Raw genomic sequence first — 115,343 nt, 5'->3', positions numbered from 1 at the left:
CACCCGCCCCGGAGTCGAACGCGTCATCGTGGAACCAGACCTACGCAATAAAGCCATCCAGGCTCTCAACGCTCGGGTGGGTTTCCGCCCGGTCCGCCCGATAGCTCTGTCAGAACCAGACGGATCAATCAAGCAGGCGTTGCTTTCCGTCTGTACCCGAAATGATTTTGAACAAGCAACCGGCCACAGCCTAGGTTCCTCATTCCTCACTCCACCACGCTGGGAGGCCGCCAATCGTCATGTGCTGGCCAAAGCACTCGGCGAATTCTGTCACGAACGCCTCCTTGATCCGGTCGAATACGGCGAGCGGCGCTACTGCGTGCAGAAAGATGGACACCGCTTGATCTTCTCCGCCGGCCGCTACCAACTTAATCACTGGCTTGTCGCCGCAGAATCACTGCAATACCAGCAGCTCGTCAATGATTCATGGCACGAAGCGGAGGTTGATGTCATTGATTTCATCACCTTGTTCTACCGTGAGTTGACGCTCTCCGAAGCTCAGCTGCCGGTCTATCTGGAAGAGCTCTCTTCCACCTTGTCTAGCTACTGCTACAAGCAGGCGCACGCCACCCATACCTCGGCCCAGCTAGCCCAGTTCCCGGGCAGCGCGGCCCAGTCCTTCCAGCTTGTGGAATCTTCGATGACCGAGGGCCACCCCTGCTTTGTGGCTAACAATGGCCGCATGGGTGTAGGCCGCAGCGACTATCTGCGTTACGCTCCGGAAACTGGCTCGGCCCTGAAGCTCGGGTGGGTCGCGGCACACACGTCGCGTGCCCAATTTGATGCCATCGACACCCTCGATTACGAGACACTATTGGCTACACAGTTAGACCCGGAGGAACGCCAATACCTTGATGAAACTCTTGACAGTGCACTGTTCGGTACCGGATTGTCGCCGAGCGACTACATTTACATGCCCGTTCACCCTTGGCAGTGGGAAAACCGTTTATCAATCACTTTCGCGAATGACATTGCGCGCAAGCACCTGATCTGGCTCGGCTATAGCCAGGACGAATACCAGGCACAACAATCGATTCGCACCTTCTTCAATCTTTCTGACCCCACACGTCACTACGTCAAGACCGCGATGTCGATCCTGAATATGGGCTTCATGCGTGGGTTGAGCGCGGAATATATGAAGGTCACCCCCGCTATCAACCAGTGGCTGGGTGAATTGTTTGACAACGACCCGGTGCTCTCCACAGCACCGGTGGCTCTGTTGCGCGAAATCGCCGCGGTGGGCTATCGCAACCCACAGTTTGAAGCAGCTACTAATAAAACCGCACCGCAGCGCAAGATGCTCGCGGCACTTTGGCGCGAGTCGCCCATCAGTATGCTCAAATCTGAAGAAAAACTGGCCACGATGGCCAGTCTGCTCCATGTAGATTTCTCCGGGAACTCCTTCGCCGGGGCGCTAATCCGCCGCAGTGGTTTAGCGCCGGCCGACTGGTTGACCCGCTATCTAGATGCTTATCTGGTGCCCTTGGTTCATTGCCTGGCCGCTTATGACTTAGTCTTCATGCCACATGGCGAGAACGTGATTATGGTGTTGGAAAACGGTGTAGTCAAGAAGGTCCTGCTGAAGGACTTGGGAGAAGAGATTGCGATTTTATCCGATCGTGTCGAGCTTCCAGAGGAAATCCGTCGGGTGCGCACCGGCGGAGATCCAGTGTTGTCGGTATTCACCGATGTCTTCGACTCCTTCTTCCGTTTCCTTGCACCGTTGCTAGACACCGAGGGGCTCCTGGCGGAGGGGGAATTCTGGACTATCGTCGCGGAACGCTTGTTGGAGTACAGGACGCAGCATCCACAGTTCGCGCAGCACTTTGATGACTTGGGCTTGTTTATCCCAAGCTTCCCGCTGTCTTGCCTGAACCGTTTACAGCTTCGCAATAATCAGCAGATGTTAGATCTCACGGATCAATCCGGCGGCCTGCTCTACGCCGGTGATTTGGATAATCCGTTGGTTCGGGTGGTTTCCCCGGTTTAGCGGACGTAGGACAATGCTCGCGTCGTTTGGCCTGTGCCGAATGACGCGAGCATTCTTGATTAACCTTGCAGCCTTATTACTGAACAGTGTTCAATGGTTGAAGAATTCCCTGTACAGTGAAGTCAAACATTCTTGAACACCGTTCAATTGGAGATTTCTCATGGCTACTATGACCGCACCAAAACGCATCCCGGTTGACCCTTTTGCCCTAGTCTCAAGGATCAGCGCGGGACATCGACTCACCGTCGCCGAAGCCCACATGATCATCTCGACCTCAGATGAGCAGACACTCACGCTGGTGTCCGCCGCAGGCCTCCTGCGCCGCAAGCACTTCGCCAATACCGTCAAGGTGAACTACTTGGTCAACCTCAAGTCCGGACTATGCCCCGAGGACTGCACCTACTGCTCCCAACGACTGGGGTCCAAAGCAGAAATCCTGAAATACACCTGGCTCAAACCAGAGGAAGCGGTCCGCCAAGCAGGGCTTGGAATTGCCGGTGGGGCCTCGCGGGTTTGCCTCGTGGCCTCGGGCAAGGGACCCAGCAACCAGGACGTCAATCGTGTGTCCACCATGATCGACCAGCTCAAAACCGAGCATCCCCAGATCGAAGTCTGCGCATGCCTCGGCATCCTAAAGGACGGGCAGGCCGCACAGCTTAGGTCCGCCGGAGCCGATGCCTATAACCACAATCTGAACACTGCGGAATCCCTCTACCCTCAGATCTGTAGCACCCACAGTTACCAGGAGCGCGTGGAAACCGTCGAGCAAGCGAAGACAGCCGGATTGTCCCCCTGCTCCGGATTAATTGTCGGAATGGGCGAAAGCACCGACCAACTCATCGAAGCCGTCTTCGCGCTGCGCGCCCTGAACTCGGATTCAATCCCGGTCAACTTCCTCATGCCTTTTGACGGCACTCCTTTGGAAGGCACTTGGAATCTCAGCCCGCTCGCTTGCCTGCGCATCCTCGCGCTAGTACGACTAGCTTGCCCAGACAAGGAGCTGCGTATTGCTGGTGGCCGGGAAATGCACTTGCGTTCGATGCAAGCCACAGCCCTAGAAGTAGCCAACTCAATTTTCTTGGGCGACTACCTGACCAGCGAAGGGCAAGATGCCCGCACCGACCTAGCGATGATCGCCGATGCCGGATTTGTAGTACTCGGGCAGGAAGGCCAGGATTCAGCGCAGATCGCCCAAGCGCTGCACGAAGCCGCTGACCATGCCTCCCGCCAGCCGAGCGATGCCGGCAATGCCAACTCCTCCGGGTGCGCAGGATCCTGCTGTTCCGGTGCGACCGCCGGTTGCGGCACTGGCAAGGCCGAGCCGGTGCTGCGCCGTCGCGGCGCCGGAACTCCAGAAATTCCCAACGCGTGATGGTCAAACAAGAGAGTCTACTCACCGGTAAGACCGGGGTGCTCTGGCTGCCCTTTGCCGCTCCAGATTCGGTGGCACATTTACTCACCGCGGTACACGGCTTCGAGTTGATCTGACCACCAGCACCCAAGGAATAATGATCAGAAACTAGTTGTTGGATCAAGTATGAAGAACATCGGATTTCTGTCCTTCGGACACTGGACTGACCACCCACAGTCAGGAACTCGCAATGCCTCGGACGCGTTGCTGCAAGCCATAGATCTTTCGGTCGCGGCCGAGGAGCTCGGAGCGGATGGCGCGTATTTCCGAGTGCATCATTTCGCTCAGCAATACGCTTCCCCATTCCCACTGCTCGCGGCAATTGGGGCCCGCACTAGCCGCATTGAAATCGGTACCGGTGTGATCGATATGCGCTACGAAAACCCGTTGTACATGGCCGAGGACGCGGGCTCCGCAGACCTCATCTCTAATCGTCGCCTACAGCTGGGCATCAGCCGTGGTTCACCGGAGCAGGTGATCGATGGTTGGCGTCATTTCGGCTTTGAACCGCGTGATGGTGAGTCGGACGCAGATATGGGACGCCGTCATACCGAACGCCTCCTTGAAGTGCTTTCCGGCGAAGGGTTTGCCCAGCCTAGCCCTAAACCAATGTTCCCTAATCCCCCGGGACTGCTACGCATCGAACCGCATTCGGAAGGATTACGCGAACGTATCTGGTGGGGGTCCGGCTCTAATTCCACTGCTGTGTGGGCCGCGAAGCTTGGCATGAATTTGCAAAGCTCTACGCTCAAGGACGACGAATCTGGCAAGCCGTTCCATGTTCAGCAGGCCGAACAGATTGAACTGTACCGTCAGGCATGGAAGGACGCCGGCCACCAGCGCGAACCACGCGTCTCGGTGAGCCGAAGCATTTTTGCACTCACCGATGAACGCGACTGGCAGTACTTCGGGCGTGACCGATACAGCTCAGACCAGGTCGGCAACATTGATGCAAAAACTCGTGCGGTCTTCGGCAAATCCTACGCTGGTGAACCCGACGAACTGGCAAAGAAGCTCGCCGAGGATGAGGCCATTGCCGCGGCAGACACCTTGCTACTCACCGTTCCTAACCAGCTGGGCGTTGACTATAACGCGCACGTCATCGAATCGATCTTGAAACATGTGGCTCCGCTACTTGGTTGGCGCTAAGCCAAAGCGCATTGCAGCCCAGCAACTGAAATGATCAAGCGATAATGACGTGGGTTGTCGACGCCGTTAAGCCAATGAGATGCAGGACACTAAGCTGTCATTGGTGAGCCAAAAATTTAGCTATCAAAAGACCTGACCTACGGAGAATTATATGAGCAAGCAACTCAACGTCGCGTTTATCAAGGCGAGCTGGCATGCAGATATTGTCGACCAAGCTTTAGCCGGCTTCGAAGCCGATATGGACGAGTCCGGCACCGACTACACGCTGAACGTGGTCACCGTACCGGGTGCCTATGAAATGCCGCTTCAGGCGAAGCGCCTCGCACAGAGCGAAAAGTACGATGCCGTAGTGGCTGCCGCACTTGTGGTGGATGGCGGCATTTATCGCCATGATTTTGTTGCCCAAGCAGTGGTCGACGGGTTGATGCGAGTTCAGTTGGACACGAATGTGCCAACGTTCTCGGTGAGCCTGACCCCACATCATTTCCACTCAAATGACGAGCACCAGACGTTCTACTTTGAGCACTTCGTCAAGAAGGGTGCAGAGGCTGCGCGCGCGGTGCGTGCCATCGCTGCGTTAGATCAGTAGCGCTAACAAATTATTCAAAAACATTGAAGGTGGAGCCGCGCTTGCAGAGCGCCGCTTCACCTTCTTTGCTTTTAGCTATTTGAATACCAGACCTTTAAGGTCTCATACATACTGCGACGGCGGTTCAGTGAGAACGGGCATGCGACGCATAGTTCGAGACTAAAGTGTTCCCGACAAGCTCAGATGCCACAATTTTCCGCCACGGCACGCTTCAAACCTACTTGACAGTAGCTGAAGAAACAGTGTGTTCTTACCAAGGGTAAACAGCTGTTTACCCTTATTTGATTCAGCTATTTTGTTAGGCCACCGCCGTGCCGATTCGTTCCGTCCCCTCATGGGCTACCACCACCGTCCTAGCCCTGTGCGGAATGGTAGTGGCGCTCCAGCAAACCCTTGTTGTCCCGCTCCTACCGGATTTTCCGGTGATCCTCGGTGTCTCCGCAGAAGACTCATCGTGGCTGGTCACCGCCACACTGCTCAGCGCCGCAATTTTCACCCCGGTCATCTCACGCATGGCCGACATGTACGGCAAACGCAAGATGCTGATACTGGCGCTGGCCGTCATGACCGCGGGCTCGCTAGTGGCAGCAATTGGCGGAAGTTTTGGCTCACTGATCGCAGGCCGAGCAATGCAGGGATTTGCATCTTCCTTAATTCCTGTCGGCATCTCAGTACTCCGTGATGAACTACCCAAGGAAAAAGTAGCCTCCGCCGTCGCATTGATGAGTGCAACCTTGGGCATCGGTTCGGCCTTAGGCATGCCAATGTCGGGCTTACTTTACAACGCCTACGGTTGGGAATCCCTGTTCTGGGTTTCCGCCGCACTGGGACTAGTTTTCCTCGTGGGCGTGCTGCTGCTGGTCAAAGAATCAAAGATCACCACACCGGGCCGCTTCGACATCGCCGGCGCGCTAGTGCTCTCAGTTCTTTTGACCGCCGCATTGCTCGCAATTTCCAAGGGTGCCAGCTGGGGTTGGACCAGCCCTCTCACGCTGGGTCTTTTTGCCCTTTCGCTCGCATTGCTTGCAGGCTGGATTCCGTTGCAGTTACGCGTCAACCAACCCATGATTGACCTGCGCACCGCCGTCAAACGCCCAGTGTTACTAACCAACGTTTCCTCGTTTTTCCTCTGCGTGGCGATGTTCGTTAACATGCTCATCACGACTCAGCAGCTACAGATCCCCGAACAAACGGGCTATGGCTTTGGCCTCTCGGTATTAGTTGCAGGTTTGGCCATGGTGCCCTCGGGATTGGCCATGGTTGCGCTCTCCGGCGCGGCCGGAGCAATGCTCAATCGTTGGGGCGGCAAACCTACCATTATCTTTGGTGGCGCCATCATGGCGTTAACCTATATTGCCAGAGTCTTCCTCGATGATGCAGTTTGGCAGATCATTGTGGGAGCCACACTGGTCAACGTTGGCGTCGCGTTCTCCTACGCGGCGATGCCAACACTGATCATGAGTGCGGTACCAATTACCGAAACCGCCTCCGCCAACGGCGTGAACGCACTGATCCGCTCGCTAGGCACCACGGTGGCCAGTGCTTTGACCGGACTAATCCTTGCCACGATGGTCGTGGAGTACAACGGCGTTCCCTTGCCCTCGCTTAACGCAATGCACTTATCCTTTTGGCTCGCCGCGTTGGCCGCCATCATCGGTATCGGTATTGCGCTGTTTATCCCTAGTAGCAGCCCAGTGCCTAAAATTGAGACCGATGTCGAAGAGACCATGGTTCATGGCCGGGTCATCATGACTCCGCGACCCGGGACCCAACAACCTGCCATCGTGACTTTTGTCCGCGAGGATGGAGTACCTGGCGACTGGGCTCGTACCGACCACGAAGGTCAATTTAGCGCGGTACTGCCTGGACCTGGCCGTTATGTGGTGGTCGCCAACGCCGCTGGATGGGTTCCCAGCTCCCATTTAGTAACATTCTCCGAAGGCATCACGGAACATGACATTGAACTGCACCATGTGCTCTCGCTCAGTGGCGTGGTAGCTTCCGGTGAAACCGTCGTAGCCGGTGCGCTGGTAAGCCTCAGTGCAGGCGCCGGTGACTTCATCGCTGCGACCCACACCGATGATCTAGGTAGTTACACCTTAGATCTTCCTCCGGTGGGTACCTATGTGCTCACGGCAGCTTCGCCGCAGACCGAGACAGCTGCGTCAGTCAAGGTCATTTTGCGTGCCCGGACCGAACGGGTTGATATCGAGCTCCCAGCATGAGCACGGACAATGGGCGGGCACGAATTCGCAAAGCCGCTGCCGGGCTCTTTGGCGAACGCGGATTCCACGATGTCACCGTGCGCGAGATCGCCGAAATTGCCGAAGTCTCCCCCGCGTTGGTGATCAAGCTTTTTGGATCCAAGGCCGAGTTATATACGGTCGCGAACACGGTCACGGTTCCACTCGCAGATTTGGATCTTCCGCGTGAGAGTCTTGGCCGGGCCATGGTGCAGCAGATCCTGAATCGTCGCGAGGATGACGTTATCGATCCGTGGCAAACGCTAGTTCCACGGATCAGACAATCCCCTACCCCGAAAATCACACAACAGGAGTTGCGTGAAAAGTACCTCAATGGGGTCGCTCGGATCATTGGAGACACCACCGAAGACCGTCGCCATGCCTCCGCCGTGGCCTGTCAACTGCTTGGGTTGGCTGAAGGGCTACGAGTGTTGGGATATTTCCCGTCCGAAGAATTTGATCCTGATGAAGTGGTTGAACAGTACGCATACACTGTGCAGATCCACATCGATAGAGCAGCTACTGCGGGCTAATACAGAGATGGGCCAGGCCGCACGGGATATCCGTGCGGCCTGGCCCATGCTCATTAGCAGATTTCGCTAGATTACTTGGTAGCCCAAAGTCCTGCAGCATCATCAAATGACAGGCTCTCAGTGACACGAATTTTCGCGTCGCTCAGTGCCTTTTCAGGCACGTCGAAGACGACCTGGTAAACACCCTTGCCACCATTAGTCAGGGTCGGGACATCCATCGCCGGCTTGGCTGGCGTGGCCATCGAGGTGGTGGTGCTATAGATACGCGAGTCGGCTCCCACAAGTTCTGCTTGCAGGTCAATCCATGCGTCGCCCTCTTCGTCCCCGTTGTAGACCACCGAAAGGTCTACCAGGACGTACTGTCCCTCGGCTTTGTCGTTGTACGGGTTCGCCTTGGCGATTGCCGCGTCAGCGTTCAGATTTACCGAACTAACGTTGACGGAATATTCGCCTATCGTTATTGCCTCGCCCACCTTGAGCACAGCGGATTCATCCGCTGCCTGCTCGATAACCTTCTCAGGGGCTGCGACCTCACCGTCCGCAGCATCTTCAATGGCTGCTGAGACACCATCTATGGCTTTGACGTAGGCGGCCTGTGTAACAAAAACCAGGATGATTGCCACGATAGCGATCACGCTTGAGGCAATACCCAGTCCTTTGCTGCCGTGACGCTTGGCAGCGAGGACCAGTGAAACAATACCCAAGATTAGGGCGACAAAGCCGAGCACCGCAGCAAAATTATTAACAATCGGGACCCAGCACAGGGTTAAGGCAACAATCGCGATGACCAAGGCTGCAATGCCTAGACCTTTACCTGCGGTGGACTTAGCCGGCGGGACCGGCGAGTGTGGTGCGGGCTCCAATGGAGTTCCAACAGTCATGATTTTTCCTCAAGTGATGGCAACGCTAAGAAAAGCGTTGAGGTGAACCGCTCACTACCCCATGGTCGTGAGACGATTTGAATCTTGGTTGATCCATCAATGACATTACGGTCAGGCTCCGACACTTTAGCCTGAGCGAGCTTTGAAAGAGCAGATGCTGGATGATACGTCGCATAGGAAATCACACACTGACCAAGGCAATAGGGGCCAGGAATCAACGCCGTACGTGATGATCAGCTGCGCTGGTGGCATCGGCATCAACGAAGCCGCAGGTGGACACTTTATGGCGTGCTCCCAGCTCTGTTAGGCAACGTACAGCACCACTGTAGCTAGCGCTTTCTAAGGCCTCGGGCGGTGAATGCGGCGGCCAATTGTTCAACTGTTGGTGCACCTTGCAGACCAAGCGGGGTCGAATAGACACGGCAGGTTAGCTCTTCGGTTGGGGTACTTGGGAAAAGGTCTAAACCATCGACGGTAATCGTTGGAGATCCGGCAAATTCGGTGCCAAGCACGTCTGCGCGCGTTTTCATCACACGGTGCACCACTGAGGCTCCATCGATTCCTAGCAACTTGAACGCCGCCTCAAGGCGATTAGATGCCACGGCGGAATTGGGACAGTCCTCAATGACCAGCAATTGAACACGCAAAGTTTGATCTTCCTCGAAAAGTCCTTGGTGGATAACTAGTTACTGAGTCCATCTTCGGCCATGGATGGGCCGGAAGTTGATTCCTGACACCGCAACTCCTGCAAACTATCGCCACGCCGACACGCTGAGTTGCAAACAATTCCTAGCCAACGCAGCGGCTGTTGCAGAATTCAAGTATGAGTAGCGCAGACGAAATCCTCTACGGCCGAGACACCCTACGCTATGTCAGGCTGGCCCTACTGGTGGTTCCGCTACTGCTCATGGTGGCCATCGTGATCTATGGTCTGTTAAACGGAAAAGTCGAGGACTCGATTAGTTCCTACTATCTGGGTCCCAGCCGAGATCTCTTCGTCGCGATGCTCGTTTCCACCGGAGTCCTGCTGGTGGTCTACAAGGGCGCTCCCCTAGAAGACTACGCACTAAACCTCGCCGGATTCTACGCAATCTTTGTGGCGTTAGTACCGACAAGACTCGGCCAAACGCTGTCGTCGCTAACCTCATCCGCGCAAATTCAGCTCATTCGGTCAGTGCAAATCTCGATAGTCGCGGTCTTAGTCGTATCTGCGGTGTTTGTCTGGCTTGAATGGAAAACCAAGAAGTGGACTCCACGCGCGCTGCACACGAGTAAACTCAGTACGATTCTGAGCCTTTCGAGCACCGTGGCGCTAGTTGCATTCATCGGCTTGTTGTTTTGGCGAAGCATAGAAGGCACGGACTTTGCCGGCGTTCATTACGCTGCAGCCTTGTTGCTGATCCTCAGCATGGGCGTTGCGATTGCCAGCCATCTTGGACGAGAAGACCTCTGCGAGGTAGATACCAGCGGCGGACGCCCAATACATTATGCGGTGTTACTGATCCTGATGGCACTGGGCATCATCGGTTGGTTTGTACTCAATGCTTTAGGGATAGCCCAGGCGTTATTCATCGTCGAATGGTACGAAATCGGCCTGTTTAGCTACTTTTGGTATTTAGAGTCCCGCAGGTTGTGGGAAGCTCCCACGCCCCGAGAAAAACTTGGTGACTAACCCTCGGATCCAGGATCCCAAACTTGCGTGCAAATGTGAAAAGTCCCGATCCGCAGTGCGGATCGGGACTTCGTAAGCTCCTCCAACTGGACTTGAACCAGTAACCCTTCGATTAACAGTCGAATGCTCTGCCAATTGAGCTATGGAGGAATGCAACGAGATATAACTTTACCCGAAGCTCAACTAAAAACCAAAACCAGATACTTAGGTGCCCCGGAGTATTCGCCGGCGCATTTCAAGTTCCATTAGTTCCCTGTTGATCTGGGCGTATTCCTCACCCTCGGGTTCCATTTCGGCACGTTGCAACCGCCCAATAAGCTCCGCCTTGCGGTGTGTGATTTGAAGCTCAATCAGACCATTGATGATGTCGGAGCAATAGCGTGCAAGGTTATGTTCATCCGATGCCGGAATACTCGTCACCGCGACCTCGGAGACGTAGGAACGCAGCTGCTCCGGAACCTCATCACGAATGACTTCAACCCATGACGAAGCAGAAGCTCCGGCGGCGCTGGCGGCCACGATGCCGTCATGCACTGCTGCATGCACTGGAGCCATGAAACGAGCCTCGTAGAAGGCCTGCCACTGTTCTTCGTTGAGCCGGTGCGGCTGCTGAATCACTACTTCCAGTGCCTGTCGTTCTAATCGCATGACCGGGTCGCGACTATCGGGACGCTCAAAAGCGTTAGCCGATGCTTGTTGCCCCTGTCCTTCGCTCTGGTTACCCCGCGTATCTGGCGGGGTATTTTTTGGCAGCCTGGCTCGCTTGATGGAGGCCGCCACCGAACGGTTGACGTCTTCGTTGTTCATTCCCAACCAGCCGGCAAGTTCCCTCGCGTAGGCCGGGCGAATCGACGAATCACGAATTTGTGCAACGATGGGTGCGGTCTGCCGCAAGGCCTGCACTCGTCCCTCGACGGTGTTCAAATTGAACTTCTTCAGCTCGGCACGGATCGCAAATTCAAAGAGCGGGCGTTTTAGTTCTATGAGTTCGCGGACGGCCTCATCACCGCGATGCAATCGTAGATCGCAGGGGTCTGCGCCATTTGGCTCCACGCACACGTAGGTCTGCGCGATAAAACGCTGGTCTTCGTCGAAGGCACGCAATGCGGCTTTCTGTCCGGCGGCGTCACCATCAAAGGTGAAGATGACTTCACCACCGGTGCCATCATCTTGCAGGAGTCTTCTGGCTATTTTGATGTGGTCGGTACCAAAGGCCGTGCCACAGGTAGCGACCGCCGTTGTGATGCCCGCAAGATGGCAAGCCATCACGTCCGTGTACCCTTCAACCACCACGATCTGTCTGGTCTTGGAAATCTGCTTTTTTGCCAGATCCAGGCCATAAAGAACTTGAGACTTCTTATACAACTGTGTTTCAGGGGTGTTCAGGTATTTAGGTCCCTGATCATCGTCGTAGAGTTTACGTGCACCAAAACCGATGGTGGCTCCGGACAGGTCGCGGATGGGCCACACTAAACGCCCACGGAAACGGTCATAAATTCCGCGGTTTCCTTCCGCGAACATGCCAGTTAGTTTCAATTCTTCGTCAACGAAGCCTTGAGCACGCAGGTGCTTGAGCAATGCGTCCCAACCCTTGGGTGCATATCCGACGGAGAAGTCCGCAGCAGCCTGTGGTTCAAAACCACGCCCACTGAGGAAGTCACGGGCGGTCTGAGCTTCTTCGGAGGCCAGCTGGGCCTGGAAGAATTCCTCAGCTACCTTGTGTGCATCGACCAGGCGCTGACGCTTGCCATAGTCTTCGCGGCGTGGCCCGGTGCCACCATCTTCGTAGTGCAGTTCGTAGTTGATACGAGCGGCCAGTGACTCGACGGTTTCGGAGAAAGATGAGTGATCCATCTTTTGAATGAACGCGAACACGTCGCCCGATTCACCACAGCCAAAGCAGTGAAAGGTTCCCAGCTGGGGACGAATGTGGAAGGACGGACTGCGTTCGTCGTGGAACGGGCACAGTCCTTTATAGGAGCCCACGCCCGCAGATTTGAGCGTGACGTAGGATTCGACGACCTCGCGGAGGTCGATGCGGTTACGCACCTCGTCGATGTCTTCTCGTTTAATCAGCCCTGCCATGATTCCCATTCTAAGAAGTTGCGCTCGGCATAGGCCGAGCGCGTCACGGGCTGTGCATGAAGCTCAGCCTAGAAAAGCTTTGGTTCGTAACTTTCGCCTTTGACCAGCGACGCATGCCATTCCAGCGCCGAAGCGTCGGTCAGTGAGGCCACCTGGTCGATGACCACGCGCAGTCGTCCTTGTTCATTCGCGGCATCCTTGTAGTCCGCAGCGAAGATCGGTTCGAGGTATTTATCTTCATTATCCGACAATAGATCCACTAGATCAGTCAGTATTTGCCGTTGATTCAAATACATCGGCTGAAGCTCTTCTTTAGTCATCACGAAGTTTGCGGCAATACCCTTCATCACCGCAATCTCGTGTTCGGTCTCCTCCGGGACGATCAGCTGTGCGTTGTACCGGGTGAGGTTTCCCTGCCCAAACTCGCTGCGCGTGGCATCCATTGCTGCCTGACAGAACCGTCCAATAAATTGGCTGGTCATGTCTTTGAGCGCGGCCCGTGCTCGGCGCGAACCATCTGCATGGGAAACCCATTCTGCTGATGCTTCTAGCCGCGTCAGGGCCGCATCGATATCCGACTCATCCGTGGTGGGCAGGTACCAATCCTTGGTCACCTGCAACGCACGGTCACGTACCGAAGATTCCAACAACCAACGCAGCTGAAAGCGTCCGCCGACAATCGCGTCTTCCACGTCATGGACCGAATAAGAAATATCATCGGCCAAGTCCATCACTTGGCCTTCCATGCACACTCGTCCAGGGACCGAATCCGGTCCACTACGCAACCAATCAAAAACCGGCTGGTCATCGGTGTACACACCAAACTTCTTGGTCTGCTTTCCATTGCGCAGCGGTGCCTCTTCGCGTAACCAAGGGTATTTACACGACGCGTCCAAGGCTGCCCGTGACAGGTTTAATCCTGCCGAGTGTCCGTTGTGCCGAAAAGTTTTAGTTTCCAAGCGGGTCAGCAAGCGCAGGGTCTGCGCGTTGCCTTCAAAACCGCCAATGTCTTTGGCCAGTTTATTTAATGCTTTTTCACCGTTATGTCCGAAGGGTGGGTGCCCCAGGTCATGGGCAAGACAGGCGGTATCAACGATGTCTGGATCACAGCCCAATGCCGCGCCGAGTTCGCGTCCCACTTGCGCTACTTCCAAGGAATGAGTCAGCCTGGTGCGCACAAAATCGTTGAGCGTCGGAGAGACCACCTGGGTCTTGGCGCCCAGCCGGCGTAGCGCCGAAGAGTGCAAAACCCGAGCGCGATCACGTGCGAACGCGGTGCGATACGACTTCTTAGCCGGCTCGGGTACCCAACGTTCCTGATCAGCTTCGGTATATCCGTTGATCTGGGTCATATTACGAGTCTAGTGACCTTTTGGGTCACTCGCTGACTTATCCACCGGAGATGTCTAACTCAGCGGCCTTAATCATCACTCGGTGCTCGTCACTCATCTCCCGAGTGGACAACCATCCGTCGGGTAGGTGAGTTTTCTTCGGCGTTCCGGCGCGGCCGCGAGTTCCTTCTGCGGCCGTACCCGGGTAACCCAGATCGAGATCGAGTTCATTCAGCAGTTCACGCAGTCGTTCCAAGGAAGGCACCTGCGCCAGCTGTGAGCGAATGTCGCCACCGACCGGGTAGCCCTTAAAGTACCAGGCGATGTGCTTGCGAATATCGCGCATCCCTTTGCCTTCATCTTCAAAGAATTCGGCCAGCAGTTCCCCGTGACGGTACACGGTATCGGCGACCTCACGTACACCGGGACGGAACCGATCGGCGCGGCCTTCGAAGGCTGCCTGTAGGTCACCAAACAGCCACGGACGACCCTGGCAACCACGGCCAATGACCACTCCGTCTACACCGGTCTGTTCGACCATCTCGATCGCGTCTTCGGCACTGAAAATGTCGCCATTGCCCAAGATTGGCATATCGGGTATTGCTTCACGCAGGGTGGCGATGGCTTCCCAATCAGCCTTGCCCGCATAGTACTGACGCGAGGTGCGCCCGTGCAGGGTTACTGCGGCGGCGCCGTGGTCACGAGCGATCTTGGCTGACTCGATATACGTCAGGTGATCGTCGTCGATGCCTTTGCGCATCTTGATGGTCAACGGCACCTCGCCCTTGGCGGCCTCCGAGGTGGCAGCTTCAATGATGGAGGTGAACAGATCCGTTTTCCACGGCAGCGCCGCTCCCCCGCCCTTGCGGGTCACCTTGGGCACCGGGCAACCGAAGTTCAGGTCAATGTGGTCCGCTCGGTTCTCGTCGATCACCATGCGCACCGCGGCGCGCACGGTGATCGGATCCACCCCGTAAATCTGGATGGAACGGAAGTCTTCATCCGCGTCATGGGAGATGATGCGCATCGACTCGGTATTACGTTCTACCAAAGCGCGTGCGGTCACCATTTCGGTGACATACACGCCACCACCGTATTCGCGGCACAGTCGACGGAACGCCCGGTTGGTAATGCCTGCCATCGGAGCCAAGATCACCGGTGTTTCAATGGTGTGCTTGCCCAGTTGCAATGGAGGCAGTTCGAGGGTCGGAACGTCGGTCGACGTACTAGTTTGGGTGGGAGAAAGAATCGTCACTAAACAAGTATCTCAAATATGAGCAAATCGCGGGTGAGATCTTTATCAATTCGGAACATTTCATTGCTAGGTTATTCACCTTGGAAACGGCAAAATGAGGGTATGACAAGTAATTTTTCACGAGTGCGCTGGGTCTTAGCAGGCTTAGCGGCGCTATGTGTGGCGTTGGTTATAGCCGCGCTGATCTCGGTGGCACTGCGCCCCACTGCTCCGCTACTTCCACCGAATACCCCCGAGGGGACCATCCAGCGTTATGTGATGGCCATCGCGGATGGAGATTTCGCCGAAGCGAAGGGGTATGTGAAAAATTCTGCCGCCACCGGGCTGTGCGACCCCTACTCGGTGGACAGTCAAGACCTGAACCTTGACCTGGTCAATACGTCGGTCAACGGAAACGGTGCCGTGGTCACCGTGCACTTTGTGGAAAGCTCCAGCGCCTTTGGTTCCCTGCTCGGCATGGGAAATTATCCAGAAACCTTTGAACTGTCCAAGAGTGGAAATGAATGGCGGATTACCTCCGCCCCGTGGCAGGTCACCCTGTGCACCGACGAAGAAATGTCCGGGTACTGAGCATGAGCACGTTATCCGCCCCCCGCTCAAATCAGGTAGTCACCAGCCTGCGTCAGCTCATCTTGCATGGGTTGTTATTCGTATTGCTGATGGTGCTCGGTTCGGGCCTGTCCACCCTGATCACCATGGCTCTTCGGGGGTTTGTCCCCACCTATCCCGGCTCCTCCGAAATCGCGATCGGCCTGTCCTTCACTCTCATTGCCGGGCCGTTGGCCTGGCTCTTATGGCGAGACCTGAAGGAAAAAATTGCTACGTTGCAACCGGCCGATTCGGCGATCTGGACGCTACAGGCCGCGTCGGTCTACGTCATCTCCCTGGCCATGTCAGCGGTGTCCTTCCTGCGTCTTTGTTCCGAACTGATCAGTCCGACACGCGCCGCCGACTGGCAACCACTACTCGGTGCCACCCTTGGCTGGGCGTTGATTTTCATCTGGCAATACCGGATCCTGAAAAGCCCCAAATTTGCGCCGACTCAGCTGCCTTCCCTGCCCGGGGCTTTGGGCAGCGCCTTCGCTCTGGTGCTGTTCGCCCTGTCAGCGGTGGTGCTGGTGGAGCTAGCTTTGGACGAAATCATCTCACCGCAACCAACGCTGATCGGCCCGGCCTCGGCACTGCCAAGCCTCTTCAGTGCCACCGCGTGGACTGCAGGCGCCGGGTTGTTGTGGTGGTGGTTATGGATCGTTCAGCGGGTTCATCAGGCAGTGGACGAATTCACCGACTTCCTCTTTGTTTTGCTCTTCCTCGCGATCCCGGGGGTTCTGACCCTCTTGAGCGCGTGTCTGCTGCTCGGGCTGGTACTCCCACTACCGGGTACAGCCGGTCTCTTCTCCGAAAACTTGTCGACCCGAGCCCCGCTCCTGCTCGCTGCAGTTCTGGTTGGCCTGATGGTTTGGACCTATCATCAGGCCAAAGGCGCCTCGCGGCCCGCACGAGTCGCCGAGGCTTCACGCCAGCTCATCAGCGGTGGGGCGCTGGCGCTCGGTGCCAGCGGTCTTGGCATGGTGATCAACGCCCTGCTCGCCGGCCTGGCGACCAGCTATGCATCGGAAACTTCAAACAACGTCCTGCGCTATGGCCTCGGCCTGCTGATTGTCGGCGCTATCGCGTGGGTCTATTTCTTCCGCCCTCAGCGAGCGTCAGACCCCGCCAGCCGGCGGGTATATCTGGTGCTGTTCTTCGGTTGCAGCGCCGTGGTGGCGTTAATTTCCTTGCTGGTCATCGCCTACCGAGTATTTGAATTCTTGCTGGTCACCACCGGCTCGGGAAGCTTGCTGGACTTAGTTCGCGCACCCTTCGGTTGGCTGATCGCCACCGTGGCCGTGGCCGTGTATCACTTCGCTTTGTGGCGCTCGGACCGCGCACGCATGTCTACCGAAACTCCGCAGATTCCCACACCGTCCGCGGCATCTACGCCATTAAAGACCTTGATGATTGTGGCGCCATATGGCTGTGAGCCGCTGATGGATGAACTTCTAAAATTGCATTCCGCGCAGCTTCACTGGATACCCAGGGTCGGCCAGCCACCTGAAAAAGAGAAATTACTGGCGCTGATTTCCGAGATCTCCACATCGTTCACTACCGAACCGTCCGGTTTGATGGCGGTGATTAGCCCCTCTGGCGACATTGAGTTCATCTCTCTTGCCTCGCCGCCGGTTCTAGCTGAATAAAATTTCGCCAAGGTTTTCTCCTAACGACCACCCGTCATCGCTGCCATAAGGCTGCGATGGCGGGTTTCGTTTTCTCCAGCTGGCTATTCACCTCCCATCAGCGAGCAAAGAGTTGGCGTTTTTCGGACTGTTCTTGGGTTGGTCTTCTTGAGCAAGTTGCCATAAATCAGGAAACTTGACGCTCCTTTTGGCGCAGGATCCAATTCACCGATCGCCGACACTGCGTACTCCCTCCACGCATTCCCGCTCATTAAACCCATAGGTCTTTGGTCTGACGGCCGTAATCGTGAAATACAAAATAATAAAGAGATGATATCGTGTGCTTTTGTGCCACTAAATAGGTGAGCATAACCTAACCGAAGGGGCACGATGCGCGCTCAACTGCAGATCTCCAGCGGCTCTATGGCCGGCCGGGGCGAGGACCCGACTGCTCTGAGTGCCATTGATGATCCGTCACGAACAGAGCCTCCAAGTGCCCCCGAAACCGACTTCGAACCAGAACATGCCGGTCTAGCCACCAGCAATGCAAAACGAATGCTTGGATTTGTCCTGGCTATGCTGGCCCTCAGCTTCTGCGTAGTTCTGTCGCTCGCAGTCGGAGCCAAGTGGATTGCCCCCGTGGATGTCTTAAACAGTGTTCGTGGCATCGGCACACCAGAAAATATGGTCATAGTTAACGATTTGAGAGTCCCCCGTACCCTGGTTGGGCTCCTGACCGGATTGGCGCTGGCCGTAGCAGGAGCTTTAATTCAGGCACTGACACGCAATCCCCTTGCCGATCCGGGGATCCTTGGAGTCAACGCTGGTGCCGCATTCGCAGTGGTGATCGCCGTTGCCGTTTTCGGACTCGTGAGTATCACCGATTACATCTGGTTCTCATTTGGCGGGGCAATCATCTCAACGGTGCTGGTGTATCTCATCAGTTCGCGTGGCGGTGCCGGAGCTACCCCGATTAAGCTCACGCTCGCGGGAGTCGCGCTGGGAGCTGTACTAGGCGGTGTCTCAAGCGGTATTACCTTGCTCAACCCAGAGGCTTTCGACCGAATGAGATATTGGGGCGCTGGGACATTAAATAACCGGAGCATGGAGATGGTTCTGGTGGTACTGCCATTTATTCTTCTCGGCATCTGCCTGGCGTTTTTCTGCACCAGGTCGTTAAACGCGATTTCCCTGGGCGATGATCTGGCCCAGGCGTTGGGGAGCAACGTGCAACGGACCCGAATAACGGTCATCGTTGCCGTCACCTTGCTGTGCGGCGCGGCAACGGCCGCGGCTGGCCCCATAGGCTTTGTTGGATTGATGATTCCGCACATTGCTCGCTGGATCGTCGGTGCAGATCAGCGTTGGATACTGAGCTACAGCCTGGCGTTGGGTCCGGTTTTACTGTTGCTCGCGGATGTCATTGGCCGCATAGCGGTTCCACCGGGCGAATTGCAGGTAGGCATCGTGACCGCGTTTGTCGGCGCCCCGGTACTAATTTTGCTGGTCCGGCGTAAGAAAGTTAGTGGGCTATGAGCATCGAGCCGAGCATCAAATATCAGGCGCAACGGGTAAATTTCGGTCCCAGCCAAATTATTCTTGCATCGCCTAAGGGCCGCTTTTCCATCCGAATGCAGCGTCGTTCCGTGGTTGCCGGCGTCGTAATTGCCGCGGTCGGCATGGTGCTAGCGCTGTGGTCCTTGGCTATGGGGGAAATTAGTTTCACGGCCGCCGAGCTGCTGAACACGATCTTCGGCAATGGCACCGCAGCAAGCGAACGAGTGGTGCTCTCGTGGCGCCTGCCACGGGTTGTCATGGCCCTAGCCCTCGGCGCGGCCTTGGGTGCTAGCGGAGCCATTTTCCAATCGCTGACTCGAAATCCTTTGGGCAGCCCGGACATCATCGGTTTTAACACCGGAGCATATACCGGCGCTCTGGCAGTTATTTTTCTTGCCGGCGGAGGGTACTTCCAGATCGCTGCCGGAGCCTTAGCCGGTGGCCTGATCACTGCGGCGCTGGTTTACCTGCTGGCCTACCGCCGCGGGTCACAAGGTTTTAGATTAATCATCGTCGGCATTGCGTTTAGCGCGCTCCTTGCATCATTTAATTCTTGGCTGATTATTCGTTCGGAGCTGGAAGAAGCGATGTCTGCCGCCGTTTGGGGTGCGGGCTCGCTTAATGCCATCGGGTGGGAACAGGCAAAGCCTGCGTTGCTCGCAGCCATCGTATTTTTTATTGCGGCCGCCATGATTGCCCCGAGAATGCACATGCTGGAGTTGGGAGACGATGCTGCCAACGCCCTGGGTATCCGGGTTGAACGATCCCGTCTACTGCTAATGGTTGTCGGTGTAGGACTCACCGCACTGGCGACAGCTGCGGCCGGGCCCATCTCTTTTATTGCCCTCGCGGCGCCCCAAGTTGCCCGTCGGATAACTCGCAGCGCGGGTGTCCAGCTGGGTTCTTCGGCCATTCTGGGTGCAGTATTTCTGCTCCTCAGCGATGTGATCGCCCAACGCATTGTCCCTGATACGTCGCTGCCGGTTGGGGTCGTCACGGTCAGCGTTGGTGGGGCTTATTTGATCTGGCTATTGCTCCGGGAAGCGAAACGAAATTGAGAAAGACGAGTGAATTGATACAAGCTGATCTGCCGAAGGTAAAGAGCCACCAGCACATCATTAATGCGGAGAATCATGAGGATTTAAGTACTTCCCGGTTGAATGGGCACGATCTGACTCTGGGCTACGAACAGCGAATTGTCTCCCAAGGACTCGACGTGAACATTCCCGATGGTTCTTTTACCGTCATTATTGGGCCAAATGCCTGTGGGAAATCAACGCTTTTACGCGCGCTTTCGCGTCTGCTTAAACCAGTGGCGGGACAGGTGATCCTGGATGGAAAACCCATCCACAGGTTGCCGGCCAAAGAAGTAGCCAAACGATTGGGATTGCTACCCCAATCCTCAATTGCCCCGGAAGGAATCACCGTCGCAGATCTCGTTGCGCGCGGCCGGTACCCGCATCAGAAATTGCTCTCGCAGTGGTCAGCGGCCGATGAGCAGGCGGTATTGGAGGCCCTGCAGGCCACCAAAACCGGCCCCCTGTCCCACCGACTGGTCGATGAACTTTCCGGCGGGCAACGTCAACGAGTCTGGGTTGCGATGGTGCTCGCGCAGCAGACTCCCCTGCTGCTTCTGGATGAACCGACCACATACCTGGATATCGCTCATCAAATAGAGATCATGGAGCTATGCCGACAGCTCAACCGCGGCAATGGGCACACCGTCGTTGCGGTACTGCACGATTTGAACCACGCCTGCCGCTATGCCAGTCATCTGATCGCCATGAAAGACGGCAACGTCGTGGCAGCGGGGGCACCTCGAGAGATTGTTACCGAAGAACTCATTCACGAAGTCTTCGGGCTTCACAGCCAGATCATCGAGGATCCCGTTTCACGGACTCCCCTGGTGATCCCCTTGGGCGAATCCGGCAGCTGGGATTAAGCACACATCTAGAAAACAAGCCACACATCAGGCGGTCCCAAAAAACCGCATCGCATCACATGAAGGAAATACCGAACATGAATGGTTCCACCCGAGTCAAGCTACTCGCAACTCTTGGCCTTGCCGCCGTCATCGGGCTAACCAGCTGCGGGGCGCAAAGCATGAGCTCCACGCAGGACGACCCGTCGTCAAAGGCTTCGCAGGACGCTTGGTCATTTACCGACTCGTCCTATCAAAAGACAACCACCCTGGAGCAGGCACCGGATTCGATCGTCGTCGATTCCTACTCTGCTGCCGCCTTGTGGGATTACGGGGTCCGTCCAACGGGCGTCTTCGGATACGGTCTGACCGAAGACGGCGGACTATCGGTAGGCAATGCGGACGTCAGCCAGATGACCATCATCGGCAAAGACGCAGAATTTAATCTGGAGAAGCTGCTGTCTTTGGACCCCGACGTGATCATCGGCTACGGCAATGCCGAGGGCACGGGTTGGACGTGGTGGGATGGAAAAGTACAGTCCGAAGCCACCTCCACTGCTCCATACCTGCCCATCAAATCGGGTGGACGCCCCGTCCAAGCGGTCATTGAAGACTACGCAGAGCTCGCAAAAGCCCTTGGCGGAGACACCAATTCCGCGTCAGCCGTGCAAGATAAAAAGGAGTTCACCGATCGGCTTAGCACCCTAAAAGAGATTGCGGAGCAAAAGCCCGGGCTGAAAATCATTGCACTGAACGGTTACGACGACCTGTATGTCGGACAGAAAACCATCGGCCAGCTGGCCCTGCTGGAAGACCTCGGATTCGAGATCACCGGCCCAACTGACACGAGCGCATGGGCCTCACTCAGTTGGGAAAAGGTCGGCGATTTTCCCGCAGACGTGGTGCTGAGCTATTCCGGGACGGCGGAACAGGTTAAAGATCATCCGGTGTTCTCCTCACTTCCAGCCGTAAAGGCTCAACAAGTTGTGGAGTGGGATGACAAACGCCCATATACCTATGGAAGTTACGTGCAATGGTTCGATCAGCTGATCGATGTCCTCCAAGACGCCAAGGCTCTGAACTCCTAACGGCTAGGGGGCCCAGCTTTTGCTGAGATCAAGGCAGTGGCGGTTCCCGAGCGGGTCAGCGCTGAACCGTTCCGGAATCGCCACTCGTTGCTGGCATATCCCCTGCCACCTGTCCGGTTTTGCGCCTCGATGACTGGCTGCCCCAAACGCACAAGCCGGCACGCTACATCATCGATGAAGTAAAAAACTGATAGCCCCGCAACGGAAAACCCGGCCAACTTCATTCGAACCGAGAAGCCAAAAGTCAGCCTAGCGGCGGCGTGTCTTGGCACTTCCGCCGCCGCTGACCGAAGCCAGGCCAACCGCCAGCAGGGTGAGCACGGTACCGGCAACGGTGGCAAAACCTATCTGCGAACCTGCGGTAGGCACCACCACATCAAGCAGCAGCGACCCGAGCAGCTGACCGCAAATCATGCACAGGCCGGTAAAAAGCACTCCCAAATGCCGGACCATAAAGGCCGAGACTCCAATAAACACGCAGCCAAGAAGCCCTCCGATGTAGTACCACCACCCAGTGGGGAAGGCCCCGTCGGTCGAGACCAGAGGCAACCGGACCAGCAAGATCAGCCCCAACATCAGCGTGCCGACCACAAAGTTCATCAGGGTTGCGGTCAACGGATTTCCATAGGCTTGGGCTTGCACCCCATTGGACGCCGATTGATAGCCCATGAGCACTCCGACGATAAGAGTAAAAATCATCGGAAACAGCAGCGAGCCAAGTTCCACGTCGGTGATGATTCGGGGACTGACCGCCCACAGCACCCCCACCAGGGTCAATAGCGCACCGATCAGCCGCAAGGCACTAATTTTCCGCGGGCCCGCCGGCCCAAATCCAAACCGATCCACAACCATTGACCCCATGGTTTGACCGGTCACCAGACTCACCGTAAACAGCGCCACACCAACTATGGGCACCGCAGTGGACTGACTGACCACCACAAAGGCACCGACGGCTCCAGCGCCCAAATACCACCAAGGAAACCGACGCTGCGCAATGACCCTCGGGATGGATTGGGCGGCCCGGCGAGGCCCGGGAAACACCAAGTGAATGAGCGTTAATGCCACAAGCCCCACCACAAAACTGACAAGCGCCGCGGCAAAGGGGTCGTCAAGCTGCACCCCCAACGCACCATTAACGCGGCTTTGAATCGGCATCAGCAACCCGGTAGCCACCGCGATGATCAGATATGCCAGCTTTGTCCCTGGGCGCAAGGCCGGGCTTGCCGTTTGATTCACTACTCAGTCTTCCTCAAATTTGCTACACAAATTTTGTGCAGGGAGAACAAAAACGGGACCAGTTCACACAATGAATTGGTCCCGTTTTTGGTTGGTTTAGCTACTGTGGTCGCTCGCCAGAATATGCGTCGTCGAGATGACCGTCGCCTGCTCCACGCTTGCCAGTGCATCCACCAAGGAAGAGAGCACAAACATCGAGGAGTCGACTTCGAGCTTGACCGGGTATTGGTACACCAGCATGGCTACCAGGTCACGGATCGACTCGGCAACCTGATCATCGCTGTATTCCGGGTTGAAGCCCACCAACACGTCGGTTGGTGACTCTTCGCGCGCCGGAATGTAGCTGATCGCGAAGGCCAAGATCTTGCCGCCGTCAACACGTGGCCGGTCACGCAACACTATAGCCCCCTGGGCACCGGTGCGGTCATCCAGCAACATCTTCTGTGCCGAGCCCAAGGTCATCTTCGCCGGGTCCCACTGGTGAGTGGCGTTATAGAAGTCCATCACCAGTTTGGTCAGCTCGACGCTGCCGGTGGCGATGTCCTCGATCACGCGGTCATTGGTGTCAAACACCGGTTCGGCCAGCGCACCGGGTTCAACAATCACGTCACGCGAAACCTGAATCTCACCCAAACCCAGCGCGGCGCAGAAGCCCTGTGCCGCGGTTGCCGGGTCCCCGGCAGTAACCGTGTAACGCGACTTCAGCTCGGTGCTCTGCCCCGCAGGAATCAGTTCACGTAAACGTGCCACCAAAGCCGTGCCCACACCTTGTCGACGCTGCCCCGGAGCCACCTCAACATAAAGCCACAAACGCTGCGGGTGCAACGAGGAAGCAAAAATGACGCCGGCGCCGATGGCTACCGATTCACTGGTCGCCACCAACGTGCGGGAAAACGGCGAATCGCTGTTCTCGCGCAGCATCGTGCGGTCCTGATGGGCGTGCGGGGACAGCGGATCACCAAAGAGCTGCAGCAGTTCGAGGTCATCGCCCGAACGCCAGGGACGAATCTCTAGGTCGCTCATGCGCTCTAGGCTCCGTTCAGACGCTCGGATAGGTAGGTCGTGACCTGGTCCAAGGCCACGCGTTCCTGCGCCATGGTGTCGCGTGATCGGATGGTCACGGCCTGGTCTTCGAGGGTGTCGAAGTCCACGGTGATGCAGAACGGAGTACCGATCTCATCCTGACGGCGGTAACGACGGCCAATAGCCCCGGCATCATCAAAGTCGATATTCCAGCGCTTGCGCAGCTCCGCGGCCAGGTCCTTAGCCTTTGGCGACAACGATTCGTTGCGCGAGAGCGGCAGCACGGCGGCCTTGACCGGAGCCAGACGTGGGTCCAGCTTCAGCACGGTGCGCTTGTCCACGCCACCCTTGGTGTTCGGTGCTTCGTCCTCGGTGTAGGCATCCACCAAGAAAGCCATCATGGAACGGGTCAGACCGAAGGAAGGCTCAATGACAAAAGGTACGTAGCGTTCGCCCGATGCCTGGTTGAAGTAGGACAGGTCGGTGCCCGAAGCGTCCTTGTGGCTGGTCAGGTCGTAATCGGTACGGTTGGCGACGCCCATCAGCTCGCCCCATTCCGAACCCTGGAAGCCAAAGCGGTATTCGAAGTCGATGGTGCCGGCAGAGTAGTGCGCACGATCATCTTCGGGCACATCAAACTGGCGCAGGTTTTCTGGGTTCAGGCCTAGATCCAAGAACCAAGCCCAGCAAGCATCCACCCAGTGCTTGAACCATTCATCGGCTTCTTCTGGTGCGGTGAAGAACTCGATTTCCATCTGTTCAAACTCGCGGGTGCGGAAGATGAAGTTACCTGGGGTAATTTCGTTACGGAAGGCCTTGCCAATCTGGCCGATGCCAAAGGGTGGCTTCTTGCGGCTGGCGTTGAGCACGTTGGCGAAGTTCACAAAGATACCCTGGGCGGTTTCCGGGCGCATGTACGCCATGCCAGCCTCGGTATCCAGCGGACCCAAGAAGGTCTTCATTAGGCCGGAGAACTGCTGTGGCTCGGTGAACTGGCCTTTAGTTCCGCAATCTGGGCAGGCGATTTCGCTCATGCCGTCTTTTGGATCGCGACCCTTCTTCGCAACGAATGCCTCGATGAGGTGATCCTCGCGGTGGCGCTTGTGGCACTGGGTGCACTCAATGAGTGGATCGGTGAAGGTCTTCACGTGGCCGGAGGCTTCCCATACTGCCTTAGGCAGGATGATGGACGAGTCCAGTCCCACCATATCTTCGCGCCCACGCACAAAGGACTGCCACCATTCGCGCTTGATGTTTTCTTTCAGCTCGGTGCCTAGTGGCCCGTAATCCCATGCGGAACGGGAACCACCGTAAATTTCACCAGCCTGAAAAACGAATCCGCGACGTTTCGCGAGGGAAATAACCTGATCAAGCTTGGACTGTGGCGCCATCTTCAACTCCAAAGGAAAGTACGAGGCCGCTGGTTGCGGTCCGTAGGAAACACATACCGCTTAAGCCTATCGCGTCCATCTCGTGGGGCGCACCCTTCTCGGGTGACTCAGCACCGTCTGTACTGTGTTTGATCCGCCACAAAAGCCGGTGCGTGGCTGAAAAGCATTCACAGTCCCTCCTCGATGCGAGATGATGGAACCATGGCAAACTCCGAGGTATTCCCCATTCAGATCCGTGACGAATCGATTCGCCTAGGACAGCTACTGAAGCTGGCGTCCTTAGCCGAAGACGGAATTCACGCCAAACAGTTGATCGAAGACGGTCAGGTACTGGTTAACGGCAAGATCGAAACTCGCCGCGGTGCCCAGATGCGCAATGGAGACACGATCTCCGTACGCGGCGAATCGGTAGTTGTCGAAACCGCGTAGTTCAATTTATATTCTGCGCTTGTGGCGGTGTCTTGTTTTATTGGAGACACCGCCACAAGTTTTTGTAAGATTAAACTTCTTGCTCGGCCTCGGTTTTCAGGACCACGGCGCTGAGAAATTCATGTACGTGAGCCATCTCCTGCGCATTGACCGAGTGCAACATATTTGAGTAGAGCACCTTGGTGAGATGAACGTCGGTGGTTGCCCATCCATGGGTGTACTCAACTTTTTCCGCCGTAATCACCGGATCTTCTTGATCGCGTCCCCAGAAAAGTGGCTTGCGCAGCTGGCGAAGCTTTTCGTCGTTAAAGAAGCCTGTTCCTTCTTCGGGAACGGCAAAACCGGAGAGTCCCACGACGGTTTTGATGGCCTCCGGCTGATAACGCAGCAACGAAGTTGCCACGGCCATGCCCATAGAGAACCCAAGCAAGCTCACCGAGGAATGTTGCTTGCTAATTGGCTCTAGCCAACTCCACAAATCCGTGATTGCTGATTTCACTTCATTAAAGGAGTAATCCAGATCTTGCATCAGTGGGAACCAGGTGAAACCCGGCCCCAGTGCTTGAGGTGCACGCACGGAGACAATCGTGAATTCCTTGGGCAGCATAGGAGCCAACCCCATGAGGTCTTCTTCATTGGATAGGTAGCCGTGCAAGAGCACGAGCAACGGTGTACCCGCCCGTTCTTCCTCGGGACGAGACCAGATAACTGTAGGATTCCAAGTTTTTTCGTTCACCCAACAAGTCAACCAGAATCTTGCGCACTTTGATCCGCAATAGTGGTCACAAGTCTTTTGTTGCAATAGCGTAAACTTCAAAAATCATCTTACATTCTGTTCATAAACATGTTTGACTAGTGATAATTATTCAAATACGCAGCACCAGCGGTCATAGATCTTTGTGGTCGACAGGGGCCAACTCGCAGAATTACGGGACTCATGGACGAGATGGATATAACACAGCTGATCGATTCTAATGAATTGCAGGATTTCGGTTTCATCGACGAAGACCCACTGGGTGGTTCAACTTTCGTGGAAACGACCTTTAGCGCTATTCCGTTACTAACGGGAATATTTGCCGTGCTCTTTATCCTTTTCGTGGGCTTCATCATTTACATCGCAGTTCGAAATTACAAGGCAACCAGAAAAGCGGGATTTGATCCATTCACCCTACAGACAGACGTCGCCACCCGGTTGGCTCGCTCGCAGATGCTAGCTCCGAAGAAAACTACGGAACAGAAACTATCCGAGCTAGACGATCTGCTTACACGCGGAATCATTTCTCGCGAAGAATATACGCAAGCGCGAAGCCAAGCGCTGCGCGATTAATTGTTCTCATCCGTTGACATAAAGTTACCCAAGAGTAACAATGTAGGAGTGTCTGAAAACCCAATCTCCGGCCCGGCAGCCCCACCCCAAGAAGTACATCATCCATGGCGGCGTTACGTTGCGCTCGGAGATTCTTTTACAGAGGGAATAGGTGACCCCGATCCGCACAATCCGGGAAGACATCGTGGGTGGGCTGACCGCGTCGCCCAGCAATTAAGTACCACCGTTCCGGATTTCGCCTATGCAAACTTAGCCATCCGCGGACGGCTAATCAATCAAATAGTTGCAGAACAGCTTGAACCAGCAATCGCGCTTAAACCGGATTTGATCAGCATTTGCGCGGGCGGAAATGATGTCATCCGGCCCGGCGGCGACCCGGATAAAATCGCCGAAAAGCTAGATGGCGCCATCAATGAGTTAAGTGGCACTGGGGCCACCATTGTTTTACTGACCGGCCCGGACATTCGCGACACCCCGGTACTTGGTGGGATTCGTGGCAAGGTCGCAATTTACAACGAAAACGTCCGTGCCATCGCCCAACGTCATGACGCAGTCGTGGGAGATCTCTGGGCATTGAGCGAGCTGCGCCAAACACAAATGTGGGATCCGGATCGCTTGCACTTTTCCCCCGCGGGCCACCAAGTGATCTCCGCAATGGTGCTCGATGCACTGAACGTTCCCCACGAACGCGTCATGGACGCGCAATTAGAACACGCAACCCGAAGCTGGCGCGAAGCACGAATTGAAGACCTGCAATGGGCTCGCGAGTACTTTGGTCCGTGGATCCTGCGCAGGATTCGCCACCAGTCTTCCGGTGATGGAGTTAGCGCAAAAAGACCGCTTCCCACGCCCTTCGCCGTGCAGCCGCCGAATGCCTCGCTGGGTGCTGGAGATAGCGCTCCCGGACAAAAATAAAGACACAAAACAAATGGGACGTGGTTTGTTGCACCGATTACTGGTGCGACAATCCACGTCCCAAATGTATATGACTGCTTAGTTTTTAGCCCTTAGTCATCAAAGACTAGGGCGGTCAGTACCGGTCCAAGTTGCTTGGCGTCCGTCAGGAAACCGTCATGTCCAATCGGTGAATCGATGTAATGCACCGGCTTAGGCTTCGGCAACGAGGCGGCGAGCAGTTCAGACTGCGCCGGGAAGTACAACCGGTCGCTGTTGACCGCGGCGACCACCACATTCACCTTCTCCAGTCGAGCCAGCGCAACCGTGAGCGATTCGTAACCGCGCGCCACGTCATGGCTCATCAAAGCCTCGGTGAGCACCAGGTAGCTATTCGCGTCAAAACGATGAACCAGCTTGGTCGCCTGGTGATCAAGATAGCTTTCCACCTGGTATCGGCCGCGTGGGCCGCGTGTTGTAACAAACGGCTGTTCGCCGGTCTGCGCATTACGCGCAAACCGCGCTTCAAGCTCAGCCTCCGAACGATAGGTAATATGCGCCAGGCGTCGAGCCAGGCCCAATCCGGCATCCGGGCGCACTCCGTTGGCATAGTAGTCGCCCTGCGCAAAGTTGGGATCGAGGCGAATGGCCTCGGTCTGCACCTGCGCAAAAGCGATCTGTTCTGCCGTGGCTTGCGCCGTGGAGGCCATCACCACCACGTTCTTTACGCGTTGCGGGAATTCAACCGCCCATTCAAGGGCTCGTGCCCCACCCATGGAACCGCCGATGACCGTATGCCAGGAGTGCACCCCGAGCAGGTCGGCCAACCGCGCTTCGAGGCGCACGGAATCCTTGATGGTAATAAAGGGGAAGCGTGAACCCCAGGCGTTGCCGTGCTCATCTGGCGAACTAGGTCCGGTGGACCCATTGCAACCACCGATGATGTTGATGGCCACGACAAAATACTTGTCGGTATCAACAGTTAGCCCGGGGCCGACAAAATCTTCCCACCAGCCCGGGGTCTGCGAATCTCCGCGCGATACGTGCGCATCACCGGTCAACGCGTGCTTCACCAGCACCGCGTTGGTCCCCTCCGCGTTAAGCTGGCCCCATGTTTCGTAGGCCAACTCGATCTGCGGTAGGTAGCCACCGGTTTCGAAGGTGTACTCCCCCACGAACGCACGACGCAAAATGCCGTCTTGCCCGTCGGTAAGTTCCTGCGATGGCAGAGTTTCTTCGGTAGTCACTATGGATGCCATGCCTAAAGGGTTTCCTGCAATTCCTGGTGAGAGAGCTGCTTAGTGGCAGCAAAACCAAGTTGCAGATCAGCGAGAATATCCTTGATGTTTTCAAGTCCCACACTCAACCGAACGAGGCCCGGACGCACACCGGCGGCCAGACGTTCGTCTTCGGTCAATTGCGCGTGGGTGGTCGACGCCGGGTGGATGACGAGCGAACGAACGTCACCGAGGTTGGCCACATGTGAATGCAGCTCCAGCGCATCCACAAAAGCCTTGCCAGCTTCGAGTCCACCAGCAATATCGAAGGCAATAATCGCGCCGACACCCTTTGCCGAGTACTTCTGTCCGCGTTCAAACCACGGCGAGGAAGGCAGGCCAGCGTAAGCGACCTTTTCAACCTGCTCCTGGCTTTCAAGCCAGACGGCTACTTCCTTCGCGTTTTGCACGTGACGCTCGATACGCAGAGACAAAGTCTCCAGACCTTGAGCAATAAGGAAAGCATTAAACGGTGCGACAGCCGCGCCCAGATCGCGGAGCAACTGCACGCGAGCCTTCAGAATGTAGGCAAGATTGGCACCAAGGATGCCATCAACGCCCAGATCGCGGGCGAACACCAAACCGTTGTAGGACTCATCGGGGGTGTTGAAGTCCGGGAAACGTTCCGGATCCTTCGCAAAATCAAATTTGCCCGAGTCCACGATTACGCCGGCAATGGCGGTGCCGTGACCACCGAGGTACTTGGTGGCCGAGTGGATGACGATATCCGCGCCCCACTCGATGGGGCGGATCAGATATGGGGTTGCCAAGGTGTTATCAACCAGCAGTGGAACCCCGACCTCATGGGCAATCTGTGAGACTCCCTCGATGTCCAAAATGTCTTGGCGCGGGTTGGAGACGACTTCACCGAAGAAGGCCTTGGTATTTGGCTTCACCGCTGCACGCCACTGATCCAAGTTGTCTGGATCCGCCACGAAGGTGACCTCGATACCGAGCTTGCGCAGCGTGTGCTTGAGCAGGTTCTGCGTTCCACCGTAGAGGCTCGGGCTGGCCACCAAGTGGTCTCCAGACTGAGCCAAGTTGAGAATTGCGAGGGTGGTTGCTGCCTGCCCCGAGGCGACCAGCAGTGCGCCGACGCCGCCTTCAAGATCCGCGATACGGTTTTCGACCGCTTCCTGCGTTGGATTACCGATACGGGTGTAAATCGGCTCCAGCTCCTGCAGTGCGAAGCGAGCCGCGGCGCTCTCGGCGTTCGGGAAAACAAAAGACGTGGTTTGGAAAATCGGCAGGGCACGCGCACCGGTGACCGGATCTGGTTGCTGCCCGGAATGGATCTGGCGTGTTTCAAAAGACCAGTTGTTACTCATGGTTTCCTCCATATTGTTTGTCGACTATGGGGGTACACCACTCAAAAACACACCGACGGCAAATTCCTCGTCGAGGAGCTTTCGAAGGGGGTAACCCGCGCTTGTCCTCAACGCTTGGTGCGTCGAGGGCCAGGTCTTCACCCGGGGCACCCCACCGCGGCGGAGGGTTGCCGCCCAGTAAGCCGGGGCTTGTTACTGGGACTCATGACCTGACTCAAGTCTGCCCGATAGCCGAAGAATTTGGCAATATGAGATAGCTTAACGTGACTCAATCGGTCATATAGATCTTTAATGAAGAAATTTATGCAGACTGTTCGATCCCACCATTACCACTTAGGGTCGCCTAAGTCGAGACTGAGATCACATAGTGACATGATGGGGCACATGATGAGGCTAGATCACGTTAGTTACGCATGTGGCCCCGATGGGCTCATGCCAACCGCCGAAAGAATCTCCAAGGCTTTGGGCCTGGAATTCGTCAAGGGGGGCGTACATCCGCGTTTTGGAACGCGGAATGTAATTTTCCCGCTCAAGCACAACCAGTACCTAGAAGTTGTTGAAGTTCTAAACCACCCTTCCAGCGACAAAGCACCGTTTGGGCAGGCAGTACGAGCCCGCTCCGAGCTTGGCGGCGGCTGGATGGGATGGTGCGTTTCCGTTGAAGACCTCTCCAGCGCCGAAGAGCGGCTGGGACGTAAATCTGTTCCGGGAAACCGCAAGTTCCCAGACGGCCGCGAACTCACCTGGCAGCAAGTTGGAATCAAGGGGCTCATCGCTGATCCGCAGGTTCCGTATTTGCTTCGCTGGGACGCAGGAACGGAGGATTTGCACCCTTCGAAGGCTCTAGAGCCTGTAGGTGCGATTCAAAGCATCACTATCGCTGGTTCCCGCGACCGCGTCCTAGACTGGCTAGGCCAGCCAGAGAACGTCAATCTTGGCGCGGTGAGCATGGAATACGAAGCACCCAACGGCACTCCGGGCATCTTGTCGGTCACCTTTGAAACCGACAATGGTTTGGTCACGCTATAACAAAGAACGTCGAAATAAAGGGTAGGTGCGGACGGCAACGTCCTCGCCTACCCTTTGTCGTTCCAACTATCCAAGCCTTTTGCCTAGGACCACCACTTCTTGAGCTTCGTAGCCTAGCCGCTCGTAAAATCCGATCACATCAGTGTTCTCGGTACGCACCATGAGCTGTACTTTGGGCACCCCTTGTTCAGCAAGCCAACGCGACGCTGCCCCCATAATCTCCTGTCCAAACCCCTGGCCCTGCATGCCGGGTTGGACCGCCACGTAATATAGCCAGCCTCGGTGTCCGTCGAACCCAACCATGGCTGTAGCTACCAGTCTTTGCTCATGACGTCCCGCAAGAATCGTAGAGCTCTGATTCTCCAGTGTTTTACGTGCATCTGCCTCCGGATCATTCCATGGCCGCGTAAGCTCGACGCTCCGCCACAGGGCTGTTGCTTCGCCTATTTCGGTCAGTTTGAGTTCACTGATTTGCATAAGTAAAACGTACCGTTGAAAACGTCGTTTATTGCCATTGCGCAATGCTTGCCGTTGTGGGGTTAGCCTCCGATACCGATAGCGGGGCCGAAGAGCATGAACCCGACAAATCCCACTGCGTCCAACAAGAAGTGCGCGATCACCAACGGCATCACTCGCCCATATTTCTGGTAAATCCAACCGAAAATCACACCCATGGCTATGTTTCCCAGCATCGGGCCGACGCCTTGGTAGAGGTGGTAGCTACCGCGGATCAGCGCAGATCCGAGAATCAGCGTCCACGGTCCCAGGTTCAGCTTCTTACCGTAGGTAAACAGGAAACCGAGCATGATCACTTCTTCAAGCACCGCGTGGCGTACGGCAGAAAGCAGCAGCACCGGCACGCTCCACCAATAGTCACCAAGATTAGCCGTGGACAACGCGGTGGTTACTCCCAAGGCACGGCCTGCGGCATATACGCCCAGGGTTCCAAGGCCCATGGCAAGAAACAATCCGGCCCCAAGTAACAGATCTTTACCCGGACGGCGGAAGTCGAACCCTACATCCTTCACGCTTCGGCCCAGGGTGCGGTGCATCAAATACAGTGCGAGAAGAACCGGAATCAGTGCGAAGAAAATATCCAGCAACTGATAGGACAGGTCAAAGTATTCGCGCGTGTTTAACGGATTATTCATCGACGTGGTCTGGTCACGCAACGGCGCACGGCTCACCTTGTCGGCGAAACTAATCAGTGAATACACCGCGCTCTGCCCCAAAGACAGGGCTAGAACCAAGATGATCTCAAACCTGAGAGTTTTGCGGGTTGCTGTCTGCTCAATTTGTTCAGCGTTCACATTTTCGATCATAGGCTGATCTGACTGTGCGCGTGCTGAGGAGCCTCATGACTAACCTGCGACAACCTGAAGTTGAGACCACCAGCAAGCTGAACAAAAAGAGTGCGAGTGAGTCGTCCTGTGGCATCGGAGGAAAAGGCGGGAAAGGCAATTTGTCGCGTTCAGTCACCGCCTCAGCTAGCTTGTCTGCAGGTGGAGGTGTGGGCATCAAAGCATTCAACGCAAATACGAACTTCACGGTCCAAAGCTCGCTAACTACAATTTTGTCTTCCGCGTCGTCTAAAATGAACTCACGTCAAATGTATGTTGCTCGCCCACAAAGCACTTTCTACATCTTCAAATGGCGGCAGTACACTGCGGGATTCAAAACTTCGAGCGGATCAGGGACTGCAATTTCTCCTACGGGAATCCAGTTCCGAGTAGTTGCTGCCTAACAAGGAATTAATCTTGAGATCAAAAAGCACTCTAATTTTCGCAACAATCGTTGCACTTGCCCTCTCATTCACAGGTTGCTCCGTTGGCAAATCAGAAATCTCCACACCATCAACAGGACCGTCGCTAGTGCCGATGCAAAAAAATGAAATTGCGGCGACCAAAACGACCATCGAAGAAAAGATCCAAACTGTCTCAGTTGGAATTCCACTGAATGGTGGCCAATATTCGCCGGTACTTGGACGCAAAGGCGAAGACACCTCGTCCACCGTGGTATGGCAGGATGACAAGCACCAGGATCAGGGAAAGATCAAAGTCATTTGCACGCCTGAAGGTGGGACTGTTCAGGAACAGATTGATGTCAACGGCTTTTCAAGCTCGCTAAGCTTCATCGTTAATGAATTGCAGGGGCGAGATTTATCGGTTTCGATCGCCCCTACTCACTCTCTAAAAGCTAGTAAGACTGCTTAACCAATCAGCCAAACCCGCAACTCGCCGAATAAGCGAGATCTCATTCGATGTTTTACGTCCGATTCAGATCATAAACGTCTGCCGAAGTATGCGTGGAGCAAACGGTAGTCATTGACCCCATTTATTGTTTAGACGCAAAATGCCCACCCGAGCACGGGTGGGCATTTTCTGCGCATCATTATCGATGCGAACAAGCGACTAGCTCAGAGCTGCAATTGCAGCATCGTAATCTGGCTCGGTGGTGATTTCCGGAACGATCTGGGTGTAAACGACCTTGCCGGTCTCGTCCAAGACGACGACGGAACGTGCCAAGAGGCCCGCTAGTGGCCCATCTACCTGGGTCACGCCGTAGTCCGAGCCAAAGTCCGAGCGGAACACGGAAGCAGCGGTCACATTTTCGATGTTCTCTGCACCGCAGAAGCGGCCCAAGGCGAATGGCAGGTCAGCGGAAACGCACACTACGGTGGTGTTTTCCAGGCCGGCAGCCAGTTCGTTGAAACGGCGAACGCTGGCAGCGCAGACACCGGTATCGACCGATGGGAAGATGTTCAGGACTACGCGGCGGCCAGCCAGCGACTCGCTGGTGACATCTGCAAGGCCGGTGTCGGTGAGGGTGAATGCTGGAGCCTGCGAGCCTACGGCTGGCAGTTCACCAATGGTCTGTACGGGAGTTCCCTTAAAAGCAGTATTAGCCATAGGTCTTGTTTATCATGGATGCCTAATCCGGAGCCATATTTTCAGCCAACAAGCGCAAACAAGTCGCTCACGCCTTGTGCTCATGCAAGACTGTGGAGATGGGCACGAACTACGATGCATATGCGGCCAAGATGCGAGCGCTGACTCTGGACGGTACTGATTTGGAAGTAGTCGCCCGATTCACTGACATGCTATGCCACCGTGAATCACAGGTTCTGGACATCGGCTGCGGCGTGGGCAATACGGTCAATGCGCTGCGCCGCATGGGACACCATGCCTACGGCATAGACCCCACACCCCAAGTCCTGGAGGTAGCTGCAGAGCTATTCGACGGGACCTGGTTCAGGCAGCTGTCAGCGAATCAGCTGGAGAGCGCCTCTTTGCGCAGCCATGGCCTGCCCGAACAGTACGACGCCATTTTGCTGGCCGGCAATGTTCCGGCATTCATCCCACGCGAACAGCTACGGGGAATTTTCAGTTTGGCCGATCAGGTGCTCAGTTCTTCGGGCGTGCTCATTATCGGCACCACCAGCCATACCAAAGGCGGGTCAGCAGACCAGGACGAGCTTCGCCAAGGTACTTCGCTGCAACTGATGCAACGATTCTCCGACTGGCATTTATCTCCCTACCAGTCAGATTCCCCGTGGTCGGTCAGCGTCTACGCGCACATCAAGCAGCGTTCCGGGTTCCCGAGCCCAGACGGAATATTCGTATTGCCGTCCTAGTCTCATGGACAGTGAGAGTCGAAATGGCGGCTACCATTTCATCGGCTTCCTCACTCGCCGGCGGGAATCCCCGAGCATAGTGTCCGGTGCAGCACGGTTCTCGGTGGCCTGCGGCAAACCGCTAGATTGCTTTGCCGGCCCGATATACGCTGTGGGTCAGGTTCATTCCGGGACGGTATGCCAGATGCGCAGCAACCGGAGCGTCAAGCACATGCAGATCAGCACGTTTGCCTACCTCGATGGAACCGGTTTGGCCGGCAACTCCGAGGGCCAAGGCGCCGCCGTAGGTTGCCGCTTCGATTGCCTCAGCCAGCGACAGGTTCATTTGGAGCACTGCGGTAGCCACGCAGAAGTTCATATTGCTCGTGTAGCTGGTACCCGGATTGCAGTTGCTGGCCAAAGCAATTCGCACACCTGCATCAAGCAGTTCGCGGCCCGGTGCAAGCGGCTGTCGCGTAGACAGGTCGCAGGCGGGCAAGCAGGTTGCTACCGTGCCCGGAGTTCCTGTCCGTGTGGCTGAGTCCCAGCCGGCCCAACTTCCGGCGAGCGCCTGGATGTCCTCTTCCTCCAGATAATTCACGTGGTCTACAGAGTGGCTGCCGAACTCCACTGCCAGCTGCACTCCTGGGCCAGGACCCAGCTGGTTTCCGTGGACCTTGGTCGCCAGTCCCTTTGCCCTTGCCGCTTCCAGGACCCGGCGCGATTGTTCTTCAGTGAAAGCTCCGCGTTCGCAGAAGACATCGACGAAGTCAACGTTATCTGCCACGGCATCCAGCATCGGGCCAGTTACCAACTCCGTGTACTCATCGGCATCCCATCCTGCAGGTACCAAGTGCGCACCGAGGAAGGTCAAGGAATCAACCAGCGGTTTGCCCAGCACCGAATGCCGGGTCTCTTCATCCACTGCCAGGCCATAACCGGTCTTGGTTTCCATCCATGTGGTGCCCATTGCCAGAGCTTCCGCCCGGCGTGCAGCCACAGCTTCGTTCAGCTCGTTATCGGAAAGCTGGCTGGTAGCTGAAGTGGTGACCGCGATGCCGCCGGCGGCATACGACTGCCCGGCCATGCGCGCCACGAATTCTTCGGCCCGGTCGCCCCCGAAAATCAGGTGGCTGTGGGAGTCAACCCAGCCGGGCAAAACCGCACGCCCGCCGAGATCAATCGATTCATCGGCTTGCGGTGCCTGGCCCATGTCACCGACCCATGCGATCAGGCTGTCTTGGATCAGCACCGCGGCGTGTTCCAGCACCCGGGCGTTTTGGTCAACCGTAGTCAGCTGTCCAATGTTGGTAAGCAACAGGGTTGCCATGAGAATTCCGCCTTCGTGGTGTTGCTGGTCCTTTAGGCATGAGCCTACCTAGGATTCATGGCTTGGGAACAGAGAACCAGAGGGTGTCCGTCTGAGATTTCAGACGGACACCCTCTGGTTCTGGAACGAGCTCGACTTAGCCCTTGCTGGCTCCTGCCAGCAAACCTCGCACGAAGAATCGTTGCAGTGCGAAGAAGACAACCAGCGGAATGATCATCGAGATGAACGCTCCGGCTGTGAGCAGCTCCCACGATTGGCCATAAGAACCTGAGAGGTCTTGAAGCGCCTTGGTAATCGGAAGTTCCCCACCGGAGGTGAAGACCGTGGCCACCAGCAAGTCATTCCATACCCAGAGGAATTGGAAAATTCCAAACGACGCGATGGCAGGAGTCGCCAGCGGAAGGACGATACGAGTGAATATAGTTCCGTGCCCGGCACCGTCTACTCGTGCAGCTTCAATGACTTCTTCCGGGATTTCCGAAATGAAGTTATGCAGCATGAAGATCGCCAGAGGCAAGGCGAAAATCGTATGGGCAATCCAAACCTTGGCATAGGCCCCGTCGAGCCCATTAACGCCTAGCCCGGGAAGGATATACAACCCACCGATTTTCACGCCATCGGAAAACATCTGCAGCAGTGGAACCAGCGCCATCTGGATCGGGACAATCTGCAATGCAAAGACCAAGATGAATAGAGTGTTGCGCCCTTTGAAATTGATCCAGGCAAAAGCGTAGGCCGCCAAGCTGGCAATGATGATCGGGATGATGGCAGCCGGGATCGTAATGACCAAGGAGTTCAAGAACGCCTTGGACAGCGGCAAGCTGTCGCCCGAGACGAACGCTTGCGCGTAGTTCTCCAGCGTAAATGACGGGTTGGACAGGGCCGTCCACCAACCAGTGGTTTTGATGTCGTTGGCTTCACGGAATGAGGAGACAAAAAGCCCAAATGTCGGGATGGTCCAGATCGCGGCGATAAGGAACGCAGCGGCCGTGGCAATTCGAGACGAACTGGCCTTGCGCAGTTTCCCGCCGGTTTTTTCGGTGGCTTTAAGCAAGCGGCGCGAGGAATCACTGACCGTACTCATCGAGTGCCTCCTTGTTTCTTTTGCTGGCGAACGTTGTAGATGATGATCGGAAGCACTAGGACAAACAGGACTACTGCCAATGCGGAGCTGTAACCGGTGCGGCTGCCAAGCTGGAACTGCCGGACCATTTCGTAGGCCAGAACCGTGGTCTCGGAGCGTCCACCGGTCATGGAGGACACGATGTCATAGACCTTCAGCGAAGCAATGGAAATGGTGGTCAGCACAACGATGACCGATGAGCGGATTCCCGGCAGCGTGACATTCATGAAGCTCTGCCACGGGGTGGTACCGTCCAAGGCAGCTGCTTCAAGCTGTTCGGCAGGGACCGCTTTAATTGCCGCGGACAGAATCACCATGGCGAAGCCAGCTTGGGTCCAGATCAGGATGATGACCAGGAACAGGGTGTTCCATGGTTCCAGTCCTAGCCAGTCCACCGGTTTCGCCCCGAAGGCGGTGATGATTGCGTTCAATACGCCAATTTGTTCGCCTTGCCGCGCATCATAGAAGAATTTGAAGATGATCGACGCGCCAACAAATGAAATTGCCATCGGCATGAAAACGAGCAGCTTGAAGAACTTCTCACCACGGCTCTTGTCGATGAAGGCGGCGTAGGCCAAGCCGATAATCGTTGAAACCACCGGGGCTACCAAGACCCAGACCAGCGTATTGAGCAGGGCGGTCAAGCCATCGGGGCTGGTAAAGACCCAGGCGAAGTTCGCCAGCCCGGCAAATCCGGAGCCGTCGTTGGTCATGAAAGCACTAATTGCTGTTCGGATGGTTGGGTAAATCAGCCCTATTGCCAGCAAGATCATGGCCGGGGCCAGGAATCCTGTTAGCTGAAGAAAAGTGCCGGCCCCCGACCGTGAGCGGCGGTCATAGAAATACACGGCAAGACCGAGAACGGCAGCCACTGCGGCGACCCACATGACCGAGGCATATAGCCCGAGCAATAAGAGTATTACTACAGGAACGAGCACGGCGGCGAGCAAACGAAGAATTGCGAAGCCACGTCCACGGTTCGTAGAAACCTCAACGAACGCAAGTACCAGGCCGATCACCACGGCAAAGGAAAGCAAAATTACCGGTATTTGAAGAAGCGGTGACAAGCCGGCAAGCCACTGGAAAAAATCAGACACGAATCATATCTCCTTTAAAGCTGGAGAAGGCCGGTTGAACCGGCCTCCCCCACTTATTCACTGGTGACTAAGAGTCGTAACCGGCTTGGATGTTCTCTAGAACTTCATTGGTGGGCTTCCCATCGATCCAGTCCACAATTCCCTTCCAGAAGGAATCGGCACCGACGCTCTTTGGCATCAGGTCAGATCCGTCGAAACGGAAAGTGGTGCTTGGATCCTGCAGCAGTTCCACCGCAGAGCGCAGCAGATCACTGCTGGCATTTTCTGGATCAAGGCCGGAGTTTGCCGAGATCACGCCACCGAGCTTAACTCGGCTATTGGCCCAGTCTGCACTGGCCAGGTATTCCTGCACCTTCGCAGTGTCTTCGTCGTTCGAGAAGGCCGCGACGAATTCGCCACCGCCGACAACCGAAGTTGGATCACCCTCGTTGAATTGTGGTGCGATGAATGCCCAGACATCTCCGTCAGGAGCTACCGTAGGTGTTTCACCGTCTGCGTTCTTGGCATCAAGGATGAAGCCTTCGAGGAATGAAGCCTGGTGGGTCAGCGGGCAAGTGCCCTTGGCAACTGCGGTGCCGATGTCACCAAACGCGGTGGCATTAATGGACTTTACATCTCCATAGCCTGCGTTGACCTGTTTCGGATCCAGCAAGATCTCGCCAACTGAATCAAATGCGCTGGTGATTTCTGGCGAGGTGAATTCCAGTTCTCCGGACACCCATTTGTCATAGGCTTCGGTGCCCGACTGGCGCAGGACAGCGTCCTCAATCCAGTCAGTGCCTGGCCAACCCGATGCTTCGCCCGAGGCAAATCCTGCACACCAGGCAGGCTCATCGGTCTTCTTGGTAATTTCGGTTCCCAGGGCGGTCATTTCGTCCCAAGTCTCGGGAACGCTGACGCCCCATTCCTCGAACTGTTTGGGCGAATACCAGATGTAGCCCTTGACGCTGGCCATCAGCGGTGCACCATACTGGACGCCGTCCACCTTGCCGTAGTTCTGCCAGTCCTCAGACCAGTTCTTCCCCACTTCAGCTTGGGCGCCTTCAGGAAGTTTCTGCACCTTGCCCGAGGCTACGGTAGCTTCCAGCAAACCTGGCTGAGGGAAGACTGCTAGGTCAGGCGTATCTCCGCCCTGGACCTTGATGCCCAACTGGGATTCGAAGTTCTTGTCGCCGGTGTAGCGGATCTTGATGCCGTTCTCTTCAGACCAGTCGGCCCAGGACTTCTCGAGCAGCTCAGCTTCGGTGCCAGTGACTGGTCCGTAGACATCCACCACGCCGTCGGATTCGGCAACCTGGGTCTCCCCGCCTTGGGCATTGGGATCATTGGGATCTGCTCCCCCGGAGCAACCGGCCAGCAGCAAACCGATTGAGACCACGGAAAGGGCGGGAACGAGCTTCAACCCACGTTTTGTTTTCTTCATGATGCCTTCCACTTTTGAGTTGTACCCTGCGGGAAGTTCCAGCTTGGCACGAGTGATCCCCTCCATAGTGACGCAGATCATCGACGCGCGTCAACAGCTGAGCGCACGAGACCCGGAGAAAATCCTCAAGAGGGGGCTAAACGGGAGCTATTCCAGAACTTTCCCTGATCACCATGACGGGAGTGACGAGCTGTTGAATGACGTCGCTGGATCGGCCTTCGATTTGTTCCACCAGCGCGTCAACCGCGGTGTGGGCAATAACTTCACCGGAAGGTGCCACCGTGGTCAGCGCAGGCGAAACCATTTCTGCCGAACGGTCACCGATTCCCAAAGCGACAACCGAGACGTCCGCTGGAATCGACAAGCCAGCCATTCCTGCAGCATTCAGGAAACCAGCAGTGGCGAACTCTTTGAGTCCTACCACCGCACTCGGGCGCGGGTTGAATTTCAGGTAGCCGTCCAAGGCTTGCCGGCCACCGCGGGCGTTATTCTCCACGGGCATCTCAACAATTGACATATTCTGTGCCTGCGCTGATTCGGTGATGGCTCGTGCGGTACGGATTGCCGGGCCATTGCCAGCGGCCTGATCTTGTTGCGAAACATTGATGTACATGATGGATCGGTGACCCAATTCGGCCAGATGCTCTATTGCTAGGCGTCCTGCTTCAGCGAAATCATTGTCAACATAAATCACGTCATCGCTGTCATCGGGCCGGCCAATGGAAGCGAAAGGAATTTTGGCGCGACGCAGAACATCAAAGCGCGGATCAGAAATTGAAACCTCCATGAGCAGCACTCCGGCCACTAATTTCTGCGCAACAAGGCTTTCCATGCCCATGACGTCGGTCATCGGGTTGGACCAGAGCAGCATGTGATAGCCCAGGGCACGAGCCCGCTCCATGGCCGCAGTGACATACTCGAACTCAGTGGATGAGTAGCCGTCAACACTGGTTGGAAAATGCAATGCAAGGATGCCGCGACGTGCGCCCGCCAGCCCCTGAGCAAAAGCGTTCGGGGTGTAATTCAAGTCCCGCATGGCGGCCAAGACCCTGGCCTTGGTCGCATCTGAGATGGTGCGCCGTCCACTGATCACGTAGGAAACGGTACTGGGAGATACGCCGGCAAGGCGTGCAACATCGTCCCTTGTAGCCATTTGTCCTCCGCTTCAACATGCAGTTACGTAGCTTCTATTGAAACACGTCAGTGAACGGGCGCACTGTCAACAGCTGTGCAAATGCCGGCTACCGGCTGGCTACGAATGCCTGCACGCAGGCTTCGATATCCTCAGCCGAATGCGCAGCAGAAAGCTGGACTCGGATACGCGCGGCACCCTTTGGCACCACAGGGAAGCTGAAGGCGGTCACGAAGACGCCCTGCTCCAGCATCTTGCCTGCAACTTCTGCGGCCTTGACCGCATCGCCGAACATCACCGGAATGATGGCGTGCTCGCCGTCAAGCAGATCAAAACCTTCCTCGGTCATCCGGCGGCGGAAGTGCGCCGCGTTTTCGAAGAGCTTCTCGCGCAGATCACCTGAACCTTCCACCAGGTCCAGTGCGGTCAGCGTGGCAGCCACGATGGACGGAGCAAGTGAGTTGGAGAACAGGTAGGGGCGGGCTTTCTGGCGAAGCATCGCCACGATCTCGCCACGGCCGGAAACGTAACCGCCCGAGGCTCCGCCTAATGCCTTGCCGAAGGTGCCGGTGTAGATATCTACACGGTCAGAGACCCCTGCGTGTTCCGGAGTTCCGGCGCCGGTGGCTCCCATGAAGCCCACCGCGTGAGAATCATCCACCATGACCAATGCGCCATACTTGTCAGCCAGATCGCAGATGGCTTCCAGGGGAGCCAAGAAGCCGTCCATGGAGAACACACCGTCGGTGACGATGATGGTGCGGCGTGCACCTGCCCCATCATTTAGCTGCGCGGCGGCCTGCAGCTGAGTTTCCAGATCCGCCATATCCTGGTTGGCATAGCGGAAACGTGCTGCCTTGGACAAACGAATGCCATCGATGATCGATGCGTGGTTCAGCGCATCGGAGATGATCGCATCTTCCTTGCCGAACAAGGATTCAAAAACTCCGCCATTGGCATCGAAGCAGCTGGAGAACAAGATGGTGTCCTCGGTGCCCAGGAACTCGGAGAGCTTGGCTTCCAATTCCAGGTGCAAATCCTGGGTACCGCAGATGAATCGGACCGAGGCCATGCCGAAGCCACGTTCGTCCATGGCGTTTTTCGCCGCGTCAATGATGCGCGCGTCATCTGCCAAACCGAGGTAGTTGTTCGCGCAGAAGTTCAGTACCTTACGCGATTCACTGCCCAGGGAACCAGCCATGATCGAGGCCGACTGCGCCGAGTCGATGTGGCGTTCTGCTTTAAAAAGTCCTGCTTCTTTGAGCTGTTCCAGTTCCGCGGACAGCTGGTCTTTCATATCTGTGTACATGTCATATCTCCTAGAAAACTGTCCAGTCCAAAACAACCTTGCCGCCGTGCCCACCGCGTGCGGCGGTGAATCCGTCCTGCCATTCGGTGGCAGGGATGAAGTCGGTAACTACCGAAGCTACGCGTTCGCGCAAAACGTCCGAGGTGGTGAGCATGGCGCTCATGGCGTACCAAGTTTCAAACATTTCGCGCCCATAGATCCCCTTCAAGGTGAGCATGTGGGTGACAACCTTGCCCCAGTTGATGTCGATCGATTCGCTGGGAAGTCCCAGCATGCTGATCTTGCCGCCGTGGTTCATGTTTTCGATCATTTCTGGCAATGCGGTCTTGTGCCCCGACATTTCCATGCCGAAGTCGAAACCTTCGCGCATGCCCAGTTCCTTCTGAGCGTCGGCGACGCGCTGCTTAGAAACGTTGATGGCGAGGTTTACGCCCATGCTGCGGGCCAGTTCCAGGCGTTGCTCGGAGACGTCGGTGATGGCGATGTTGCGCGCTCCGGCATGGCGGGCTACCGCTGCCGCCATCAAACCGATGGGTCCCGCTCCGGTGATCAGGACATCCTCGCCGACCATGGGGAACTGCAGCGCGGTGTGTACCGCATTGCCGAACGGATCAAAAATTGCGCCGAGCAGCGGGGTGATGCGCTCGTCGCGGTGAATGTACACATTGCTTGCCGGAATTACCACGTATTCGGCGAACGCGCCATCGCGCTGCACGCCAACGGAATTGACGTTGATGCACATGTGCGGGCGTCCGGCGCGGCAATTTCTGCAGATACCGCAGACCACGTGGCCCTCGCCGGAAACGCGGTCTCCGACTTTAACGCCGTGTGCGAAGGATCCAACCTCCACGACTTCGCCGTAAAACTCGTGCCCCGGGACCAGCGGTGTGTTGATCATGGCCTGCGCGGCCTCATCATAGGCTTCAATATGCAGGTCGGTGCCGCAGATGCCAGCGGTCATGACGCGGATTTTCACGTCATGGGCTCCGGTCTCTGGCTCAGGCCGGTCAACGAGTTCCAGTCCGGCGTGTGGGCCGGACTTATATAGAGCTTTCATGCTGGTTCCTTTGAGATCGGGCACCGAGGTGCGCACGACAGACTTGGCGTTGCTTCAAGTGTCGCACCCAACACCGCGGGATAAAACCTTAGAAGAACTTCGATTTCCTGATCTAACGATTTAGTATTTACTTCATGGAATTACATCAGTTGCGAATTCTTCGCGAGCTAGCGGACTTAGGTAGCGTCAACGCCGTGGCCAAGGCCCTCTACGTCTCGCCTTCGGCGGTGTCCCAACACCTCGCGCAGTTGCAACGCGGCTTCCCGACTCCGCTGACTCAAAAGGATGGACGCAGGTTGGTGTTAACGGCAGAGGGTAAATTATTGGCATCAGCTGCCGCGTCGGTCGCCTCAACGTTGGCTGAGGTTTCAGCAAAAATCCGCACCCAGGATCAGGACCGCGATGCCCCCGTTCGCATCGCCGGGTTCCACTCTATCGGGCAGACGCTCTTCGCTCCGTTGCTGGCCTACCCGCAAGGCAGCCTACCCCCGCTGCGGTTCTCGGATGAAGACGTATCCCAGCAGGACTTTCCGGCATTGACCTCCGCCTACGATCTGGTCCTCGCCCACCGCATGCCGCATACCGCTCCGTGGCCTGAAAACCAGATCACCGTCATCCCCTTGGCCTTCGAACCACTGGACATCGCGATTCACCGGGAGCACCCGCTGGCAGCCTTCGAGGAATTGACCCCGCAACAGCTGATCGGCGAACGCTGGGTGGTCTCCCGTGCGGGCTACTCCCCCGCCGATGTGCTGGAAACTATTGCCGCTCTGGCCGGCAGCGCACCGGTGGTTGAGCATCGAGTCAACGACTATGCCACCGCCGGTGCGCTAGTGCAGGCCAGTAGCTGCCTAGGAATCCTTCCGCGATATACGGCGCGCAAATCGCTGGACGAGTCGGTGACTTTACGACCCATTAAAGGGCTGAACTCCGGACGACAAATCGACCTGCTGCTGCGCGCCGAACATCTGCACCGTGCACCGGTCAACGAGGTGATCGAGGCTATACGCAGTACCGTGCGACGTCTGATGCTCAGCTAATGCCCGCGCACAGCAAGCACGCTTGAACATGGTGCTGGTCGATGCGCTGACCGTGGAAGCTGGCAGGATCATCGAGCCGATCATCTACTTCATATCGCCGGTAGGCTCGGCGGGCCCTGAGTCCGCCGAGCCTACCGGCGAAAGGTTCTAGATACAGCACCGCCCGCCCTCAAACCAGAGGACGGGCGGTGCTTGCGAATGCTGCAGATCAGCCGTTGAAGCTGTCAGGATCCGGGCCGGTGCGGCCGCCGCGATCCAGCGCGTCAATCGCGGCTAGTTCTTCGGCGGACAGCTCGAAGCCGAACAGATCCAGGTTCTGCACGATGCGCGATTCGGTGACCGACTTCGGGATGATCACCCGGCCCCGCTGCAGGTGCCAGCGCAGAATTACCTGCGCGGCGGTGACCTGGTGCGCTTCGCCGATCGCCAGGATCGATGCGTCGTTCAGCAGCGCCCCCTGGGCCAGCGGGCTCCACGCCTCGGTGGCAATGCCATGCCCGGCATTGGCGGCGCTGACTTCAGCATTCTGCAAGGCAGGATGCAGCTCAACCTGGTTGACCGCAGGAACAACATCCGTGGCATCAATCAGCTTCTGCAGGTGAGTCGGCTGGAAATTAGAGACGCCGATAGCGCGGATCTTCTTCTCGGCATACAGCTTCTCCAGCGCCTTCCAGGTCTCCACATACAGTTCCTTCTCCGGAGCCGGCCAGTGGATCAGGAACAAGTCCAGGTAATCCAGGCCCAGGCGCTGCAGGCTCTCGTCAAATGCTTTTAAGGTCTGCTCGTAGCCCATGTCCGAGATCCAGATCTTGGACGTGATGAACAGTTCCTCACGGTTAATGCCGGACTCGGCCAACGCCTTGCCCACGCCTTCTTCGTTACCGTAGATCGCTGCGGTGTCAATACTGCGGTAGCCGGCCTTCAGTGCGGCGGCCACGGCGGTGGTGGTTTCTTCGTTCGGAACCTGGAAGACACCGAAGCCGATCTGCGGCATCTGCACGCCGTTATTCAGGGTAACGGCGGGAATAACTGTCGTCATTTCTAACTCCTTAAATTGTGTGGTGGATCAGTGAAAATTGGGGGTTCAGTTAGCCGGGGTCAGTTCCGCCACGACCGGGGCCTTCTTGGCCAGGTTCATGGCCAACAGCATCAGCAGCAGCGCGGCGACGGTGATCGCGGCGCCAATCCAGATTGGCGAGGTATAGCCCAGTCCCGCGGCGATGCCCATGCCGCCGGCCCAGGCACCCAGGGCGTTGCCGACATTAAAGGCGCCGATGTTTGCGCCGGAGGCCAAGGTGGGTGCTGAGCCTGCGTAGCGCATGATGCGGCTTTGCAGGCCAGGCACGGTACCGAAGCCAAAACCACCCATGAGGAACAACGCCACGATGGTGGCCACCTGACTGGTAGCCAGCGCGCCGAAGGCAATGAGGACCACGAGCAATGCGCCAATGAAGATCAGCAGGGTGCGGTCGATGTTCTTGTCGGCCATGCGTCCACCTAGCCAGTTGCCGGCGAACAGACCGGCACCGAAGAGGACCAGCAGCCACGGCACGGTATGGGAATTAAATCCGGAGACTTCGGTCAGGGTGTAAGCGATATAAGTGAAGGCACCAAACATGCCGCCGTAACCGAGCACCGTCACACCCAGCGACAGCCAGACCTGCCGGGATTTGAAGGCTCCCAGCTCGCTGCGCAGCGAGATTGCCTCAGCCGCCTGCTTAAGTACCGGTACCAGCGCCAGGATGCCGATCAGCGCGATCACGCCGATGCCTGAGATCGCCCAGAAGGTGGAACGCCACCCTGCCTGCTGGCCTAGGAAAGTGCCAAAAGGCACGCCCAGTACGTTGGCTGCGGTGAGTCCGGTGAACATGATGGCAATAGCACCCGCCTTCTTATTGGCGGGAACCAGATCGGCGGCGACCACGGACCCGATGCCGAAGAAGGCGCCATGGCACAGGGCGGCGATGACGCGGCCAAGCATGGCGACCTCGTAGGTCGCGGCGACGGCCGTGAGCGTATTACCGATGATGAACAGCAGCAGCAGGCCGGCCAGCACGGGTTTGCGCGGCAATCGCACGGTAGCTGCAGTTAGTCCGAGCGCACCGACCACCACGCTGAGCGCGTAGCCGGAGATCAGCCAGCCGGCGGCTGCCTCGCTGACGGCGAAGTCCGCAGCCACCTCCGGAAGCAGGCCCATGATCACAAATTCGGTGAGCCCGATGCCGAAGGCACCGAGGGCCAACGCAATAAGTCCGAGCGGCATGACGTTACTCCTGATAAGCTGGAAGAAATTAGTTGCAGACGCTTGTTATTGCGTCGATGAATATAATAGTTGCACACGCAAGTAATGAGCGCAAGCAACAAATATGGGAGTTGTTATGGGAATCGCAGATGACGCCGTTGAAATCCGCTCACGCGGATGGCGCACTTTGGCGGCATTGCACGGAATAATCGAGGCCGCACTGGAAAAGGATCTCACCGCTCACGCCGGCCTTTCCGTGGTCGAGTTCACACTGCTGGACGCGCTGAACCGGCAAGACGGATGGCATATGCGCATGGCGCAGTTAGCCCGAGCCACCGCATTAAGCCCGAGCGCCACCACCAGGCTGGTCACCCGTCTGGAGGACCGGCACCTGCTCTCGCGCGTGCTGTGCGCCGATGACCGGCGCGGCATTTACACCGAACTGACCGAAGCTGGCCAGGAGCTGTACCTGAGGGCCAAACCGATTCACGATGAAACGCTGGAACGAGTGCTCAACGATGCCGAGAAACTACCCGAGCTGGCCCCGCTGGCCCGGACCCTGCATCAGCTCCCCGTCTCCTAGCCTTCGCATTCGGATTCAAAAAGGAACCACCGATGAACCCAAAATTCTCCGCTCTGCTCTTTGACTGCGACGGGGTCCTGGTGGACTCCGAATCCCTCACTAACGCGGTGCTGCGCCAGATGCTGATCGAGCTTGGATGGAATCTCAGCCAGGAAGAATGCATCCAGATTTTCATCGGCAAGGCATTGAAAGATCAATGGCAGCCAATTCTCGCCCACACCGGATTCCGCATCGACGACGCCTGGATCTCCCGGTTCCGGACACGACGCGACGAGGCGCTGCGCGCGAACCTGCAGCCCATTCCCGGCGCCCTGGAAGCAGTCGCGCAAATTTCCGGGAGCTACGGCAACAAGATCGCCTGCGCCACCGGGGCCGATCGCGGCAAGGTGGAAATGCAGCTCTCGCTCACCGGGCTGGCACCGTTTTTCGGCGACCGGGTGTTCAGCGGCATGGAATACCCGCGCAGTAAACCGGCACCGGATGTCTATCTGGCGGCTGCAGCTGCGCTCGGGGTCGATCCGCGTCAGGCGCTGGTAATCGAAGATACCGCCACCGGAGTCACCGCAGGTGTCGCCGCCGGGGCCACCGTGTACGGATATTGCTCGGGCGGCCCGACCAGCACCAGCCCTCAGGCGCTGACCGCCGCGGGTGCCAGCCACATTTTCACCAGCATGGGCGAACTCCCCGCGCTAGTCTCGTCGAATTAGCGCCCCAGAAAACCCCCGGCAGGGACGATCCGTGGTGCCTCCGGAAACGGCCGTTTTGGCATCAACATCTAAGATCCGGATCAGCCGCTCCGGCACACTCACCTCTTCAGCAGCATATTCAGGGTATCCAAGCCGATTCGTCCCAAGGGGTCGGCGGTGCCCAGCGGCGCGGTGAGCATGGCGTAGCGCAGTGCCCAACCACGCGCCCGCAGCCACATTGCTGTCCCGCGATCTGCAGCGTACCGACGCAACTCTTGATCACGCACCGGCTCGGTAAAGTGCATCCACAGCATTCCCAGATCCGAAGCGGGATCTCCGGCGCAGAGGTCTCCAAAATCCACCAATGCGGACAGTTCAGCCTTGCCACCACCGGTGGTCACAATCGTATTGTGCGGATGCGGATCGCCGTGGAGCCAGCGTGGCGGCCCGCCGTAGGCATCAGCTTCTAATGACTGTTCCCAGATGAATTGCGCACCGCGTCGGTACGTCGTTGGAAGCTGGGAGATCTGCTCTCTGGTGCGTTGATCCACTACTTGCAATTCGCAGCCTCTGAATTCACTGCGTGGCGCATCTTCGGGGGCAGGGCCATGCACCACCGACAAATAGTCGGTAAAAGCCGGCGCATAGGCATCACGTTGCCTTCGCCCCAGCGTCGCCGCGCTGATGCCAGGGACGTAACGGCAGATCGAAAAGGTGAACGGGTAGTCCGCTGACGGCTCCCCGATGAATACCGGAGCCCCCACATCCAAGCCGCTGTCGGACGACAGGCGAGGCAACCATTTCCGCTCCTTGTGCCCGATCTTCTCGGCGAGTGCACGACGAGGCAGTCGCACCAGTAAATCATCACCCAAACGGTAAACCTCGTTGTCCCACCCGGTAGCCAGATAAGTCAGAGTTCTTCCGGACCACTGACTCGCTTGCGCGCAGATCAATTCGCGCACCAACGCCCGATCAATAGACACTTCCGCCGCAGGTTTTGCCGAAACGGCCATTTCTTGGAAGGTCATTGCTCCATGCTAAATCAATCCCGCCAAAGCGATCGCGCGCATTCCGCTCGGTACGAGAATCCGAGACTAGATCTGGGAGATTTTTCATCCACTTTTCGCGGCAAAATCATCCGTGTCATCTGTTCGGTAATAGCGTGCGTGGAAACAACGTGCGGGACAATCGTGCTTTCCGCTACCTTGCGGTTTTCGTTCAGTGCGCTCGAGTTCTAGATGCGGACCTCATGACTAGTACCGCGTTTCTGTCTTCAGTTTGGCTTGGCAGCTCGGCATAGGCCTAGGCAAGTGACTGATTTTCGCGTTGTGTGAATAGGAAATTTAGGATTTGCTGTCCGGCATAGTATTAGCGTCGTGAAGGGAGGCCTATTTCCTTCGTCGATTGGCGGGTTCTCTTTTTCGTTTTTCAGAAACAGTACAAAGCCCCCTAGAACGCGTGCTCGAACACTGGAGCTTAAGGCCACTGGCTGCATAATTCCGAGAAATAACCCCCTTCACCGAACACTCAAAGGGATGTTAATCATCCAAATTGACGATAGCCGTGGCCGCCAAAGCAACGTACTGTGAAGATGGTAGTTCTAATAGGAACCAGTCAGTTTGAACTTGGATTGAATTACCTGACATGCACAGAAGGGCTTCGTGAGTCGCATGCTTGCTTGGTTTGGCTTGGAAGAAAAGGCTAAAAACGAATCGGAACCAGACGATGGCGTGAGCGAAAAAACTAAATGGGGATCCCTGCTCCTCTGCCTCGCTTTGGCATTTGCGGTTTTTGCCGTAACTCATTGGCTACTTAGCGGCGCTTCCGGCTTTGCATCCTATGTGCCCGGAATATGCGCCGCAGGCACCCTGCTCATTGGTTCGCTCATTTCCGAACACTCCCTAGCCCGCGGTGAAGACCATTCCCCGGACCCACGCTCCGGCAAAAACTAAATCCCGTAACGTCAATCGCGTGTCGCGCGCGTTGGCCGCATCCTGAGGTCAAATGTTGATCTGGGCCGGCTCCGGCAACGCGGGTGCCAGCGAGTTGAACTTCGAAGCTCTTCTCCACTATCCCACCGCTCCCGCCCACGCTATAAGATTCACCATTCTAAAAAACGGCACCGTCTGGCGAGCGCCGCCACACGAAACCGCCCGCAGAGGCGGCGATGGCCAGACTGATCCGAGTATTACTTCCGAACTCTGGCAACGCCCGCGAGCGATCACCGGAACATCGTGGCTTATGAAGAAAAACAGCGAACCCCGAATTCCTTTGAAAGGAATTCGGGGTTCGCTGTTTTAGTACCGAAGGATGAGTCTTACAGACCCAACTTCTCGATCACGATTTCGCGCACGCGACCGGCATCGGCCTGACCGCGGGTGGCTTTCATAACCGGTCCCATCAGGGCGCCGATGGCCTGCATCTTGCCGCCCTTGATCTTCTCGACCACGTCCGGCATGGCGGCCATAGCTTCATCCACGGCCTTGCCCAACGCATCATCGTCGTTGACCACAGCTAGGCTGCGCTTCTCAACGATCTCGTTTGGAGTTCCTTCGCCATCAACCACAAATTCCAGCACCTGGCGGGCGATCTTGTCATTGATCTTCTTCGAGGTGATCAGCGAATTCAGCTCAACGATGGTTGCCGGGGTGACCCCCAGATCCGCAATTTCCTTGTCCGCAGCCTTGGCCAGACGGGCGATCTCGCCCATCCACCACTTGCGGGCTACCGCGGCACTGGTACCGGCGGCAATGGTTGCCTCGATCTCGTCGAGCACGCCCGCGTTGACCACGTCGCGGAATTCCTTGTCCGCATAACCCCAGTCGGCCTTCAGTCGCTTGCGGCGATCTGCCGGCGGCTCGGGCAGACGCGAACGCAGTTCCTCAACCCATTCGGCAGTGGTGACGATTGGCACCAGGTCCGGCTCCGGGAAGTAACGGTAGTCATCGGCATCCGACTTCGGACGGCCCGAGGTGGTGCTGCGAGTGTCTTCGTGCCAGTGACGGGTTTCCTGAACGATCTTCGCTCCGGAATCGAGCACCGCTGCGTGGCGTTCAATTTCGAAGTGCACCGCGTGCTCCACGGCACGCAACGAGTTTACGTTCTTGGTTTCGGTACGGGTACCGAACTTGTCCGCTCCCTTGAGCATCAGCGAAACGTTGGCGTCGCAACGCACGTTGCCGCGCTCCATTTTCGCATCCGATACCCCGAGGTTCTTCACGATTTCACGGATGGCGGCCACGTAGGCCTTGGCCAGCTCCGGCGCCCGCTTGCCGGCGCCCTCGATGGTCTTGGTGACGATTTCAACCAGCGGCACACCTGAACGGTTGTAATCAACCAGCGAGTAGTCCGCACCCTGGATACGTCCGGTGGATCCACCCATGTGGGTTAGCTTTCCGGCGTCTTCCTCCATGTGAGCGCGTTCAATCTCCACACGGAAGATCTCTCCGTCTTCCAGTTCGATGTCGATCCAGCCGTCGTACGCGATCGGATCGTCATACTGGGAGGTCTGGAAGTTCTTCGGGGTGTCCGGGTAGAAGTAGTTCTTCCGGGCGAAACCGCAGCGCTCGGCGATCTTGCAGTTCAGTGCCAGGCCGATCAGGATGGAGTACTCCACCGCGGTCTTATTGACCACCGGCAGCACGCCTGGCAGACCCAGGTCTACCGGGGTGACGTTGGTGTTCGGGGCGTCGCCGAAGGCATTCGGGGCGTCCGAGAACATCTTGGTTTTGGTATTGAGCTCTACGTGGACCTCAAAGCCGAGCACCGGATCATACTTTTCCAGTGCCACATCAAAGTCGACTAGTTCATCGGTGTAGTTAGACATGTGCTCCCCTTAGGCCTTTGGCGCGATCGACGCGGAATCAATGGCAGGTGCCTGCGAGATCAGGGTGTGGCCCCAGCTCTTTTCCAGCAGTGCTTCCAATGCGGCACCCGCGCGGTACACGCGGGCGTCTTCGAAAGCAGGCGCCAAGAACTGGATACCCACCGGCAGGTCCTCAGACAATCCGCCGGGCACGGTGATGCCCGGGATGCCGGCGAGGTTAGCCGGGATGGTTGCCACGTCGTTGAGGTACATAGCCAATGGATCGTTGTCGTTCTCGCCCAGTTCGAAGGCGACGGTTGGTGCCGTTGGAGACACCAGTACGTCTGCTTGTTCAAATGCTGCGGCGAAGTCGCGCTGAATCAGTGTGCGAACCTTCTGTGCCGAGCCGTAGTACGCATCGTAGTAACCGGCGCTCAATGCGTAGGTGCCCAAGATGATGCGGCGCTTTACCTCATCGCCAAAACCTGCGGCGCGGGTGGAGCCCATGACGCGTTCAATGGTCATTGGGCCGGATTCTGGCAGCACGCGTTTGCCGAAGCGCACGCCGTCGAACTTGGCCAGGTTGGAAGAGACTTCCGAAGGCATGATCAGGTAGTAGGCGCCCAGCGCGTACTTCAGGTTAGGGCAAGAAACCTCGACGATTTCTGCGCCCGCACCCTTGAGCAATTCCAGAGATTCTTCGAAGCGTGCCTGCACGCCAGCTTGGTAGCCTTCACCCTGCAATTCTTTAACCACACCAATGCGCAGACCCTTCAGATCTCCGGTGGCACCAGCTTCCGCGGCAGCAACCAGACCTTCAAGGGCTTTTGGCAGCGAGGTTGAATCCTTCGGGTCGTGCCCGCCGATCAGTTCCTGCAAGTATGCCGAGTCAAGCACGGTACGGGAGACCGGGCCGATCTGGTCCAGCGAGGAAGCCATGGCGATCGCACCATAGCGCGAAACACCGCCATAGGTTGGCTTCACACCCACGGTGCCGGTGACGGCGCCCGGCTGGCGGATGGAGCCACCGGTATCCGTACCCAGTGCGAGTGGGGCTTCGAAGGAGGCAACTGCAGCGGCCGAGCCACCGCCGGAACCACCGGGGATGCGGTTCAGATTCCACGGATTGCGAGTCACACCGTAGGCGGAGTGCTCGGTGGACGAACCCATGGCAAATTCGTCCAGGTTGGTCTTGCCCAACATTGGAAGCTTTGCCGCGCGGATCTTTTCGATCACGGTCGCGTCATATGGGCTCATCCAGCCTTCGAGCATCTTCGATGCTGCGGTGGTGGGCTGGCCCTTGGTGACGATCAGGTCCTTGATGGCAATTGGTACACCGGCAAGTGGGTGCAGCGCTTCGGCTTCGGCTCCGCCGGCTGCGCGAATCGCGTCCACCTCGGCCGCTACGGCGAGCGCCTCTTCGGCGTTCACGTGCAGGAAGGCGTTTAGTGCACCATCAACTTCGGCGATACGGTCCAGGTGAGCCTGGACTGCCTGGACGGAGGTTACGTCGCCAGCGCGCAGCTTTTCTGCCAGTGCGGTGGCGGAAAGACGAATCAGATCAGACACAGAATTATTCACCATCCAAAATTGCTGGGACCCTAAAGCGGTCCGAGTCCGAGTCAGGCGCGTTGAGCAGAACTTCATCGATGCTCAGCGTCTGCCCCACCACGTCTTCACGCAACACGTTGGTCAACGGGATTGGGTGGCTGGTGGCTGGAATATCGGAAGAGGCGACTTCGCTGACAGATGCGATGGCATCGACGATCACGCCGAGCTCACCGGTCATCTTATCCAGCTCTGCGCCGCTCATCTCGATGTGGGCCAATTGTGCCAAATGCACAAGGTCCTCACGGCTGATGGCAGACATATATCTCCCTAAAGTGGGCGGATGGGTTTCACAGACAAGTCTATCCCTTGCCCGCCCTCAGCTAGGTCGATTTGGTCTTCAAGCGGTTATGCTATGCGCAATACCAGACCACTGAGCGGTTGGCCTAGCGCGTTTTCCCACGAACCGACCACACCTTGCCCGCTTACTTCGCCTGCGACTGGGCGACGAATCACTTCAAGCGTGCCGCTAACCCCGTTACCTAAGACCCGGACATTTGAGTCTTCTTCGAAGGAATTGTTCTGATGTTGTGGGACAGCCCGGCCGGCAAGAAGTTCATTGAGCTGCGCAGTAAAAACCGGGTCACCGGTCGCGTCATAGATGTAACGCAAGCCGAGAATCCCGTGATCGCTGGTGCCCACGAGATATGCCTCGGCGCCTTCCAGCGCTTCGGCTCGGTAGCTGAAAGGCACGTGGTAAATCACCTCGGTGCGATCGGCACGGTCTGCGACTAAGCGCAGTTCCATACCCACTTCTCCGGCTGGATCCTCCAAACGGAAGCCACCGACGTCCTGTAAGTCTGGTGCGCCCTGACCGTCATAAAAATCCTGCGTCACCAGCCACTTAGCGAGCAACTCATTTTTTGAAGGATTCATGGAGGTGTTGTAGATAATGCCCATGGGCTCAGTCTGCCAAGCGCGCGCTGAGCACACAAGAGCCTAGGGCTAGTGTTGTTCACACTTCTTTGACAAATAGTTTGTTTTTCTCTTTACTAACAAACTTCCGCGTCGACTAGATAGCATGGGTTTCATGTTCGGTGAGGCGCAGTGGAATCAAATGGAACAGGCCCAAGACTATGGAAAGAGCCTGCTCTGTGATGAGCAGGTGGATTTGCGCGAAGTGGAACCAGAGGATCTTGCGCAACTTGCCCAATGGTGGAATGACCCGCGTTGGGCAGTGTTACAACAACGCATTATCAAACCCCGTCCTGCCCAATCGGTGACGGAAATGCTTGCTAGTTGGAGCGTAAATAAACCCCACAGCGGTGATGCTGGGTTTAGCATTTTTGAATGCCAGGATGGACGGCTTATCGGGCACATCACGCTCAGTGGTGGATCCTTACCGCACCGAGCCGCCGAGTTAGCGATCATGCTCGGCGGTGACCAGGTAAACCGAGGTTACGGCACCCGTGCCATCGGCCTAATGCTCAAATACGGCTTCGCGGAGATGGGTCTAAACCGTATAGGGCTGAAAGTCGCCGCCTTTAACACTCGCGCGGTACGCACTTATGAAAAAGCAGGCTTCATCCTTGAAGGACGAGAACGAGAGATCTATTTCCATCAGGGGCGTTTCCACGACCAGCTAATTTTCAGCGTTCTCTCCCGCGATTATTTCGCGGCAGTTACCCCCGCAAGCTAAACAGTGATTACTTACCAACTTTGGTAAGGAAGTCGGCAACTAACGGTCCGGCAGTCTGCGCGCCCCCATCACCGTCTTCGACAAAGGCTGCGACGGCCAGATCCCCTTGGGCGGCAATCACCCAGGCGTGCGCGTTTCGTTCGGCGTCGTATTCGGCGGTACCACTCTTGCCGATAATTTTTGCCCCAGGAACCGACTTTAATGCTTTGAGCGTTCCGTGGTCCACCGTGCCGGCCATCATTTCTTGCAACTGCTCAGCTTCTTTTTCAGTCAGCGCGCTCTTAGCCTTGGCCGGTTCTTTGACCTTCGGGTTCAGCACGAGTTGTGGATGCACGGTGCTGGCGTTAGCAATGGAAGCCATCACTGTTGCCATGCCCAATGGAGAGGATTCCACCACGCCCTGTCCAATCATGTTTGCAGCCAACTCGGTACCTTCGGAGTCATCTGGCACCGAACCGATAAATGCTTCGGCTCCAGTTCCATCATCTGCTAGTAGCCCTAATGAGCTGGCAGCGTCGGCCACCGCTTTGGCGCCAAGTCCCTTACCTGCATTGACGAAAACCGTGTTGCAAGACTCTGCAATGGCTTCTGCGAATGGAATCGTACCCACCGCTTTGGTTGGGTAACCGTCATAGTTTTTGAAACTTTTGCCATCAACCTCGGTACTTGCCGGGCACTGCACCTTGCTCTGGGGTGTTTCGCCGTCACGCAGCATTGCTAGGGCACCGACTACTTTGAAGACAGATCCCGGTGCGTAGCGTCCTTTGAGCGCCGTATTCAGCCCGTTGGTTTCCGGTCCGGATGCGGCCGCGAGAATTTGGCCGGTGGAAGGTTTAATGGCCACGATGGAGGAGGCTGAATCAGTTTCAGCAACCAACGACTCTGCAACGGTCTGCATATTTTCATTGAGCGTCAGTTTGAGGTCTTCGCCCGCGACCGGTTCACTGCTCAGCAGTTCTGCCACGGCCTCGTGGTCCGCGTTGTAGCGGGAAACGGTGACGCCTGAGGCCCCCGCTAATGACTCGTTATAGGCCGATTGCAGACCGGAAAGACCCACCTGGTCACCGGCCTGAATTTTACCTTCAGACTTTTTGATAATTTCAGCGGTGGCTTGTCCGACGCTTCCAAGGATTGGTCGGGCGAAGGTACGCGTGGGCGCCAAGGGCATCTCATCAGGTTGCGCGACGGCACCTGGGATCCCGGTAATTTCGTCATCGCTCACCTCGCGGCTGGCGTCATCACGCAATACGATGGCCTGCACCCACGCCTTGGCCCCAGATTTTTCGACCCGATTTGCGAACGAATCTTCATCGATCTCTAGCAATTTGGCCAGACTCCGTGCCGAGGAGTCCCACTGATCTGCCTCGGTGCGGGTCTTGTCGATTCCTACCCGTACCACCGGACGATTCTTTACTAGGGCATTGCCGTTACCACCCAGAATCTGTCCACGTTTAGCTTCGCTAAATCGTGCGTCAAGATATTCTCCGGCGACCAAGTCGGGTGCGAGAATCGCCGGGTCAAAGCGCAGCTTCCACTGCTCGGCGTCCTGATCAAATTCCATGACCGCTTGAGTTTCATAGGTGAGGTCGTTCTCGGAGGAGTCAACATCCCACGTGGTCTGCACTGTTGCGGTAGCCGTTTTCACCCCGTCTTGGGCTTCTTCGTCTTCCACTGTATTCAGCACGGTGTGGGTATGCTTGATGTCGCCCATCGGACCGAATGCTGTTTCGACGCTTTTGTTCGCGGCGCTAGCGTCGCTTCCAGCGAGTGGCACCTGACTAAAGTCCCCGGAACCGAGCGCGGCTGTTAAGGCCTCGGCCGCGGGTTTTGGGTCCGGCGTTGCTGCGCTGCACGCAGTAAAGGTACTGGCAACGAGCGCGGCGACAGACAGGACAACAACACTTCGGGGGAAACGACGCATGGCGTCAGTCTATGCACTTCGAACTGCAGCACGCTAGAACGGCTCGCCACATGTCAGCGTTCGATATGCGGCTTAGTCAGCTAAGTTCAGCGAATACACCACAAGGCGGATATCGGTATTTGGCACTACCCAATCACGTTCGGCTCGGTGGATAAATCCCAGTGACTCGTAAAGACTTCGTGCTGCTAACCAACGTTCACCGGTGGTTAGCGAGACAGTATGTACATCGGCAAGTTGGCGGGCAAAGTTAATCGCAGCCACCACCATCGCTTTGCCAGCACCGGTGCGTTGTACGCCCGGATCAACGCTGAGCATACGGATTTCTAGCTCGCCTTCAAGCGCAATGTCAGCATATTCATTACCGGCTTGAATGAGGGTCATTGAGGCAACAAGATGACCATCCTTGCGCGCTACCAAAATGTCGCAGTATTTATCCCTTCGTGCAACCTGGCGAACAAACTTTAGGTATTCGTGCTGCGGATCAGCAAAGTGCCCGGCCTGCACGTACGCATCAACCGTTAGCTGGCCAATTCGTTCATAGTCGGCCACGGTAGCGGCTTCGATCAGTAATGGGCTACTGGTAACTTTGGCATCGTCAATTTCAGACATAGTTCTACTATTTTGTCACCATTTCTGAATCTTCAGAGCCCTTTGTGCGGGTTCTGTCGCCACTTCGAATTCTGTTTAGTGAAGTCTTTCCGCGTGAATTCACGGATGAGCGACCCGGTGCCGAAGGCATGAAGAAGTTGTGATGGTTTGACATGAAATAAAAGACAGCGTTGCTGTGCTGTCTGCCAGCAACCAGTAAACTAGTAAGCATTGCCCTCGGGCATATGGTCTTTCTCTTTGATCACAATGTTGTGCTCGCCTACACCACGTCAATGGCTGAGGAAGTAACTTTCCTTCTAATCACCCCTAATCGGATTGATTTTTAGCTGTCTTCGGTGCGGTGAGAAGTTTTAGAGAAGTACAGACACAACCCAATAATTTCAATTTGTAAGGGACAACATTTTGGTTCAGATCCAAAGATTTGCGCTGCGGCGCGTAGCCTGCCCTCACTAATTTTATTTTTCACTATCAGATCGGAGAGTGAACGACTTGCGCGTTCTCATTGGTTCATCCGCGGAACATGTTGCTCGCATTGCAGCAGATAACGTCCTTGCTGGGTTAGCACACCACGGGCATGGAAAAAATCCCGTACTCGGTGTCGCTACGGGCTCATCCCCCTTGGGCCTATATCGCGAGTTACGTGTGGCGGTTGCCGAAGGACGAGCAGATTTCTCCAACGCGCAAGGCTTCGCCTTGGACGAATACATCGGCATCCCCGATACCCATGAGCTCTCCTACCGTCAGACTCTGATCACCGAAGTGTGCAACACTTTTGGCTTGCCCGTCAGCGGTCTACACACTCCTCGCGGAATGGCAGATTCTGTCGAGGAAATCGAAGCCGCAGCACATGCGTATGACCAGGCTATCAAGGCTTCCGGTGGCGTACAGGTCCAGATTCTTGGCATTGGTAGCAACGGCCACGTGGGGTTTAACGAACCGGGAAGCGCTTTACGAAGCCGTACCCGTATCAAGCGTTTAGCCGCGCAAACCCGTATCGACAATGCACGCTTTTTCGACGGCATCGAACACGTTCCTACCCATTGCGTGACCCAAGGTCTGGGTACTGTTTTGGAAGCTGGACGTCTAGTCCTCGTGGCTACGGGAGAAGCTAAAGCAGAAGCCGTGGCGCTAGCCGTCGAAGGGCCACTGTCCGCGTCGTGCCCGGGGTCGGTTCTGCAACTTCACCAAGACGCTGTGGTTGTTCTCGACGAAGCCGCCGCGGCCGGTCTTAAGAAACGTGCCTACTACGATGATGCGGCGGAAGGAATCAGCTTAGAGAACCTGCGGGTCCACTAGGCCTATTCAATACGGTCATTGGCCTACCGGGAGTGCAAGACTAAGAACTATGGCAGTCTATTTCGAATGCGTCACCCAAACTCAGATGAGTCGAACCGAACTTTTTGACCGTTCACGGAGCATCGACGCGCACCTAGGTTCAATGTCTCAGACAAAGGAACAAGCTGTCGCTGGAGTGCAAAGTGGCTTAATCTCATTCGGTGAGCAGGTCACGTGGAAGGCCCGACATTTTGGGATACCGTTTCGGCTCACCACGAAAATCACGGCTATGGATCCAGCTCGCATGTTCATTGATGAACAGTTGCGTGGACCGTTTAAGTCATTCCATCATGTCCATGAATTCTTTGACGTAGACGGCAAGACAATGATGATTGATCGGGTCAGTTTTGCGGCCCCTTTCGGCCCCCTTGGGTGGGTGGCCGAAAGGTTAGTTTTAGGCTGGTACATGCCTCAGCTGATCAGGCAGCGAAATAAATTTCTTTTGGAAAATTAAGGCTCAAACAACAGAGTATCTAGATGATCAAGGACGCTCGGTGCTGACTCGTCCTCGTCGGCAGTAACTGTGAACGAGTGAGAGTATGCGGCGCAGGAGTCTAAGTCCCCACACTCGTCATATGGACTACCTGAAATTAGCAATATGGCTGCCCCTTGGGGGAACTCCACAGGGATCGGGACTTCGTCGCTGAAAGAACCATCGGTATTCACACGAATTTCTCGCGCCTTGATTGGATCTTTTTCGGAGTACTCCGAAATTAGCTGGAGTGTATATTCCTTGCCCTCTGCGTAACCCAGATCGCACTTGGCAGCGGGCGCTGCGACGGTAATCGTCGCTCCTGGCCGGGCCGTCGTTTCAGAAAGAGACATGGCTTCAGGTAAACACTGATCTTGGGCCTTGGAACAACCTGTAGCTAAAAGTAGAGGCACCATCAGCGTGATAGCACCTGCTAAAGCATAAATTCTCTTCGGACTGCTCTTCAAGATTTTTACCTTTCCAGCGCCTGCCACTCCGTCTGAATGTCCATGACGCAGAATCTCGGAACGGTCGCAGGCAATAGACACTTTACTTTCGAGGATCACGACTGTGACCTGATAACTCTTTTATTCAATCCTACGCATAAAAAGAATTGATAGCTAGGATTCAGCCGTGACAGGAAGTAATTATTTTCCTCGCGTGTCCCAACGGCGCGGTTTCTTAGACGCTACTTATAGGCTTAAGGTCGCCCGCATTTAGACTCGCAGGGCAGAGCCAACAGAGCCAACAAGCAAGGGACCGTCTCATTACCGCTCAAAATCAGCGACTCGATTCCCGTAATGACCGTATCGGAAAAATTGCGCTTTTCCTCTCGCATATTTTCACCCCAGTGATCTTAGCCAGCTTGCTGTTGCTTTCTACGCCCTTGCGGCACAGCGAAGTCTCCTGGGTTGAAGTATGCGTTGCCACAGCTTTCACCATGGTTCTTCCGTGGCTGTATCTGCTGTGGTCCACCTACCGCGGAACAGTGACCGATTTACACGTCACCAGGCGCGGCCAACGCCATAAAATATTCGCCCTCACCGCGGTATCGATTGGGCTCGGACTCCTATTGCTTAGCCTGATGGGCGCGAGCCAGCGGATATTTGTTGAAGTACTCTCCATCTTGGCCGGGCTGCTAATGGTGGCAGTGATTAACCTGTGGTGGAAGGTCTCTGTGCACATGGCGGTCGGCTGCTACGTGGCGCTACAACTTTGTACGAGTTTGGCATTGGTCCCACCCGTCCTGGCGTTTATCGCGGTGCTCTCGTGGTCCCGCATTCGTAGCCAACAACATACCCCCTCGCAGGTCTGCGGCGGCGTCATTGTTGGCATAGCCGTGAGCTACCTTAGCGGTTGGATAGCAATGCTCAGCTAACCGCTCCAAAAACACTTCTGGCTCGTACCGCTACCTTTAGAAGGGGCGCAGGTACGAGCCAGAAATGTTTAACTACACTTTAGGGCTAACCAGTTTGCTGGTATCAACCAGTCCGGCATATTGCCAACCGGGGTATCCCACCGGTCGTCCCACCGGGGTGCCAGTTTCTTCAGCGATCAAGGCACCGGCAGCCCAATCGTATTCTTGAGTTCCAAATTCCGCGTAGGCGTCCAAAGACCCCTCGGCGACCAAACACAAGTCCAAGGCTGCCGAACCAATCCGGCGAATATTGACAAAATCTGGCAGCAGTTCGGTCAGTACGCTTAGTTGGAACTCACGGCGTTCTGCGTCGTAGCCAAAGCCGGTACCCAACAATTTGGCATCCGACTCGACCGGGCCGGTGAGCTGGGTGATCTTCTTGGTACGTAGATCATGCTTCCAAGCTCCCTGCCCCCGTCCGGCGAAGTATTCGACCTGCAGCGCGGGCGCAACGATAGCTGCTGCCACCCATAAGTCGGTACCATCATCTTGTCTCTGGCATACGCCTACCGAGGAGCAGTAATACGCGATGTTGCGCACGAAGTTTGTCGTGCCATCCAGTGGGTCAATACTCCAGCGGTAGCCGCTGGGATTAGCCGGCTTCTGACTGGGGAATTCTTCACCTGTCAGTTCGTCGTTAGGACGTGCGGTGAAAATCGTGGCACGGATGGCTTCTTCCGCCGCGCGGTCAAAATCGGTAACCCAGTCCCCCGCAGCCGACTTTTCATCCGTATTAAACTTTTCCTCATCACGGCCGGAAAGTACCTGGGCACCGGCAGCAGCAGCACGACGTGCCAAAAGTACCAGTGGGTCATGCGCTATCTTTTTGTTCTCCACTTAGGCTCCTTCACTTGCCTTTATTGCGACCTCGCGCGCAGCATCCGGTCCTTGTTCAATCAACACCACAAAGCCAGCCTCATCCAGTACAGGCACGCCTAGGGACTGCGCCTTATCAAGCTTTGACCCGGCGGCCTCGCCGGCCACCAGAAAATCTGTCTTCTTGGAAACGCTCCCGGTGGCTTTTCCACCGCGAATAATGATTGCTTCTTTAGCGGTGTCCCGGGAGAAGTTCTCCAACGTACCGGTGACCACAATGGCCAATGAATCTAGATGCTTGATGACATTTTCGTCTTGCTCATCTTCCATCTTCACCCCGGCGGCTTGCCACTGGGTGACGATGTCACGATGCCAATCAACCTTGAACCAGTCGACCAAGGCTTCGGCAATAATTGAGCCCACCGAATCGATCTGACTCAGCTCATCCACTGCCGTCGGTGATTTCAAGGCTTCCAGGATAGCGTCCATAGACCCGTAGCGGGTTGCAATGGCGCGTGAAGCGTTGGGTCCAACATGACGAATCGACAGGGCGACCAAGACGCGCCAGAGTGGATTGCTCTTAGCCTTTTCCAGTTCTTCGAAGAGCTTTAATGTGCTCTTGGTAGGTGCCGACGGCTTTTTCGCCGTGGCCTTGGTGTAGAAGTATGGAACCAGCTCGAATTTTCCGGTGCCTTCACCCTTGGAGCGTTTTTCGCGCCAGACTTTCACCTCGGCAAGCTGCTCAAGCTTTTCTTTCAGATCAAAAAGTTCGGCTTCGTTGTGGAGCGGACCTGCGCCAGCCGGCAAAATCAATCCGCCCTGAGTGGCGGGGTCTTCACCCGGCCCACTGGTCAACGCCGCGGCAGCCTCGTAGCCCAGCGCCTCGATGTCCAATGCGCTGCGCCCACCGAGGTAGGCTACTCGTTCGGTGAGCTGTACCGAGCACGATTCAGCGTTGAGGCAACGAATATCTACGTCGCCTTCCTTAGCCGGCGCCAGTGGTTGACCACAAGACGGGCAAGAAGTAGGCATCACGAATTCACGCAGTTCCGTATTGCCCTCACGCAAGGCGAGCACTGGACCAACAATCTCTGGGATCACGTCTCCGGCTTTACGCAGGATCACGGTATCGCCGATCAACACGTTTTTAGCCTTAACAACTTCTTGGTTGTGCAAGGTGGCGCGCGCGACGGTGGAACCGGCCACGAGCACCGGCTCCATCACGCCGAAGGGAGTCACTCGTCCGGTGCGACCGACCTGCACCTGGATATCGAGTAGTTTGGTGTGTACTTCTTCCGGCGGATATTTGTAGGCCACCGCCCAGCGTGGCACACGCGAGGTGTAACCTAGCTGTTCTTGTGTGGCCAGGTCATCAACCTTGATGACAATTCCATCAATGTCGTGGATCAGCTCATGGCGTTTTTGACCATTCTCGGCGATAAAGTCGGTGACCTCGGAAAGTGAGGTGACTACCCGACCGTAAGGAGAAACTGGTAGACCCCAATCGCGCATCAGCTCATAGGCTTCGGACTGGTGCGTCATTGCAAAGTCTTTACTGCGACCAAGACCATGGACAAACATCCGCAGTGGGCGCTTTGCGGTCTGTGCCGGGTCCTTTTGGCGCAGCGAACCGGCGGCTGCGTTGCGGGGGTTCGCCAACGGCGCCTTGCCGTCTGCGATCAGCATCTCGTTGTAGGCGTTAAAATCATCGGTGCCGATGTAAACCTCACCGCGGACTTCAAATTCTTGCGGGTATCCATTGCCGCTCAGTTCTTGCGGGATATCGGCGATGGTCAGCGCGTTATGTGTCACGTCTTCACCGGTAGTGCCGTCGCCTCGGGTGACCGCACGCAACAGCTTTCCGTCACGATAGGTCAGGTTCAGCGCCAACCCATCGATTTTTACTTCGCACAACCACTTCATGGGCGATTCGGGATGAAGCTTTAATGCGTTGGCTTGGGCCCGTTCCAGCCACACGGTGAGCTCTTCGAGCGAAAAGACGTCCTCTAACGAGTACATTCGGCTGGCATGGGTTACCGGAGCAAAAGCGCTGCTGACCTCACCGCCGACTTCTAACGTGGGTGAGTCCTGGCCCATCAGAATCGGGTACTGGCTCTCCACAAGCTGCAGATCGTGGAACAGCTGGTCATACTCGGCGTCCGAGACCATCGGAGCGTCTTGCAGGTAGTAGGCCTCGCGATGTGCACGCACTTGTTCCACCAGCGTCGCATAGCGCTCGCGAACGCTATCCGGCGGGGTCATCGTGGAGTCTGTTGGTGTTACTGGATTTTCACTCACGTATCCAATTGTGCCCCAACCAAGCGACGCTTTGACTCTTGCGAGCACCGCGTGTTTAAGAGTCCGCGGCGGGTAACACGTCGATGACTACCACCGCGATATTATCCCGGCCTCCAGCTTCCAGCGCAGCCTGAGTCAAAACTTGAGAAGCCGCTTCTCGTTCCGGGTAGCCAACAAGAATTTCTTGAATTGCTTCTTCGGTCAATTCCCCGCTTAACCCGTCACTGCACAGCAGATAACGATCACCGATGCGCGGCTGCAATACGGTTAAATCCGGTTGGCTGTCGGCCCCGGCACCTAAGGCGCGGGTGATCAGGTTGCGGTGTGGGTGGCTACGTGCCTCGGCCTCGGTAATCTGACCGGCGTCCACCATTTCTTGCACTGCGGAGTGGTCCCGGGTAAGTTGACGCAGTTCCTTGCCCCGTAGACGATAACCGCGCGAATCACCGACGTTGACCAACAGCAAGCTGGTGTACTCGGCGCTACTTTGGGTTTCGGCACTGACCTTTTCGGTCCGTGCCCGATGTTCGGCCAGCATTTCGGGGGTAATCTTGCTGAGCACATCGGTGTTTTGGCTCATTTTAAAGCTACCGGTCCACGGTGGGATCACCATTGGCTGGCTCACCTGGTCACGGCCTGGCCCTGCACTACGGATCAAAGCCAGTGCGCAAAGCGTAGTGCCACCACGCGATTCCAGCACATCTCGGATGCGGTCATCGGCCAGTTGCACCTGTTTTTGAACTTGCTCAACGGTCGGTAACCGGCGCGCTATGGTTTTCAGGCTGAAGGTGTTCAGCTCTTCGAGGGTTTCTACTGCCAGTTGACTGGCTACCTCGCCCGCCTCATGTCCGCCCATCCCATCGGCCACCGCCTGGACCACGTCAGTGATCAGGATGCGGTCTTGATTGTCCTGGCGTTTGAGCCCGACATCTGTTTGACCGCAGACGGCCAGGCGGAAGCTTTCGAAGTTCTCTTCGGAATCCATTTAGTCCAGCACCAGCCTGCCACCCTCACCAGCGGAGAGCTCATAGGGTTGAATTTCACCAAAACCACGCACTGAGGTTATTTCTTGAGCAGTGAGGATAAAGCGTGCGTCTTGTTTCAGCGTGTTCGCGGTAACCGCGTCGGTTAGTACCATTCCGGGCTCCGCCAACGAGGTCAGTCGAGCTGCCAAGTTAACCGTGGGACCGTAAATATCTCCCAGCCGGGAGAGCAAACGTCCCCAGACCACCGCAACACGAGTGCGCGGCAACAGTTCGTCAGCTTCAAATTCACGCGAAAGCGCCAAGGAGATTTGGGCTCCCGCCTGCGGAGTTTCGGCCACGAATAAGACTTCGTCACCAATGGTTTTGACGAGTCGGCCGCCACCAACGGAAATGATTTCGGCGCTCTTAGATTCAAAGCGCTGCACCATTTGGGCGAGGGTGCGTTCGTTCATCCGACGCGACAAGGAGGTGTAAGAAACTAGGTCGGCAAAGCCGACCGCGCGGGCCAGCGGCAGTGGAGTTCCGTCGTCGTCACCCGAATCTTGGTTATAGGCCGCCACTCCGGCTTCGGCGCGTAGTGCAAGACGGTGAATTCCGGCGTTGAGCTGGCGACGCCAGGAGTAAACCAGCAAATCTTCCAACGGACCGATGAGATCAGGCAGACTTTCCAAGAGTTGCCGGCGTGCTTGTCGGTCGCTCATATTCTGGTTGGCGACCATATCCTCGACGATCGCCTCGACCTGCCAGACCACCATGCGGTCTGTCATTTGCCCTACCGAACGCATCAGCGAGATGGCGGTTTCGTCGGTGAGTTTTCCTTCGCGCACCAGGTCAACCATGGTCTTGAGGGCTTCGGTGTCTCGTCCACTGAAAAAGACTTCGTCGTCGCCGAGCTCCGGAAAGCCCATGGCGCGCCAAAGTTTGCGGGCCGAGAGTAGTGAAACACCGGCGTCGGCGGCTACCTCACGACGTTTAAACTCGCGTTGCCCGCCAATGAGACGGTGCTCCAAATCGGCCATGTGGTTTTTGACCGCGTCCGAGGCATGATGTGGAACCTGGAGCGGACTCTTCATGGCTTGGGCCAATTCGGCGATGGGGTCTAGCTCCGCCGGGTTCTCAGGATTAGGGGTGTGCTCGCGGGCTTCTTTGACTGCCTCAGAAGCCGCCTGCGGGGTGTCTGGACGTGATGGATTGGAGTTGTCGGTGCTCATTGTCCAATGCCCTCACTGTTCGATGTATCTACCGCGGCGTTTGTTCTCTGATGCTGGTGCACGTTGTTCATCGTCTCGATGGCTAAGGTGCGGAAATAGGATACTGCGGGCACATGCATGATACGCACATGTCCATGGCTTAATACAACGTCTAAGGTCCCGGGTTTCGTGCTTACCGCCTGTTGCTTGGTGTGCGCAATCAAATCACGCACGGAATAAAGACCAATAGATTCTAGGTCCGAGCGACCATAGGAAGTCCGGAATAAGATCCGCTCGGTGGTCAACACGATGCAGGTGCGTAACCAACGAACCCACGGTGTAACACACCAGATCAGCACAAGTATGAACCACAGTACGGCGGATAAAATCATCCAGAGCTCGGATTCGTTCGTGAGCCAATCAGAAAGGTCTTCACGGGAGAGATAACCGAGTAGAAACGCGCACCCAGCGGTGAGGAATAAAAAGACGGCAAAAGGCTGGCGTAACACTCGGGAATGTTCTCGGGTCTTGATGACCACGCGCTCCCTGTCATGTAACGGCACCTTCATCGTCGAGTTCCTCGCCCCTCCTACCGTAAGTTCTTCCGAACAGTCACCTCACCTAATACTAGTCCGCGTACTCTGCGCTTGGCTCGTTAAGCGTATTTACCGTCGGCGCGCCGCACATGGTGTACGTCGCCGGCCAGAATCCGGTGGCTTTGGCCCGTAGCGTCTTGCACGACAAGTGCGCCATCCTCAGCCAGTTGCACTGCCTTACCCAACAGAGTTGATCCATCGGGGAATTCCACACGTACTTCTTGGCCTAAGGTCGCCAGTCGTTCCGCCACCAGTTCGCGCAGTGAGTGGTTCCCAAAGGGCTCCATGGCCACGTCACTTTGCCCGCCTACCGCTCGGAATGCTGCGTCGAGGGCAACAAACTGACGCAGGTATTCGGCAAGCAATGCCGAGCGATCCACCCGGTGACCGCCGGCTAGGCGAAGCGAGGTCGCTGTTTCTACAGGTAACTCAGCTGGCTCTTGGTCTACGTTCATACCGGTGCCCACCACCACGGCAAAGCCTTGGGGAGTTTGCACCATTTGGGCCAAAATCCCGCAGATTTTCCGGTCACCTGCAAGTAAGTCATTGGGCCATTTGATCCGCGCATTAACCGGAACTAGCTCTTGGACTGCGTGAGACCAAGCCAGCGCCGCCAGCATCGTGTACCAGCTCAACGACTGAGGCTCCATCGCAGTGCCCGGTGAGGCCAAAATGCTCACGGTGATCGCAGACCCGGCCGGTGTCACCCATTCGCGCCCCAAACGCCCCTTGCCCTGTTGCTGGTGCTCGCTGAAGTACACGCTCAGGTGGCTAGCTAGTCCGTCGCTTGCAAGTTGGGCAAGTTCGGTGTTGGTGGAGCCAGAGCTGGTCACTACCTTGATGAAGCCCAGCCGCAGTTGCGCGGCCAGCTCTTCTAAGGGGGCTGAGTCCAGCGCTGCCCGTGCCGCCGAGGTTTCAGGGTTCATCCTTTAACCCTATGACATCTCTTCCGTGGGGAACCTGTTTTTAGAGGAAGATGTCCTCGATGAGTTCAGCCTGCGGATTTACCGCATACTTCTCCAGGTCGCTGATTCCGCACCTTTCGAGCACCTGCACGTCGGTGAAGAAATTCCCACTAACTCCTTGTGGCTCACTGGCAAGAATGCACACCGCGGCGTCCGCCACGATATCGGTGGTGCGAGCGGCTTGGATCATCTTCATCCCACCGGGCATAGCTCGAATGGCGGCGGTATCAATCAACGTTGCCGGCCACAGCGAATTCACCGCAATTCCCTCGTTTTTGAGTTCTTCGGCTAGTCCCAACGTGGTCAGTGACATTCCATATTTGGCCATGGTGTAGCCCAGGTGAAGTCCCGCCCAATGTGGATCTAGATTCAGCGGTGGTGAGAGGGTCAGAATATGCGCGTGTGAGGATTTACGCAGGTATGGCAACGCTGTTTTTGATAACAGGAACGTCCCCCGCACGTTGATGTCTTGCATCAGGTCGTAGCGCTTCATGTCCAGATCATCGGTTTTTGCCAGGTTGATAGCCGAAGCATTGTTGATGACGATGTCGATGCCGCCGAATTTTTCGACCGCCGCATCCACCGCGCGCTGTACGTCCGCGTCTTCACGCACGTCGCCGGCAACCGCCAAGCCGTGCCCGCCGGCCGCATTAATCTGCTCGACGGCCGTGTGAATGGTGCCTTCCAAGCTGGGGTGTGGCTTATCGGTTTTGGACAGCAAGACTACGTTGGCTCCGGCCTTAGCTGCGGCGAGCGCGATGGCCAGTCCGATGCCGCGGCTACCTCCGCTCATCAACACGGTGCGGCCCTTGAGCCGAGTTATTTCTGGGGCGATCTCACTACGCGATTCATTAGTCATGTGACCTAGGTTACGCGATGTTCCCGCGCTAAGCTACTCATGAGTAACTTATTCTGGTGTGCTTCATGTTCACACCACGGGCGTTTTGTGAGTTTCCTACAACAAAAACCGCAAATAACCCGGTTAGACTGACTTAGTTGGCATTTTTCTTGTGCCATTCCTACACATCAGCAGAACCCGAGGGAGCCGAAGGTATGACGCAGGGCCACACCGAGACGGACGAAGTGACCGATCTGTCCACCACCGCTGGCAAGCTTGCCGAATTCCGCCGCCGCCAGAACTTGGCGCAGGCACCTTCGGGCGAGGTAGCCATCGAAAAGCAGCACGCACGCGGCAAGCACACCGCCCGCGAACGCATTAACATGCTGATGGATGAAGATTCCTTCGTCGAATTTGATGCCCTGGCGACACACCGTTCCACTGCTTTCGGCATGGAGAAGAAGAAACCACTGGGTGACGGACTGGTCTCCGGTTATGGCACAGTAGACGGCCGATTGGTCGCCGTCTACTCACAAGATTTCACCGTATACGGTGGCTCACTTTCCCAGGTTAACGGCGAAAAAATCGTCAAGGTTCAGGAATTCGCCCTGCGCAATGGTTGCCCTATCGTAGGTATCCTCGACGGCGGCGGAGCACGCATCCAAGAGGGCGTCGCCTCGCTGGCGATGTTTGCCGACATCTTCCGCAATAACGTTCATGCCTCAGGTGTTGTGCCACAGATTTCTTTGATCATGGGTCCTAGCGCCGGAGGGGCCGCCTACTCCCCCGCGCTCACCGACTACGTCATCATGGTCGACAAGACCAGCCACATGTTCATCACCGGTCCAGATGTCATCAAGACGGTCACCGGCGAAGAGATCGACATGGAGTCCTTGGGTGGTGCACGCCAGCACAACGCCAACACCGGCACCTCCACGTACCTAGCCACCGATGAGGAAGACGCGGTGGAGTTCTGCAAGGAACTGCTGGACTTCCTCCCATCCTCAAACCTCGCCGACGGATTGACCGCGGAATTTGATGAAGATCTAGAAATCAATGAAGATGATCTCTCCCTAGATGCGCTGATCCCCGATTCGGCAAACCAGCCATATGACATGCGCAAGGTTATTGAATCCGTAGTTGACGACGAGCACTTCTTTGAGATGCAGTCACTCTACGCACCGAACGTGATGATTGGTTATGCGCGCGTCGAAGGCCGCACGGTAGGCATTGTGGCTAACCAGCCGATGCAGTTTGCTGGCACCTTGGATATCGCCGCCTCTGAGAAGGCCGCACGCTTCGTACGCAACTGCGACGCTTTTAACGTCCCACTGCTCACCTTCGTGGACGTGCCGGGCTTCCTGCCTGGCAAGGACCAAGAATTCCAGGGAATTATCCGCCGCGGAGCGAAGCTGCTCTATGCCTATGCAGAAGCCACCGTGCCCAAGCTAACCGTAATCACCCGCAAGGCTTACGGTGGCGCGTATATCGTGATGGGTTCCAAGAAGCTTGGAGCGGACCTGAACTTGGCATGGCCTACCGCGCAGATTGGCGTGATGGGCGCACAGGGTGCGGTCAACATTCTTTACCGTCGTGATCTGGCCGCAGTGGAAGCCGAGGGCGGAGACGTCGAGGCGCGCCGCAAGCAGATCATTGAAGATTATGAGGCAGAGCTTCTTAATCCTTATCAGGCTGCAGAGTTGGGCTACATTGACGCGGTCATTGCGCCGAGCGAGACCCGTCTACAGCTAGTCCGCGGATTGCGCGCACTGCGTGAAAAGCATGCCACCTTGCCTCCGAAGAAGCATGGCAATATCCCGCTGTAAAGCCGGATTCCGCAGCCAGCATCCACCTTTGAAGGAGTAGCCAGTGACCGAGCAAAGCACCGCACCTGCGGCCGCACAGATTCAGGTGACCAAGGGTAAACCCACCGCAGAAGAACTCGCGGCGGTAACCGCCCTACTCACCGCCATGGGGAGCGCCACGTCTGAGGAGATTGAAGTTCCTGCGGTGCCCGAGCGTATGACTCGACTTCGCAAACGTCGGGCGCTGTCTCCACGTTTGGGCTGGAGCCTAGGCCGACGCTAAGCGATTCGACCCGCAATTCCCCGGTGTTCTACCTTTGGGTAGATCACCGGGGAATTTCATTTTAAGAAGTAGCTTCCAGCAAAAAACCTAAAAGTCTTCAACAAATCTTTCATATCAATTACTGTTAGCTACATGACATCTCCCACAGCGCAGCGCATACCTTCGCGCATCGACGCCATTGCCGAAAACTTCTTTGCTAAGACCCTAGAGCTTGCCCCGGAATACGGCGTTTCTTTTGGGTTACCCGGATACGAAGCCGCTTACTCTGATTACTCCCCCAGGGGAACCGAAGCGCAGATTGAATTAATACGCGAAACCCTCGCCGCGCTGGAGACGACTACGCCCCAAGATGACATCGATGCGGTCACCCTCGATGCCATGCAAGAAAGGCTTGGATTAGATCTAGAGATTGCGCTTTCTGGTCGCACAGAATTAAACAACATTGCCTGCGCCGCGCAGGAAATCCGTTCGATCTTTGACCTCATGCCGCAAGAGCGCGTGGAGGACTTCGAATTTATCGGCATGCGCCTAGTTAACGTTCCACAAGCCATCGACGGATACATCGCATCGCTGCGAGATTCCGCTTCTAAGGGATTGGTCTCTGCCAAGCGTCAGGTCAATATCGTCATGGGTCAATGCGCAGACTACGCCAAGGACGGTGGATTCTTTGACAAGTTAGCTAGCGCAGGAGCTGCCTTAGATCCGTCCCTTTCTGTTTCATTGGACGCTGGAGCAAATCTCGCAAAAGATGCATACCGAAAGCTCGCGCAGGTACTCAACGATGAGTTGCTTTCCCAAGCACCAGAAGCCGATGCGGTGGGCCGCGAATACTATTCACTAATGTCGCGCCGCTTCCTGGGCTCCGCAGTAGATCTTGAAGAAACCTACGCGTGGGGCGTAGCCGAACTGGACGCGATCATCGCCGAACAGCAGCGCGTGGCTGAAAAGATCAAACCCACAGCCAGCATCGAAGAAGCCAAAAAGATCCTCAATGCCGACCCGAAACGCACCCTCGACGGTACCGATGCGCTTAAGTCATGGATGCAGGAAAAGGCCGATGCGGCCATCGTGGCACTACGCGACGTGCACTTCGAGATTCCCGCGCCAATGGACCGTATCGAATGCATGATTGCTCCAACCGAAGACGGCGGGATCTACTACACCGGCCCTTCCGAAGACTTTGAACGCCCCGGACGGATGTGGTGGTCGGTACCTCCTGGCGAGGACCAGTTCACCACCTGGGCCGAGCTGACCACCGTGTATCACGAAGGTGTTCCGGGTCATCATCTGCAAATCGCGACCGCACAGCTGCAGGCCGATACGCTTAACAGCTGGCGCCGACTACTGTGCTGGGTTTCCGGTCATGGCGAAGGTTGGGCACTATATTCCGAACGCTTGATGCACCAACTGGGCTACCTCGACGACCCGGGCGATTACATGGGCATGCTCGATGCGCAACGATTGCGTGCTGCTCGCGTGGTCTTCGACATCGGCGTACACCTTGGATTAGAAGTACCCTCCCAGTGGGGCACCGGAACGTGGAACGCGGACAAGGGCTACGAATTCCTCAAACAGAATCTGGATATCTCCGAGGGACAGCTGGACTTCGAATACAACCGCTACCTTGGTTGGCCGGGCCAAGCTCCGAGCTACAAGATTGGTCAGCGCCTCTGGGAACAGGCACGCGACCAGGTGGCCGCGCGTGAAGGTGAAAACTTTGAGCTCAAGGATTTCCACACCCGCGCGCTGAAGCTTGGGTCCGTAGGACTCGATACCCTCAACCGCGCGTTATTAGGCTAACCCTGCCCCGAGCGAATCAAATATGTTGGCTGTCAGATCTTCTGGCAGCCAACAGTTTTAACCACCCAACCTCACGGCGTATAGGTGGACAACTGGATCAAATTGCCACAGGTGTCATCAAATACCGCGGTACTCACCGGTCCCATCTGCGTTGGTTCTTGGGTAAATCTCACGCCCAAGGCTGACAATCGTTCGAATTCGCCCTGCAGATCCTGAACCGAGAATGAGGTCAGCGGAACACCATCGGCAAACAAGGCTTCTTGGAACGGACGCGCGGCCGGATGCGCCACCGGTTCCAACAAAATTTCGACCCCACCTTGATCCTCCGGTGAAACCAGGGTTAACCACTTATATTCACCCATGGGTACATCGTGCTTCTTCACAAAGCCGAGTAGCTCGGTGTAGAACTTCTCGGCCTTAGCCTGATCATCAACCAAGACACTGGTGATATAAACCTTCATCTAAACCCTCCATCTTGTTGCTCTTGCTCGTCATCGGCAGATCCGGTGCTTTCAGTTAATGCATATTTGGTACCCAAAAGCCATCAACTCGGTTAGTCCCCTGCGCGCTGCGCTTTCTGAGCGCAGCTTCAAAAAGAAAACTATGCATCGGTTTATTCCAAGATTTCTCTAGAATTCGGCTCATTCCAGTGACCCTTCACACAAAATGGCCACCCTTTCGTTGGAATAACCGCCGCGCGTCATGTTGCGTAACATTAACTGCAATGGTTCCGCTTTTCCCCCCTACCGTTTTACTCATGTCTAACTCCGCACCATCATCGAGACTGCCTCGTTGGATGACCAGCTTCGGTCCGCAGATTATCGCTGCGTTGATCGTTGGTCTGATCCTCGGCCTAGTCGCAAAGTACACCGGCAGCACCGCCGACGCACCCAATGCCCTGGGTGAAGCACTGCAGATTATAGGATCCAGCTACGTAGCCTTACTGCGCACCGCTGTCATTCCACTGATCTTCTTTGCCGTGGTCGCTTCCATCGCAAATCTGGCCCAGGTCACCAATGCCGCACGCCTCGCGTGGCAGACCCTGCTCTGGTTCGGCATCACCGCACTCATCTCGGTGACCATCGGCATGGGGTTGGGCGCGTTCATGCAGCCTGGCGCCAATACCGGCCAAAGTGCCCCGGCCGAATACGACGGCAAGACCGGGGACTGGCTCGGCTTCCTCACCGGGCTGATCCCAGCAAACTTCTTAGGCCTAGGTGCCAGCACCAAGATGACCGAGGGCGTTGCTACCACCTCGATCAGCTTTAACGTGTTGCAGATCTTGGTCATTGCGATCGCCGTGGGCATTGCAGCCCTGAAGGTCGGCAAACAGGCCGAACCATTCCTCGCATTCTCCGCCTCGATGCTTTCTATCATTCAGAAGGTGCTGTGGTGGATCATCCGCATTGCACCACTGGGCACCGTGGGTTTGATCGGTAACGCGGTAGCCAGCTACGGCTGGGACACCATTGGCGCACTGGGCAAGTTCACCGCAGCCATCTACATTGGCTTGGCCCTTGTACTCTTTGCGCTGTACCCGGTCCTGGTGCGCAGCCACGGACTGTCGATTAAGCAGTACTTCTCCGGGGTTTGGCCTGCGGTCCAGCTCGGCTTTGTGTCGCGCTCCTCGATCGGCACGCTGCCACTGACCCAGCGGGTCACCGAACGCAACCTTGGCGTACCTTCGGCTTACGCTTCCTTCGCAGTGCCATTGGGCGCCACCACCAAGATGGACGGCTGCGCCGCGATCTACCCGGCCATTGCCGCGACCTTCGTCGCTCAGTTCTTCGGCATTGATCTTGGCCTCACCGATTACCTGCTGATCGCCTTGGTTTCGGTATTGGGCTCGGCCGCTACCGCCGGAACCACCGGCGCCGTCGTGATGCTGACCTTGACCCTTTCAACCCTGGGTCTGCCATTGGCTGGCGTGGGTCTACTGCTCGCAGTTGATCCAATTGTCGATATGGGCCGTACCGCAGTGAACGTCGCCGGTCAGGCCTTAGTGCCAACCATCGTCGCCAAGCGCGAAGGCATCCTGAATATGGAGCTCTACAACGCACCGCGTAACGGCGATCCCTTCGCCGACGACTCCGTGGCGGCAACTGCTAGCCAGTCTGAAGCAAACTCGGTAACCAGCTAGTTCGTTCCCCGGTTTAGTTACCGGAGTACCCAAGCGGTCAGCATTCACCCATCGCGGTGCGTACTGGCCGCTTGTTTTTAATGCACAACCTAATTCGTGGCGCAGAACACGCATTTCATTTTGCACAGCGTGCAAGTTTGCACGTAGTGTAATTATGTGACTTCTCAAAGTACCGGCACACGCCGCGAACTCAATAAGCAGGCGACGCATCAAGCGATCGTCGACGCGGCGTTGCAGCTGCTACGCGAGGGCCACGGCACCGCCATGACTGCCACCCAAATCGCCGAAGCCGCCGGCATCTCCCGGCGCACGCTGTTTAATTACTTCCCCTCCGTGGATGCAATCCTCTCCTATCCGCTGCATGCGGTGCTCGAACATATGGTGGAGACGCTATCGCCACTGACCGAGCATCTTCCGCTCATGCAAGCGGTGGTGCGCGCACTTCAATCCGAGCGGGCCACCGAACTTTTAGGCCAGGTCGCCCAATTTGGGGCTTATCTTCGCCAGCAGGCCAGCGGCGGCTGCTACCCCCAAAATTTCATCGCCTGGCAAAGCGCCACCGGCGAGGTCATCGCAAAGGTAGTCTCGCGCTACCCCCAGGCAGATGCCTACTCAATCCGCGTGTTTACCCACGCGACCTTGGGCGCCGGGCAGGCAGCCTTCGACACCTGGATTGACCAGCTACCCGAGCCTGGTGCCTCGGGACTCCATATCTCCGATGAACTCATCGATTCCTTCCACCGGCTAATTACCCGCGCCATGGAAACGCTCGACGCGGGTTTTAACTCGCTGCTCTTAACTGCCTCAACCTCGCTTCAGGAAGACTAAGCCATGGCTACATACCTCTACCGCCTCGCCTCGTGGGCGCATAAAAACCGTCTACGCATGCTAGCCATGTGGATTGCTGCCTTCATCGCTATCGGCGTGTGCGCCTCCCTCTTCATGGGACAGCTATCTAATACCTTCACCCTGCCGGGCACCGAAACCCAGCGCACCATGGACCGGATGAAAAATGAGTTGCCTGATTTGGCCGGCGGCCAAGGCACCATCGTCTTCCGTGAAGGTTCCAACCGGGCGCTGAACGCAGATCAAAAGTCCGCGATTCAGGATTCCTTGGAGCAGCTGGCGTTGCACCCACAGGTTGTCGAGGCCATGAGTCCCTTCGAGCTGCAAAAGCAGCTTGATGATGCCAAACCGGAACTGGATAAGGCTCAGCAAAAACTGGTTGACGGACAGCAAGACCTTGACAAGGCTAAAGAGCAGATAGCCGACGGCAAGGTGCAGCTGGCCGATGGTAAAGAGCAGATCACTGAAGGGTGGTCCCAGCTCTTTGACGGCACCAAGGAAATCGAGGATGCCCAGCCACAGATTGACGCGGCAGAAAAGAAACTTGCCGCCGGGTGGAGTGAACTTCGCGCAGGCGAGGCCCAGCTGAAAAGCGGTCAGGCACAATTTGATGCGGGTGAAAAGAAATACCAGTCAGGTCTGGCAGAGTACAACGCTGGATACAAGAAGTACCAGTCAGGCAGCAGCCAGTTTGCTGCCGGAGAAAAACAACTTGATCAGGCCGATGCCAAGCTCGCCCAGGGCGAGAAGGAATACCAAAATGGTCTGAAACAGCTTCTAGATGGCAAGTCGCGTGGTGCCTTGGAAAAGGAACTTACCGCCGGCAAAAAGCAGGCCACCGAGGGCCTGGCGAAGGCTGAAGAGGGTCTTAAAACCATCGAGCCGCAAATCTCGGAATTGAACACCCAAATCACCGGTGTTCAGCAGCTGCTGAAGCAGGCCGAAGCCGAGGGTAACGACGCAGATATTGCTAAACACCAGGCCACCTTGCAAGACATGCAGGCGGGTCTTGACCAGCTCACCGCTGCGAAGACTAAGGCCACCGAAGGCAAGACGCAGGCCAACGCCGCGCTGAAACAGATTGCCCAAGCCCAGTCCGGGCTCAGGCAGTTAGATGGCGCCCGTAAGGAACTGGATGCCGGTGCTAAAAAGGCCACCGAGGGACGCAAGGAACTCGAAGCCAACCGTAGCCATCTAACTTCCGCAAAAAAGCAGCTTGATCAGGCAAAAGCCCAGCTTGCCTCGGGCAAAAAAGAACTTGATGCGAATAAGGCAAAACTTGCCCAAGCCCGGGTGCAGCTTGCTTCCGGTCGTGCAGAATTGAACTCCGGACAGGCACAGTTCGATAAACAAAAAGCCACGTTTGAAGCGGGCAAGGCCCAGCTGGTGACCGCAGAGAAGACACTGCGCGACTCTGAGATCACGCTCAAGGAAAAGACCAAGGAGCTGGAAGACGGAGAAAAAGAAATTGTCACCGGCGAAAAGGAGCTAGAACGCGGACGCGCAGAACTAGAGTTCGCCTCCCGTCAGGTCGGCGCCAGCGGAGACATGCGCTTCGTCTCCAAGGACGCCTCCACCGCCGTCTCCCAGGTCAGCTTCCGTATCCAAACCGACGCGTTGACCGCCTCTGACCGTGAAGCAATCACCGCGATTGCCGCAGGCCCACAGGCCACCGGGGTTGAAGTACTTTTCTCCAAGGAGATCCTGCAAGATATTTCCGAGGTCTTTGGTACCGCAGAAATCATCGGTGTGGTCATCGCCGCCGTGGTGCTGCTGGTCATGCTCGGCACGCTCATCGCGGCCGGGCTGCCACTGCTCTTGGCCCTTCTTGGCGTAGGCGCAGGTGTAGGCACCACGCTGGCCTTCTCTTCAATGTTCTCGATGGCCTCAATTACCCCGGCGCTGGCGTTGATGTTGGGCCTGGCCGTCGGTATTGACTACGCACTGTTCATTATTCACCGCCACCGTACCCAGCTGCTGTCCGGTATGGAGGTCGGCGAATCTATCGCCCGTGCGGTAGGCACCAGCGGCAACGCGGTAGTCTTCGCAGGCTTAACGGTCATTATTGCGCTGGCCGCGCTGGCCGTACCAGGCTTGCCATTCCTCACCGTACTGGGGCTGTCCGCGGCCTTCACCGTGCTCTGCTCGGTACTGCTGAACATCACCTTGCTGCCGGCCCTGCTCTCCTTTGCCGGTAACAAGCTGGTCTCCAAACGTGCCCGGAAGCACGCGAAAAAACCGGTGACCAAGGAACCGATCTCAGCACGCTGGGTGCGCATGGTTACCAAGATCGCGATTCCCGTCTCCCTATTAGTGATCGTAGTGCTCGGAGCTATTGCACTGCCGGTCTCACAGATGCGCACCGCCCTGCCCGATGGCAGCGCCGAAGCCGCCGATTCGCAAGCCTTCCAGGCCTACCAACAGACCAGTGACAAGTTTGGCGCCGGCTACAACGGCCCGCTGCTGGTACTCGCTGACCTGCCCGAAGGACTCTCCCAACGTCAGGCAGATACTAAGTCGCTAGACATCGCCGACATGCTGCGCGAATACCACGGCGTGGCGGCTGCCATCCCGGTCACCATGACCGATGACCGCTCACTATCGGCCATTCAGGTGATCCCGGAAGGTGGTCCGGCCTCCGCCGAGACCGAGGCACTGGTCCACGAATTGCGTGACAATGCCGGAAAGTTCACCGAGGCCACCGGAGCGAAGATCGCGGTCACCGGTCAGGTTGCTGCGCAGATTGATGTGTCGGAGAAGGTCACCAGTGCGTTGCCACCATATCTGGCCATCGTGGTAGGACTTTCACTGATCTTGCTGTTGCTGGTCTTCCGTTCGGTGGTGGTCCCACTGCTAGCCACCGGCGGCTTCCTGCTTTCCCTAGCCGCCGCCTTCGGCGCCAGCGTGATGGTTTACCAGTTCGGTTGGATGTCTTCGGCCTTCGACGTCAATGTCCCTGGCCCGCTGCTCAGCTTCCTGCCGATCTTGCTCACCGGTATCCTTTTTGGCCTGGCCATGGACTACCAGGTGTTTTTGGTTTCGGCGATGCGCGAGCATTACGCCCACGGTGTATCGGCTCGTGATGCGGTACGTTCTGGGTTCTCCATGGCGGCCCCGGTGGTCACCGCGGCGGCGCTGATCATGATTGCGGTCTTCGCCGGCTTCATCTTCTCGCACCTGTCGATGATCCGCCCGCTGGGCTTTGCACTGGCAACCGGAGTACTCTTTGACGCCTTTGTGGTCCGTATGACGCTGATCCCAGCGGTCATGCACCTGCTCGGCGACAAGGCTTGGTACCTTCCCAAGTGGCTGGATAAGATCCTTCCAGACGTTGACGTTGAAGGCGCTAAGCTCAACGCAATGCTTGAACGCAAGGCCGAAGAAAACGCAGCTCACAACCCCACCAAGGAGACCGCCAGCGTATGAGCACCACGATAAGCACGCCGCGATTGCTACTTGCCTCCGCCAGCGCCGGAAGGCAGAAGTTGCTCCGCGACGCCGGCTTGGCTTTCACCACGCAGGTCTCCAGGGTGGACGAAGATGCGGTGCTGAGCGCTGCCGAAGCGGAGCATGGGCCACAAAGCCCGTCGGCCACGGCGTTGCTGCTAGCCAAAGCGAAGGCAGAAAATGTCGCCGGGGACGCCCATCTTGAGGGCACTCTAGTGCTCGGTTGCGACTCGGTCTTCGAGCTTAATTCCCTGGCCTACGGCAAACCTCATACCGCACAGGTTGCCCGCGAACGCTGGCAACAACTGAGCGGCGCTACCGGGATCCTGCATTCGGGACATTGGCTGATCGATACTGCCAATCCGGAAGCTGCTACCGGAGAGATCTCCTCAACCACGGTGCACTTCGCCACCGTGAGCGACGCGGAAATCGAAGCCTACGTGGCCAGCGGAGAACCGTTGCCCTGCGCCGGTGCGTTTACCATCGACGGTTTGGCCTCGGCCTTTATCGAATCCATCGAAGGCAATTTCCAAAACGTGGTGGGTCTCGATATTTTTGTGCTTCGCAAATTGCTGACCCAGTCAGGTATCAGCATCACCGAGCTATGGAAATAGTCTCCATACATCGTGCTGAACGGCGCTTGGCGCGGCATCCCCTGCAGCAAGCGCCGTTCGCTTACCGCTAGACCGAGAGAACTTAGATCATTGAGTGTCCAACGACGTTTCACCTTGCCCGCAGTGGCCACCGCCGCAGCGTTAGTCTTATCCAGTTGCGCTTCGGATGCCGGCTCTAATTCAGGCTTCGAGTCCACCCCAGAAGACACGGTTTACTGTGTTGATCAAGACAACGTCGTAGTTGACGAAGCACAGTGCAATGACGCTCAAGGCTCCTCCGCGCACCATGGCGGCTCGGGCATCGGCACCGCACTCATGTTCTTCATGATCGGCCGCTACGCCGGCGGACTGCGCCCGGGCACCAGGCTTGATCCTACTCAGTCCACGCAGCGTTTTAGCACCACAGACAATGCTGCCCGGACCAAGGCTGGATTATCAGGCACCTTCCGCAATGGCTATTCGGCATCCACCGGAAAACCGGCAGGTTTTGGCTCCAGCAACAAGCAGCGCAGCGGCACCGGTCATTCCGGTGGCTTCGGCGGCGGACACACCGGAGGCTAAGCACAGTGCAACGCAAGATGACCACCGCACGTCCAGATTATCTTTCCAAGGTCCAAGCCGCAGGGCTGGTGTACACACACGATGATGCCCACAGTTCCGCACCGCAGCTCTACAGATACTGGCGCGATGACGCCTACTACGAGCTGACCCCTCAAGAAATCGAGGTGCTGCACCAGGCAGCCACCGCGGTGTTTTCCATGATGGAGGAAGCCGGAGACTATCTGCTCTCTCCCGCTGGCGCCTCGGATCTAGCACGCTTTGGCATCCCGCACCGCGCCATGCGCGCTATCCGCGATAGCTGGAATGAAGAGCCAGCTGCCGGATCTGTCTACGGCCGTTTCGACTTCCGTTTTGGCGGGCTGACCCACCCCGAGCCGGACCAGCGCATCCCCAAACTTTACGAGTTTAATGCCGACACCCCCACCTCACTGGTCGAGTCCCTAGTGCAATGGCAATGGTTCGAGGATCAGCCTCAGCTAGGCTCCAGCCAATGGACCAATATGTATGAGGACCTGGTGGCGGCCTGGCAGCGAAACCTTGAAATTATCTCGCGCAAGATTGGTGCCGTGCCCACCGTCTACTTTGCCTGCAGTGAAGAAGATACCTCCCACGAGGATCAGATGAATACCCTGGTGTTGCGCGATACCTGCGCCGCGGCCGGATACCGTACCGAAACCATCTATATCGAGAATCTCTGGGTCGATGAGCAGGGACGCTATTGCGCGGGCGAAAACGGCCCGCACATCCAGGTCATTTTTAAGCTGTACCCCTGGGAGCATATGGTGCACAGCGAGAATGCCGATGAGCTTTTCGAGGATATGCGTGACTCGGGATTCGACGGTGCCAGCTACCGTGGTGGCACCATCTGGATCGAACCACCGTACAAGATACTGTGGAGCACCAAGGCTATCTTGCCGGTGCTGTGGAAGCTCTTCGGCGAGGATCCGGATCGCTCCCAGTATCTGCTCCCAGCATGGTTTGACGGCCAGGCCCCGTACTACATCCAACGCCTTGGCTACGTGCGCAAACCATTACTCAGCCGCGAAGGTGCCGACATCACCATCTACCTGCCAGACGGTGGCCTCACCCTAGGTGAAGCTCAAGGTTATGGCGAGGAAGGGTTCATCATTCAAGAGCTCGCCTTGCCTCCGGTGTTCCGCCGCGCGGATGAAGCAACGGATGTCAGCACGGTGTTGGGCATCTGGATGATCGATGGCGAGCCTTCTGGTCTCGCGGTGCGTGAAAGTCAGGGACCGATTACCGATAATTTCGCCAACTTCATCCCGCATGTGATTTCCCACTAGCCGGTCCGGATTAAATGCCCCACGTTTTTGTAGGAACCCTCTAAAATTTTTGGTCTAACACCCCGGAATTTGCGGATAAGTACATATAGTTCCCACAAAACCGATAGGCTCCTAGGTGAGAAACCGTAACTTTTTAAAGACAAGGTTCACCCATGAATCCATTGACGAAGGTGCTGGTCGCCAACCGCGGCGAGATTGCAGTGCGAATTATCCGTGCGGCACGCGACGAAGGAATCGAGTCGGTCGCTATCTACGCCGATTCGGACCGCGATGCACTGCACGTGCGACTGGCCGATGAGGCCTACGCACTGGGCGGCACCACGGCCGCCGAATCCTACCTTCGTATCGAGAAGATTCTGGACATCGCGCAGCGCTCCGGCGCCGACGCGGTACACCCCGGCTACGGCTTCCTGGCCGAGAATGCCGACTTCGCGCAAGCGGTTATCGATGCCGGGCTGACCTGGATTGGGCCAAGCCCACAGGCCATTGACCAGCTTGGTGACAAGGTCAAGGCGCGTCATATCGCTGAAAAGGTCGGCGCTCCACTGGTTCCAGGCACCAAGGATCCGGTGGCCTCGGCCGAAGAGGTATACGCTTTTGCCGACGAATTCGGTTTGCCGCTGGCCATCAAGGCCGCCTACGGCGGCGGTGGCCGCGGAATCAAGGTAGTGCGCAACCGCGAGGACATCGGCGAGATGTACGAGTCCGCAGTCCGTGAAGCCATTGCGGCCTTTGGCCGCGGTGAATGCTTTGTCGAACGGTTCTTAGATGCCCCGCGCCACGTCGAAACCCAGTGCCTAGCAGATAACCAAGGCAACGTCGTGGTCGTTTCCACCCGCGACTGCTCCTTGCAGCGTCGCAACCAGAAGCTCGTCGAGGAGGCTCCGGCTCCCTTCTTGAGCGAGGAGCAGGTCACCCGACTCTACGAAGCTTCCAAGGCGATCCTGCGCGAAGCAAACTACACAGGTGCCGGCACCTGTGAGTTCCTCGTCGGACAAGACGGCGTCATCTCCTTCCTCGAGGTCAACACCCGACTGCAGGTCGAGCACACGGTATCCGAGGAAGTTACCGGTCTTGATCTGGTGCGCGAACAGTTCCGCATTGCCCGCGGCGAAGAGCTGGGCTACACCGACCCTGAGGTCCGCGGCCACTCTTTCGAATTCCGAATTAATGGCGAAGACGCCGGCCGCGGCTTCGTGCCAACCCCTGGCACCATCACCAAGATGAGCCTGCCTACCGGTCCTGGCGTCCGCGTAGATTCGGGTATCGAAGCCGGCGAGAGTGTCTCAGGAAACTTTGACTCGATGATCTCCAAGCTGATCATCACCGGCGCCACCCGGGAGATCGCCGCCGCCCGTGCACGCCGTGCGCTGGAAGAATTTAAGCTCGAAGGAATGGCAACGGTATTGCCATTCCACCGTGCGGTCATGTCAGATGCCGCGTTCGTTCCAGAATCAGGCCCCTTCAAGGTCCACACCCGCTGGATTGAAACCGAATTTGCCACCGTCATTGAACCGCACCCATTGCCGATGGCAGAAGCGGAAGAAGCCGACGAACGCACCTCGGTGACCGTGGAGGTTGCCGGCAAGCGTCTGGAAGTCACTCTACCTTCCTCGCTGGGGTCGGTATCGGCCACCGCAGATAAGGGTGCCAAGAAAAAGCGTAAGCCAGGGCGCAAGGCCGGGGCTGCCGCCGCTGGCAACAGTGCAGAGCTGCGTTCGCCGATGCAGGGCACTATCGTGAAGGTTGCGGTGGCCAACGGGGATACCGTCGCCGCCGGAGATCTGATCGTAGTACTTGAAGCAATGAAGATGGAACAGCCAATTACCGCACACCGTGCAGGTACCGTCCAAGGCCTAGAGGTGAGCCCCGGAGAGTCACTGTCCTCCGGAGCGGTGATCGCCTCGATCATCGAAGCGGACTAAGTACCCACCGCCAATTTGGGCCGTTCAAACGTTACGCGTTTGGACGGCCCTGGGCGTTTAACCAGTCGGAAAAGGTTTCGCTACCCAGCCGCGCGCCCGGCCCGGGAAGCAAAGAGCCATCACGCATGGCGCGGCTCATCGGCCCGGGTAACGGTATTTCGAACACCCGTTTGGCCCGCCCGGTATCGTGTGCCAACTGGGCCCGCATCAGATCAGCCATGCGTTCCTCACGGGGTCCGGCCAGATCTGCCACCACTCCTTGGGGCTCCCCCGTCGCTAGCCTTACCAGTTCAGCGGCGACCTCGGCGCTGGAGACTGGCTGCGAACGCATGAGTGGGGCAAAGTGCAACGCCCCGATTCCCATCCGTTCCGTCAGCTGTCCGGCAAACTCGTGAAATTGCGAAGCACGCAGCAAGGAGAATCCTCCTGTCTGGTCCATCAGCAAACGCTCTTGGGCTGCCTTACCTGCGTAGTACTGTGCGTCAACAGCCAACGCACCAATTATCGATAGTGCAACGTGGTGAGTACTCCCCACCAGGCGTCCTGCTTCCAGTAAATTTTTGGTGGCCTGGGTAAAAAACTCCACCGCGGCCTTTGTGCGCATACTGGAGGTGCTCGACAAGTCAATGACTGAATCAACACCACTCATAGCGTCAACCAGCCCGACACCGGCCACCACATCGATTCCGGTGCGTCGCGACAGAACCAAGGGAATATGCCCGGCTGATTCAACCGCCGAAACGACTTGACGACCAATGGTCCCAGTTCCACCTGCGATAGCGATTTTCATGGGCTCAACCTATCTTGGGGTCTTACACGACACCGTAAATATGAGGCCTTATATTTCTCTTCAGACTGTACGTCGCACCAAGATTGTTTCGCAAGGCAACCGCCAGCCTCGTGTGCGCAAACAACTTTCAAATGCGAAACAGGTTCGTTTCCTGGCCCTTGGAGACGATTTCTATTCCTATAAGAAGACTTAAAGCTAGGATGACATCATGCTAAAAGATCTACGATGCAGAGATATAACATCTTTACCATCGATGCCATTATTTTTGGTTGCCTTCGGCGTAGCTGCATCCATGAGCACAACGGTTACTTGGTGGGCGCCAGGGCTCGGGCTTCTTGCTAGCTGCGGCGTTTGGATGTTAGCCAAGATTTTTTCGCTTTCGAAGAATGATGGAAACAGTGCACCCGCACTAATAGCCAAGCAGCATGCTCTTTTGTGCGCGTTGGCGGGGCCGCTTGCTGTTATCGCCGGTTATTACTGCTTTAACGCTTCGATTTCGCTGATTGCTGTATTGCCAATATCTTCGATATTTGGGGGCGCTTTCATAAGTCGACTACTCGATGACTCGACAGCACTCAAAGCTGGTTATGCTTGCGCACTTGCTGGCGTGCTGGTTCTAATTATTGAATCCGCGGGAGTCGTGGAAAGTTTTAATCTACTCATACAAGGATCAATAGTTTCGTTTGTCGCCATGGCATTTGCGGGAGTGTCGTTCATTTTAGTCCGCAAAGTTTTTGTCGATCACCAATAACACAGAGTACGGCGAAAGTGGATTTTGGTGTTTTGGATATGCAGCCCACCAGCTTCCCTTTGATTTGGAACCCTTGCATTTTAGTGAGACTTGGAGAATATTCGTTTGGTCGAAAGTGGCTTGTCTAAAGTACGCCTCTTGACATGGCTTCCGCAGATCCCCCAGCCAAACACGGTCCCCAGAGAGTACATAATGATGTCAGTTACGGTGAGCGCACGTCCCCAGTTCGTGAGTAACTGAGAAATCTCGATGAGCCCACCGAATCCGATAAGAAAGATGAATGCGGCACTGGTTCTCATTTTTGTGAACCACAAGGTAAGAATCATGCCAGGTACAAAAAGAATCGCGTTGAGCGCGGATTCTCGTACAGCAGTTAGATTCAGGCCATACTGGTCAAACCATCCATCAAGGGGAACTAATGAGAATCTTGCCCTGTCCTCTCCTTCGAATTGAATCGGAGCACTTCCACCGTTGGGAATGATGGTAATCATGACGACACCGATATACCAGCAAGCTAAGCACCATAAACCCAGGGGTTCCCGAACGTCTCGTTTGTTTGGCCGCTTCGAAAATCGGCTAACAAAGAGCATCACAATTAACACGATGACGCTAACGAGAAAGAACCAGGGAACGAGCCAACCAAAAGCCCGAATTGCGTTTGTCACGTGTTAGTAGCCTTATCTCCGGTGTAACAATTTTTCCATTGACAGTAACATATCCGACGTTGTCAAACGCATAAATATGGAATTTGAAGGACCACTTTCGCGTGTCGTCAAAGCGTCTTGCACCCGCAGAACCGCAATTCAATGTGAAGTCACCGTTGTTGCGCCGGATAAGACCCGTGGGTTGATTGCTGATTCTCTAGATCTGTACTTTGAGTGAACGAAAAACTCCGTCAGCGTCAGAACGTTTAGGCTCTGGCTGGATACTGAAAGCTGGCATAAGTGAATGAAATTTTCGTTCACTTATATGCCCGATCCCTTTAGAATCCTGTTGCTGGCTAAAGCCAGCGCGGGCGGCTTGTTTCGGGTATTTCATCGTTGCGTACGTTACTGGTTCTAGGTTTCTAACCCGAACGAAAATATGGCCGGGTCCCTTCTCCCCCACCTAAAACAACCTGTTCGGCTATCAGCCCTGGATATAAGTTCGAACCTGCGGTTGATAGTGAATGAAATTTTCGTTCACGAAATTCTCTGAACCGGAGGCAGACCCGCAGCAGCCGTTTTGCCCTCTAGCCACGCCCAGGACAAATGAAAGATGGCGTGTAATGCGAATCCTTGCGGACTGCCTTACACGCCACCTTGAAGATTTTTCAGCCGTTATTACTCGACGAATTCTTCCATATCTACATCTTTAGTATCGCGGGTAAGGAACAGTGCCACCAAGGTGAGCACAGCGGCAATTGCCAGGTAGATGCCCACGCCCGTCGTGCTGCCATTTCCAGCGCTCCACAATGCGATTGCCACGAATGAAGCCGGGGCTGCACCAATGACCGAGGACAGGTTGTAAGCAACCGCGGATCCGGTGTAACGCACGTTGGAGGGAAAAAGCTCCGGCAAGTACGAGGCCATCGGACCGAAGGTCAGACCCATGAGGGTGAAACCGACAATCAGACCTGCCATCGCTGCGGCCTGTCCAGGGCCGAAGAATAGCGTCCAGGCTAAACCGAAAATTAGAATTCCAATGGTAACCCAAATCAAGAACTTGCGACGGCCATATTTCTCGGCCAACGGTCCCGAAACCATAGTGAAAATACCGAAGAATACGACGCCGATAATCAGCATGGTGAGGAAGGTCGGGCGGTCAATTCCCAGACCTGGAACGAATCCTTCAGCGTTAAAGGTTTTGCCGGCCGCTTTCGCAGTAGCCTGCCCTTGTTCAACGGATGATGCTGTAGTGCCGTATGTCAGGGTGAACGAGGTCATTAGGTAGAACAGCACGTAGGTGGCCAACATGATGAAGGTACCGGCCAGAGTTGGACGCCAGTGATGTTTCATCGTGACCGAGAAAGGTGACTTTACGACCTTCTTCTCGTTAAGTACCTTCTGGAATGACAAGGATTCAACGAGCTTCAAACGTACCCACAGGCCAATGATCACCATGACAGCGGAGAAGTAGAACGGTACGCGCCAGCCCCATGCTAAGAACTGTTCTGCGGTCAGGGTGGTCTGCAGGACCACGAAGATCAGGTTAGAAAGAATAAAGCCGACCGGTGCCCCCAATTGCGGGAAGGTGCCGTAGATAGCTCTCTTATTCTTTGGAGCGTTCTCCGTCGCAAGCAATGCCGCGCCAGACCATTCACCACCAAGCGCCAGTCCTTGAGCGAATCGCAAAATCACCAAAGCCAGAGGAGCGAGGACCGTCCAGTGCCCCTGCGCAGCAGGTAGGAAGCCCATCAGGAAGGTAGCGATACCCATCAATAGCAATGACGCAACCAGAGTTCCCTTACGTCCCAACCTGTCGCCGTAGTGGCCGAAGATTATGGAGCCAAGCGGACGCGCAACGAATGCCACACCAAAGATGGCAAAGGAGGACAAGATTGCGTTAATCGGCGTTGCGTTAGGGAAGAACAGCGTAGGGAAAACCAATACCGACGCGGTGGCGTAAGCATAAAAGTCGAAGAATTCGACGGTGGTGCCGATCATGCTGGCGAACAGCACGCGACCTCTGGTGTTTTCCTTTGGCGCTACTGTCTGGTTAGCCTGCGACATGCTGGCGGCTCCTTCTAAGATGCGAATAAAGGCTCGTTTATGACTTCATAATGGTACGTCGAACTGACCAGCATGTGGATATTTGTGTCCAACATTCGGACACATTTCTTCCATCAAGTCATTTTGAACCTGAGTTCGGACACTGACCTGCAGAAAAAGCGCTTCCAAATAATGAGACTAATGAACCTAGATCTCTGCGGCACTTGTACCAAAGATAGAACTTCCTGTGAGGTGATTCGCAAAAGTTGCTTCAAATCCGTCCGTGGCTAGCAACGCGGAACACCATAGAACCTAAAACCGAACAAGCCGAGCTTCCCGATCAAAATCAGGAAGCCCGGCTTTTGCTCGGAACGGGTAAAGCTACATGCGGCGGTGCAACCGTCGAGCAGCTTCGGCCAACGAACCTGACAAGGATGGGTAAACCGAGAAGGTTTCCGCGACATCGTCTACGTGCAAGCTATTTTGCACGGCGAGCGCGAGCGAGAAGATGAGCTCACTGGCACGTGGTGCAACGACAACGCCACCAATAACGGTTCCCGAACCCTTGCGTGAAACGATTTTCACGAAGCCCTTTTCAACGTTCATCATCTTCGCACGAGCGTTCGTGTTCAGATCTACCTTGATGATGTTGGCCTGGTATTTACCTTCAGCTACTGCACGCTGGGAAACACCAACAGTGGCAATTTCCGGCGAGGTAAAGACGTTCGAGGAGACCAGATTCAAATCCAGTGGCTTCACCGAGTCACCTAGCAAGTGAGCTACGGCGATACGCCCCTGCATAGCCGCTACCGAGGCCAGTGCGAAGACTCCGGTGCAGTCACCGGCAGAGTAAATGTTGGTCACGGTGGTGCGCGAAACGCCATCAACCTTGATATGGCCAGAATCAGTCAACTGCACGCCAACTTCTTCTAGTCCCAGACCTTCGGTGTTAGGGATACCGCCAACTGCAATCAAGCAGTGGCTTCCTTCAAGCACTCGTCCGTCTGCCAGCGAAACGAAGACCTTATCGCCCTTACGCTCAACACCCTCGGCGCGAGCCTGCGAGACAACGTTGACACCGTTTTCTTTAAAGGTGTCTTCAAGTACCGCCGCGGCATCTGCGTCTTCGCCCGGAAGCACACGATCACGCGAGGAGACTAAGGTCACCTTGGCGCCAAGAAGATTGTAGGCGGAAGCGAACTCGGCACCGGTGACACCGGAACCAACGACGATCAGGTGCTCTGGCACCTCGTTCATGTTATAAATCTGAGTCCAGTTGAAGATACGCTCGCCATCTGGTTTGGCGGTAGGAAGTTCACGCGGATGGGCACCGACAGCCAACAGGATTGCGTCTGCTTCGATGGTCTGTTCCGAACCATCAGGGTGACTTACGGCGATGTTTTTACGGTCTAGGAGACGGCCTTCGCCGACCACAATACGCACTCCGGCACGTTCTAGGCCGGTACGGATGTCACTGGACTGCTCCTTGGCAAGTTCCAGCAATCGGTGGTTGACCACCGAGAAGTCGGTTTGCGCGTCATCGATCCCCTCGATGTGGACACCGAAGGTTTCCGCGTGCTGTACACGGCGTACCGCGTCAGCGGTGGCAATGAGGGTTTTTGACGGCACGACGTCGGTTAGAACCGCCGAACCACCCATCCCTGCACGTTCCACCACAGTGACATTGGCACCTAGTTGGGCGGCTCCCATGGCAGCTTCATAGCCACCTGGTCCACCACCGAGGATTACTAAACGGGTTGCTTTATTCCTAGGATCTGCGCTCACATTTTCCATTGTTCCCCATGCACAGCTTTTGCGCACATCACGATCGAGTGAATTTCCTCCATTTGCCACGGGTTCCACCTGACAAAGGGGCTACCTACCGGTAGCGTATTTCACGTGAATGATATGCAAAATGACCCACAGGCGTTGGCGGCACAGGCCGCCCAGGTAATTGCCGAGCAAACTAATGTCGAAAAGCACGACATTGCTCTGGTCCTCGGCTCCGGCTGGGGCGAAGCCGCTGAGCTAATTGGCGAGCGAACCCACACACTCGATGCCACCACCATCCCTGGCTTCCACGCTGCGGCGGTACCTGGCCACCGCGGCACTATTTCCTCGATTCTGACCGAATCGGGCAAGCGCATTCTCGTACTTGGCGCGCGCACCCACTACTACGAGGGACGCGGTGTGCGTTCGGTAGTGCACCCTATCCGTACCGCAGCTGCCGCCGGTTGCACCCAACTGGTGCTGACCAACGGTTGCGGTGGGCTGAACCCGAATTGGACCCCGGGCACCCCGGTCCTGATCTCAGATCACATCAACCTCACGGCGACTTCTCCGTTGGAAGGCGCCACATTTGTGGATCTAACCGACCTATATTCTTCGCGTCTACGCGAGGTGGCTCGTGAAGTTGACCCAACTCTGGACGAGGGCGTCTACGCACAGTTCACCGGCCCACATTACGAAACCCCGGCAGAGGTGCAGTATGCCAAAACCATTGGCGCCGATCTGGTAGGCATGTCCACCGCGTTGGAAGCCATTGCTGCCCGCCACGCTGGAATGGAAATTTTCGGTATTTCTTTGGTCACTAATTTGGCTGCCGGTATTAGCCCCATCCCGCTAAGCCATGAAGAGGTCATTGAAGCCGGTCAGACCGCCGGGCCACGCATCTCCAAGCTACTGGCACAAATCATCGCCCGCCTCTAGGCGAGAAACACTTTCACCTGTAGAGCCAAGGAAAACGATGAATCAAACCGAGAAAAACCAACTCCTCGCGCAGGCAGCCGACTGGGCCGCTCAGGATCCTGATCCGGCCACCGCTCAAGAGCTTCGTGCACTGATCTCCACCGTTGAGTCCGGCGATGGACCTGCCCTGGAAGATCTAGCCGATCGTTTCAGCGGAGTACTCGAATTCGGTACCGCCGGGTTGCGAGCCGAGCTTGGTGCCGGCCCAATGCGGATGAACCGGGTAGTGGTGATGCGCACCGCCGCCGGAATCTCCCGCTTTTTGTCCGAGCGTGCCGCCGGGGAGTACACCCCTAAGGTGGTGATCGGTTTTGACGCACGTTATAACTCGGATGTGTTCGCCACGGATTCGGCTGCGGTGTTTACCGCGGCCGGATTTGAGGTTTTGCTGATGCCCTCGGCTCTGCCAACACCCGTATTGGCGTGGGCAGTGCGCACCTTTGGAGCCGAAGCCGGCGTCATGGTCACTGCCAGCCACAATCCGCCGCGTGATAACGGTTATAAGGTCTACGTCGGAGGAAAGGTCGCCGACGAGGTGGGCCGCGGCGCACAGATCGTCTCCCCCATCGACGCACAGATCGCCGCGTTGATCGATGCAGATCAACCCGTAGCGGACATTAAACGCGTCGACTCGGGCTGGACGGTACTGCCGGGGGCCGCAGAGGATGGCGACATCGAAGCGTCCTACCTCGATTCAATCGGCAACGTCATTCCGCGCGCCGATGGTTCGCTTGCCGCCGCGCGAAAGAACTTGAAGGTGGTAGTCACCGCGATGCACGGCGTCGGCGGGCACACCATGCGTTTAGCACTGCTCAACTCCGGGTTCAGCGACGTACATATGGTCCCGGAGCAGGAACATCCGGATCCAGATTTCCCGACGGTGAAGTTCCCTAACCCAGAGGAGCCAGGGGCCATTGACTTGTCCCTTGAACTAGCTCGGAAGCTCGGAGCGGATCTGGTCATCGCTAATGACCCGGATGCAGATCGTTGTGCCGCAGCCATTCACGACGGTAGCGCTTGGCGGATGTTGCGCGGCGACGAGGTCGGATGGTTGCTTGGAGACCAGCTTTCGCGCATCCTCCCGGCCGAGCAGAAGTTGGCAAATTCCATCGTTTCGTCTCGCATGTTGGCGGCTATCGCCAAGGACAGCGGAAGAGAACATGAGGAAACGCTCACCGGATTTAAATGGATCGCGCGCGTGGAAAACCTCGGGTTCGGCTACGAAGAAGCGTTGGGCTACGCGGTGGCCCCTTCGTTGGTGCGTGATAAGGACGGCATGTCCGCGGCGTTAGTTCTCGCAGATCTTGCGGCGGAGCTGAAGGCTGGCTCAAACAGTATCCAGGGCAGGTTAGACGAGCTCGCGGCAAAACACGGCGTACATGTCACTGACCAGCTCTCGATGCGCTTCACCGACCTGTCGCAGATCCCGGTACTGATGGAAAAGATCCGTACTCAGGCTCCGGCGCAGCTTGCCGGAGCGGAAGTTACCGAGGTCACCGACCTTTCTCAAGGCACCGAGAAGCTGCCTGCCACCAACGCCATGGTGCTACACACCTTCACCGGCGCACGCGTTATTGTGCGCCCCTCGGGAACCGAACCAAAACTGAAATGCTACCTGGAAACCGTGGAGCACGCCGAGGATCTGGCCGACGTTCCGGCGGCTCGCGCACGGGCCACGGCGCAGTGCCAAGCGATCAAGACTGAACTTGAAGCATTCCTCACAAACTAATCCGAACCTACGAACGAACAAAAGAGGATCACGATGTCCGAATTAAGTACTCGCGAAATCGCTGGCTACATTGACCACACCCTGCTAGCGCAGAATGCCTCCCGCGAACAGATCATCACGATCTGCGAAGAAGCGAAGAAGTACGAATTTAAATCAGTCTGCGTCAACCCACTGTGGGTATCAACGGTCTCGCGCGAACTGGCAGAGTCCAACGTGTTGACTTGTTCGGTCATTGGATTCCCACTGGGCACCTCCACCACCGCAACCAAGGTCTTTGAAACCCGCACCGCGGTATCCGACGGAGCCGACGAAATCGACATGGTCATCGATGTGGCCGCAGCGCTGCGCGGAGATCGTGATTCCCTGGTCAACGAGATCTTCGCCATTGCACAGGCAGCCCATGAGGGTGGCGCAATCTTGAAGGTCATCATCGAAACCTGCCTGCTCACCGACGAGGCAAAGGTGCTGGCTTGCGAGGCAGCGAAGGCCGCCGGAGCCGATTTTGTGAAGACTTCAACCGGATTCTCTACCGGTGGCGCGACCGTTGAAGATGTCGCGTTGATGCGTCAAACCGTTGGCCCAGATCTCGGAGTGAAGGCCTCGGGCGGTGTGCGCAGCGTCGAAACCGCGCGGGCAATGATTGCTGCCGGCGCAACACGTCTCGGTTCTAGCTCAGGAGTTGCTATCCTAGAGGGAGAGCAAAGCGGATCCGTTTACTAAGATCCCGCACCCATTCGTTTCCTCAAGGAGAAAAAGTGTACTCGAACGGCAAGAACACCGCCCACTCAGGTGAAGGTCGCCTCGTTGGCAACATCGTTAATACCCTAATCTTCACGGTGATGTTCGCAGCCGGTCTTTACGCCCTGTCTTACTGGACGTTGGAGACCGCTTGGTGGCCAACCATTGCATGCTTCGCGCTGTGCTTCTTGGCCTTTGCGATTCCAATGCACCTGATGGGTCGCGCGGACTCTATCGAAGAGGCAGCCGCAGCAAACGCTGCCCTGTAATTTACGCTTGAACATTGTGGGGAGGCCGAGAGGCCTCCCCACAATTCGTTAACCGGGCGTTCTGCCCTTGCCCGAGATTATTACGCGCACTAGCCTCGACTTATGATCGGCACCCTCAATGAACAGATCGAAGCCTTCTGGCGCAGCGCCAAGGGGAAAAGCTCGCAGAAGCTACGCGAAGAACTCGATGAACTACTCGCTCAGCGGCCAGCCGGCGACGCGGTGGTACTTTTTGAGCGAGCCTCACTCCACGACTATCTCGGCGATGAAGCCCAAGCGGTGGAACCCTACCGGGCGGCGATAGCCACCGGCCTTGATCCAGAAAAACTGGACGAAGCGCGTATTCAACTTGCCAGCACGCTACGCAACTTAGGCGAAACCGGCCAGGCCGTTCAACTGTTGCAATTGATCCAGACACCAAGCCACGTGTACCGCGATGCTCAGGCGTTCCTTGCGCTCGCCCTACACGACGCAGGAGATCACCAGCAGGCGCTGCGTGTAGCTTTACAGACGCTGGCGCCCACCCTCAGCCTTTATGGGCGCCCGGTACATGACTACGCCAAGGAACTGGCGGGCACCACTTAATCGGCACCCGCCACCGGCTACTTAGCGTTGCCCTGCACCACCGGAGCAGGTTCGAAGATCCCGTAGAGCAGACGCTCGGCCCATTCAAGGATTGCTTCGTCCGCTAGGTCCTTTCCACCCACAGGAGAGGTGCGCGGCTTCGGAATGAAGATCGCGTTGAGCGCAGGCTTGTTGACGGAGCCCGGGTAGAGACGCTCCAAACGAACCTGACGGCTGGCCGGAAGATCCTCAATCTTCGCCGGGGACACCTTGATATGGTTACCGATCTGCTGAATATCACGCAACCCCAAGGCCCTGGCACGCACGCGTAACGCCGCCACCCGCATCAGATTCTCTACCGGCTGCGGAAGCTTGCCGTAGCGATCTTCGAGTTCTTCTTGGACTTCGGCCAGCGCCTCCGTACTTTCGGCGGCTGCAATATTTCGGTAGGCCTCTAACCGCAAGCGTTCGCCAGGCACGTACTCGTGCGGCAGGTGAGCATTCACCGGGAGCTCAATCTTCATCTCGGTGGCTTCTTCTTCGCCCTCACCCTTAAAGTCTGCGACGGCCTCGCCGACAAGACGCAGGTACAAGTCGAAGCCAACCCCGGCGATATGCCCGGACTGTTCGCCACCGAGCATATTGCCCGCCCCACGCAACTCCAGATCCTTCATGGCCAGCTGGTAGCCGGAGCCTAGTTCGTTGTGCGCCGCGACGGCTTTCAACCGTTCCAACGCTACCTCCCCCAATGGCTTCTCCACGTCCCAGAGGAAGTAGGCGTAGGCACGCTCGCGGGCACGTCCCACACGGCCGCGCAACTGATGCAGCTGGGACAAGCCATAGTTATTCGCCCGGTCCACAATCAACGTGTTGGCGTTCGAAATATCCAGCCCGGTCTCGATGATGGTGGTGGACACCAGCACGTCAAATTTCTTCTCCCAGAAATCCTGGATGATCCGTTCCAACCGTGTTTCGCTCATTTTGCCGTGAGCCACCTCAACGCGTGCCTCGGGAACCAGCTCGCGCAGTTCGGCGGCAACACGGTCGATGGACGATACCCGGTTGTGCACAAAGAACACCTGGCCATCACGCATCAGCTCGCGCTTAATAGCCGCAGAAATCTGCTTGTCGCTACGTGGCCCGACGAAGGTGAGCACCGGATGGCGTTCTTCGGGCGGGGTGGCAAGCGTGGAGGTTTCACGGATGCCGGTAAGGCTCATTTCTAGGGTGCGCGGAATCGGGGTGGCGCTCATGGCCAACACGTCCACGTTGGTGCGCATCTTTTTCAGCTCTTCCTTGTGCTCTACACCGAAGCGCTGTTCCTCATCGATAATCACCAACCCAAGGTTCTTAAACTGCACGGTCTTGGACAGCAACCGGTGGGTACCGATGACGATGTCTACCGAACCGTCCTTAAGTCCGGCAAGGATTTCCTTGGATTCCTTGGCGGTTTGGAAACGTGAAAGAGTGCGTACGCGCAGTGGGAAACCCGAGTACCTTTCAGTGAATGTTTGGTGGTGCTGTGAGGCAAGCAGCGTGGTGGGTACCAAGATGGCAACCTGTTTTGAATCCTGTACTGCCTTAAACGCCGCACGCACCGCAATTTCGGTTTTGCCGAAGCCGACGTCGCCGGAGATGAGCCGGTCCATCGGGACCTCGCGTTCCATATCCTGCTTAACTTCATTAATAGCCGTCAGCTGGTCCGGGGTTTCGACATAGGCGAAAGCTTCTTCCAGCTCGTTCTGCCACGGGGTGTCCGGACCAAAGGCGTGACCACGGCTGGCCATACGCGCCGAATACAGCTTGATCAGATCCCCTGCGATCTCCTTGACCGCCTTGCGCGCCTTGGACTTAGTGCTCGCCCAATCTGAACCACCCATCTTGGACATGCTCGGGGCTTCACCACCCACATATCGGGTAATGAGATCCAGCTGTTCCATGGGGACAAAGAGTCGGTCCCCCGGTGCCCCACGTTTGGACGGCGCGTATTCCACCACCAGGTATTCGCGCTTTGAATCCTTGGACGAACCTGAGACCTTACGGGCGACCAATTCCACGAACTTACCGATACCGTGCTGTTCATGCACGATGTAGTCCCCGGTCTGCAACGACAGCGGGTCCACGGCGTTACGCTTGCGCTTGGCACTGAGCTTACGGGTTTTACGGTTTCCGTAGGCACTGGAGCGGCCTAACAGGTCCGCCTCGGTGAGCAACCCGAATTTCAGTGCTTCGAAGACGAACCCGCGTCCGGCGGTCGCCTGGGTGATTTCGATCAGGCCGGCGGTGGGGGCTTCAGTGAGCAGTTCTACCCGGTGCGCAGGGATCTGGTATTCCTGGAATAGCTCGGAGAGCCGGGCCGCCGGGCCTGGACCTTCGGTGGCAACAACAATCCGCCATTGGTCTTTGATGCGGCCGGAGATGAATTCCATCATCGCCTCGACATCACCTTGGTAACCGCGCGGTTCGCGTGCCTCGACGCGGATTATTGCAGCGCCTAGGTCCAGATCCTCATCGGCACCCAATGAGGTTAATGACCACCAGGAGACCTGCGCGTTTTTGGCATTTTCCACTGTTTGCGCAAGTGACGCAAAATCACCGGATGCGAGCTTGCGCCCCGACTCGGCGGTACTTAAATCTAAAGGCGCGGCAGCCCCATCTGAAGCCGAAGCCCAGGCGGCGGCGAGGAACTCGGCGTTAGTCTCATTGAGGTCGTGGGCACGGGTGCGCACGCGCTCGGGTTCCATTACCAAGGCAATGGAGGACTGCGGAAGTAATGACAGCAGTGGGACCATTTCATCGACCAGCAGCGGGGCCAACGATTCCATTCCCTCTACCGCGATACCGCCGGCAATTTTAGTGAGCATCTCGGTGGCCGCTGGGAAATGTGCTTTCAGATTTGCCGCACGGCCCATCACCTGTGGGGTGATCAGCATTTCACGGCAGGGGGTAGCAATAATTTTTGTTGGGCCCGCGCCATCTAGCGAACGTTGATCAGCGATAGAGAAGTAGCGCATAGAGTCGATTTGTTCACCGAAGAAATCGATACGTATCGGATGCTCGAGCGTCGGCGGGAACACATCGATAATGCCACCGCGTACGGCAAACTCGCCGCGGTGAGTCACCATATCCACGCGTGCATAGGCGGCCGCCGCCAAATCCCGGATGACTTTTTCGAAACCCGGCTCGGCGTCTAGTTCCAGCAGCACCGGACGCAGCTGTCCGAGTCCGGCCACCAAGGGCTGGAGTACGGCGCGGATGGGGGCGATGATGACCTTCAGGTCACGGTCTTGATCGTTGAGCCTACGTAAAACCTCCAACCGACGTCCCACCGTATCGCTGCGTGGTGAGAGCCGTTCATGCGGCAAAGTCTCCCAGGAGGGGAACTCGGCGATCTGAGATTGTGGCATATAGGCGCTCAGCGAGGCCGATACTTCTTCTGCTTCGCGTCCCGTGGCCGTGACAATGAGCATCACCGCGTGGTTGTTCCCCGCGATAAGTCCTTCGGTTGCGTGGGCCCCAAGAATGGCGCGCATGCCTTGCGGCGCAGCAATCTCTAATTCTTCGCTACGCATTGCGAAGGGTTGGGAGGCGCTTTGCTGGATTCGCCTAAATGACGGTTCCTCGCGCAGGAAATCATGAAGTCCGGATAGGCTCATGTTGCAAAAGTTCCTCTCACTGAAGGCAAAACAGCTACGTGGCGCACCACAAACAGCAACCGCAAAATCTTTCCGCGGTCGGCGCAATGCCAATATGTTGTTTTATGTTGCCTTCCTAGCCTACCTAACCGGTGAGAGCAGATAGGGTTAATACCGACCAGAAACGGCACGGAACCTAAGTATGTTCCGCACGACCGCCGAACCTTTTTAGATTGGGATTCGCATTCATGGCATTGAACGCAAGCACGCAGATCGCCCACCGCGCGGACCAGGTCATTGCGACCCTAGCCGACCGTGGTTTCGCCGAGCACCTCACCTCGCTCGCCAAGGGCAGCTTAAGCAGCTTCACCGTGGACGGTGACACCGCAGGGGCATTTACCCTGACCACGGTCCGTGCGCTACCCACCGACCGCGTACCAGACTTCGCCCGCAAGTTTGTTGGTGCCTCCATCGACGTCACGCAGGTTGAGCAGTGGAGCGCACCGGATGCTGCAGGAAACCGTTCGGCGACAGTGAAGATCACCGTGGCAGGTGTCCCGGTGACTGTTTCCGGAACTGAATCTTTAAAAGCGGCAGGCGAGAGCACCAACTTCGCAATTGATGCGAAAGTTTCTTCGTCGATTCCCTTCATTGGCGGCAAAATTGCTTCGGCAGCCGAGCCCTACCTGGGCAAGGCACTGAACATGCAGGCCGCACAGGTCAACGAATGGCTTTCTAAGTAAGCAAGCCGTAGTTCAGCACAAATTCCCGGGACAGTGTGAGGATGCACTGGCCCGGGATTTGTGGTTCCAACCACTTTTCACGTTAGGGTGGAACTTAGGTGTGCCGGGAAGTCTGGTCGGCGAACAATTTGTCATTTAACGAAGTAAGCGAGTTTAGCTATGACTCAAACGCCATCTTCGGGTTCGCCAAAGAACCTGTTTTCGCGCCCAAGTTACAAAGAATCTGTGCGTATCGGAGATATCCTACGCAAAGAAACAGTCGGCGGCATGGTTCTCATTGCCGGTGCAATCCTGGCCCTGATCTGGGCCAACACTCCAATGCGAGATTCTTATTTTGCGTTGCGTGATTTCCACTTCGGACCCACCTTATTCGGTGTGGATCTGAATCTCTCCATCGGCCACTGGGCCGCGGACGCCCTCTTAGCGGTGTTCTTCTTCCTGACCGGCTTGGAGTTGAAGAAAGAATTCGCCATTGGCGACCTGCACAACATCAAAACCGCTGCCGTTCCAGTGGCCGCTGCCTTTGGCGGTGTTTTAGTTCCGGCACTGATCTTCGTGGCCATTGCCGCCGGGTCCGGCGGAGGCACCGAGCTACTGCGTGGCTGGGCTATTCCCACGGCAACGGATATTGCCTTTGCCGTCGCGGTCCTCGCGGTAATCGGTTCGGCGCTACCAGCCTCCCTGCGTATTTTCCTGCTGACTCTCGCCGTGGTCGATGACCTGATCGCGATCGTCATTATCGCCTTTGTTTTCACCGATGACCTGAAATTTGAATACCTCGGGCTGGCCATCATTCCGATTATTCTCTTCACGATTCTTGCCCGTTACCTTGGCAAGTTCTTCGCAAAGCGAGCCTGGGCCGCATGGCTGATCCTGTTGCCGCTGGGCATTTTGACCTGGATCTTCGTCTTTGGTTCGGGTATTCACGCAACAATTGCCGGTGTAGTTTTGGGCTTCTGTGTGCCGGTGAAACGCACCGATGGTCGCGAAGGAATAGGTCTAGCCGAACGCTTTGAACACCGATTCCGACCATTGTCCTCGGGCTTCTGTATCCCCATCTTCGCCTTCTTCGCCGCCGGAGTCACCGTCATTTCTCCCGACAAGGGCAGCGGAGGGTTACTAACAGATCCAGTCTTCTGGGGAATTGTCTTGGGCCTGATCTTCGGCAAGCCGATAGGCATCATGGGCTCTACCTGGCTCTTGACCAAGTTCACTAAGGCTTCGTTGGATAAGGACGCACGATGGGGTGACCTCTTCGGGGTGACGCTGCTGGCCGGTATCGGTTTCACCGTCTCGTTGTTGGTCTCCGAGCTATCATTCGGCTTGGAGTCGGCGCATTACGAGCATGCGAAGGTCGCGATTTTGGCCGGTTCATTTTTAGCCGCGATCCTAGGTGCCATCTGGTTGGTTCCACGTAACCGCCGCTATAAGGAGATCGCCGCGCGAGAATCGCGTGATGATGACCAAGACGGCATTCCTGATGTTTATCAGTCGGACGACAAATAACCCACTGACTACGAAAACGGCTTGGGCCTTCACACAAGTGAAGGCCCAAGCCGTTTTATTTTAAATACTAAGTTGCTAGGTCTTGGCCTGTTTAGGCGCTTGCACCGAGCATAGCGGCCTCTGCCGCAACCCAAGCGAGCATTGCGCACTTGACTCGTGCAGGGAATTTAGAGACCCCCACAAAGGCCGCAGCGTCTTCGAGCACCTCTTCATCGGGCACCATGGCCCCACGCGAACGCATCATTTCACGGAAGACTTCCAGCTTGTCCAAAAACTCGTCTTTGGTAAGTTCCGGAAGCATCTCGCTGAGCACCGAGGCGGAAGCCATAGAGATCGAACAGCCGTCGCCTTCCCAACTCATCGCGGTGAAATGATCATTTTCGCCGACTGCCACCCGGACTCGAATCTGGTCACCGCAGATTGGGTTGTGCTGGTGCGATTCACCATGCAGCTCACCGGCGGCAGGGTCCACCAGAGGTGACCCAATGCGCCTCTTGGCGTGATCGAGAATTACTTGCTGGTACAGCTGATCTAATTCATTCATTTAGACTCCAAAGTATTCACGCACGGAGGCAACTGCCTCGATCAGTGCAGTAATGTCTTGCTCGGTGTTGTAAAGGTAGGTGCTCGCACGAGTTGTAGCCGAAACGCCTAAGGCTCGGTGCAACGGCTGGGCGCAATGGTGTCCCACACGCACCGCGATACCGCGCGAATCCAGGTATTGCCCCACATCATGCGGGTGCACTCCGATCACTTCAAAAGGCACCGTGCCAATACGTGCAATGTCTGAGGGTCCAAAAACGCGGACTCCCTCGATGTTGGAGAGTCCTTCAAAGAGCATCGCGCCGAGGTGTTCTTCCCAGCTGGCAATGCGATCCATGCCGACCTCATCCAGGTAGCTGGCGGCGGTAGCCAATCCGTGAGCCTGTGCCACACGCTGGGTTCCTGCTTCGAAACGCTGCGGAGAGGGGAGGAATTCTGCATGTTCCATATCAACGACGGTGATCATCGAACCACCGGTGAGGAACGGTGGCATAGCGTCCAACAGTTCAGCACGGCCATACAAGGCGCCGATGCCTGTGGGGCCTAGCATCTTGTGACCGGAGAACGCCATGAAGTCTACGTCCAAAGATTTCACATCGATCGGCATATGCGGGACCGACTGGCACCCGTCCAATACAGTCAATGCGCCGACCGCTTTAGCGGCGGAAACAAATCGTGCTACATCGGTGATGGTGCCCAAAACGTTCGATACGTGGGTGAAGGCCACCAACTTAGTCTTGCTGTTAATTAGTTCATCAAGCATCTCGTAGCGTAGTGCGCCCTGTTCATCGACCGGGACGTAACGCAGCGTTGCTCCGGTGCGAAAAGCCAGTTCCTGCCAGGGGATGAGGTTTGCGTGGTGTTCAAGTTCGGTGACTAAAATTTCATCGCCAGCCCCCAAACGGAAGCGTTGCGCTTCGTCCCCACCGCGGCCGAGCGACGCGTTGGACATGGAGTACGAGATGAGATTTAACGCTTCGGTGGCGTTGGAGGTCCACACCAGTTCATTGCTGCGCGCACCGATGAACTTCGCTACCGTTTCACGGGCCTGTTCAAAAATATCGGTGGCTTCCACCGCAAGGCTATGAGCCCCACGATGCACCGCAGAGTTGGCATTCTCGTAGTAGTGCTGTTCGGCTTCGTAAACACAACGAGGCTTTTGGCTCGTCGCTCCAGAATCCAGATATACGAGATCCGTGCCGTTGACTTGGTGCTCCAGGATTTCGAAGTCTGCTTTGATGCGCTCAACCTCTGAAAGAGAGAGCGCCTCGGTTGCTTCTGGGTGACCGATTACCGTGTGCACTTGGTCCTCCGAGGTGATGGATATGATTTGCCCGCTCAGATTTAGCGATTAGGCAATGGGTACATTAGCTAATTATTCCACTCTAGATCCCGAATCTCATCTAAGTTAGGCCTTAGTAAGCAATGCCTCATCCAAAAAGAACAGCGCCCGGTGCACTGCCCACTAGGGGAAGTGCACGGGCGCTGTGTCTAAGTTAACTTTACGAAGTGTGAAATTTGCCCTGTGCGGTTTCTAAACCGGAGGAAATCAACAGTTCGACGGCGTCAGCCGAATTATCGATCAGGAAAGGCAAATTTTGTTTCTCTAATTTGGAGAAGTCTTGTAATACCCAGTCGGCAGTATCCATACGACCGGTAGGCCGTCCAACACCTGCGCGAACTCGCAAGTAGTCTTTAGAGCCCATGGCTTTAGAGATATCGCGCAGTCCGTTGTGGCCGCCTTCTCCCCCGCCTCGCTTGAGCTTGACGGTGTCAAAAGCAATGTCGATTTCATCGTGCACCACGATCAAATTCTCGACACCGATGCCGAAAAATTTTGCAAGATTCGCAACCGGGCCACCGGAAAGGTTCATGTAGGTCATAGGTTTGGCCAGCACCACACGTGGTCCACCAACGTTTATTCGTCCCTGAATGATCTGGGCACGCGATGGATGCGTCTTAAATTTCGACCCGACGCGTTTGGCCAATTCGTCGAGCACCATCTGCCCGACATTGTGTCTATTGCCAGCGTAGCCGGGCCCAGGATTCCCGAGCCCGGCTACCAGCCAAGTATCACTACTCATATGTTTTAGCTACTAAAAGCTGTATTCGCTCCGAAGACCGAACTTACGCAGCGATCAGTAGGTCCATGTGATCAACGGTGCGGTTGATTGCGTGGATCTGGATGTCCTTGATGGAGGTCTTAACTTCCTTGCCATCGATGTTCAGAACCAGCTGAACGCCGCGGTCACGGATAGCCAAGGTGGTCTCGTGGATTGGCAGCAAGATGTGCTGTGGCTCGGAGCCTGCACCGTAGATTACTGCTGGGATCAGGCCGTCGCGACGAGCCTGACGGGCTGCGCCCTTGCCGAAATCGGAACGAACTACGGCGTCAAGGTTGACAGATGCCATGATGAATCTCCTTATAGTGATTGAATGCTTCTTTTTACGCCCTGCGTGGACCTGGGAAGCATCCATCATCTGGAGATGAAAGAGCTTTTCCGGCCTTGTCGATAACGGTCACATCAAAAATGATGATTCCCTCGCCTGAGCACAAGTAGAAATTCTACCAGCAAGCGGGCGAGAGTAAAAAATCTGTACCCTACGCCACAACCCTGAAAGACCCCGGCGGCGTTAGCAACAATGCCCGGTAGTGTGGCACGAAAGATCATTCTTCGGTGGCGTCAAGCCATCCGATATAAAGGAGTACAAATGAGCGTCAAACAACCAGCGATGTCACCGTCCGAAATGCCCGTTGCCGAGGTACTCTCCCGTGCCCCGGGCACACGTCGTGACGAAGCCGAGCAGCTACTGGCACTCTTCCAGGAAATCACTGGCTTACCCCCGGTCGTCTGGGCGGAGCGCATCATCGGCTTCGGTGACTACGAATACCGTTACGACAGCGGACATAGTGGACACGCCCCGTTGATGGCGTTTGCGCCAGGCTCTGCAAAACACACTATTTATCTGCAAAGTGATTTCGCGGTAAAATGGCCCGAGCTTCTTGGCGCGCTTGGCCCGCACAAGGCCAGCAAAGCATGCCTTTATCTAGGCCGCTTGTCCAAAGTTAATCTGGAAGCACTGCGCGAGCTACTGGCGGCTTCCTACGCCTTGGCCCTCACCGAAGCCGGTCAGTAACTTACTTGTGGTGGCGCATTAGCCAAAACGGGGAGATCAGATGAACGCTAGTCTGCATACGGTCGCTATTGGCGGTTTGAGCCGGAGCGCACTGAAATCTAAATTACGCGACCGAGGAATTCAGCTTAACGACTTTGCCAACCAGTTAGTGCAGCATCCGGTATTCAATAACGTGCAAGCTCCGATAGTGAAGCACTTTGCCATCCGCAGGCTCGCGGATCTGGGCTTGAACGACGGAGCATCCTTGTCTGAGGTTTTTTCTGCCGCACAACGCCAACAGCTGAGTTTGTGCCCGGTAACCGCGGGGCCATATTTACGCCTGGCCTATACGAACCAGCCCATGTCTAAGCACAGCGTGCTCAACGTTGGGAAAGCTCCGAATAGCTCGCTCACGGTAGCTTCTGTGGCACTAGGCGACGATGAATTCCCCAAGGGATTTTATCTTCGTACAGTCGATGACCAACAGTGGCTACGCGGTTACCGATGCACCGACGAACACCTTTTCTCCGCCGACGACCATTTTATTTTTGTCGCAGGCAGTTAGCCCGATCATCACGGAATGACCGCCGGGAATCAGTGTTTTCAGAATCCCGTTAAATGACCAATGGCCGGCACCCGAAGGTGCCGGCCATTAGCTTGCGAAACGAGAACTACTAGGCGCGACCGTCGAATAGGTTCGTGACAGAACCCTCGTGGAAGACCTCGGAGATGGCGCGTGCCAACATCGGAGCGATCGAAAGAACCGTGAGGTTTGCGAAGCGCTTCTCTTCTGGGATTGGCAGGGTATTGGTGACCACAACTTCGGTGGCACCGCACTCGGCCAGACGCTGCGCGGCAGGGTCTGAGAAGACTGCGTGAGTCGCCGCGATGATGACATCCTTCGCGCCGGCTTCCTTCAACACGCGCACTGCGCCTGCAATGGTTCCACCGGTGTCGATCATGTCATCGATCAGTACCGCGGTACGGCCGGCAACCTGGCCTACTACGGTCTTGGACTCGGCCATATTAGGCACGGTCAAGTCACGGGACTTGTGCACGAATGCTAGTGGGGCGCCGCCGAGGCGTTCGGCCCACTGCTCAGCCACACGCACACGACCGGTGTCTGGTGAGACCACGGTGATTGGGTCATCGCCCACACGGTCACGGATGTAGTCCGCCAACAGTGGGAAGGCGAATAGGTGGTCCACCGGACCATCAAAGAAGCCCTGGATCTGCGCGGTGTGCAGATCGCAAGAAATAATACGGTCGGCACCAGCGGTCTTGAACAGGTCCGCTACCAGACGAGCCGAGATTGGCTCGCGGCCACGGCCCTTCTTGTCCTGACGAGCGTATGGGTAGAACGGTGCAACCACGGTGATACGACGCGCCGAGGCACGCTTCATCGAATCAATCATGATCAGCTGTTCCATCAGCCAATTGTTTAGTGGGGCTGGGTAGGACTGCAACAAGAAGACTTCCTTGCCACGTACCGACTCGTCCGAACGCACATAGATCTCGCCGTTAGCGAAGTCGTAGGCGTTCAGCGGGAGCAGTTCGGTGTCCAGTTCCTTAGCAACTTCTGCTGCTAGTTCCGGGTGTGCCCGGCCGGTGGCCAGGACCAGCTTTTTATCGACATTATGGCTGATTTCACTCATGGGGTTTGCTTTCTCGCTCGCTTCGCTAGCACGTATGAGGTGGTCTGAGGAAATGAATTCCTCGAATGAATTATTCGGAAGCCGAGTTATTCAACGAGGACTTGAATGCGGCATCGGCCGAAGGGGTGCCTGGACGCTTTTCCAGCGTCCAACCTTCGGTGTTCCGCTGCGGAGCCACGGACAACGCTAGTGCGCCAGCCGGGACGTTTTTACGGACGATGGCACCAGCACCGGTGTATGCGCCGTCCCCGAGTTCCACCGGTGCGATGAACACGGTGTTCGAGCTGGTGCGTACATGTGAACCAATCTTGGTTCGGTGCTTCTTTTCACCGTCGTAGTTTGCGGTGATATTGCCACACCCAATATTGGTGTACTCACCGATTTCAGCATCCCCGGCATAACCCAGGTGCGAGAGCTTAGAGCCGCGACCAATGGTCACGTTCTTGGTTTCGTAGAAAGCGCCAATCTTGCCGTCCGGACCCAAGTCGGTTCCGGGACGCAGGTAAGCGAAGGGACCAACGCTGGCGCCTTCGGAGATCCGCGAGTCGGTAGCGTCGGTGCGCTTGACCGTAGCGTTCTGGCCAACAACCACGTTGGTCAAGGTGGTGTCTGGACCAACCACGGCGTTGCTGCCGATGATGGTTTCGCCGTGTAGCTGGGTACCTGGCTTCAGAGTGACATCTTGGCCGATGATGACCGTGGCGTCGATCCACGTGGTCGCCGGGTCAATGATGGTCACACCTTGGCGCATCCAGGATTCGGTCTTGCGCTCGTTGTAGATGCGGGCCAGGTTGGAAACCTGAACGCGATCGTTCGCTCCCTCGATCTGCCAGCGGTCGGCAATCTGCGAGGACGCGACTCGGCCACCGCGGGCACGGGCAATGGCCAGTACATCGGTCAGGTACATTTCGCCCTGCGCGTTGTCGGTGGTGACCTCGGTCAGCGCCGAACGCAGCATGGCTGCATCAAAGGCATAAATACCGGAGTTGATTTCCTTGACCGCAAGTTCAGCCTCGTTGGCATCCTTCTGCTCGCGGATCCCGGAAACTTCACCGTTCTCATCACGCAAGATTCGACCGTAACCCGATGGGTCATCCAGCTCGGTGGTCAACACGGTGACAGCGTTACCGCTCGCTTCGTGGGTGACCACGAGGCCTGCCAGCACTTCACTGGTGAGCAATGGCACATCACCATAGGTCACGACGACGGTGCCTTCGAGGTCTGGATCGACTGCGTCGAGGCCCTGCTGCACAGCACGGCCGGTGCCAGGAATGTCATCCTGATCGGCGATGGTGATGCTTGGGAACTGCTCAACGATATGAGCTGCAACGAGGTCACGTTGGTGACGCACCACGGCGACCAAGCTCTTCGGTTCCAGCGCGGAAGCGGCGTGCAATGCGTGAGAAATCATTGAACGACCTGCAATTTCGTGCATGATCTTCGGCTTAGCCGATTTCATCCGGGTTCCTGCGCCTGCGGCGAGGACGATAACGGCTACTGGTGCGTTGACCTGATCGCTCAAGTGCTTTCTCCTGCGAAGTCGAGTATGAGATTTCTGGCATCAAAATAAAACCCCGCTGACAGTCTATCGCGATGAGGAAGATCGGCTTAACTGGCGTTCAAAAAGAAAAGCGCCCACGAGGGGCGCTGAGAGCTAAATGGTTCCGCCCGTAGGATTCGAACCTACAATGCACAGCTCCAAAGGCTGGCGTGTTGCCATTACACCAGGGCGGAAAACGTACCTGACGAGCATCACCCGTTAAGCACGCTAATTATTCTGCCACGATCTAGAGTCTGAGTGAAATCGCACAACACGTTAGCAAAAGATATTCTCCTCTGCGGCGTTCAGATCGGTACTAAATAGTTCTCGATTTGCGTCGCTTCGTAAACTAGAGGTGTGGCTCATTTACTCGGAGGCGAAGCCCTCCATCTCGAATATCCCACCCACGTCGTATTTGACTCGGTCACCATCGGTATTTCCGAAGGCGACCGTATCGGTCTGGTGGGACGCAATGGCGAAGGCAAATCCTCGCTACTACGCATGCTCGCGGGCAAAATCGAACCTCACTCAGGGCGTGTGACCCGACGTGGAGACGTAACCGTCGGGGTACTCGATCAGAGTGACACCCTCGATTCAGACTCCACCGTGCATTACGCACTGGTAGGAGACATGGAAGCTCATGAATGGGCCGGTGAGGCTCGCATTCGTGATGTCATCGGTGGACTTGTTGCAGACCTGGATTGGGAAGCACAGATTTCAACGCTCTCCGGTGGACAGCGACGCCGTGTCGCCTTGGCTGCACTGCTAGTTCAAGACTGGGATGTGGTCATCCTCGACGAGCCAACTAACCATTTGGACGTCGAAGGCATCTCCTGGCTGGCGACGCACCTGAACAATCGTTGGTCCAAGAGCTCCGGCGGACTGATGGTTGTCACTCACGACCGTTGGTTCCTCGACGAAGTCTGCACCAATACCTGGGAGGTGCATGACCGCTTAGTTGAACCTTTCGAGGGTGGCTATGCGGCCTACGTACTGCAGCGTGTGGAGCGTGACCGCATTGCGGCGGTCACCGAGGGCAAGCGCCAGAACATGATGAAGAAGGAACTTGCTTGGCTGCGTCGTGGTGCCCCTGCGCGTACGGCCAAACCAAAGTTCCGTATTGAAGCAGCCAACCAGCTGATTGCCGATGTCCCTCCGGTTCGCAACCCGTTGGAATTGAAGAAGATGGCCACCACCCGTTTGGGCAAAGACGTGGTGGATTTGCTGGATACCGAGGTCAGCTTCGGCGACAAGCGCATCTTGAAGCCGTTCACCTGGCGTATTGCTCCAGGTGAACGTACCGGACTGCTCGGTGCCAATGGTGCTGGTAAATCAACCTTGTTGGGGTTGATTGCAGGCACCGTGGTACCTACCGGCGGTACCATCAAGCGCGGTCAGACCGTGAAGCTGGCAGTGCTCGATCAGCAGTTCCGTGAGTTGGAGAAGATCGGTGAAGACCGCGTTCGCGAAGTCTTGGCTGGATTCCGCACCACTTTTAATGTGGACGGCAAAGATCTGACCCCAGCGCAGCTGCTGGAACGTTTGGGATTCTCCTCCGCGCACCTGTCCACCAAGATCAACGAACTTTCCGGTGGCCAGCGCCGCCGCTTGCAGTTGCTGATGATCTTGATGAATGAACCGAACGTCATGATTCTCGATGAGCCAACGAACGACGTCGATACCGACATGTTGGCTGCTTTGGAAGACCTGCTTGACTCCTGGCCTGGCACGCTCATCGTAGTGTCGCACGACCGCTACCTGCTGGAACGCGTCACCGATCAGCAGTACGCGATCCTAGACGGCAATTTCCGTCATGTGCCAGGCGGCGTGGACGAGTACTTGAAGTTGCGTAGCGCCGAAGGTGTCAAGGGGTCAGGCAATCCAGCTGCTGCGTCCTCGAACGGTACTTCTGCCAACTCCAAGGGTCTCAGTGCCGCGGAGCTTCGCGCCACACAGAAGGAACTGAACGCTAACGAGCGCAAGGTCGGTCAGCTGCGGGACAAGGTTGAGAAGACTCATAGCAAGATGGCCGCACACGACCAGAGTGATTACGAGGCCTTGGGCAAACTAACTGCCAGAATTAACGACCTTCAGTCTCAGATTGATGAACTCGAAGAACGCTGGCTGGAGCTCACCGAAATCCTCAGCTAGGCATAGCTAGTGGTGCAGTAACTAGGTATTTCGATTGAAGTGGTGGTCCAGAAAGTAATTTCTGGACCACCATTTTTTCGTCGCGCCACTGCGTCGATGTTCCTGGGGATGTTCTCAAAGATCATCTTTGACGATTACTCAAATTCGTTCGGTTCATCTGCTACTAAGCTAGTGACGCAATCACTAAATCTCGGCTATCCACGTAGGCTCCGGTAAATGCACACAGCAGAAGGTTCGGTCTCGCTAGAGGCGATAGTTGAGGCAGCCGTTTCAGAGCTGCCACTTCGGATTCGACGCGCGCAACGAACAATCATCAATGAGGGTTCAGCTCATGTTGTTGTTCTTCTGGAGGACTACGCGGCCGTTCGAGTGACCCGCGATTTGTTTACTGCTAATAAGCTTCGCCGAAGGCAACAACTCGTTGATTCAATTCCAAGCGACCTTGGGCTGACTTTGCCGCGCTCGCTCGGGCCGGTAGTCGAAATCGAGGAACATGCGGCGGTGGCTACGGAATTTGTCTCCGGCGCTCCTTGCCCTGCCGGTGAAGGCGAACCGGAGGAACTTCAACGCCTGCTGGAAGCAGTTTCTTCAATCGATCCCGGCCCACTTCAGTCGATGCTCAACGAGCCGTTATCGTTCTGTGGCGGCGCGAATTGGTATTCCGTTCAAATTGAAGAGGTCATTCCAAGAATTGATCAGCAATTTAGAAATCTTGCTCGCGAGGCAATTGCGGCACTCGCACATCTTGAACCCGAAGAGCAGGTGTTCTCCCACGGTGATCTAGGCGGATACAACGTCATGTGGCATCGGGGGCAGGCAACCGGAATTCTCGATTGGGATTTATCCTCCATGAGCGATCGATCTACCGACCTTGCTTCTTTGGGGGTTTGGCACGGATGGGAGAAACTCTCAAAAATCGCCGGCGCTGATCAGGTTACTCGAGCCGGCATACGGCGAAATACCTTTCGACTCCAACAACTCGGTTTTTTGATCATCGCTCACAGGCCAGAGTCGGAAGTCTCAGCTGCTATCGGCAGGGCCAATAGTTGGATCGCCGAAAATCTCGCCTAAGACTAAATCTAGCTTCGTAGGTTGTGCAATGGTTCTTCGTAATTTTGGTGAGCCAGATGGTAGTTGCCTGTAATTGTGAGCTCTACTTGGCGGCTATCCTCGAACAACGCTGGCGGTTTTTCTCCCCCTAAAGGCGGGCCTCTTGCGGGACAGTCCTGATTAGTTCTTTCCAGACTCGCTGATCTTCTGAAGGAGCACAAGTTCTTCCGTTCGACTGAGACCTGAACGCCGGACTCTATCCAGTCCGCGCGCACGTTCATCGGTCAGCACGTCCTCAAGAGTCTGTTCCAGGCTTCGTTCGCTCCCACCGGCGGCTTTGAACCGTTCGCCACTACGTTGGGCGAAGGCTGCATCGTCTAAAGGGAGCCATAGCGGCAACGAATGAGGCCCTGCCCAGTAGTTGACATCCTGTTCTTTCAACCAGACATCGTCAGCCGCGATAAATTCACCGGTATAGCCCGCGACCTTCGCGGCAGAAAGCAGAACATCAGAAAAATTGCGTTCACTGCCAACTACGTTGTAGGTTCCGGTGAGTCCGCGGAAACCCGCGTCAAGAACCCATGCTGCCAGATCGCGGACGTCAATGAACTGGACATAACGACCCTCGGTCTGCGGCACAAGGACATTGCCATTCGCTGCAAGGGCAAAGCGTGAGACCCAATAGGAAAAACGATCGCTGGTGTCTCCCGGTCCCGCAATAAGTCCGGGTCTGGCAATTAACAGGCGGTCCCCGACCGCATGCTGGGTGATCTGCTCAGCAACAACTTTGGCGTGCGCATAATCGTCTAGGTCTGTGGGAGCGACGAGTTTGGCGTCTTCTGACGCTCCGGGTTCATCGTTGCCCTCATAAACAGACACGGATGAAACGAGTGTCCAATGCTTCGTTCGATTGGACAAAGCTTCCAGCGCACCCTCAACGAGATCCCGTGCGTAGGACAGCTCTATAACCTCATCCCAATCAACGTTTTTGACCTGGTCGTACGCGCCAGGCAGTCTTCTGTCTGAGGCGACGAATGTGGCCCCTTGTGGGGCCGTGCCTGATACACCGCGAGCCAAGACGGTTACATCTTTGCCTTTGGCCACCAGTTGTTCCGCGAGTTCGCGACCGAGCCATGCAGTACCGCCAAGGATGAGTGTCCGTGTCATGATGCCAGTCAACCGCACAAGTGACGCCGATAACAGAAAGTTCACGCGGAGCGCAGATTCCAGACGCGAACAGCAATGAGTCTTTGCACCAGTGAGTTGACGCAGCCGGCCGACTGCCCGTTTCAGTTAGCCATAACTGGAGACGGATTAGACGAGCTTTCTGAAATAGCCCAAATTGTTTCCTTCGAGGAACGTTATGCGGGAGACAGCGGTCAAGCCAACGACTTTAGGACGGAGTGGCCTTAGCTGGGCAGATTGGCTTCGATAGCCTCAATGATGGCTGGATCATCCGGCACCGTCCGAGGGCGGAATCGCATTGTTTCGCCGGAGGGAAAAATCAAGAACTTCTCAAAGTTCCAGCTCACGCGGCCCGATTTTCCTGCGGCGTCCTCGGTCTTCTTTAGTTCTGTGTACAGCGGGTGCTCGTTTCTGCCGTTAACACGTATTCGGTCGAAGACCGGAAAGCTCACCCCGTAAGTGGTGGAACAAAATTGCTCAATCGCCTCATTGCTGCCTAGCTCCTGCAAGAACTGATTGCTGGGGAACCCCAGCACGGTGAAGCCACGGTCCTTGTAGGTACGTTGGAGTGTTTCAAGGGTGGCATATTGCGGTGCCAGTCCACAGCGGGAAGCAACGTTCACCACGAGGATGACCTTCCCAGAGTAGTCAGTCAGGGAGGTTGTGCTTCCGTCCATCTTCACGATGGGAATGGCGTTGATGTTCATACCAGATTCAGCAATCTGCGGTCCTATTACATTCCCGGCGCGCTAGATTGTTCGGTGCCGCCGGGCGGAGGCCGGCGCGGGCTTGGTGCCCGGGAACCCTATCTGTAGACTCCGGGTAGCCAACCCGCTGATAGCCTTTCATTATGCGGATACTGCTTACCCTTCTCGGAATCGTTGCAATAGTCGCATACTCCGTTCTCGGAGCATTTTTGATGAATGACTGGGCTGTGGTGGCCGCGAGCGGGATGCCACTCGATACGACGATCGCTGACATGAAGGCAGCGGACCAGCAGTACAGCACCATTCCAGGTCTGGTCTTCGCTGCGCTGGGCATCCTGATCGCCCTGGTCTGGGGTGCGATAACGATGTGGTGCCGGGCCATACTGCCGGGCTGGGCGAGCTTGGCGCTATGGGCCGGAATCTTGGCATTTGGCGCGCCCGCATACTTTTTCACCTCGTTCGCCAATCTGAACTCTGTAGGCGATACCTATGCCGATTGGAACTCCGGGGCGGCATTCACGCTGGAAGCACCCCTGTATGCAATCAGCGGATTCGCATTCCTGATCGCTGTGGGGGCATTGACTGTACCGCTGGCCAAGACAGTGGCAAGGAAGACATCGACGGGTCAGTGGCATGGCGACAAGAAATCCGCTTAGTTCTAATAGTGCCGTCGCTGGCGATGCAGAACGAACGTCTAGGATCCGGGCCAGATGTACGGGGACGATAGAAGAGCATTACCAGCTCAGACGCGTGTAGGTCTCTCGTTGGGAAGCCCCGATACCCTGACCTGCAACGTATCAACCGTTGGAAGAGCTATCGGTTAAATTTTTTGCATCACAGTGCCTTGGGGGCTCCGGCTCAATCGACTTGTGAGGTGGAAAGATCGAATGTATGACTATTGAGATTGAATATGCACGGGACCCGCACGCTGTCCGGAACATCTTAGAATCACTTCCGGAGTGGTTTGCAGATCTGGAATCGATTGACAGCTATGTTGTCGACGCTGCCAATGAAAATTTCGTGAGCATACTCGCACGCGACTCTGGGGCTACCGTTGGTGTTTCTTTGATACGTCGACACTTTTCAGAATCCGCGGAATTACACTTGATCGCAATGTCTCCGGAAGCGCGTGGCCTTGGAATCGGACGAGCACTTATCGAGAAGATTACTGCAGACCTAGCCGACGACGGATGTGTGCACCTATCGGTTCATACGGTAGGACCGTCATTCGACAATGACGCATATGCCCAGACACGTTCCTTCTATCGAGCAATAGGCTTTTACCCCTTAGAAGAGCACAGCAACATGGACTGGTCAGGACCGACACTTATCCTCGTCCGCCCAATTACGCCTGCCACATAAGCTAAACCCTCTGCGGGTTCTACAGTTCAACGTTGGCTGGTTAATCACAGGTACGAACAAGTCTCCGGTCAATCTGACAATTCTGGAACCACTATTCAGATGAATTTACGTTGATTTGCTGTCTACGGCTGACCAGCTAGCGGACTCACGAGGGGTCAGCTGCTAGCGGCAGTGTTCACAGAGAACGTCGTAGCATACGTGAATTCGATAGACAGCGCTTTGAGCGATCCCGATGCTTGGCGCGGTTTTCGTTCCTATCTGGAAACGGCATTCGAGATGCAGGCCGAGAACTGCGCGTTCACTGACATACTCACCATGAGTGCTCCTGAGGCCCCGGGACGTCTGCGCCCGGACTTCGTCCACCAGGACGTGGCGCTATTGCTCCTAGCAATCGCGGGCGTCATTAATGCGACTCGCGAAAGCGCACCGGAAGCCTGGAGACGGGTTGCAGCAATATCGATCGAGGCACTGCAGTCTCAACGCGAGCAGCTACCGCCGGCGCCAAGCACCCAACAGCTCTATCGCACCTTCGCACTCGAACGGGTCCAGAGCCGAAAGACGGAAAGTCACAGCAACTCACACTGAGCCGCATCGTCCTGCAAGGGGTTGTCCGGACAGAGGTACGGCCGTGTTCCGCTAGAGGAGCGCCCGCAAAGGGAACGCTCGCCGGGACTGTACGAGGTGGATGCAGAGCGCCACCCGATTGCTGAGGCGAGTCGGCATCGGACCCTAGTCGAGTTTCCCGAAGGGGCCGGCAGCGTCGAGTGGAATCCGCTCTGGCTTCCTGGACATGATCAAGAAACCCACCCCCACGAGCAGCACAGCAATGGCAAGGCCAAGGAGGGACGTATCGCCTGATGTCGCAGGGCAGCCCGCAGAACTGTCATCAATCTCAGGACAGCTCCTCCATGGCTGCAAGAACATCACGAAACCACCTGCCGCTCCTGCGAGAGTCAGCAGGAGGCCCAACGTCATGTAAACAATGTTCTTAGAAGCTTTCACGCTTCATTCAAACACAGCAACGCTACTTTCTCAGTCGTCCCGTATGCCGAATGTTCTACGGGACATCATGAACTGTCCCGTCTGTCAGGTTATCGAGAAATTAGTTTGGCAGCTTCAGCGATAATATTATCGCTTAATGCACGCGGTTCTGCAGGTTGAAGGATAGGCTCTGCAAATGGAGACGAATAAGAAGGTGCTACCCCTGCTAACAGCCATATTGCTGCCTACTTTTGTCTTAGCAGGCTGCACCGATGGGGACAAAGCATCAGATCCGTCCCAAGAGCCGGCGAAAGCCGAGCTCCATCAGGACGGAGCAGAGATCTTCGAGCAACAAAAATTGAATGTTGAAGGTCCTGCCATGTCAGGTGTAGTCCTGAAACAGTTTAACGGCATGGGGCCCTCAATCATACAAACCGAGCCACTCCCTGAGGGATATACGCAATTAGGTTGGACCGTGGCTTGTACTGGAGCGGGTGAATGGCGAGCTTCAATAGTTCAAAAGGAACCTGCATGGAGCGAGAGTGCATGTTCGTTAGAACCGTTAACTGCTGCCACCTACTTGTTGGATGAATCTATCAACGAGCCTGCGCTGGAAGTCAAGGTCGAGGACGATGCGCAAATCTGGGTCACGATTTATGCAGCAAAATAGTCAAGTCGTCACTGTAGGGATTTCTAAGCGGACTGTGATAGCTATCCGAAGTTCGTTGCACCGCAATTGTGCGTCCGTAAGCCGAACCTTGAACGGGACGTTGGTTGACATGCCGTGACCATAGCGGTCTCTCAGTTTCTGGCGCTGAATAGCGCCAAGGAGAGTCAGCAACAGGGCGAGTCATGGAAATCGGTTTAGGCTCGTCGTATGGATGATTTCGAAGTATCCGTTGATCACGAGCTGTTCCGTATCAGCGAGAGGTACCAGCCTGACGGCAGGCTCAGTTACGACTTTTCCTGGCTCAATGGGCCTGCGGACGGAACCTACGGGTTCACGATCGCTCGTAGCGGTGGTGAGGCGGCGCCAAATGATCCAGACAGTGCTTCACGGATATCAGAGGAGGCCCTGGTTGAGGAGGCCCGCGTATTCATTGATTCGTTCTACGCGGCTGGGAGCATAGGGGAAGAAGACTTCCCAGACCATATTCCAGCGCGGACGCGTGGAAACAG

Annotated in this window: 107 protein-coding genes, 2 tRNA genes and 1 riboswitch (2 of these 110 cut by a window edge); of the genes, 55 read left to right on the top strand and 54 right to left on the bottom strand. The window is 56.4% G+C overall.

Going from position 1 to position 115,343, the window contains the following annotated elements; genetic code table 11:
* The 6 genes from ACX5K5_RS04285 to ACX5K5_RS04260 all read left to right on the top strand — a co-directional run.
* A protein-coding gene (locus ACX5K5_RS04285; RefSeq protein ID WP_459175073.1) for a GNAT family N-acetyltransferase crosses the window boundary here: on the top strand, window positions 1-1,990 show its 3' portion. It extends 356 nt beyond the left edge of the window; 1,990 of the gene's 2,346 nt are visible here — the last part of the coding sequence; its start codon lies beyond the left edge, outside the window; it ends in the stop codon at window positions 1,988-1,990.
* A 169-nt stretch (window positions 1,991-2,159) separates the two neighbouring features.
* Window positions 2,160-3,362 (top strand): biotin synthase BioB, encoded by a 1,203-nt coding sequence (gene bioB, locus ACX5K5_RS04280; protein WP_459175422.1) that lies wholly within the window; start codon window positions 2,160-2,162, stop codon window positions 3,360-3,362.
* A 165-nt stretch (window positions 3,363-3,527) separates the two neighbouring features.
* Window positions 3,528-4,550 (top strand): LLM class flavin-dependent oxidoreductase, encoded by a 1,023-nt coding sequence (locus tag ACX5K5_RS04275; protein WP_443443137.1) that lies wholly within the window; start codon window positions 3,528-3,530, stop codon window positions 4,548-4,550.
* A 151-nt stretch (window positions 4,551-4,701) separates the two neighbouring features.
* The gene (locus ACX5K5_RS04270; protein WP_442346813.1) at window positions 4,702-5,139 is read left to right on the top strand and encodes a 6,7-dimethyl-8-ribityllumazine synthase; all 438 of its coding nucleotides are present in this window, start codon (window positions 4,702-4,704) and stop codon (window positions 5,137-5,139) included.
* 311 nt (window positions 5,140-5,450) lie between these two features.
* On the top strand, window positions 5,451-7,364 hold the full coding sequence (locus tag ACX5K5_RS04265; protein WP_459175072.1) for an MFS transporter: 1,914 nt from the start codon (window positions 5,451-5,453) through the stop codon (window positions 7,362-7,364).
* Window positions 7,361-7,915, top strand: a complete 555-nt coding sequence (locus ACX5K5_RS04260; protein ID WP_096256730.1) for a TetR/AcrR family transcriptional regulator — start codon at window positions 7,361-7,363, stop codon at window positions 7,913-7,915. Before ACX5K5_RS04265 ends, ACX5K5_RS04260 begins: the two co-directional genes overlap by 4 nt.
* Window positions 7,916-7,986: 71 nt before the next feature.
* Here ACX5K5_RS04260 and ACX5K5_RS04255 read toward each other — a convergent pair whose 3' ends face one another.
* Together ACX5K5_RS04255 and ACX5K5_RS04250 are read right to left on the bottom strand one after the other, a co-directional pair.
* Complete coding sequence (locus ACX5K5_RS04255) at window positions 7,987-8,796, bottom strand: DUF4352 domain-containing protein (RefSeq protein ID WP_443459304.1); 810 nt, start codon at window positions 8,794-8,796, stop codon at window positions 7,987-7,989.
* Between the two features lie 329 nt (window positions 8,797-9,125).
* A complete protein-coding gene (locus ACX5K5_RS04250; RefSeq protein WP_459175071.1) occupies window positions 9,126-9,329 on the bottom strand; it encodes a hypothetical protein in 204 nt (67 codons plus the stop codon).
* A 290-nt stretch (window positions 9,330-9,619) separates the two neighbouring features.
* On the opposite strand from ACX5K5_RS04250, the gene ACX5K5_RS04245 reads away from it, so the two are divergent.
* Entirely contained in the window at window positions 9,620-10,468 is an 849-nt protein-coding gene (locus ACX5K5_RS04245; protein ID WP_346059715.1) for a hypothetical protein, read from the top strand.
* 77 nt (window positions 10,469-10,545) lie between these two features.
* On the opposite strand, the gene ACX5K5_RS04240 is transcribed toward ACX5K5_RS04245, so the two are convergent.
* The 4 genes from ACX5K5_RS04240 to dusB form a co-directional block, all read right to left on the bottom strand.
* Window positions 10,546-10,618 (bottom strand) — tRNA-Asn (locus ACX5K5_RS04240).
* 54 nt (window positions 10,619-10,672) lie between these two features.
* A complete protein-coding gene (gene dnaG / locus ACX5K5_RS04235) occupies window positions 10,673-12,553 on the bottom strand; it encodes a DNA primase (protein ID WP_096256726.1) in 1,881 nt (626 codons plus the stop codon).
* A 68-nt stretch (window positions 12,554-12,621) separates the two neighbouring features.
* Window positions 12,622-13,905 carry a deoxyguanosinetriphosphate triphosphohydrolase gene (locus ACX5K5_RS04230; protein WP_096256725.1) on the bottom strand — a complete coding sequence of 428 codons (1,284 nt, stop codon included), beginning with the start codon at window positions 13,903-13,905 and terminating at the stop codon, window positions 12,622-12,624.
* A gap of 37 nt (window positions 13,906-13,942) precedes the next feature.
* Entirely contained in the window at window positions 13,943-15,139 is a 1,197-nt protein-coding gene (gene dusB, locus ACX5K5_RS04225) for a tRNA dihydrouridine synthase DusB (RefSeq protein WP_346059690.1), read from the bottom strand.
* Between the two features lie 102 nt (window positions 15,140-15,241).
* On the opposite strand from dusB, the gene ACX5K5_RS04220 reads away from it, so the two are divergent.
* The 6 genes from ACX5K5_RS04220 (at window position 15,242) to ACX5K5_RS04195 (ending at window position 21,921) form a co-directional block, all read left to right on the top strand.
* The gene (locus ACX5K5_RS04220) at window positions 15,242-15,709 is read left to right on the top strand and encodes a hypothetical protein (protein WP_141392963.1); all 468 of its coding nucleotides are present in this window, start codon (window positions 15,242-15,244) and stop codon (window positions 15,707-15,709) included.
* Between the two features lie 2 nt (window positions 15,710-15,711).
* Window positions 15,712-17,376 carry a DUF5671 domain-containing protein gene (locus ACX5K5_RS04215; protein WP_443449603.1) on the top strand — a complete coding sequence of 555 codons (1,665 nt, stop codon included), beginning with the start codon at window positions 15,712-15,714 and terminating at the stop codon, window positions 17,374-17,376.
* A gap of 369 nt (window positions 17,377-17,745) precedes the next feature.
* Window positions 17,746-18,891, top strand: coding sequence for an iron chelate uptake ABC transporter family permease subunit (locus ACX5K5_RS04210; RefSeq protein WP_459175070.1), 1,146 nt, complete (start codon window positions 17,746-17,748; stop codon window positions 18,889-18,891).
* The gene (locus tag ACX5K5_RS04205; RefSeq protein WP_188684494.1) at window positions 18,888-19,970 is read left to right on the top strand and encodes a FecCD family ABC transporter permease; all 1,083 of its coding nucleotides are present in this window, start codon (window positions 18,888-18,890) and stop codon (window positions 19,968-19,970) included. The genes ACX5K5_RS04210 and ACX5K5_RS04205 overlap by 4 nt, the downstream gene beginning before the upstream one ends.
* A gap of 98 nt (window positions 19,971-20,068) precedes the next feature.
* Window positions 20,069-20,854, top strand: a complete 786-nt coding sequence (locus ACX5K5_RS04200) for an ABC transporter ATP-binding protein (protein WP_205738289.1) — start codon at window positions 20,069-20,071, stop codon at window positions 20,852-20,854.
* A 77-nt stretch (window positions 20,855-20,931) separates the two neighbouring features.
* Window positions 20,932-21,921 (top strand): ABC transporter substrate-binding protein, encoded by a 990-nt coding sequence (locus ACX5K5_RS04195; RefSeq protein WP_459175069.1) that lies wholly within the window; start codon window positions 20,932-20,934, stop codon window positions 21,919-21,921.
* A 249-nt stretch (window positions 21,922-22,170) separates the two neighbouring features.
* On the opposite strand, the gene ACX5K5_RS04190 is transcribed toward ACX5K5_RS04195, so the two are convergent.
* The 3 genes from ACX5K5_RS04190 to ACX5K5_RS04180 all read right to left on the bottom strand — a co-directional run bounded on the left by ACX5K5_RS04190 (window position 22,171) and on the right by ACX5K5_RS04180 (window position 25,571).
* The gene (locus tag ACX5K5_RS04190) at window positions 22,171-23,157 is read right to left on the bottom strand and encodes a DMT family transporter (RefSeq protein ID WP_229677033.1); all 987 of its coding nucleotides are present in this window, start codon (window positions 23,155-23,157) and stop codon (window positions 22,171-22,173) included.
* Window positions 23,158-23,253: 96 nt separating this feature from the next.
* The gene (locus ACX5K5_RS04185; protein ID WP_096256720.1) at window positions 23,254-24,180 is read right to left on the bottom strand and encodes a GNAT family N-acetyltransferase; all 927 of its coding nucleotides are present in this window, start codon (window positions 24,178-24,180) and stop codon (window positions 23,254-23,256) included.
* 5 nt (window positions 24,181-24,185) lie between these two features.
* Window positions 24,186-25,571: a glycine--tRNA ligase gene (locus ACX5K5_RS04180; protein ID WP_096256719.1), complete on the bottom strand. Its 1,386-nt coding sequence runs from the start codon at window positions 25,569-25,571 to the stop codon at window positions 24,186-24,188.
* Between the two features lie 201 nt (window positions 25,572-25,772).
* On the opposite strand from ACX5K5_RS04180, the gene ACX5K5_RS04175 reads away from it, so the two are divergent.
* On the top strand, window positions 25,773-26,000 hold the full coding sequence (locus tag ACX5K5_RS04175) for an RNA-binding S4 domain-containing protein (RefSeq protein ID WP_105678708.1): 228 nt from the start codon (window positions 25,773-25,775) through the stop codon (window positions 25,998-26,000).
* A 70-nt stretch (window positions 26,001-26,070) separates the two neighbouring features.
* On the opposite strand, the gene ACX5K5_RS04170 is transcribed toward ACX5K5_RS04175, so the two are convergent.
* Entirely contained in the window at window positions 26,071-26,736 is a 666-nt protein-coding gene (locus tag ACX5K5_RS04170) for an alpha/beta hydrolase (protein ID WP_096256717.1), read from the bottom strand.
* A 201-nt stretch (window positions 26,737-26,937) separates the two neighbouring features.
* On the opposite strand from ACX5K5_RS04170, the gene ACX5K5_RS04165 reads away from it, so the two are divergent.
* Window positions 26,938-27,327 (top strand): SHOCT domain-containing protein, encoded by a 390-nt coding sequence (locus tag ACX5K5_RS04165; RefSeq protein WP_096256716.1) that lies wholly within the window; start codon window positions 26,938-26,940, stop codon window positions 27,325-27,327.
* A 48-nt stretch (window positions 27,328-27,375) separates the two neighbouring features.
* Window positions 27,376-28,242 (top strand): SGNH/GDSL hydrolase family protein, encoded by an 867-nt coding sequence (locus ACX5K5_RS04160; protein WP_096256715.1) that lies wholly within the window; start codon window positions 27,376-27,378, stop codon window positions 28,240-28,242.
* A gap of 92 nt (window positions 28,243-28,334) precedes the next feature.
* Here the strand turns inward: ACX5K5_RS04160 and metX are convergent, their stop codons facing one another.
* Both metX and ACX5K5_RS04150 read right to left on the bottom strand, forming a co-directional pair.
* Window positions 28,335-29,480, bottom strand: a complete 1,146-nt coding sequence (gene metX / locus ACX5K5_RS04155; RefSeq protein ID WP_096256714.1) for a homoserine O-acetyltransferase MetX — start codon at window positions 29,478-29,480, stop codon at window positions 28,335-28,337.
* Between the two features lie 2 nt (window positions 29,481-29,482).
* On the bottom strand, window positions 29,483-30,826 hold the full coding sequence (locus tag ACX5K5_RS04150; RefSeq protein WP_459175068.1) for a bifunctional o-acetylhomoserine/o-acetylserine sulfhydrylase: 1,344 nt from the start codon (window positions 30,824-30,826) through the stop codon (window positions 29,483-29,485).
* 92 nt (window positions 30,827-30,918) lie between these two features.
* Window positions 30,919-31,036, bottom strand: a riboswitch (SAM riboswitch).
* Window positions 31,037-31,210: 174 nt separating this feature from the next.
* Between ACX5K5_RS04150 and ACX5K5_RS04145 the strand changes: the two genes are divergently transcribed.
* Entirely contained in the window at window positions 31,211-31,855 is a 645-nt protein-coding gene (locus ACX5K5_RS04145; protein WP_170947882.1) for a VOC family protein, read from the top strand.
* Window positions 31,856-31,921: 66 nt separating this feature from the next.
* Here ACX5K5_RS04145 and ACX5K5_RS04140 read toward each other — a convergent pair whose 3' ends face one another.
* Both ACX5K5_RS04140 and ACX5K5_RS04135 read right to left on the bottom strand, forming a co-directional pair.
* The gene (locus ACX5K5_RS04140) at window positions 31,922-32,332 is read right to left on the bottom strand and encodes a GNAT family acetyltransferase (protein ID WP_096256712.1); all 411 of its coding nucleotides are present in this window, start codon (window positions 32,330-32,332) and stop codon (window positions 31,922-31,924) included.
* 62 nt (window positions 32,333-32,394) lie between these two features.
* On the bottom strand, window positions 32,395-33,177 hold the full coding sequence (locus ACX5K5_RS04135; RefSeq protein ID WP_096256711.1) for a CPBP family intramembrane glutamic endopeptidase: 783 nt from the start codon (window positions 33,175-33,177) through the stop codon (window positions 32,395-32,397).
* Window positions 33,178-33,212: 35 nt separating this feature from the next.
* On the opposite strand from ACX5K5_RS04135, the gene ACX5K5_RS04130 reads away from it, so the two are divergent.
* Window positions 33,213-33,599, top strand: a complete 387-nt coding sequence (locus ACX5K5_RS04130; protein ID WP_096256710.1) for a hypothetical protein — start codon at window positions 33,213-33,215, stop codon at window positions 33,597-33,599.
* A gap of 13 nt (window positions 33,600-33,612) precedes the next feature.
* Window positions 33,613-34,068: a hypothetical protein gene (locus ACX5K5_RS04125; RefSeq protein ID WP_141392962.1), complete on the top strand. Its 456-nt coding sequence runs from the start codon at window positions 33,613-33,615 to the stop codon at window positions 34,066-34,068.
* A 198-nt stretch (window positions 34,069-34,266) separates the two neighbouring features.
* On the opposite strand, the gene tpx is transcribed toward ACX5K5_RS04125, so the two are convergent.
* Entirely contained in the window at window positions 34,267-34,764 is a 498-nt protein-coding gene (gene tpx, locus ACX5K5_RS04120; protein WP_096256708.1) for a thiol peroxidase, read from the bottom strand.
* A 98-nt stretch (window positions 34,765-34,862) separates the two neighbouring features.
* Here tpx and ACX5K5_RS04115 point away from each other — a divergent pair, with 98 nt between their 5' ends.
* Window positions 34,863-35,489, top strand: a complete 627-nt coding sequence (locus ACX5K5_RS04115) for a class I SAM-dependent methyltransferase (protein WP_096256707.1) — start codon at window positions 34,863-34,865, stop codon at window positions 35,487-35,489.
* A 121-nt stretch (window positions 35,490-35,610) separates the two neighbouring features.
* On the opposite strand, the gene hutI is transcribed toward ACX5K5_RS04115, so the two are convergent.
* From hutI to tdh, 7 genes are all read right to left on the bottom strand, one after another.
* Window positions 35,611-36,798, bottom strand: coding sequence for an imidazolonepropionase (gene hutI / locus ACX5K5_RS04110; protein WP_096256706.1), 1,188 nt, complete (start codon window positions 36,796-36,798; stop codon window positions 35,611-35,613).
* 136 nt (window positions 36,799-36,934) lie between these two features.
* The gene (locus tag ACX5K5_RS04105) at window positions 36,935-37,882 is read right to left on the bottom strand and encodes a carbohydrate ABC transporter permease (RefSeq protein ID WP_096256705.1); all 948 of its coding nucleotides are present in this window, start codon (window positions 37,880-37,882) and stop codon (window positions 36,935-36,937) included.
* Window positions 37,879-39,018, bottom strand: a complete 1,140-nt coding sequence (locus ACX5K5_RS04100) for a carbohydrate ABC transporter permease (RefSeq protein WP_134780850.1) — start codon at window positions 39,016-39,018, stop codon at window positions 37,879-37,881. The genes ACX5K5_RS04105 and ACX5K5_RS04100 overlap by 4 nt, the downstream gene beginning before the upstream one ends.
* 67 nt (window positions 39,019-39,085) lie before the next feature.
* Window positions 39,086-40,441 (bottom strand): ABC transporter substrate-binding protein, encoded by a 1,356-nt coding sequence (locus ACX5K5_RS04095; protein ID WP_459175067.1) that lies wholly within the window; start codon window positions 40,439-40,441, stop codon window positions 39,086-39,088.
* 136 nt (window positions 40,442-40,577) lie between these two features.
* Entirely contained in the window at window positions 40,578-41,594 is a 1,017-nt protein-coding gene (locus ACX5K5_RS04090; protein ID WP_459175066.1) for a LacI family DNA-binding transcriptional regulator, read from the bottom strand.
* 88 nt (window positions 41,595-41,682) lie between these two features.
* Window positions 41,683-42,882: a glycine C-acetyltransferase gene (locus ACX5K5_RS04085; protein WP_459175065.1), complete on the bottom strand. Its 1,200-nt coding sequence runs from the start codon at window positions 42,880-42,882 to the stop codon at window positions 41,683-41,685.
* 10 nt (window positions 42,883-42,892) lie between these two features.
* A complete protein-coding gene (gene tdh / locus ACX5K5_RS04080) occupies window positions 42,893-43,939 on the bottom strand; it encodes an L-threonine 3-dehydrogenase (protein ID WP_096256701.1) in 1,047 nt (348 codons plus the stop codon).
* A 134-nt stretch (window positions 43,940-44,073) separates the two neighbouring features.
* Between tdh and ACX5K5_RS04075 the strand changes: the two genes are divergently transcribed.
* A complete protein-coding gene (locus tag ACX5K5_RS04075; RefSeq protein ID WP_096256700.1) occupies window positions 44,074-44,979 on the top strand; it encodes a LysR family transcriptional regulator in 906 nt (301 codons plus the stop codon).
* Between the two features lie 208 nt (window positions 44,980-45,187).
* On the opposite strand, the gene ACX5K5_RS04070 is transcribed toward ACX5K5_RS04075, so the two are convergent.
* Both ACX5K5_RS04070 and ACX5K5_RS04065 read right to left on the bottom strand, forming a co-directional pair.
* Window positions 45,188-46,018, bottom strand: coding sequence for an aldo/keto reductase (locus ACX5K5_RS04070; RefSeq protein WP_346059702.1), 831 nt, complete (start codon window positions 46,016-46,018; stop codon window positions 45,188-45,190).
* 45 nt (window positions 46,019-46,063) lie between these two features.
* The gene (locus tag ACX5K5_RS04065) at window positions 46,064-47,242 is read right to left on the bottom strand and encodes an MFS transporter (RefSeq protein WP_459175064.1); all 1,179 of its coding nucleotides are present in this window, start codon (window positions 47,240-47,242) and stop codon (window positions 46,064-46,066) included.
* A 115-nt stretch (window positions 47,243-47,357) separates the two neighbouring features.
* Between ACX5K5_RS04065 and ACX5K5_RS04060 the strand changes: the two genes are divergently transcribed.
* Together ACX5K5_RS04060 and ACX5K5_RS04055 are read left to right on the top strand one after the other, a co-directional pair.
* The gene (locus ACX5K5_RS04060; RefSeq protein WP_096256698.1) at window positions 47,358-47,804 is read left to right on the top strand and encodes a MarR family winged helix-turn-helix transcriptional regulator; all 447 of its coding nucleotides are present in this window, start codon (window positions 47,358-47,360) and stop codon (window positions 47,802-47,804) included.
* A gap of 32 nt (window positions 47,805-47,836) precedes the next feature.
* Window positions 47,837-48,511, top strand: a complete 675-nt coding sequence (locus ACX5K5_RS04055; RefSeq protein ID WP_188684474.1) for an HAD family hydrolase — start codon at window positions 47,837-47,839, stop codon at window positions 48,509-48,511.
* 98 nt (window positions 48,512-48,609) lie between these two features.
* On the opposite strand, the gene ACX5K5_RS04050 is transcribed toward ACX5K5_RS04055, so the two are convergent.
* Window positions 48,610-49,518, bottom strand: a complete 909-nt coding sequence (locus ACX5K5_RS04050) for an aminoglycoside phosphotransferase family protein (RefSeq protein ID WP_096256696.1) — start codon at window positions 49,516-49,518, stop codon at window positions 48,610-48,612.
* Between the two features lie 633 nt (window positions 49,519-50,151).
* On the opposite strand from ACX5K5_RS04050, the gene ACX5K5_RS04045 reads away from it, so the two are divergent.
* The gene (locus ACX5K5_RS04045) at window positions 50,152-50,442 is read left to right on the top strand and encodes a hypothetical protein (RefSeq protein WP_459175063.1); all 291 of its coding nucleotides are present in this window, start codon (window positions 50,152-50,154) and stop codon (window positions 50,440-50,442) included.
* Between the two features lie 365 nt (window positions 50,443-50,807).
* Here ACX5K5_RS04045 and gatB read toward each other — a convergent pair whose 3' ends face one another.
* From gatB to ACX5K5_RS04025, 4 genes are all read right to left on the bottom strand, one after another.
* Window positions 50,808-52,316, bottom strand: a complete 1,509-nt coding sequence (gene gatB, locus ACX5K5_RS04040) for an Asp-tRNA(Asn)/Glu-tRNA(Gln) amidotransferase subunit GatB (RefSeq protein ID WP_096256693.1) — start codon at window positions 52,314-52,316, stop codon at window positions 50,808-50,810.
* A gap of 9 nt (window positions 52,317-52,325) precedes the next feature.
* On the bottom strand, window positions 52,326-53,879 hold the full coding sequence (gatA, locus tag ACX5K5_RS04035; RefSeq protein WP_459175062.1) for an Asp-tRNA(Asn)/Glu-tRNA(Gln) amidotransferase subunit GatA: 1,554 nt from the start codon (window positions 53,877-53,879) through the stop codon (window positions 52,326-52,328).
* Window positions 53,869-54,165 carry an Asp-tRNA(Asn)/Glu-tRNA(Gln) amidotransferase subunit GatC gene (gatC, locus tag ACX5K5_RS04030; protein WP_096256691.1) on the bottom strand — a complete coding sequence of 99 codons (297 nt, stop codon included), beginning with the start codon at window positions 54,163-54,165 and terminating at the stop codon, window positions 53,869-53,871. The genes gatA and gatC overlap by 11 nt, the downstream gene beginning before the upstream one ends.
* Before the next feature lie 86 nt (window positions 54,166-54,251).
* Window positions 54,252-54,803 carry a maltokinase N-terminal cap-like domain-containing protein gene (locus tag ACX5K5_RS04025; protein ID WP_459175061.1) on the bottom strand — a complete coding sequence of 184 codons (552 nt, stop codon included), beginning with the start codon at window positions 54,801-54,803 and terminating at the stop codon, window positions 54,252-54,254.
* 121 nt (window positions 54,804-54,924) lie between these two features.
* Between ACX5K5_RS04025 and ACX5K5_RS04020 the strand changes: the two genes are divergently transcribed.
* Complete coding sequence (locus ACX5K5_RS04020) at window positions 54,925-55,542, top strand: GNAT family N-acetyltransferase (protein ID WP_188684470.1); 618 nt, start codon at window positions 54,925-54,927, stop codon at window positions 55,540-55,542.
* A 7-nt stretch (window positions 55,543-55,549) separates the two neighbouring features.
* Here the strand turns inward: ACX5K5_RS04020 and ACX5K5_RS04015 are convergent, their stop codons facing one another.
* Both ACX5K5_RS04015 and ACX5K5_RS04010 read right to left on the bottom strand, forming a co-directional pair.
* Window positions 55,550-57,463 (bottom strand): penicillin-binding transpeptidase domain-containing protein, encoded by a 1,914-nt coding sequence (locus tag ACX5K5_RS04015; protein ID WP_442346885.1) that lies wholly within the window; start codon window positions 57,461-57,463, stop codon window positions 55,550-55,552.
* 72 nt (window positions 57,464-57,535) lie between these two features.
* Window positions 57,536-58,072 (bottom strand): GNAT family N-acetyltransferase, encoded by a 537-nt coding sequence (locus ACX5K5_RS04010; protein ID WP_096256686.1) that lies wholly within the window; start codon window positions 58,070-58,072, stop codon window positions 57,536-57,538.
* A 480-nt stretch (window positions 58,073-58,552) separates the two neighbouring features.
* On the opposite strand from ACX5K5_RS04010, the gene ACX5K5_RS04005 reads away from it, so the two are divergent.
* Entirely contained in the window at window positions 58,553-59,368 is an 816-nt protein-coding gene (locus ACX5K5_RS04005) for a glucosamine-6-phosphate deaminase (RefSeq protein WP_229677031.1), read from the top strand.
* A gap of 142 nt (window positions 59,369-59,510) precedes the next feature.
* Entirely contained in the window at window positions 59,511-59,861 is a 351-nt protein-coding gene (locus ACX5K5_RS04000; RefSeq protein ID WP_308422401.1) for an SRPBCC family protein, read from the top strand.
* Here ACX5K5_RS04000 and ACX5K5_RS03995 read toward each other — a convergent pair.
* Window positions 59,858-60,445 carry a hypothetical protein gene (locus ACX5K5_RS03995; RefSeq protein ID WP_096256684.1) on the bottom strand — a complete coding sequence of 196 codons (588 nt, stop codon included), beginning with the start codon at window positions 60,443-60,445 and terminating at the stop codon, window positions 59,858-59,860. The genes ACX5K5_RS04000 and ACX5K5_RS03995 overlap by 4 nt on opposite strands.
* Window positions 60,446-60,729: 284 nt before the next feature.
* Between ACX5K5_RS03995 and ACX5K5_RS03990 the strand changes: the two genes are divergently transcribed.
* A complete protein-coding gene (locus tag ACX5K5_RS03990) occupies window positions 60,730-61,257 on the top strand; it encodes a hypothetical protein (RefSeq protein WP_141392960.1) in 528 nt (175 codons plus the stop codon).
* Window positions 61,258-61,329: 72 nt separating this feature from the next.
* On the opposite strand, the gene ACX5K5_RS03985 is transcribed toward ACX5K5_RS03990, so the two are convergent.
* The 7 genes from ACX5K5_RS03985 to ACX5K5_RS03955 form a co-directional block, all read right to left on the bottom strand.
* Entirely contained in the window at window positions 61,330-62,133 is an 804-nt protein-coding gene (locus ACX5K5_RS03985) for an inositol monophosphatase family protein (RefSeq protein ID WP_188684466.1), read from the bottom strand.
* Complete coding sequence (gene ligA / locus ACX5K5_RS03980; protein WP_459175421.1) at window positions 62,134-64,374, bottom strand: NAD-dependent DNA ligase LigA; 2,241 nt, start codon at window positions 64,372-64,374, stop codon at window positions 62,134-62,136.
* 91 nt (window positions 64,375-64,465) lie between these two features.
* A complete protein-coding gene (locus tag ACX5K5_RS03975; protein ID WP_096256680.1) occupies window positions 64,466-65,395 on the bottom strand; it encodes a PP2C family protein-serine/threonine phosphatase in 930 nt (309 codons plus the stop codon).
* On the bottom strand, window positions 65,396-66,607 hold the full coding sequence (locus tag ACX5K5_RS03970; RefSeq protein WP_096256679.1) for an adenylate/guanylate cyclase domain-containing protein: 1,212 nt from the start codon (window positions 66,605-66,607) through the stop codon (window positions 65,396-65,398). It abuts the gene before it with no gap.
* Window positions 66,604-67,155, bottom strand: coding sequence for a hypothetical protein (locus ACX5K5_RS03965; RefSeq protein WP_096256678.1), 552 nt, complete (start codon window positions 67,153-67,155; stop codon window positions 66,604-66,606). Before ACX5K5_RS03965 ends, ACX5K5_RS03970 begins: the two co-directional genes overlap by 4 nt.
* An 86-nt stretch (window positions 67,156-67,241) precedes the next feature.
* Entirely contained in the window at window positions 67,242-68,108 is an 867-nt protein-coding gene (locus tag ACX5K5_RS03960) for a biotin--[acetyl-CoA-carboxylase] ligase (protein WP_096256677.1), read from the bottom strand.
* A 40-nt stretch (window positions 68,109-68,148) separates the two neighbouring features.
* Window positions 68,149-69,006, bottom strand: a complete 858-nt coding sequence (locus ACX5K5_RS03955; RefSeq protein WP_096256676.1) for an SDR family oxidoreductase — start codon at window positions 69,004-69,006, stop codon at window positions 68,149-68,151.
* A gap of 194 nt (window positions 69,007-69,200) precedes the next feature.
* On the opposite strand from ACX5K5_RS03955, the gene ACX5K5_RS03950 reads away from it, so the two are divergent.
* From ACX5K5_RS03950 to ACX5K5_RS03940, 3 genes are all read left to right on the top strand, one after another.
* Window positions 69,201-70,811 carry an acyl-CoA carboxylase subunit beta gene (locus ACX5K5_RS03950; protein ID WP_096256675.1) on the top strand — a complete coding sequence of 537 codons (1,611 nt, stop codon included), beginning with the start codon at window positions 69,201-69,203 and terminating at the stop codon, window positions 70,809-70,811.
* 43 nt (window positions 70,812-70,854) lie between these two features.
* Window positions 70,855-71,073, top strand: a complete 219-nt coding sequence (locus ACX5K5_RS03945) for an acyl-CoA carboxylase subunit epsilon (protein ID WP_096256674.1) — start codon at window positions 70,855-70,857, stop codon at window positions 71,071-71,073.
* A gap of 132 nt (window positions 71,074-71,205) precedes the next feature.
* Window positions 71,206-72,873 (top strand): DUF885 domain-containing protein, encoded by a 1,668-nt coding sequence (locus tag ACX5K5_RS03940; protein ID WP_459175060.1) that lies wholly within the window; start codon window positions 71,206-71,208, stop codon window positions 72,871-72,873.
* Window positions 72,874-72,944: 71 nt separating this feature from the next.
* Here ACX5K5_RS03940 and ACX5K5_RS03935 read toward each other — a convergent pair whose 3' ends face one another.
* On the bottom strand, window positions 72,945-73,334 hold the full coding sequence (locus tag ACX5K5_RS03935; protein WP_188684456.1) for a VOC family protein: 390 nt from the start codon (window positions 73,332-73,334) through the stop codon (window positions 72,945-72,947).
* A gap of 335 nt (window positions 73,335-73,669) precedes the next feature.
* On the opposite strand from ACX5K5_RS03935, the gene ACX5K5_RS03930 reads away from it, so the two are divergent.
* From ACX5K5_RS03930 to ACX5K5_RS03900, 7 genes are all read left to right on the top strand, one after another.
* Complete coding sequence (locus ACX5K5_RS03930; RefSeq protein WP_459175059.1) at window positions 73,670-75,013, top strand: dicarboxylate/amino acid:cation symporter; 1,344 nt, start codon at window positions 73,670-73,672, stop codon at window positions 75,011-75,013.
* 156 nt (window positions 75,014-75,169) lie between these two features.
* Window positions 75,170-75,841 (top strand): TetR family transcriptional regulator, encoded by a 672-nt coding sequence (locus ACX5K5_RS03925; protein WP_188684452.1) that lies wholly within the window; start codon window positions 75,170-75,172, stop codon window positions 75,839-75,841.
* A gap of 3 nt (window positions 75,842-75,844) precedes the next feature.
* Window positions 75,845-79,285, top strand: a complete 3,441-nt coding sequence (locus ACX5K5_RS03920) for an MMPL family transporter (RefSeq protein ID WP_459175058.1) — start codon at window positions 75,845-75,847, stop codon at window positions 79,283-79,285.
* Window positions 79,282-79,920: a Maf family protein gene (locus tag ACX5K5_RS03915; RefSeq protein WP_188684448.1), complete on the top strand. Its 639-nt coding sequence runs from the start codon at window positions 79,282-79,284 to the stop codon at window positions 79,918-79,920. Before ACX5K5_RS03920 ends, ACX5K5_RS03915 begins: the two co-directional genes overlap by 4 nt.
* 90 nt (window positions 79,921-80,010) lie before the next feature.
* Window positions 80,011-80,481 (top strand): hypothetical protein, encoded by a 471-nt coding sequence (locus tag ACX5K5_RS03910; RefSeq protein ID WP_141392959.1) that lies wholly within the window; start codon window positions 80,011-80,013, stop codon window positions 80,479-80,481.
* A gap of 5 nt (window positions 80,482-80,486) precedes the next feature.
* The gene (locus tag ACX5K5_RS03905) at window positions 80,487-81,785 is read left to right on the top strand and encodes a glutathionylspermidine synthase family protein (RefSeq protein ID WP_459175057.1); all 1,299 of its coding nucleotides are present in this window, start codon (window positions 80,487-80,489) and stop codon (window positions 81,783-81,785) included.
* A gap of 152 nt (window positions 81,786-81,937) precedes the next feature.
* Window positions 81,938-83,710 (top strand): acetyl/propionyl/methylcrotonyl-CoA carboxylase subunit alpha, encoded by a 1,773-nt coding sequence (locus ACX5K5_RS03900; RefSeq protein WP_346058705.1) that lies wholly within the window; start codon window positions 81,938-81,940, stop codon window positions 83,708-83,710.
* 31 nt (window positions 83,711-83,741) lie between these two features.
* Here ACX5K5_RS03900 and ACX5K5_RS03895 read toward each other — a convergent pair whose 3' ends face one another.
* Window positions 83,742-84,500 carry an SDR family oxidoreductase gene (locus ACX5K5_RS03895; protein ID WP_459175056.1) on the bottom strand — a complete coding sequence of 253 codons (759 nt, stop codon included), beginning with the start codon at window positions 84,498-84,500 and terminating at the stop codon, window positions 83,742-83,744.
* Between the two features lie 208 nt (window positions 84,501-84,708).
* Between ACX5K5_RS03895 and ACX5K5_RS03890 the strand changes: the two genes are divergently transcribed.
* A complete protein-coding gene (locus ACX5K5_RS03890) occupies window positions 84,709-85,251 on the top strand; it encodes a hypothetical protein (protein WP_443448439.1) in 543 nt (180 codons plus the stop codon).
* An 80-nt stretch (window positions 85,252-85,331) separates the two neighbouring features.
* Here ACX5K5_RS03890 and ACX5K5_RS03885 read toward each other — a convergent pair whose 3' ends face one another.
* The 3 genes from ACX5K5_RS03885 to ACX5K5_RS03875 form a co-directional block, all read right to left on the bottom strand.
* Window positions 85,332-85,916: a VanZ family protein gene (locus ACX5K5_RS03885; protein ID WP_459175055.1), complete on the bottom strand. Its 585-nt coding sequence runs from the start codon at window positions 85,914-85,916 to the stop codon at window positions 85,332-85,334.
* 657 nt (window positions 85,917-86,573) lie between these two features.
* Window positions 86,574-87,962, bottom strand: coding sequence for an MFS transporter (locus ACX5K5_RS03880; protein WP_096256661.1), 1,389 nt, complete (start codon window positions 87,960-87,962; stop codon window positions 86,574-86,576).
* Window positions 87,963-88,322: 360 nt separating this feature from the next.
* Complete coding sequence (locus ACX5K5_RS03875) at window positions 88,323-89,735, bottom strand: NAD(P)H-quinone dehydrogenase (protein ID WP_443438806.1); 1,413 nt, start codon at window positions 89,733-89,735, stop codon at window positions 88,323-88,325.
* Window positions 89,736-89,849: 114 nt separating this feature from the next.
* Here ACX5K5_RS03875 and ACX5K5_RS03870 point away from each other — a divergent pair, with 114 nt between their 5' ends.
* The 5 genes from ACX5K5_RS03870 to ACX5K5_RS03850 all read left to right on the top strand — a co-directional run bounded on the left by ACX5K5_RS03870 (window position 89,850) and on the right by ACX5K5_RS03850 (window position 94,010).
* Complete coding sequence (locus ACX5K5_RS03870; protein ID WP_096256659.1) at window positions 89,850-90,650, top strand: purine-nucleoside phosphorylase; 801 nt, start codon at window positions 89,850-89,852, stop codon at window positions 90,648-90,650.
* A gap of 37 nt (window positions 90,651-90,687) precedes the next feature.
* The gene (locus ACX5K5_RS03865; RefSeq protein ID WP_188684438.1) at window positions 90,688-92,418 is read left to right on the top strand and encodes a phospho-sugar mutase; all 1,731 of its coding nucleotides are present in this window, start codon (window positions 90,688-90,690) and stop codon (window positions 92,416-92,418) included.
* Between the two features lie 33 nt (window positions 92,419-92,451).
* On the top strand, window positions 92,452-93,138 hold the full coding sequence (gene deoC, locus ACX5K5_RS03860; RefSeq protein WP_459175054.1) for a deoxyribose-phosphate aldolase: 687 nt from the start codon (window positions 92,452-92,454) through the stop codon (window positions 93,136-93,138).
* Between the two features lie 35 nt (window positions 93,139-93,173).
* Window positions 93,174-93,425, top strand: coding sequence for a hypothetical protein (locus tag ACX5K5_RS03855; RefSeq protein WP_096256656.1), 252 nt, complete (start codon window positions 93,174-93,176; stop codon window positions 93,423-93,425).
* 102 nt (window positions 93,426-93,527) lie between these two features.
* On the top strand, window positions 93,528-94,010 hold the full coding sequence (locus ACX5K5_RS03850; protein WP_459175053.1) for a tetratricopeptide repeat protein: 483 nt from the start codon (window positions 93,528-93,530) through the stop codon (window positions 94,008-94,010).
* 17 nt (window positions 94,011-94,027) lie between these two features.
* Here ACX5K5_RS03850 and mfd read toward each other — a convergent pair whose 3' ends face one another.
* Entirely contained in the window at window positions 94,028-97,645 is a 3,618-nt protein-coding gene (gene mfd, locus ACX5K5_RS03845) for a transcription-repair coupling factor (protein ID WP_346059730.1), read from the bottom strand.
* A gap of 227 nt (window positions 97,646-97,872) precedes the next feature.
* On the opposite strand from mfd, the gene ACX5K5_RS03840 reads away from it, so the two are divergent.
* Window positions 97,873-98,367 (top strand): DUF2505 domain-containing protein, encoded by a 495-nt coding sequence (locus ACX5K5_RS03840; RefSeq protein ID WP_096256653.1) that lies wholly within the window; start codon window positions 97,873-97,875, stop codon window positions 98,365-98,367.
* Window positions 98,368-98,526: 159 nt separating this feature from the next.
* The gene (gene nhaA, locus ACX5K5_RS03835) at window positions 98,527-99,873 is read left to right on the top strand and encodes a Na+/H+ antiporter NhaA (RefSeq protein ID WP_096256652.1); all 1,347 of its coding nucleotides are present in this window, start codon (window positions 98,527-98,529) and stop codon (window positions 99,871-99,873) included.
* A gap of 91 nt (window positions 99,874-99,964) precedes the next feature.
* Here the strand turns inward: nhaA and sufU are convergent, their stop codons facing one another.
* The 4 genes from sufU to ACX5K5_RS03815 all read right to left on the bottom strand — a co-directional run bounded on the left by sufU (window position 99,965) and on the right by ACX5K5_RS03815 (window position 102,828).
* Window positions 99,965-100,417, bottom strand: coding sequence for a Fe-S cluster assembly sulfur transfer protein SufU (sufU, locus tag ACX5K5_RS03830; protein WP_096256651.1), 453 nt, complete (start codon window positions 100,415-100,417; stop codon window positions 99,965-99,967).
* Window positions 100,418-101,719, bottom strand: coding sequence for a SufS family cysteine desulfurase (locus ACX5K5_RS03825; RefSeq protein ID WP_275542575.1), 1,302 nt, complete (start codon window positions 101,717-101,719; stop codon window positions 100,418-100,420).
* A 199-nt stretch (window positions 101,720-101,918) separates the two neighbouring features.
* Window positions 101,919-102,500, bottom strand: a complete 582-nt coding sequence (gene pth / locus ACX5K5_RS03820; protein WP_346059729.1) for an aminoacyl-tRNA hydrolase — start codon at window positions 102,498-102,500, stop codon at window positions 101,919-101,921.
* A gap of 43 nt (window positions 102,501-102,543) precedes the next feature.
* Window positions 102,544-102,828, bottom strand: coding sequence for a 50S ribosomal protein L25 (locus ACX5K5_RS03815; RefSeq protein WP_188684432.1), 285 nt, complete (start codon window positions 102,826-102,828; stop codon window positions 102,544-102,546).
* A 300-nt stretch (window positions 102,829-103,128) separates the two neighbouring features.
* Here ACX5K5_RS03815 and ACX5K5_RS03810 point away from each other — a divergent pair, with 300 nt between their 5' ends.
* On the top strand, window positions 103,129-103,554 hold the full coding sequence (locus ACX5K5_RS03810) for a DUF1801 domain-containing protein (RefSeq protein ID WP_096256648.1): 426 nt from the start codon (window positions 103,129-103,131) through the stop codon (window positions 103,552-103,554).
* Window positions 103,555-103,594: 40 nt separating this feature from the next.
* Complete coding sequence (locus ACX5K5_RS03805; RefSeq protein ID WP_188684431.1) at window positions 103,595-104,098, top strand: hypothetical protein; 504 nt, start codon at window positions 103,595-103,597, stop codon at window positions 104,096-104,098.
* Between the two features lie 109 nt (window positions 104,099-104,207).
* Here the strand turns inward: ACX5K5_RS03805 and ACX5K5_RS03800 are convergent, their stop codons facing one another.
* The 3 genes from ACX5K5_RS03800 to ACX5K5_RS03790 all read right to left on the bottom strand — a co-directional run bounded on the left by ACX5K5_RS03800 (window position 104,208) and on the right by ACX5K5_RS03790 (window position 106,922).
* A complete protein-coding gene (locus ACX5K5_RS03800) occupies window positions 104,208-105,188 on the bottom strand; it encodes a ribose-phosphate diphosphokinase (RefSeq protein WP_096256646.1) in 981 nt (326 codons plus the stop codon).
* Between the two features lie 70 nt (window positions 105,189-105,258).
* Window positions 105,259-106,710, bottom strand: coding sequence for a bifunctional UDP-N-acetylglucosamine diphosphorylase/glucosamine-1-phosphate N-acetyltransferase GlmU (gene glmU, locus ACX5K5_RS03795; protein WP_096256645.1), 1,452 nt, complete (start codon window positions 106,708-106,710; stop codon window positions 105,259-105,261).
* A gap of 137 nt (window positions 106,711-106,847) precedes the next feature.
* Window positions 106,848-106,922: transfer RNA gene (locus ACX5K5_RS03790), tRNA-Gln, on the bottom strand.
* 163 nt (window positions 106,923-107,085) lie between these two features.
* On the opposite strand from ACX5K5_RS03790, the gene ACX5K5_RS03785 reads away from it, so the two are divergent.
* Both ACX5K5_RS03785 and ACX5K5_RS03780 read left to right on the top strand, forming a co-directional pair.
* Complete coding sequence (locus tag ACX5K5_RS03785; protein ID WP_096256644.1) at window positions 107,086-108,879, top strand: ABC-F family ATP-binding cassette domain-containing protein; 1,794 nt, start codon at window positions 107,086-107,088, stop codon at window positions 108,877-108,879.
* A 216-nt stretch (window positions 108,880-109,095) separates the two neighbouring features.
* A complete protein-coding gene (locus ACX5K5_RS03780) occupies window positions 109,096-109,950 on the top strand; it encodes a phosphotransferase family protein (protein WP_459175052.1) in 855 nt (284 codons plus the stop codon).
* A gap of 159 nt (window positions 109,951-110,109) precedes the next feature.
* Here the strand turns inward: ACX5K5_RS03780 and ACX5K5_RS03775 are convergent, their stop codons facing one another.
* Together ACX5K5_RS03775 and ACX5K5_RS03770 are read right to left on the bottom strand one after the other, a co-directional pair.
* The gene (locus ACX5K5_RS03775) at window positions 110,110-111,096 is read right to left on the bottom strand and encodes an NAD-dependent epimerase/dehydratase family protein (RefSeq protein ID WP_459175051.1); all 987 of its coding nucleotides are present in this window, start codon (window positions 111,094-111,096) and stop codon (window positions 110,110-110,112) included.
* Between the two features lie 242 nt (window positions 111,097-111,338).
* Window positions 111,339-111,821, bottom strand: coding sequence for a glutathione peroxidase (locus tag ACX5K5_RS03770; RefSeq protein WP_170947880.1), 483 nt, complete (start codon window positions 111,819-111,821; stop codon window positions 111,339-111,341).
* Between the two features lie 143 nt (window positions 111,822-111,964).
* On the opposite strand from ACX5K5_RS03770, the gene ACX5K5_RS03765 reads away from it, so the two are divergent.
* The 5 genes from ACX5K5_RS03765 to ACX5K5_RS03745 form a co-directional block, all read left to right on the top strand.
* A complete protein-coding gene (locus ACX5K5_RS03765) occupies window positions 111,965-112,477 on the top strand; it encodes a hypothetical protein (protein WP_346060403.1) in 513 nt (170 codons plus the stop codon).
* Between the two features lie 235 nt (window positions 112,478-112,712).
* A complete protein-coding gene (locus ACX5K5_RS03760) occupies window positions 112,713-113,183 on the top strand; it encodes a GNAT family N-acetyltransferase (protein WP_459175050.1) in 471 nt (156 codons plus the stop codon).
* A 219-nt stretch (window positions 113,184-113,402) separates the two neighbouring features.
* Window positions 113,403-113,768, top strand: coding sequence for a hypothetical protein (locus ACX5K5_RS03755; RefSeq protein WP_443445094.1), 366 nt, complete (start codon window positions 113,403-113,405; stop codon window positions 113,766-113,768).
* Window positions 113,769-114,360: 592 nt separating this feature from the next.
* Window positions 114,361-114,834 carry a hypothetical protein gene (locus ACX5K5_RS03750; protein WP_459175049.1) on the top strand — a complete coding sequence of 158 codons (474 nt, stop codon included), beginning with the start codon at window positions 114,361-114,363 and terminating at the stop codon, window positions 114,832-114,834.
* 207 nt (window positions 114,835-115,041) lie between these two features.
* Window positions 115,042-115,343, top strand: the 5' portion of a protein-coding gene (locus ACX5K5_RS03745; protein WP_459175048.1) for a hypothetical protein. Its footprint extends 10 nt past the window's final position; the window shows 302 of its 312 coding nt (coding positions 1-302); the start codon lies at window positions 115,042-115,044; its stop codon lies beyond the right edge, outside the window.

Source organism: Glutamicibacter bergerei, from assembly GCF_054495185.1.
This window is presented reverse-complemented; position numbering and strand designations above follow the sequence as displayed.

Coding starts and splice junctions, on each gene's coding strand:
- ACX5K5_RS04275 (WP_443443137.1), top strand. CDS start 3,528: ATGAAGAACATCGGATTTCTGTCCTTCGGACACTGGACTGACCACCCA.
- ACX5K5_RS04010 (WP_096256686.1), bottom strand. CDS start 58,072: ATGTCTGAAATTGACGATGCCAAAGTTACCAGTAGCCCATTACTGATC.
- ACX5K5_RS04260 (WP_096256730.1), top strand. CDS start 7,361: ATGAGCACGGACAATGGGCGGGCACGAATTCGCAAAGCCGCTGCCGGG.
- ACX5K5_RS04070 (WP_346059702.1), bottom strand. CDS start 46,018: ATGACGACAGTTATTCCCGCCGTTACCCTGAATAACGGCGTGCAGATG.
- gatC (WP_096256691.1), bottom strand. CDS start 54,165: ATGTCTGCCATCAGCCGTGAGGACCTTGTGCATTTGGCACAATTGGCC.
- ACX5K5_RS03800 (WP_096256646.1), bottom strand. CDS start 105,188: ATGAGTGAAATCAGCCATAATGTCGATAAAAAGCTGGTCCTGGCCACC.
- dnaG (WP_096256726.1), bottom strand. CDS start 12,553: ATGGCAGGGCTGATTAAACGAGAAGACATCGACGAGGTGCGTAACCGC.
- ACX5K5_RS04015 (WP_442346885.1), bottom strand. CDS start 57,463: ATGCGTCGTTTCCCCCGAAGTGTTGTTGTCCTGTCTGTCGCCGCGCTC.
- ACX5K5_RS03765 (WP_346060403.1), top strand. CDS start 111,965: ATGCGGATACTGCTTACCCTTCTCGGAATCGTTGCAATAGTCGCATAC.
- ACX5K5_RS04060 (WP_096256698.1), top strand. CDS start 47,358: ATGGGAATCGCAGATGACGCCGTTGAAATCCGCTCACGCGGATGGCGC.
- deoC (WP_459175054.1), top strand. CDS start 92,452: ATGTCCGAATTAAGTACTCGCGAAATCGCTGGCTACATTGACCACACC.
- ACX5K5_RS04105 (WP_096256705.1), bottom strand. CDS start 37,882: ATGAGTACGGTCAGTGATTCCTCGCGCCGCTTGCTTAAAGCCACCGAA.
- ACX5K5_RS03915 (WP_188684448.1), top strand. CDS start 79,282: ATGAGCACCACGATAAGCACGCCGCGATTGCTACTTGCCTCCGCCAGC.
- ACX5K5_RS04130 (WP_096256710.1), top strand. CDS start 33,213: ATGACTAACCTGCGACAACCTGAAGTTGAGACCACCAGCAAGCTGAAC.
- ACX5K5_RS03965 (WP_096256678.1), bottom strand. CDS start 67,155: ATGAAGGTGCCGTTACATGACAGGGAGCGCGTGGTCATCAAGACCCGA.
- hutI (WP_096256706.1), bottom strand. CDS start 36,798: ATGGCAACCCTGTTGCTTACCAACATTGGACAGCTGACTACGGTTGAC.
- ACX5K5_RS04215 (WP_443449603.1), top strand. CDS start 15,712: ATGAGCACGTTATCCGCCCCCCGCTCAAATCAGGTAGTCACCAGCCTG.
- ACX5K5_RS03960 (WP_096256677.1), bottom strand. CDS start 68,108: ATGAACCCTGAAACCTCGGCGGCACGGGCAGCGCTGGACTCAGCCCCC.
- ACX5K5_RS04210 (WP_459175070.1), top strand. CDS start 17,746: ATGCGCGCTCAACTGCAGATCTCCAGCGGCTCTATGGCCGGCCGGGGC.
- ACX5K5_RS03815 (WP_188684432.1), bottom strand. CDS start 102,828: ATGGCATCTGTCAACCTTGACGCCGTAGTTCGTTCCGATTTCGGCAAG.
- ACX5K5_RS04245 (WP_346059715.1), top strand. CDS start 9,620: ATGAGTAGCGCAGACGAAATCCTCTACGGCCGAGACACCCTACGCTAT.
- ACX5K5_RS04065 (WP_459175064.1), bottom strand. CDS start 47,242: ATGCCGCTCGGACTTATTGCGTTGGCCCTCGGTGCCTTCGGCATCGGG.
- ACX5K5_RS04255 (WP_443459304.1), bottom strand. CDS start 8,796: ATGACTGTTGGAACTCCATTGGAGCCCGCACCACACTCGCCGGTCCCG.
- bioB (WP_459175422.1), top strand. CDS start 2,160: ATGACCGCACCAAAACGCATCCCGGTTGACCCTTTTGCCCTAGTCTCA.
- ACX5K5_RS03775 (WP_459175051.1), bottom strand. CDS start 111,096: ATGACACGGACACTCATCCTTGGCGGTACTGCATGGCTCGGTCGCGAA.
- ACX5K5_RS03900 (WP_346058705.1), top strand. CDS start 81,938: ATGAATCCATTGACGAAGGTGCTGGTCGCCAACCGCGGCGAGATTGCA.
- ACX5K5_RS04090 (WP_459175066.1), bottom strand. CDS start 41,594: ATGGCTACAAGGGACGATGTTGCACGCCTTGCCGGCGTATCTCCCAGT.
- ACX5K5_RS03780 (WP_459175052.1), top strand. CDS start 109,096: ATGCACACAGCAGAAGGTTCGGTCTCGCTAGAGGCGATAGTTGAGGCA.
- ACX5K5_RS03750 (WP_459175049.1), top strand. CDS start 114,361: ATGGAGACGAATAAGAAGGTGCTACCCCTGCTAACAGCCATATTGCTG.
- ACX5K5_RS04140 (WP_096256712.1), bottom strand. CDS start 32,332: ATGCAAATCAGTGAACTCAAACTGACCGAAATAGGCGAAGCAACAGCC.
- ACX5K5_RS03930 (WP_459175059.1), top strand. CDS start 73,670: ATGACCAGCTTCGGTCCGCAGATTATCGCTGCGTTGATCGTTGGTCTG.
- ACX5K5_RS04135 (WP_096256711.1), bottom strand. CDS start 33,177: ATGATCGAAAATGTGAACGCTGAACAAATTGAGCAGACAGCAACCCGC.
- mfd (WP_346059730.1), bottom strand. CDS start 97,645: ATGAGCCTATCCGGACTTCATGATTTCCTGCGCGAGGAACCGTCATTT.
- ACX5K5_RS03870 (WP_096256659.1), top strand. CDS start 89,850: ATGCAAAATGACCCACAGGCGTTGGCGGCACAGGCCGCCCAGGTAATT.
- ACX5K5_RS04050 (WP_096256696.1), bottom strand. CDS start 49,518: ATGACCTTCCAAGAAATGGCCGTTTCGGCAAAACCTGCGGCGGAAGTG.
- ligA (WP_459175421.1), bottom strand. CDS start 64,374: ATGACCCCGCCGGATAGCGTTCGCGAGCGCTATGCGACGCTGGTGGAA.
- ACX5K5_RS03810 (WP_096256648.1), top strand. CDS start 103,129: ATGAGCGTCAAACAACCAGCGATGTCACCGTCCGAAATGCCCGTTGCC.
- ACX5K5_RS04025 (WP_459175061.1), bottom strand. CDS start 54,803: ATGGGCATTATCTACAACACCTCCATGAATCCTTCAAAAAATGAGTTG.
- ACX5K5_RS03975 (WP_096256680.1), bottom strand. CDS start 65,395: ATGGATTCCGAAGAGAACTTCGAAAGCTTCCGCCTGGCCGTCTGCGGT.
- ACX5K5_RS04175 (WP_105678708.1), top strand. CDS start 25,773: ATGGCAAACTCCGAGGTATTCCCCATTCAGATCCGTGACGAATCGATT.
- ACX5K5_RS03895 (WP_459175056.1), bottom strand. CDS start 84,500: ATGAAAATCGCTATCGCAGGTGGAACTGGGACCATTGGTCGTCAAGTC.
- ACX5K5_RS03940 (WP_459175060.1), top strand. CDS start 71,206: ATGACATCTCCCACAGCGCAGCGCATACCTTCGCGCATCGACGCCATT.
- pth (WP_346059729.1), bottom strand. CDS start 102,500: ATGAGTAGTGATACTTGGCTGGTAGCCGGGCTCGGGAATCCTGGGCCC.
- ACX5K5_RS04195 (WP_459175069.1), top strand. CDS start 20,932: ATGAATGGTTCCACCCGAGTCAAGCTACTCGCAACTCTTGGCCTTGCC.
- ACX5K5_RS04230 (WP_096256725.1), bottom strand. CDS start 13,905: ATGACCCAGATCAACGGATATACCGAAGCTGATCAGGAACGTTGGGTA.
- ACX5K5_RS04085 (WP_459175065.1), bottom strand. CDS start 42,882: ATGTACACAGATATGAAAGACCAGCTGTCCGCGGAACTGGAACAGCTC.
- ACX5K5_RS03770 (WP_170947880.1), bottom strand. CDS start 111,821: ATGAACATCAACGCCATTCCCATCGTGAAGATGGACGGAAGCACAACC.
- ACX5K5_RS03875 (WP_443438806.1), bottom strand. CDS start 89,735: ATGGAAAATGTGAGCGCAGATCCTAGGAATAAAGCAACCCGTTTAGTA.
- ACX5K5_RS03880 (WP_096256661.1), bottom strand. CDS start 87,962: ATGTCGCAGGCTAACCAGACAGTAGCGCCAAAGGAAAACACCAGAGGT.
- ACX5K5_RS04150 (WP_459175068.1), bottom strand. CDS start 30,826: ATGAGTAACAACTGGTCTTTTGAAACACGCCAGATCCATTCCGGGCAG.
- ACX5K5_RS04095 (WP_459175067.1), bottom strand. CDS start 40,441: ATGAAGAAAACAAAACGTGGGTTGAAGCTCGTTCCCGCCCTTTCCGTG.
- ACX5K5_RS04020 (WP_188684470.1), top strand. CDS start 54,925: ATGGGTTTCATGTTCGGTGAGGCGCAGTGGAATCAAATGGAACAGGCC.
- nhaA (WP_096256652.1), top strand. CDS start 98,527: ATGACTCAAACGCCATCTTCGGGTTCGCCAAAGAACCTGTTTTCGCGC.
- ACX5K5_RS03850 (WP_459175053.1), top strand. CDS start 93,528: ATGATCGGCACCCTCAATGAACAGATCGAAGCCTTCTGGCGCAGCGCC.
- ACX5K5_RS04000 (WP_308422401.1), top strand. CDS start 59,511: ATGTCTCAGACAAAGGAACAAGCTGTCGCTGGAGTGCAAAGTGGCTTA.
- ACX5K5_RS03890 (WP_443448439.1), top strand. CDS start 84,709: ATGCTAAAAGATCTACGATGCAGAGATATAACATCTTTACCATCGATG.
- ACX5K5_RS04185 (WP_096256720.1), bottom strand. CDS start 24,180: ATGAGCGACCTAGAGATTCGTCCCTGGCGTTCGGGCGATGACCTCGAA.
- tpx (WP_096256708.1), bottom strand. CDS start 34,764: ATGGCTAATACTGCTTTTAAGGGAACTCCCGTACAGACCATTGGTGAA.
- ACX5K5_RS03920 (WP_459175058.1), top strand. CDS start 75,845: ATGGCTACATACCTCTACCGCCTCGCCTCGTGGGCGCATAAAAACCGT.
- ACX5K5_RS03970 (WP_096256679.1), bottom strand. CDS start 66,607: ATGAGCACCGACAACTCCAATCCATCACGTCCAGACACCCCGCAGGCG.
- sufU (WP_096256651.1), bottom strand. CDS start 100,417: ATGAATGAATTAGATCAGCTGTACCAGCAAGTAATTCTCGATCACGCC.
- ACX5K5_RS04145 (WP_170947882.1), top strand. CDS start 31,211: ATGATGAGGCTAGATCACGTTAGTTACGCATGTGGCCCCGATGGGCTC.
- metX (WP_096256714.1), bottom strand. CDS start 29,480: ATGGCATCCATAGTGACTACCGAAGAAACTCTGCCATCGCAGGAACTT.
- ACX5K5_RS04075 (WP_096256700.1), top strand. CDS start 44,074: ATGGAATTACATCAGTTGCGAATTCTTCGCGAGCTAGCGGACTTAGGT.
- gatB (WP_096256693.1), bottom strand. CDS start 52,316: ATGTCTAACTACACCGATGAACTAGTCGACTTTGATGTGGCACTGGAA.
- ACX5K5_RS04270 (WP_442346813.1), top strand. CDS start 4,702: ATGAGCAAGCAACTCAACGTCGCGTTTATCAAGGCGAGCTGGCATGCA.
- tdh (WP_096256701.1), bottom strand. CDS start 43,939: ATGAAAGCTCTATATAAGTCCGGCCCACACGCCGGACTGGAACTCGTT.
- ACX5K5_RS03950 (WP_096256675.1), top strand. CDS start 69,201: ATGACGCAGGGCCACACCGAGACGGACGAAGTGACCGATCTGTCCACC.
- ACX5K5_RS03865 (WP_188684438.1), top strand. CDS start 90,688: ATGAATCAAACCGAGAAAAACCAACTCCTCGCGCAGGCAGCCGACTGG.
- ACX5K5_RS04115 (WP_096256707.1), top strand. CDS start 34,863: ATGGGCACGAACTACGATGCATATGCGGCCAAGATGCGAGCGCTGACT.
- ACX5K5_RS03840 (WP_096256653.1), top strand. CDS start 97,873: ATGGCATTGAACGCAAGCACGCAGATCGCCCACCGCGCGGACCAGGTC.
- ACX5K5_RS04180 (WP_096256719.1), bottom strand. CDS start 25,571: ATGGCGCCACAGTCCAAGCTTGATCAGGTTATTTCCCTCGCGAAACGT.
- ACX5K5_RS03805 (WP_188684431.1), top strand. CDS start 103,595: ATGAACGCTAGTCTGCATACGGTCGCTATTGGCGGTTTGAGCCGGAGC.
- ACX5K5_RS03935 (WP_188684456.1), bottom strand. CDS start 73,334: ATGAAGGTTTATATCACCAGTGTCTTGGTTGATGATCAGGCTAAGGCC.
- ACX5K5_RS04220 (WP_141392963.1), top strand. CDS start 15,242: ATGACAAGTAATTTTTCACGAGTGCGCTGGGTCTTAGCAGGCTTAGCG.
- gatA (WP_459175062.1), bottom strand. CDS start 53,879: ATGGTGAATAATTCTGTGTCTGATCTGATTCGTCTTTCCGCCACCGCA.
- ACX5K5_RS03760 (WP_459175050.1), top strand. CDS start 112,713: ATGACTATTGAGATTGAATATGCACGGGACCCGCACGCTGTCCGGAAC.
- ACX5K5_RS04055 (WP_188684474.1), top strand. CDS start 47,837: ATGAACCCAAAATTCTCCGCTCTGCTCTTTGACTGCGACGGGGTCCTG.
- ACX5K5_RS04165 (WP_096256716.1), top strand. CDS start 26,938: ATGGACGAGATGGATATAACACAGCTGATCGATTCTAATGAATTGCAG.
- ACX5K5_RS03955 (WP_096256676.1), bottom strand. CDS start 69,006: ATGACTAATGAATCGCGTAGTGAGATCGCCCCAGAAATAACTCGGCTC.
- ACX5K5_RS04205 (WP_188684494.1), top strand. CDS start 18,888: ATGAGCATCGAGCCGAGCATCAAATATCAGGCGCAACGGGTAAATTTC.